The sequence below is a fragment of the Thiothrix sp. UBA5583 genome, from assembly GCA_002425225.1.
Lineage (GTDB): Bacteria > Pseudomonadota > Gammaproteobacteria > Thiotrichales > Thiotrichaceae > Thiothrix > Thiothrix moscowensis.
Genome location: DILV01000015.1, coordinates 1 through 90,639, shown reverse-complemented (window position 1 = coordinate 90,639; position 90,639 = coordinate 1). Strand labels below are relative to the sequence as shown.

General features: G+C 53.1%; 99 protein-coding genes, 5 tRNA genes and 1 pseudogene. 70 read left to right on the top strand and 35 right to left on the bottom strand.

Translation table 11 applies throughout. The annotated features are described in order from the left end of the window. Window positions 1-133 precede the first annotated feature (133 nt). A complete protein-coding gene (locus tag B2U47_RS05120; RefSeq protein WP_296681566.1) occupies window positions 134-2,407 on the top strand; it encodes an NADP-dependent isocitrate dehydrogenase in 2,274 nt (757 codons plus the stop codon). A 71-nt stretch (window positions 2,408-2,478) separates the two neighbouring features. Here B2U47_RS05120 and B2U47_RS05115 read toward each other — a convergent pair whose 3' ends face one another. The 4 genes from B2U47_RS05115 to B2U47_RS05100 all read right to left on the bottom strand — a co-directional run bounded on the left by B2U47_RS05115 (window position 2,479) and on the right by B2U47_RS05100 (window position 5,478). Further along, a complete protein-coding gene (locus B2U47_RS05115) occupies window positions 2,479-3,507 on the bottom strand; it encodes a YgfZ/GcvT domain-containing protein (RefSeq protein WP_296681564.1) in 1,029 nt (342 codons plus the stop codon). A gap of 129 nt (window positions 3,508-3,636) precedes the next feature. Next, window positions 3,637-4,512, bottom strand: coding sequence for a peptidylprolyl isomerase (locus B2U47_RS05110; protein WP_296681548.1), 876 nt, complete (start codon window positions 4,510-4,512; stop codon window positions 3,637-3,639). Between the two features lie 22 nt (window positions 4,513-4,534). Beyond that, window positions 4,535-4,834 carry a YciI family protein gene (locus B2U47_RS05105; protein ID WP_296681547.1) on the bottom strand — a complete coding sequence of 100 codons (300 nt, stop codon included), beginning with the start codon at window positions 4,832-4,834 and terminating at the stop codon, window positions 4,535-4,537. Between the two features lie 26 nt (window positions 4,835-4,860). Then, window positions 4,861-5,478 carry a septation protein A gene (locus B2U47_RS05100; RefSeq protein ID WP_296681545.1) on the bottom strand — a complete coding sequence of 206 codons (618 nt, stop codon included), beginning with the start codon at window positions 5,476-5,478 and terminating at the stop codon, window positions 4,861-4,863. A gap of 51 nt (window positions 5,479-5,529) precedes the next feature. Here B2U47_RS05100 and B2U47_RS05095 point away from each other — a divergent pair, with 51 nt between their 5' ends. The 5 genes from B2U47_RS05095 to scpB are packed head-to-tail and all read left to right on the top strand — an operon-like array spanning window position 5,530 to window position 9,482. Further along, window positions 5,530-6,156, top strand: a complete 627-nt coding sequence (locus tag B2U47_RS05095) for an L-threonylcarbamoyladenylate synthase (RefSeq protein WP_296681544.1) — start codon at window positions 5,530-5,532, stop codon at window positions 6,154-6,156. Between the two features lie 3 nt (window positions 6,157-6,159). Continuing rightward, window positions 6,160-6,834, top strand: coding sequence for a site-2 protease family protein (locus B2U47_RS05090; protein ID WP_296681542.1), 675 nt, complete (start codon window positions 6,160-6,162; stop codon window positions 6,832-6,834). Window positions 6,835-6,853: 19 nt separating this feature from the next. Continuing rightward, window positions 6,854-8,071, top strand: a complete 1,218-nt coding sequence (locus B2U47_RS05085) for a tryptophan--tRNA ligase (RefSeq protein WP_296683952.1) — start codon at window positions 6,854-6,856, stop codon at window positions 8,069-8,071. 50 nt (window positions 8,072-8,121) lie between these two features. After that, entirely contained in the window at window positions 8,122-8,931 is an 810-nt protein-coding gene (locus B2U47_RS05080) for a segregation and condensation protein A (RefSeq protein ID WP_296681539.1), read from the top strand. Then, window positions 8,928-9,482, top strand: a complete 555-nt coding sequence (scpB, locus tag B2U47_RS05075; RefSeq protein ID WP_296681537.1) for an SMC-Scp complex subunit ScpB — start codon at window positions 8,928-8,930, stop codon at window positions 9,480-9,482. The genes B2U47_RS05080 and scpB overlap by 4 nt, the downstream gene beginning before the upstream one ends. Here scpB and B2U47_RS05070 read toward each other — a convergent pair. Further along, a complete protein-coding gene (locus B2U47_RS05070) occupies window positions 9,397-10,698 on the bottom strand; it encodes a DUF1615 family protein (protein WP_296681535.1) in 1,302 nt (433 codons plus the stop codon). The genes scpB and B2U47_RS05070 overlap by 86 nt on opposite strands. 149 nt (window positions 10,699-10,847) lie before the next feature. On the opposite strand from B2U47_RS05070, the gene B2U47_RS05065 reads away from it, so the two are divergent. From B2U47_RS05065 to B2U47_RS05055, 3 genes are all read left to right on the top strand, one after another. Continuing rightward, on the top strand, window positions 10,848-11,459 hold the full coding sequence (locus B2U47_RS05065) for a hypothetical protein (protein ID WP_296681534.1): 612 nt from the start codon (window positions 10,848-10,850) through the stop codon (window positions 11,457-11,459). A gap of 123 nt (window positions 11,460-11,582) precedes the next feature. Further along, window positions 11,583-11,942, top strand: a complete 360-nt coding sequence (locus B2U47_RS05060; RefSeq protein WP_296681532.1) for a hypothetical protein — start codon at window positions 11,583-11,585, stop codon at window positions 11,940-11,942. A gap of 76 nt (window positions 11,943-12,018) precedes the next feature. Beyond that, window positions 12,019-13,221 carry a pyridoxal-phosphate-dependent aminotransferase family protein gene (locus B2U47_RS05055; protein WP_296681530.1) on the top strand — a complete coding sequence of 401 codons (1,203 nt, stop codon included), beginning with the start codon at window positions 12,019-12,021 and terminating at the stop codon, window positions 13,219-13,221. Between the two features lie 49 nt (window positions 13,222-13,270). On the opposite strand, the gene B2U47_RS05050 is transcribed toward B2U47_RS05055, so the two are convergent. Both B2U47_RS05050 and B2U47_RS05045 read right to left on the bottom strand, forming a co-directional pair. Further along, window positions 13,271-13,429, bottom strand: a complete 159-nt coding sequence (locus tag B2U47_RS05050) for a hypothetical protein (RefSeq protein WP_296681529.1) — start codon at window positions 13,427-13,429, stop codon at window positions 13,271-13,273. A 50-nt stretch (window positions 13,430-13,479) separates the two neighbouring features. Next, window positions 13,480-14,352 (bottom strand): YihY/virulence factor BrkB family protein, encoded by an 873-nt coding sequence (locus B2U47_RS05045; RefSeq protein WP_296681527.1) that lies wholly within the window; start codon window positions 14,350-14,352, stop codon window positions 13,480-13,482. A gap of 271 nt (window positions 14,353-14,623) precedes the next feature. Here B2U47_RS05045 and B2U47_RS05040 point away from each other — a divergent pair, with 271 nt between their 5' ends. The 10 genes from B2U47_RS05040 (at window position 14,624) to mutM (ending at window position 23,207) form a co-directional block, all read left to right on the top strand. Further along, the gene (locus B2U47_RS05040) at window positions 14,624-15,964 is read left to right on the top strand and encodes a Na(+)-translocating NADH-quinone reductase subunit A (protein WP_296681526.1); all 1,341 of its coding nucleotides are present in this window, start codon (window positions 14,624-14,626) and stop codon (window positions 15,962-15,964) included. A gap of 3 nt (window positions 15,965-15,967) precedes the next feature. After that, complete coding sequence (locus tag B2U47_RS05035) at window positions 15,968-17,182, top strand: NADH:ubiquinone reductase (Na(+)-transporting) subunit B (protein WP_296681525.1); 1,215 nt, start codon at window positions 15,968-15,970, stop codon at window positions 17,180-17,182. Next, window positions 17,179-17,979, top strand: coding sequence for a Na(+)-translocating NADH-quinone reductase subunit C (locus B2U47_RS05030; protein WP_296681524.1), 801 nt, complete (start codon window positions 17,179-17,181; stop codon window positions 17,977-17,979). Before B2U47_RS05035 ends, B2U47_RS05030 begins: the two co-directional genes overlap by 4 nt. Further along, the gene (locus B2U47_RS05025; RefSeq protein ID WP_296681523.1) at window positions 17,976-18,638 is read left to right on the top strand and encodes an NADH:ubiquinone reductase (Na(+)-transporting) subunit D; all 663 of its coding nucleotides are present in this window, start codon (window positions 17,976-17,978) and stop codon (window positions 18,636-18,638) included. The genes B2U47_RS05030 and B2U47_RS05025 overlap by 4 nt, the downstream gene beginning before the upstream one ends. Window position 18,639: 1 nt before the next feature. Next, entirely contained in the window at window positions 18,640-19,236 is a 597-nt protein-coding gene (nqrE, locus tag B2U47_RS05020; protein ID WP_296681522.1) for an NADH:ubiquinone reductase (Na(+)-transporting) subunit E, read from the top strand. A 13-nt stretch (window positions 19,237-19,249) separates the two neighbouring features. Beyond that, complete coding sequence (nqrF, locus tag B2U47_RS05015) at window positions 19,250-20,470, top strand: NADH:ubiquinone reductase (Na(+)-transporting) subunit F (RefSeq protein ID WP_296681521.1); 1,221 nt, start codon at window positions 19,250-19,252, stop codon at window positions 20,468-20,470. A gap of 191 nt (window positions 20,471-20,661) precedes the next feature. Then, window positions 20,662-20,916 carry a (Na+)-NQR maturation NqrM gene (gene nqrM / locus B2U47_RS05010; protein WP_296681520.1) on the top strand — a complete coding sequence of 85 codons (255 nt, stop codon included), beginning with the start codon at window positions 20,662-20,664 and terminating at the stop codon, window positions 20,914-20,916. After that, a complete protein-coding gene (locus tag B2U47_RS05005; RefSeq protein WP_296681519.1) occupies window positions 20,909-21,325 on the top strand; it encodes a CBS domain-containing protein in 417 nt (138 codons plus the stop codon). Before nqrM ends, B2U47_RS05005 begins: the two co-directional genes overlap by 8 nt. 69 nt (window positions 21,326-21,394) lie before the next feature. Continuing rightward, window positions 21,395-22,402: a hypothetical protein gene (locus B2U47_RS05000; protein WP_296681518.1), complete on the top strand. Its 1,008-nt coding sequence runs from the start codon at window positions 21,395-21,397 to the stop codon at window positions 22,400-22,402. Then, a complete protein-coding gene (gene mutM, locus B2U47_RS04995; protein WP_296681517.1) occupies window positions 22,395-23,207 on the top strand; it encodes a bifunctional DNA-formamidopyrimidine glycosylase/DNA-(apurinic or apyrimidinic site) lyase in 813 nt (270 codons plus the stop codon). Before B2U47_RS05000 ends, mutM begins: the two co-directional genes overlap by 8 nt. A gap of 84 nt (window positions 23,208-23,291) precedes the next feature. On the opposite strand, the gene B2U47_RS04990 is transcribed toward mutM, so the two are convergent. Beyond that, window positions 23,292-23,486 (bottom strand): hypothetical protein, encoded by a 195-nt coding sequence (locus B2U47_RS04990; RefSeq protein WP_296681516.1) that lies wholly within the window; start codon window positions 23,484-23,486, stop codon window positions 23,292-23,294. An 81-nt stretch (window positions 23,487-23,567) separates the two neighbouring features. On the opposite strand from B2U47_RS04990, the gene dusA reads away from it, so the two are divergent. The 3 genes from dusA to B2U47_RS17240 all read left to right on the top strand — a co-directional run bounded on the left by dusA (window position 23,568) and on the right by B2U47_RS17240 (window position 25,003). Next, window positions 23,568-24,536 (top strand): tRNA dihydrouridine(20/20a) synthase DusA, encoded by a 969-nt coding sequence (gene dusA, locus B2U47_RS04985; protein ID WP_296681515.1) that lies wholly within the window; start codon window positions 23,568-23,570, stop codon window positions 24,534-24,536. 46 nt (window positions 24,537-24,582) lie between these two features. After that, a tRNA-Asn gene (locus tag B2U47_RS04980) sits at window positions 24,583-24,658 on the top strand. 183 nt (window positions 24,659-24,841) lie between these two features. Continuing rightward, complete coding sequence (locus B2U47_RS17240) at window positions 24,842-25,003, top strand: integrase arm-type DNA-binding domain-containing protein (protein ID WP_349675748.1); 162 nt, start codon at window positions 24,842-24,844, stop codon at window positions 25,001-25,003. A 79-nt stretch (window positions 25,004-25,082) separates the two neighbouring features. Here B2U47_RS17240 and B2U47_RS04975 read toward each other — a convergent pair. From B2U47_RS04975 to B2U47_RS04940, 8 genes are all read right to left on the bottom strand, one after another. Then, a tRNA-Thr gene (locus B2U47_RS04975) sits at window positions 25,083-25,158 on the bottom strand. A 51-nt stretch (window positions 25,159-25,209) separates the two neighbouring features. Further along, window positions 25,210-25,962, bottom strand: a complete 753-nt coding sequence (locus B2U47_RS04970; RefSeq protein WP_296681514.1) for an RNA methyltransferase — start codon at window positions 25,960-25,962, stop codon at window positions 25,210-25,212. Between the two features lie 4 nt (window positions 25,963-25,966). Further along, window positions 25,967-26,680, bottom strand: a complete 714-nt coding sequence (locus tag B2U47_RS04965; protein ID WP_296681513.1) for an ABC transporter ATP-binding protein — start codon at window positions 26,678-26,680, stop codon at window positions 25,967-25,969. Continuing rightward, complete coding sequence (locus B2U47_RS04960) at window positions 26,677-27,447, bottom strand: ABC transporter ATP-binding protein (RefSeq protein WP_296681512.1); 771 nt, start codon at window positions 27,445-27,447, stop codon at window positions 26,677-26,679. The genes B2U47_RS04965 and B2U47_RS04960 overlap by 4 nt, the downstream gene beginning before the upstream one ends. After that, window positions 27,444-28,505: an ABC transporter permease subunit gene (locus tag B2U47_RS04955; protein WP_296681511.1), complete on the bottom strand. Its 1,062-nt coding sequence runs from the start codon at window positions 28,503-28,505 to the stop codon at window positions 27,444-27,446. The genes B2U47_RS04960 and B2U47_RS04955 overlap by 4 nt, the downstream gene beginning before the upstream one ends. Beyond that, a complete protein-coding gene (locus tag B2U47_RS04950) occupies window positions 28,498-29,430 on the bottom strand; it encodes a branched-chain amino acid ABC transporter permease (protein ID WP_296681510.1) in 933 nt (310 codons plus the stop codon). The genes B2U47_RS04955 and B2U47_RS04950 overlap by 8 nt, the downstream gene beginning before the upstream one ends. 30 nt (window positions 29,431-29,460) lie before the next feature. After that, window positions 29,461-30,591 (bottom strand): branched-chain amino acid ABC transporter substrate-binding protein, encoded by a 1,131-nt coding sequence (locus B2U47_RS04945; protein ID WP_296681509.1) that lies wholly within the window; start codon window positions 30,589-30,591, stop codon window positions 29,461-29,463. Between the two features lie 93 nt (window positions 30,592-30,684). Next, complete coding sequence (locus B2U47_RS04940; protein WP_296681507.1) at window positions 30,685-31,569, bottom strand: LysR family transcriptional regulator; 885 nt, start codon at window positions 31,567-31,569, stop codon at window positions 30,685-30,687. 105 nt (window positions 31,570-31,674) lie between these two features. On the opposite strand from B2U47_RS04940, the gene B2U47_RS04935 reads away from it, so the two are divergent. Next, window positions 31,675-32,871, top strand: a complete 1,197-nt coding sequence (locus B2U47_RS04935) for an MFS transporter (RefSeq protein WP_296681506.1) — start codon at window positions 31,675-31,677, stop codon at window positions 32,869-32,871. Here B2U47_RS04935 and hrpB read toward each other — a convergent pair. Genes hrpB through B2U47_RS04920 form a run of 3 tightly spaced genes read right to left on the bottom strand, consistent with a single transcriptional unit; the run spans window position 32,863 to window position 36,175 of the window. After that, window positions 32,863-35,403 (bottom strand): ATP-dependent helicase HrpB, encoded by a 2,541-nt coding sequence (gene hrpB, locus B2U47_RS04930; protein ID WP_296681504.1) that lies wholly within the window; start codon window positions 35,401-35,403, stop codon window positions 32,863-32,865. The two genes, B2U47_RS04935 and hrpB, sit on opposite strands and share 9 nt — an antisense overlap. Beyond that, window positions 35,400-35,903, bottom strand: a complete 504-nt coding sequence (locus B2U47_RS04925) for a GNAT family N-acetyltransferase (RefSeq protein WP_296681502.1) — start codon at window positions 35,901-35,903, stop codon at window positions 35,400-35,402. The genes hrpB and B2U47_RS04925 overlap by 4 nt, the downstream gene beginning before the upstream one ends. Beyond that, window positions 35,900-36,175 carry a DUF1778 domain-containing protein gene (locus tag B2U47_RS04920; protein WP_296681501.1) on the bottom strand — a complete coding sequence of 92 codons (276 nt, stop codon included), beginning with the start codon at window positions 36,173-36,175 and terminating at the stop codon, window positions 35,900-35,902. Before B2U47_RS04920 ends, B2U47_RS04925 begins: the two co-directional genes overlap by 4 nt. 250 nt (window positions 36,176-36,425) lie before the next feature. Between B2U47_RS04920 and B2U47_RS17260 the strand changes: the two genes are divergently transcribed. Further along, a complete protein-coding gene (locus B2U47_RS17260; RefSeq protein WP_366860565.1) occupies window positions 36,426-36,752 on the top strand; it encodes a formylglycine-generating enzyme family protein in 327 nt (108 codons plus the stop codon). A gap of 152 nt (window positions 36,753-36,904) precedes the next feature. Here B2U47_RS17260 and B2U47_RS04915 read toward each other — a convergent pair whose 3' ends face one another. Next, complete coding sequence (locus B2U47_RS04915) at window positions 36,905-37,483, bottom strand: Uma2 family endonuclease (protein WP_296681500.1); 579 nt, start codon at window positions 37,481-37,483, stop codon at window positions 36,905-36,907. A gap of 14 nt (window positions 37,484-37,497) precedes the next feature. Beyond that, window positions 37,498-37,737, bottom strand: coding sequence for a hypothetical protein (locus tag B2U47_RS04910; RefSeq protein WP_296681499.1), 240 nt, complete (start codon window positions 37,735-37,737; stop codon window positions 37,498-37,500). 195 nt (window positions 37,738-37,932) lie between these two features. Here B2U47_RS04910 and B2U47_RS04905 point away from each other — a divergent pair, with 195 nt between their 5' ends. From B2U47_RS04905 to soxA, 3 genes are all read left to right on the top strand, one after another. Further along, a complete protein-coding gene (locus tag B2U47_RS04905) occupies window positions 37,933-38,541 on the top strand; it encodes a 2OG-Fe(II) oxygenase family protein (protein WP_296681498.1) in 609 nt (202 codons plus the stop codon). 77 nt (window positions 38,542-38,618) lie between these two features. After that, complete coding sequence (gene soxX / locus B2U47_RS04900) at window positions 38,619-39,089, top strand: sulfur oxidation c-type cytochrome SoxX (protein WP_296681496.1); 471 nt, start codon at window positions 38,619-38,621, stop codon at window positions 39,087-39,089. Further along, window positions 39,086-39,850: a sulfur oxidation c-type cytochrome SoxA gene (soxA, locus tag B2U47_RS04895; protein WP_296681495.1), complete on the top strand. Its 765-nt coding sequence runs from the start codon at window positions 39,086-39,088 to the stop codon at window positions 39,848-39,850. The genes soxX and soxA overlap by 4 nt, the downstream gene beginning before the upstream one ends. On the opposite strand, the gene B2U47_RS04890 is transcribed toward soxA, so the two are convergent. Then, window positions 39,847-40,164, bottom strand: coding sequence for a hypothetical protein (locus tag B2U47_RS04890; protein ID WP_296681493.1), 318 nt, complete (start codon window positions 40,162-40,164; stop codon window positions 39,847-39,849). The two genes, soxA and B2U47_RS04890, sit on opposite strands and share 4 nt — an antisense overlap. Before the next feature lie 68 nt (window positions 40,165-40,232). On the opposite strand from B2U47_RS04890, the gene B2U47_RS04885 reads away from it, so the two are divergent. Together B2U47_RS04885 and B2U47_RS04880 are read left to right on the top strand one after the other, a co-directional pair. Next, window positions 40,233-40,901: a Fe2+-dependent dioxygenase gene (locus tag B2U47_RS04885; protein WP_296681492.1), complete on the top strand. Its 669-nt coding sequence runs from the start codon at window positions 40,233-40,235 to the stop codon at window positions 40,899-40,901. A gap of 119 nt (window positions 40,902-41,020) precedes the next feature. Continuing rightward, entirely contained in the window at window positions 41,021-41,983 is a 963-nt protein-coding gene (locus B2U47_RS04880) for a hypothetical protein (RefSeq protein WP_296681491.1), read from the top strand. Window positions 41,984-42,063: 80 nt separating this feature from the next. Here the strand turns inward: B2U47_RS04880 and B2U47_RS04875 are convergent, their stop codons facing one another. The 5 genes from B2U47_RS04875 to B2U47_RS04855 all read right to left on the bottom strand — a co-directional run bounded on the left by B2U47_RS04875 (window position 42,064) and on the right by B2U47_RS04855 (window position 44,634). Then, complete coding sequence (locus B2U47_RS04875) at window positions 42,064-42,255, bottom strand: hypothetical protein (protein ID WP_296681489.1); 192 nt, start codon at window positions 42,253-42,255, stop codon at window positions 42,064-42,066. 89 nt (window positions 42,256-42,344) lie between these two features. Continuing rightward, on the bottom strand, window positions 42,345-42,689 hold the full coding sequence (locus B2U47_RS04870; protein WP_296681488.1) for a TusE/DsrC/DsvC family sulfur relay protein: 345 nt from the start codon (window positions 42,687-42,689) through the stop codon (window positions 42,345-42,347). Between the two features lie 155 nt (window positions 42,690-42,844). Then, entirely contained in the window at window positions 42,845-43,534 is a 690-nt protein-coding gene (cas6, locus tag B2U47_RS04865; protein WP_296681486.1) for a type I-MYXAN CRISPR-associated protein Cas6/Cmx6, read from the bottom strand. A 3-nt stretch (window positions 43,535-43,537) separates the two neighbouring features. Then, entirely contained in the window at window positions 43,538-43,735 is a 198-nt protein-coding gene (locus tag B2U47_RS04860; protein ID WP_296681484.1) for a hypothetical protein, read from the bottom strand. After that, entirely contained in the window at window positions 43,729-44,634 is a 906-nt protein-coding gene (locus B2U47_RS04855) for a TauD/TfdA family dioxygenase (protein ID WP_296681482.1), read from the bottom strand. The genes B2U47_RS04860 and B2U47_RS04855 overlap by 7 nt, the downstream gene beginning before the upstream one ends. Window positions 44,635-44,947: 313 nt before the next feature. Here B2U47_RS04855 and dsrA point away from each other — a divergent pair, with 313 nt between their 5' ends. The 19 genes and pseudogenes from dsrA to B2U47_RS04760 all read left to right on the top strand — a co-directional run bounded on the left by dsrA (window position 44,948) and on the right by B2U47_RS04760 (window position 61,995). Further along, window positions 44,948-46,240: a dissimilatory-type sulfite reductase subunit alpha gene (gene dsrA, locus B2U47_RS04850; RefSeq protein WP_296681480.1), complete on the top strand. Its 1,293-nt coding sequence runs from the start codon at window positions 44,948-44,950 to the stop codon at window positions 46,238-46,240. Window positions 46,241-46,329: 89 nt separating this feature from the next. Then, the gene (gene dsrB / locus B2U47_RS04845; protein ID WP_296681478.1) at window positions 46,330-47,406 is read left to right on the top strand and encodes a dissimilatory-type sulfite reductase subunit beta; all 1,077 of its coding nucleotides are present in this window, start codon (window positions 46,330-46,332) and stop codon (window positions 47,404-47,406) included. Window positions 47,407-47,432: 26 nt separating this feature from the next. After that, a complete protein-coding gene (gene tusD / locus B2U47_RS04840) occupies window positions 47,433-47,825 on the top strand; it encodes a sulfurtransferase complex subunit TusD (protein WP_296681476.1) in 393 nt (130 codons plus the stop codon). Between the two features lie 11 nt (window positions 47,826-47,836). Further along, window positions 47,837-48,241 carry a sulfurtransferase complex subunit TusC gene (gene tusC / locus B2U47_RS04835; RefSeq protein ID WP_296681474.1) on the top strand — a complete coding sequence of 135 codons (405 nt, stop codon included), beginning with the start codon at window positions 47,837-47,839 and terminating at the stop codon, window positions 48,239-48,241. Window positions 48,242-48,257: 16 nt separating this feature from the next. Then, complete coding sequence (gene tusB / locus B2U47_RS04830) at window positions 48,258-48,563, top strand: sulfurtransferase complex subunit TusB (protein ID WP_296681471.1); 306 nt, start codon at window positions 48,258-48,260, stop codon at window positions 48,561-48,563. A 30-nt stretch (window positions 48,564-48,593) separates the two neighbouring features. Further along, complete coding sequence (locus tag B2U47_RS04825) at window positions 48,594-48,926, top strand: TusE/DsrC/DsvC family sulfur relay protein (RefSeq protein ID WP_296681470.1); 333 nt, start codon at window positions 48,594-48,596, stop codon at window positions 48,924-48,926. 196 nt (window positions 48,927-49,122) lie between these two features. Then, window positions 49,123-49,893 carry a respiratory nitrate reductase subunit gamma gene (locus tag B2U47_RS04820; RefSeq protein WP_296681468.1) on the top strand — a complete coding sequence of 257 codons (771 nt, stop codon included), beginning with the start codon at window positions 49,123-49,125 and terminating at the stop codon, window positions 49,891-49,893. 35 nt (window positions 49,894-49,928) lie between these two features. Beyond that, window positions 49,929-51,497 (top strand): sulfate reduction electron transfer complex DsrMKJOP subunit DsrK, encoded by a 1,569-nt coding sequence (gene dsrK / locus B2U47_RS04815; protein ID WP_296681466.1) that lies wholly within the window; start codon window positions 49,929-49,931, stop codon window positions 51,495-51,497. An 85-nt stretch (window positions 51,498-51,582) separates the two neighbouring features. After that, complete coding sequence (locus B2U47_RS04810; RefSeq protein WP_296681465.1) at window positions 51,583-53,544, top strand: NAD(P)-binding protein; 1,962 nt, start codon at window positions 51,583-51,585, stop codon at window positions 53,542-53,544. 38 nt (window positions 53,545-53,582) lie between these two features. Continuing rightward, a complete protein-coding gene (locus B2U47_RS04805) occupies window positions 53,583-54,101 on the top strand; it encodes a hypothetical protein (RefSeq protein ID WP_296681463.1) in 519 nt (172 codons plus the stop codon). Beyond that, on the top strand, window positions 54,098-54,850 hold the full coding sequence (dsrO, locus tag B2U47_RS04800) for a sulfate reduction electron transfer complex DsrMKJOP subunit DsrO (protein WP_296681461.1): 753 nt from the start codon (window positions 54,098-54,100) through the stop codon (window positions 54,848-54,850). The genes B2U47_RS04805 and dsrO overlap by 4 nt, the downstream gene beginning before the upstream one ends. 17 nt (window positions 54,851-54,867) lie before the next feature. Then, window positions 54,868-56,076, top strand: a complete 1,209-nt coding sequence (gene nrfD / locus B2U47_RS04795; protein WP_296681459.1) for an NrfD/PsrC family molybdoenzyme membrane anchor subunit — start codon at window positions 54,868-54,870, stop codon at window positions 56,074-56,076. A gap of 129 nt (window positions 56,077-56,205) precedes the next feature. Further along, window positions 56,206-56,313, top strand: a pseudogene (locus tag B2U47_RS04790) (formylglycine-generating enzyme family protein); the annotation flags it as partial. A gap of 201 nt (window positions 56,314-56,514) precedes the next feature. Beyond that, the gene (locus tag B2U47_RS04785; protein ID WP_296681457.1) at window positions 56,515-56,865 is read left to right on the top strand and encodes a hypothetical protein; all 351 of its coding nucleotides are present in this window, start codon (window positions 56,515-56,517) and stop codon (window positions 56,863-56,865) included. After that, window positions 56,849-59,698 (top strand): SUMF1/EgtB/PvdO family nonheme iron enzyme, encoded by a 2,850-nt coding sequence (locus B2U47_RS04780; RefSeq protein ID WP_296681455.1) that lies wholly within the window; start codon window positions 56,849-56,851, stop codon window positions 59,696-59,698. The genes B2U47_RS04785 and B2U47_RS04780 overlap by 17 nt, the downstream gene beginning before the upstream one ends. Window positions 59,699-59,831: 133 nt before the next feature. Next, window positions 59,832-60,128, top strand: coding sequence for a BrnT family toxin (locus B2U47_RS04775; protein WP_296681453.1), 297 nt, complete (start codon window positions 59,832-59,834; stop codon window positions 60,126-60,128). Further along, window positions 60,129-60,332 carry a hypothetical protein gene (locus B2U47_RS04770; RefSeq protein ID WP_296681451.1) on the top strand — a complete coding sequence of 68 codons (204 nt, stop codon included), beginning with the start codon at window positions 60,129-60,131 and terminating at the stop codon, window positions 60,330-60,332. Between the two features lie 9 nt (window positions 60,333-60,341). Further along, window positions 60,342-61,217: a DMT family transporter gene (locus tag B2U47_RS04765; protein ID WP_296681450.1), complete on the top strand. Its 876-nt coding sequence runs from the start codon at window positions 60,342-60,344 to the stop codon at window positions 61,215-61,217. Next, the gene (locus B2U47_RS04760) at window positions 61,207-61,995 is read left to right on the top strand and encodes a L,D-transpeptidase family protein (protein WP_296681448.1); all 789 of its coding nucleotides are present in this window, start codon (window positions 61,207-61,209) and stop codon (window positions 61,993-61,995) included. The genes B2U47_RS04765 and B2U47_RS04760 overlap by 11 nt, the downstream gene beginning before the upstream one ends. Here B2U47_RS04760 and B2U47_RS04755 read toward each other — a convergent pair. Together B2U47_RS04755 and B2U47_RS04750 are read right to left on the bottom strand one after the other, a co-directional pair. Beyond that, on the bottom strand, window positions 61,980-62,390 hold the full coding sequence (locus B2U47_RS04755; protein WP_296681446.1) for a gamma-glutamylcyclotransferase family protein: 411 nt from the start codon (window positions 62,388-62,390) through the stop codon (window positions 61,980-61,982). The two genes, B2U47_RS04760 and B2U47_RS04755, sit on opposite strands and share 16 nt — an antisense overlap. A gap of 150 nt (window positions 62,391-62,540) precedes the next feature. Beyond that, window positions 62,541-62,756: a hypothetical protein gene (locus B2U47_RS04750; RefSeq protein ID WP_296681444.1), complete on the bottom strand. Its 216-nt coding sequence runs from the start codon at window positions 62,754-62,756 to the stop codon at window positions 62,541-62,543. Window positions 62,757-62,838: 82 nt separating this feature from the next. On the opposite strand from B2U47_RS04750, the gene B2U47_RS04745 reads away from it, so the two are divergent. The 9 genes from B2U47_RS04745 to B2U47_RS04705 all read left to right on the top strand — a co-directional run bounded on the left by B2U47_RS04745 (window position 62,839) and on the right by B2U47_RS04705 (window position 72,330). Further along, window positions 62,839-64,101: an AfsR/SARP family transcriptional regulator gene (locus B2U47_RS04745; RefSeq protein ID WP_296681442.1), complete on the top strand. Its 1,263-nt coding sequence runs from the start codon at window positions 62,839-62,841 to the stop codon at window positions 64,099-64,101. Between the two features lie 21 nt (window positions 64,102-64,122). Next, a complete protein-coding gene (locus tag B2U47_RS04740) occupies window positions 64,123-64,587 on the top strand; it encodes a phosphatidylglycerophosphatase A family protein (protein ID WP_296681440.1) in 465 nt (154 codons plus the stop codon). Between the two features lie 233 nt (window positions 64,588-64,820). Next, window positions 64,821-66,233 carry a glutamate--tRNA ligase gene (gltX, locus tag B2U47_RS04735; protein ID WP_296681439.1) on the top strand — a complete coding sequence of 471 codons (1,413 nt, stop codon included), beginning with the start codon at window positions 64,821-64,823 and terminating at the stop codon, window positions 66,231-66,233. A gap of 113 nt (window positions 66,234-66,346) precedes the next feature. Further along, window positions 66,347-66,796, top strand: a complete 450-nt coding sequence (locus B2U47_RS04730; protein WP_296681438.1) for a CBS domain-containing protein — start codon at window positions 66,347-66,349, stop codon at window positions 66,794-66,796. Between the two features lie 43 nt (window positions 66,797-66,839). Then, a tRNA-Ala gene (locus B2U47_RS04725) sits at window positions 66,840-66,915 on the top strand. Window positions 66,916-66,943: 28 nt separating this feature from the next. Beyond that, the gene (locus B2U47_RS04720) at window positions 66,944-67,144 is read left to right on the top strand and encodes a hypothetical protein (RefSeq protein ID WP_296681436.1); all 201 of its coding nucleotides are present in this window, start codon (window positions 66,944-66,946) and stop codon (window positions 67,142-67,144) included. Window positions 67,145-67,164: 20 nt separating this feature from the next. Then, window positions 67,165-67,240 (top strand) — tRNA-Glu (locus B2U47_RS04715). A gap of 38 nt (window positions 67,241-67,278) precedes the next feature. Further along, window positions 67,279-67,354: transfer RNA gene (locus tag B2U47_RS04710), tRNA-Glu, on the top strand. A gap of 101 nt (window positions 67,355-67,455) precedes the next feature. Continuing rightward, window positions 67,456-72,330: an alpha-2-macroglobulin family protein gene (locus tag B2U47_RS04705; protein ID WP_296681434.1), complete on the top strand. Its 4,875-nt coding sequence runs from the start codon at window positions 67,456-67,458 to the stop codon at window positions 72,328-72,330. A gap of 14 nt (window positions 72,331-72,344) precedes the next feature. Here B2U47_RS04705 and B2U47_RS04700 read toward each other — a convergent pair whose 3' ends face one another. The 6 genes from B2U47_RS04700 to nadB form a co-directional block, all read right to left on the bottom strand. Beyond that, entirely contained in the window at window positions 72,345-73,802 is a 1,458-nt protein-coding gene (locus tag B2U47_RS04700) for an ATP-binding protein (RefSeq protein ID WP_296681432.1), read from the bottom strand. Window positions 73,803-73,834: 32 nt separating this feature from the next. After that, the gene (locus tag B2U47_RS04695) at window positions 73,835-74,536 is read right to left on the bottom strand and encodes a response regulator transcription factor (protein WP_296681430.1); all 702 of its coding nucleotides are present in this window, start codon (window positions 74,534-74,536) and stop codon (window positions 73,835-73,837) included. Between the two features lie 217 nt (window positions 74,537-74,753). Continuing rightward, a complete protein-coding gene (locus tag B2U47_RS04690; protein ID WP_296681428.1) occupies window positions 74,754-75,056 on the bottom strand; it encodes a hypothetical protein in 303 nt (100 codons plus the stop codon). Window positions 75,057-75,221: 165 nt separating this feature from the next. Continuing rightward, window positions 75,222-76,367 (bottom strand): cupin domain-containing protein, encoded by a 1,146-nt coding sequence (locus B2U47_RS04685; RefSeq protein WP_296681425.1) that lies wholly within the window; start codon window positions 76,365-76,367, stop codon window positions 75,222-75,224. A 1-nt stretch (window position 76,368) separates the two neighbouring features. Continuing rightward, window positions 76,369-77,736 (bottom strand): adenylosuccinate lyase, encoded by a 1,368-nt coding sequence (gene purB, locus B2U47_RS04680; RefSeq protein ID WP_296681424.1) that lies wholly within the window; start codon window positions 77,734-77,736, stop codon window positions 76,369-76,371. A 59-nt stretch (window positions 77,737-77,795) separates the two neighbouring features. Then, window positions 77,796-79,394, bottom strand: coding sequence for an L-aspartate oxidase (gene nadB / locus B2U47_RS04675; RefSeq protein WP_296681567.1), 1,599 nt, complete (start codon window positions 79,392-79,394; stop codon window positions 77,796-77,798). Between the two features lie 112 nt (window positions 79,395-79,506). On the opposite strand from nadB, the gene rpoE reads away from it, so the two are divergent. From rpoE to B2U47_RS04610, 13 genes are all read left to right on the top strand, one after another. Next, a complete protein-coding gene (gene rpoE, locus B2U47_RS04670) occupies window positions 79,507-80,082 on the top strand; it encodes an RNA polymerase sigma factor RpoE (protein ID WP_296681422.1) in 576 nt (191 codons plus the stop codon). A gap of 38 nt (window positions 80,083-80,120) precedes the next feature. Then, on the top strand, window positions 80,121-80,738 hold the full coding sequence (locus tag B2U47_RS04665; RefSeq protein WP_296681420.1) for a sigma-E factor negative regulatory protein: 618 nt from the start codon (window positions 80,121-80,123) through the stop codon (window positions 80,736-80,738). After that, entirely contained in the window at window positions 80,722-81,630 is a 909-nt protein-coding gene (locus B2U47_RS04660) for a MucB/RseB C-terminal domain-containing protein (RefSeq protein WP_296681417.1), read from the top strand. Before B2U47_RS04665 ends, B2U47_RS04660 begins: the two co-directional genes overlap by 17 nt. A gap of 82 nt (window positions 81,631-81,712) precedes the next feature. After that, window positions 81,713-82,198, top strand: a complete 486-nt coding sequence (locus B2U47_RS04655) for a SoxR reducing system RseC family protein (RefSeq protein ID WP_296681415.1) — start codon at window positions 81,713-81,715, stop codon at window positions 82,196-82,198. 64 nt (window positions 82,199-82,262) lie between these two features. Further along, on the top strand, window positions 82,263-83,693 hold the full coding sequence (locus B2U47_RS04650; protein WP_296681414.1) for a Do family serine endopeptidase: 1,431 nt from the start codon (window positions 82,263-82,265) through the stop codon (window positions 83,691-83,693). Next, the gene (locus tag B2U47_RS04645; RefSeq protein ID WP_296681412.1) at window positions 83,680-83,937 is read left to right on the top strand and encodes a glutaredoxin family protein; all 258 of its coding nucleotides are present in this window, start codon (window positions 83,680-83,682) and stop codon (window positions 83,935-83,937) included. Before B2U47_RS04650 ends, B2U47_RS04645 begins: the two co-directional genes overlap by 14 nt. Further along, window positions 83,930-85,735, top strand: a complete 1,806-nt coding sequence (lepA, locus tag B2U47_RS04640; protein ID WP_296681411.1) for a translation elongation factor 4 — start codon at window positions 83,930-83,932, stop codon at window positions 85,733-85,735. The genes B2U47_RS04645 and lepA overlap by 8 nt, the downstream gene beginning before the upstream one ends. A gap of 19 nt (window positions 85,736-85,754) precedes the next feature. Beyond that, window positions 85,755-86,522: a signal peptidase I gene (gene lepB, locus B2U47_RS04635; protein ID WP_296681409.1), complete on the top strand. Its 768-nt coding sequence runs from the start codon at window positions 85,755-85,757 to the stop codon at window positions 86,520-86,522. 50 nt (window positions 86,523-86,572) lie between these two features. Then, a complete protein-coding gene (locus tag B2U47_RS04630) occupies window positions 86,573-86,956 on the top strand; it encodes a DUF4845 domain-containing protein (protein ID WP_296681407.1) in 384 nt (127 codons plus the stop codon). After that, the gene (gene rnc / locus B2U47_RS04625; RefSeq protein WP_296681405.1) at window positions 86,953-87,618 is read left to right on the top strand and encodes a ribonuclease III; all 666 of its coding nucleotides are present in this window, start codon (window positions 86,953-86,955) and stop codon (window positions 87,616-87,618) included. Before B2U47_RS04630 ends, rnc begins: the two co-directional genes overlap by 4 nt. After that, complete coding sequence (gene era, locus B2U47_RS04620; protein ID WP_296681403.1) at window positions 87,615-88,514, top strand: GTPase Era; 900 nt, start codon at window positions 87,615-87,617, stop codon at window positions 88,512-88,514. Before rnc ends, era begins: the two co-directional genes overlap by 4 nt. A 10-nt stretch (window positions 88,515-88,524) precedes the next feature. Then, entirely contained in the window at window positions 88,525-89,877 is a 1,353-nt protein-coding gene (locus tag B2U47_RS04615; RefSeq protein ID WP_296681400.1) for a hypothetical protein, read from the top strand. Next, window positions 89,849-90,639, top strand: a 791-nt coding sequence (locus tag B2U47_RS04610; protein ID WP_296681398.1) for a hypothetical protein, incomplete at its 3' end; no start/stop codon positions are given. The genes B2U47_RS04615 and B2U47_RS04610, both read left to right, overlap by 29 nt.

Genomic DNA, 90,639 nt, shown 5'->3' with positions numbered 1-90,639 from the left:
AGCATCACTTCCGGTCACACCCATCATCACCTTAAAATGTCGACAATTTGTGTTTTTTACGCGGATTTTGTAGCGATTGTTGGGTGTTATATGTAAAATTGTCTTACAATACCGCCGCTAGGAAGGAGCGCATATGAATAATGAAACACCAAAGGTCATTTATACGCTGACGGATGAGGCGCCACTGCTGGCAACTTGTTCCTTGCTACCCATCATCCGCACCTTTGCTTCAGGTGCTGGCATCAAGATCATCAAAAACGATTTGTCCCTGCCTGCCCGTACCTTGGCAGAGTTCTCTGACTACCTGACAGCAGAGCAACAGATTTCTGACGATCTGGGGGTGCTGGCTCAACTGACGCAGGAGCCGGATAGCAATATCATCAAGCTGCCCAATATCAGTGCCTCTGTACCGCAACTGATAGCAACAGTCAGGGAACTGCAAGCCGCAGGCTACCCACTGCCGGATTACCCCGAAGACCCGCAAACTGAAGAAGAAAAAGCTCTTCTGCGCCGTTATTCCAAAGTGCTGGGCAGTGCAGTCAACCCTGTACTGCGTGAAGGTAACTCCGACCGTCGCGTACCTGCTGCGGTCAAGCGTTACGCCCAAACCTACCCGCACGAAATGAAGGAGTGGAGCCAAGCGTCGCGCACCCACGTTTCACACATGCATGGCGGCGACTTCTATAGCAGTGAAAAATGCCTGACCTTGGATCGCGCCTGCGATGTTCGCATGGATCTGGTGACGAAAAGCGGTAACACCATCGTGCTCAAGCCCAAGGTTTCCCTGCTGGAAGGTGAAATCATTGACAGCATGTTCATGAGCAAAAAGGCGCTGTGCGAGTTCTACGAGAAGCAGATCGATGATGCACAGAAAACCGGCGTGATGTTCTCGCTGCACGTCAAAGCTACCATGATGAAAGTGTCGCACCCGATTGTGTTTGGTCACTGCGTCAAGATTTTCTATAAAGAGCTATTCGACAAGCACGGTGACTTGTTCAAAGAGATCGGTGTCAATCCGAACAACGGCATGAGCAGTGTGTATGAAAAGATTGCCATGTTGCCAACCTCGTTGCGCGAAGAAATTGAGCGCGATATTCATGCCTGCTACGAACACCGCCCAGAACTGGCGATGGTGGATTCCGCCAAAGGCATTTCCAACCTGCATTCCCCGAACCATGTGATTGTCGATGCTTCCATGCCAGCGATGATCCGCAATGGTGGCAAAATGTACGGCCCGGATGGTCGTTTGAAAGATACCAAGGCGGTGATGCCGGAGAGTACCTTTGCGCGTATTTACCAGGAAATTATCAATTTCTGTAAAACCCACGGTTCCTTCGACCCGCGCACACTCGGTACAGTGCCGAATGTCGGGCTGATGGCACAAAAAGCCGAAGAATACGGTTCGCATGACAAGACCTTTGAAATTCCCGAAGACGGCGTGGCGCGTATTGTTGATGATCAGGGCAATGTCCTGATTGAACAAAACGTGGAAGCTGGCGACATCTGGCGCATGTGCCAGACTAAAGACCTGCCGATACGTGACTGGGTGGGGCTGGCTGTCAGACGGGCGCGTGAATCGCAATTGCCTGCGGTGTTCTGGCTGGATGAGTACCGTCCGCACGAAGCCGAGCTGATCAAAAAGGTCAAAACCTACTTGAAGGATTACGACCTGACGGATGTTGATATTTGCATTATGTCGCCACTGCGCGGGATGCGTTTCACCCTGGAGCGTATTATCCGTGGCAAGAGCACCATTTCTGTGACCGGCAATATTCTGCGCGACTACCTGACCGACCTGTTCCCAATCATGGAAGTGGGCACGAGTGCCAAAATGCTGTCGGTTGTACCGTTAATGAAGGGCGGCGGCTTGTATGAAACGGGTGCAGGTGGTACTGCGCCAGTGCTGGTCAAGCAATTGCTGGAAGAGAACCACCTGAGCTGGGATTCGCTGGGTGAGTTTCTGGCATTGACGGTTTCCTTTGAACAGGTGGCGAGACAATATGGCAGCAATAAAGCCAAAGTGCTGTCTGAAACACTGGATGAAGCCATCGGTAATGTATTGTTGAATGACAAGTCACCGAAACCGAGAACGGGTGAGCTGGATACGCGCGGCAATCATTTCTATCTGGCGATGTATTGGGCGCAAGCACTCGCCAAACAAACCGAAGAGCCGGAAATGGCGGAACATTTCGGCAAGCTGGCGCAAATCCTGACAGACAATGAAGAAACCATCCTCGCCGAGATGAAGAACGCCCAAGGGCATCCTGTTGATATCGGTGGCTATTTCTTCGCTGATTCTGCCAAGACCAAAGCGGTGATGCGCCCGAGTGCCACCTTCACCAATGCGATCATGGCAGCGCGGATGTCGGGCTTTACGGCTGCGGAGCTGGACGCCCGTAGTCCGTAACGGCTAAAACAAACCCTCCTTCCCTCTTGCTCCCTTCACCCCTTGCGGGGGAAGGGTCGGGGATGGGGGGATTATTCTGCTTCCAGCTCGTAAGGCAACTCCAGCACTTTCACCGCATATTCCCCCAGATGCAGCGGGTTTGCCGCTTCCGCAATTTTCATCACGGCTAAGGCTTCCACATAACCATCCGGGTTGAGGGTGGCGTTGAGGATAGTTCCGGCTTCCGGGTCAGTGCTGCTGGTGATGTTGGTTCCCACCGCCGGTGTTTTTACGCAATGCGGGATACCGATGCGGTACATCTGCCGTTTGCTCTTGCCCAGGTATTTGAGGCGGGCAACGATTTCCTGACCAGGGAAACAGCCTTTGGTGAAACTGACGCCGTTGATCAGGTGCATGTTCATCATTTGCGGAACCCAGGCTTCGCTGCTGGCAAGTGTCACCATCGGTACGCCCGACATCACGTTGAAATATTCCCAGCTACTGCGGCCTACGCAGGCGGTATTGACGTTGAGGCGTTGCCACAGCTTCATGGCTTCATCCAGTTCGCCCAGAATCTTGAAGCGCGGGATAGGTGCAGGCTGGCGCATGATGGTCAGGTTGCCGACCTGTACGGTGTCGTAGGCGTGGGCAGGGGCTTTGCCAAGGATTTCCAGCAATTGCTGGTCGCCATCGGGCGCGGCATAGCCAAAATGCACCAGACTGGCACTGGCATCTTCCAGCACGACTTTTGAGCGCAGCACATACATGCGCAGGCGTTTGAGGATCGGTTCCAGCAGATCCCGCGCCACGCTCAGGTAATACACGCCCTGGCGTTTGGTGACAAAGAAGGTTGCCAGTGCGCGGCCTTTCGGCGTGCAATAGGCACTGAGCTGGGAAAGGCTGTCTGTCACCTGTTTGATGTCATTGGTCAACTGGCCTTGCAAAAAGGCTTCGGCATCTGCGCCACTGACACTGATCAGGCCGAAATGTGACAGATCACAGAGGATGGCACCTTGTGGGGGGATACGACGTTCCCGTTCGGGGTTGCCGAAAGAAACGAGTGAATCACCCTCAAATTCTGCGCCGAAATCAATCAGAAAATTTTTCCATTCAGGCTTCATGGATGCTCCCTTGCTGTGTTTGATTGTGGTGGGCTTTGCTGGAAAGATAATGCTTGTTGCAGATGATGTCGAGAAGCCTTAAAGCCCCTCTCGCTTTGAAGAAGGAGAGGGGCTGGGGTGGTGAGGGTTTTACTTCTTCTCTTCTGGCTTGGCTTCAGCAGGTTTGGTGTCTGCTTTTGGCTCCTCTGCCTTCTTTTCTTCCGGTTTTTCTTCTGGCAGCATGACTTTCACATCAGCTTTGGAGCGCAGTTCTTCCATATACGCCAGCATTTTCTTCTGCTGGTATTCGCGTTCCAGTTGCGGTTTGAGGGCATCGAATTCAGGTGGTTTTACGTCGCGGCGTTCTTCCAGTTTGATGACGTGCCAGCCGAATTCAGTTTGAACGGGTTCCTTGGTGATAGTGCCGGGTTCCATTTTGGCAACGGCATCGCCAAACGGTTTCACCATGGTGCTGAGCTTGAACCAGCCCAAGTCGCCACCCATAGCAGCAGATGGGCCGTCAGAAGATTTTTTGGCCAGATCCGCGAAATCCACCTTGTTTTCCAGATCCTTGATGATGCCTTGAGCTTCTTCCTTGGTTTTCATCAGGATGTGGCGAGCCTTGTATTCCTGTTTGTCAGTGCTGGTACGTTCTTCATAGAGCTTTTTCAGTTCATCATCAGACGGTTTGAATGACGCTGCTTTTTCTTGAGTCCAGGCATTCAGCACCAGTTTGTCGGTGAAATCCTTGACCTTGTTTTTGACATCTTCCCGTTCGGCAAGACCGGATTTGTTGGCTTCCTGACGTGCCAGTTCGGTGATGATCAGGTCATCCAGAATGCCTTTGCTGTCAACTTGGTCGCCTTGGGTGGAGCGACGTACCATTTCTTTCACGCTATCCAGTGTTGCCTTGTCAATGTTGGTGCCGTTGACAGTTGCCACCACTTTAGCGTCTTCGGCGTACAGGGAACCTGCCAGCAGGCTTAGCCCAACGAGTCCTGTTGCGATGATTTTGTTAGCTTTCATTTTGTTGGTTTTCCTCGTGTTTTTAAGGTAGTACTTTCTTAAAGGGTTTGACGGTCACTTGCCGGTATACGTCTGCTGCCTTGTAGGGGTCAGCATCTGCCCAGGCTTGTGCTGCGTCCAGTGAATCAAATTCTGCAATGATGATGCTGCCTGTGAAACCAGCCGCACCAGGATCGTTGTTGTCAATCGCCGGGTTGGGGCCTGCCACGAACAGGCGGCCTGCATCGCGTAGTGCAAACAGGCGTTCCAGATGCGCGGGGCGTGCTGCCAGCCGCTGTTCCAGGCTGCCGTCCACATCTTCGCCGATAATGACATATAACATGAATGATGATCCTTACAATTTAGTAACTATTGACCACTTTCTGTGGCGTGCTTTTGCAGGTAGATGGCTTGGGCAATGACAAAGACAAATGTCAGTCCCAATACCCCAAATAGTTTGAAGTCAACCCAGGCATCCTCACTGAAGCCGTAGGCAACGATCAGGTTCAGGATGCCAACGGCGACAAAGAACACCGCCCACATCAGGTTGACCCGCTTCCATACGTCAGGTGTGGTTTGGATGGCTTGCGACATCATGCGCTCCACCAGTGTTTTGCGCGTACCAATGTATTGGCTGGCAATGAAGGCAATGGCAAATGCCCAGTTGATGATGCTCACTTTCCATTTGATGAATAGCGGGTCTTTCAGGAACAGGGTCAGTGTGCCGAATGCCAGCAGGATGCCCAAGGTGATCAGGTGCATACGCTCGAAGCGGCGATGCATGGCAAAGTACAGCACGTTTTGCAGGATGGTCGCCAGAATGATGACCAATGTCGCCAACAGGATGGCATCTTTGGGTTCGTTCTGGTTAAGTGACATGAAAGGAAACTGATTGGCTATCCCGATCCAGGCAGGCGGCAGGTCGCCGAAGAACTTGTACACCAGAAAGAAAAGCACAACCGGGAAAAAGTCGAACAGAAACTTCATGCTAGTTGGTATAATCGGTTAAAGTTAAGCATTCTAAACGATAATTGGACAATGAGTCAGTATTTTCAAATTCACCCCGAAAACCCCCAGGTACGTTTGGTGCGTCAGGCGGTACAGATCATCCGTGAGGGTGGCGTTGTGGTATTCCCCACGGATTCCAGTTACGCCATTGGCTGCCATCTGGGGGACAAAGCTGCGATGGAACGTATCCAGCGTATCCGCCGTCTTGACAACAAGCACAATTTCACTTTGGTTTGCCGTGATTTGTCGGAAATTTCCACTTACGCCATCATCGACAACATCAATTACCGCTTGATCAAGTCGCTGACACCAGGGCCGTATACCTTCATTCTGTCAGCGACCCGTGAAGTGCCGCGCCGTTTGCAAAACCCCAAGCGCAAGACAATCGGTATCCGTTTGCCGGATCATATTGTCACTCAGGCACTTTTACAGGAACTGAACGAGCCGTTGATGTCCAGTACCCTGATTTTGCCCGGTGATGAGTTGCCAATGGTTGACCCTTACCAGATCCGCCTGTCGCTGGAACATCAGGTCGACCTGATCATCGACGGCGGTTTCTGCGGGTATGAACCAACCACGGTGGTGGATTTGCTGGAAGACCGTCCGGTAGTCCGCAGGGAGGGCAAGGGCAGCATCGATTGGTTGGTGGAGCATTAAGACATGGATGAAATCGACATTGGTTATCTGATCCGCCTGATTGCGGCGGGGGCAATTCCTGTGCTGTTTGCGATTACCTTGCATGAGGTAGCGCATGGCTGGGTTGCGCACAAGCTGGGTGACAGTACTGCGAAAATGTTGGGACGGCTGACGGTCAACCCGTTGCGGCATATTGACCCGGTGGGTACGGTTGCCTTGCCGCTGGGGATGCTGGTGTTTTCCATGCTGACAATTGGGCAACCGTTCGCGTTTGGTTGGGCAAAGCCGATTCCGGTCAATACCCGCAACCTGCGTCAGCCACGCCGGGACATGGCTATCGTGGCGATTGCCGGGCCGTTGGCCAATTTCCTCATGGCGGTTTTCTGGGTGCTGATGCTGGCGGTATTTGCCTATGCCATTCCCGATGAAAATATCGGTGACGGTTTCATCACCATGGCAAGGATCGGGCTGGTTTTCAATCTGGTACTACTGGTACTGAACCTGTTGCCGATCCCGCCGTTGGATGGGGGACGGGTATTGGCAGGTCTGGTTCCACGTTCGGTGGCTGATTTGCTGGACAGGATTGAGCCGTATGGTTTCCCGATCCTGATTGGCCTGATGCTGCTGGGGGTACTTGATCGGGTCATGTGGCCTGTTATTGATGTCCTTTACAGCCTGTTGATAGATATTATTGTTTGATTTATAGAAAGGTAGCCACGTGAGTAATACGCCTTCGCATAAACAGCGTGTCCTGTCCGGGATGCGTCCGACCGGTTTGCTGCATCTGGGGCATTATCATGGTGTTCTGAAAAACTGGGTGGAAATGCAGCACAACTACGAGTGTTTCTTTTTCGTGGCAGATTGGCACGCCCTCACCACCCATTATGAAACGCCCGATAACATTTCCCTGCATGTGGAAGACATGGCAATTGATTGGCTGGCAGCAGGAATTGACCCCAAACTTGCTACCGTATTTACCCAGTCACACGTGCCACAACATGCTGAGCTGCATCTGTTACTGTCGATGATTACCCCGCTGGGCTGGCTGGAACGTGTGCCGACCTACAAGGATCAGCAGGAAAAACTGAAAGAACGCGATCTGGCAACTTACGGTTTTCTTGGCTACCCCTTGTTGCAATCGGCAGATATTCTGATTTACAAGGCGGATTTAGTCCCTGTTGGCGAAGACCAAGTGGCACATATTGAGTTAACCCGCGAAGTTGCCCGCCGTTTTAACCACTTATACGGGCGCGAGACAGGCTTTGAGGAGAAGGCGGAACAGGCCATCAGTAAAATGGGCAAGAAAGATGCGAAACGCTACCGTGACTTGCGTCGCCAATATCAGGAAAAAGGCGATGCAGAAGCCCTGGCGGCAGGTCATGCGTTGCTGGAAGCGCAGCATAATGTCAGTGCAGACGATCGTGAACGCTTGTTGGGTTATCTGGAAGGTTCCGGCAAGATCATTCTGCCTGAACCACAGGCAGCTCTGACCAAAGCCTCCAGAATGCCGGGGCTGGATGGGCAGAAGATGTCCAAATCCTACAACAACACGCTGTCGTTGCGGGAAACACCAGCAAATGTGGAAAAGAAAATCCGCACTATGCCAACCGACACCAATCGGGTGCGCCGCACGGATCCCGGTGATCCGGCACGTTGCCCTGTCTGGCAGTTCCACGAGGTCTATTCCGATGACAAAACCAAACAGTGGGTACAGGAAGGTTGTCGCAGTGCTGGTATCGGTTGCATTGATTGCAAGCAGCCAGTGATTGCTGCTGTACAAGCTGAACTGGCTCCTATCCAGCAACGAGCTGCCGAGTTTGAAGCCGATCGCACGCGGGTACGAGACATCTTGAGGGAAGGGGCGGAAGCTGCCCGCAAGGTGGCGGCTGCAACCATGGCAGAAGTGATGTCAGCGGCACGGTTTACCCATTATTAATGATGGAGACGGGTTTCACCCCATCCCCAGTTCTTCCTCCGCAAGGGGGGATGGGGGTACAGACCGAAATGCCGTTTGCGGTGGTGCGCGGCGAGAAAATCGTCGCCATGCCGGAGGATTTGTACATCCCGCCTGATGCGCTGGAAGTATTTCTGGAAGCCTTTGAGGGGCCGCTGGATTTGCTGCTGTACCTGATCCGGCGGCAGAATTTCGACATCTGTGACATCCCGATTGCGCACATCACCGAGCAATACGTTGCCTACGTCGAGTTGATGAAAGAATTCAACCTTGATCTTGCCGCCGAGTACCTGTTGATGGCAGCGATGTTGGCAGAAATCAAGTCGCGTCTGTTGTTGCCACGCCAGGCCATGGTAGATGAGGAAGAAGATCCACGTGCCCAATTGATGCGCCAGTTGCAAGAATACGAGCAGTGCAAGCAGGCTGCTGGTGAGTTGGATACCTTGCCGCGTCTGGAACGCGACCACTGGCTAGCACAAACTGCCGCCGATTTCCCCAGACTACCCCGTCCACAACCACAGGTTTCCCTGCAAGAGCTGTTGCTGGCGTTTCAGGATGTGCTCAAACGGGCAGACATGTTCAGCCACCACCAAATCCGCCGTGAACACCTCTCCATCCGTGAACGCATGACCCATGTGCTGGCCTTGTTGCAGGGCAAAGCCTTTGTGCCGTTTGAAAGCCTGTTCCGTCTGGAAGAGGGCAGGCGTGGGGTGGTGGTGACATTGATGGCAGTGTTGGAATTGCTCAAGGCGCACCTGATTGATGTGACGCAAAGTGAGGGAGCGTATGCACCGTTGTATGTGCGACCGGTAGGGGCTGTGTTGGAGGGGGCTGGAATATGAAACTGGCAACCATTTTGCAGGCTATCCTGCTGACGGCTGACAAGCCCCTGTCGCTGGAGCAACTGGAAGGGTATTTCGCCCCGGAAGAGCATATTGCCCGTTCCGCCATCCGTTCCGCCTTGCAGGAGTTACAGGGCAGTTGTGACGGGCAGAGTTTTGAACTGGTGGAAACAGCCAGCGGTTTCCGTCTGCAAACCCGTGTAGCGTTCCAAAGCTGGGTACAACGCCACCATGAGGAAAAGCCGTCAAAGTATTCACGGGCTTTTCTGGAAACGCTGGCGCTGATTGCTTGGCGACAACCGATCACCCGCGCCGAGATTGAGGAAATTCGGGGGGTAGCGGTCAATGCCAGCATTATCAAAACCTTGCTGGAACGCGACTGGGTGCGGGTGATCGGGCACAAGGAACTGCCCGGCAGGCCGGAAATGCTCGGTACAACCCGTCAGTTCCTTGATTATTTCAACCTCAAATCGCTTGACGATTTACCCAGTCTTGCAGAAATGAAGGGGCTGGACGTGGATCAGTTGCCACTGGTGCTGGCGGGGGCTTGATCTGCTGTGGCTGTTGCACGCTTGTGGTGGTGGTCGTGGTACGGGCAGGTTGTGCCATGCAACGCTGGTAACGCTTGCTGACCATGTTGGCGTAGCGTTCGGTGGTGAGCAAACGCGAGGTCTTGCTGCTGCGCAGGCCAATGCGTGGCACGACTGCATAGGGTGGGGCAGATTTTTTCACCAGTCGGTAGGCTTCCATCACGGTATGGTAGGTGGATGTCTGGTTGAAAGCGTAAGTTTTTTCCTGCAACAAATCGCTACGGATGCGTGATTCGGGCAAGATCAGGCCGTATTTGTCGGCTACCAGCCTTACCATTTGTTCGGTGTTGCTGATGGTGGCTGTGGCTGCCCCGTTTCGGTCATAAATCAGCAAATCCCCGTCAGTTGCCAGTGGCTGTTTCGCCAAGCTGGCTACGACAGTCTGGAAAGCTGCATTGCGGCTGGCGTAACGCCCAGCGTTATAGTCGGCAAAGCGGTACTGTTTCTGACCGTAGCCGGTTTCATAGCCCAGCAGACGGGCGACCCCGTAATACAAGCCGACTTTGCGGGTATAAAGCGCATCACGTAACTGGTAAATCTCTTGCAGCGACAAGGCGCGTCCACGGCGGGCAGTTTCCTGCTGCACGGCAAACCCTACATCCACCTGCATGGCTCCCAGTGTGCTGATTTCGTTGCGACTTTCAATAAAATCCCGTGCCATGTCGCTGTTCATGAGGAAACTGATCTTGTATGCCTGGGCGATGCTGGCGATCAGATCACGGTATGCCCAGTCGAGGTCGCGCTCGGTTTTGGCCTGACGGATGCGTGTCATGAAGTTTTGGCGCGGGTTGGGAAGCTGGTACATCAGGGTTTCAGCTTTGCCGCCCAGTAACGGGTACTGGTTGAGGCGGCTAATCACGGCTTTTTGTGACAGCTTGCCCAGATTGGGGACAGCGGGGTTGGCAGCGAATGCGGATTCCTGATCGGTGACAGCAACTACCGAACAAATATTTTCCGGGGTACGGGGCAGGTTGTTGGCACGGAGTGCTTCCAGAATGTCATTCGCCCAGCCTTGCGGGTCACTGACCTTGGGACGGGCAGCCTTGATGGTGGCGGCAATCTGCGCAATATCGAGCGTGGCAGTGGGAGCAGCAAAGGTATGGCTGGTAAACAGTGCCGGGATTACAGTCAATACCAGCAGCGCCTGTCTGATACGGGCGGTGTAGCCGTTGGGCATGGCTCAAGTCCTTTTGATGGGGGTTATGGGGTTGTTATCAAGCATAGCGTAGGTAGCGTGGTTTAAAAATCTTCATGAGGCATCTTCTTTCGATAAAACAGGGGTACCGCTAATCTGAAACCATTCCTGCGTGCTGGCACTTTCAGGTTATGAAAGCCATTTTTAGGGCAATGAGTGTGGAATTCATGCGAGCCGTTATTCTGTCCATAGGGGTGTATTGCCTGCTGTTGGGAGGCCAGGCTGATGCTGCCGAGTTGAGTGCTGCCCAGCAACAGGTATTGGCATCACCTGCATCTGAAGTGACACAGGAAATTGAACATTTCCTCCCCCTGCTCTTGGACTGGTACGCCAAAGCCGAAACCGGGCTGGTAGCACAAGGTCGCCCGCTCAGTCGGCTGGAATTGCATATTGCCCGTGCCCTGCATATCCGGCAGCCCGACAAAGTGCGGATTGTGGTCTTGGAAACATTTCCCTTGCCGGATAACGTCGAATTACGAGCTGAGGCTGAAGCCAGTGGCATGGGCAAGGAAGATGCCCGCACGATGGGTTATGCCATTCTCTTGAAACCTTACCTGCACGAAGATCCTGGCGTGATCGCCCACGAACTGGTGCATATTGCCCAGCATGACCGCATGGGGCGCGAAACCTTCATGCGCCGCTACCTGACCGAGCTGGAAGTGCTGGGTTATGACACCGCACCCTTGGAGGTAGAAGCCTACGAACGGCAGGATGCCTTGTTGGAAGCTGCCCGCAAACAATGAACCTGTGGGGCAATGAAATGCACAAAACAGTTACATCGGGAATTCCTTGGCATGTGTTAAGGTATTTCCCTGTAATATTCCTTTAAGAAATTAACAGCGTGCGTATGCACAAGGATATACGTCATGGCAAGCAAGTACCTATTGTCCTGTCTTTCGGTCATGTTGCTGTCAGCCTGTGCCAGTACCCCACCGGGGGCAGTGCTGGAAAGGGAAATAGCGGGGGTATCCAGTCAACCGCCGATGTTCGTCAATGGCTACCGTGATGGTTGCCAGAGTGGCTTGTCGGCAGGTGGCAACACGACATTCCAGTACGCCAAGAATTTGCAAAATGCCAACAACCCCCAATACAAGCTGGGTTGGGAAGATGGTTTCCGCATTTGCCAGTCGCGTCAGGTACAGCGCAACAACCAGCGTAACAGCTACGATGGGTTCAATTCCCCCTGGTTTCCGCGTACCGGTGTGACCATCGGTGTACAGCTATAAGGCTTCCCTTGCGGGGCGCTTGGCGCTAACGTATGCGCCCTTTTGACAGACTTAGAACTTGAAGGACAACGTATCCATGATCGAAGCATTTCCTGCACCCAGTATCGTGCCGCTTGAACACATCCTGCCGGATGAACCGTTACTGATGATGGGCGCGGGGCCAGTGCCCATTCCGCAAAAAGTCGCGGCTGCCAACTCGATCGTTATCAACCATCTCGGCGAAACCATGAACCGGGTGATTGAACAGGTCAAAGACATGAGCCGCTATGTGTTCCAGACTTCTTCCAGCCATGTGATGGGCGTCAGTGGGCCGGGGTCGGCGGCAATGGAAATGGCGATTGCCAATCTGGTCACGCCTGGTTCGCGGGTGCTGTGCATTACCAACGGTTATTTCAGCCAGCGTCTGGCGGAAATGGCGCGGCGAGTCAGGGCAGAGCCAACCATTCTGGAAGCACCTCGCAACGAACGCATGTCGGTGGAAATGGTGGAGCGCGAGCTTCAGCGTGGGCAATACGATGTGGTGACGCTGGTGCAGGGCGAAACCTCCAATACCGTGTGTAACACCAGCCTTGACCAGATTGCCCGTACTGCCAAGCGTTACGGCTGTATGGTGATCGTGGATGCGGTTTGTACCCTCAGCACCATGCCGCTGGAAATGGATAACTGGCAGGTGGATGCCATCATTACGGGCGGGCAAAAAGGCTTGTCATCCATTCCTGGCGTTTCCTTGTTGGCTTTTTCCGAAGAAGCCTGGGCAAAGAAAATCGCCCGTCGGGAAGAGCTGCCGTTCCACTGGTGTCTGGACGCGCAACTGGCAGACAAGTTCTGGAACCAGAAATCCTACCATTACACAGCACCGGTTTCCGGTATCCTCGCCTTGCATGAAGCCTTGCGTCTGGTGTGCGAGGAAACCCTGCCGCAGCGTTTTGAACGCCATCAGCGCTGCTCCGAAGCCTTGCAAGCCGGGATTGAAACCATGGGGCTGGGCTTGCTGGTGGAAAAACCGCACCGCTTGAATTCCGTGGTGGGGATTGTTGTGCCTGATCATGTATCTGCTGATGCCGTCCGTGCCCACATGTCCAAGGTACACAAGGTGGAAATTTCCGGGGCATTTGGCCTCAATATCCTGCGTATCGGGCAGATGGGGGAACAAAGCCGTGCCCACAACCTGTTCCGCACCCTGCACTCACTGGGTTCTAGTATGCGGGCAGCGGGTGCGGATATTGATCTGCCTAGCGGGATGGCAGAGTTGGAAAGAAAACTGTCAGCCCCGCGCTGACAGCAGTATGGCGGCTACCTTTGGTGGGTAGTCGCCATGCCTGCGGCAATCAGCTTTTCATGATGAAATACACACCAGCGGCGGCTGCGATCATCCACAAAAATACAGCGCCAAGCCCCAGCATCTGCGACAGCGAATCCATGAACAACAACATGATCATCGCCACAGCCAGCAAGCCGTTACCGATCCAGAAATTGGAATTTTGCATGGGCGTTATCCCCTTGAGTCAGTCTGACTGGCAACTATAGCGGCAAAGTGTCAGGTACGCATCTCTTGATCAGCTTCCTCATGTTCGGCTCGTTCGCATTCGGCGATGGCTTGCGCCCCGAGCAACAGGATGATGGCTGCCACTTCCAGAAAAACCAGTGCCAGAATGACGGTGGTCAATGAGCCATAAATGATGTTGACCATCGACAGGGTAGAAAAATACCAGACCAGTATGTGCCGGGTGACTTCCCACATGACGGTGACGCAAAAGCTGCCCAACACGGCATGGCGTAAAGAGATTTTCCCCACTGGCATAACCATGTAAAACGAAGTCAGCAGCAGGGTCAGACCAACCACGCCAAACAGGTAGAGGATGCCTCGGGTAACGCTATCCAGTTCCAGTGTCCAGAAGAAAACGGTTACTACTTGTCCTTGCAGAATGCTGAGAGCACCGCTCACCACGGTGATGATCAGAATGCCAGCGCCTATGGACAGAATGTATAAATAAGGAATGATGGCTGAAATCAGGAAATGTCGCCGGTGGATTTTGACCCGGTGGAAAAAAATCACCGACATGGCATTTTCCAGTACCGTGAACGCCATTGAACTGAAAAATACCAGTACGCCCAAGCCGATACTCCCCACAGTATGGCGGTTTTCCAGAAAAATATGCATCTGGTTGGTGACTTCCGATGCCTGATTGCCAAAAATCAGGCTCAGGTTGTTTTGTATAATATGCAGCAGCTCACGCTCATCTATCAGGTGCGATAGACCCACAATCAGTAGTGTCAGCAAAGGGATCAGGGATAACAAGGTGTAATAAGCAATCGCTCCCGCAAGCAGGATGCCCTGATTGGCGCGGAAACTGATCAGTGTCCGCCTGAGAAATCCTAACCCTTTATAAAGGCGCGTGGTGGGTGACATGCGGACAGAAACATCTCCAGAACAAGCAAGCGCAATTATGCCCGAGTAGGGGGCGTTAAGGAATCGCAAGTTTATCTGCTCCTGGTGGGGGATCTGTGCTGTTTTGCCAAGATGCCGACACTTTGTTGATGAATACTCTCGAAAAAGACGATTTTTACGAAATTTTTACATGTGCGCTTGCAACATTGTCGACATTTCCCGATAATTCACAACGTTTAGCGCCTGCTTTTGCGGTAGGCGCACCTCCCCCATTAGAGCGTTGGTGCAGCACATGAAAATCACTAAAGGTCTGGATTTGCCCATTACCGGCAAACCGGAACAGACGATTTATGCGCATCCTAAACCGCAGAGCGTTGCCGTGCTAGGGCGTGATTTCCACGACTTGCGCCCGGCAATGCAGGTACAGGAAGGCGATAGGGTAAAACGCGGGCAGGTTCTGTTTACCGACCGCAAGAATCCGGGAGTGAACTTTACTTCCCCGGGGGGCGGCGTGGTCAAGTCCATCAACCGGGGGGCGAAGCGGGTACTGAACTCGGTGGTCATCGCACTGGATGATGCTGAGGAAGACATCAGTTTTACGGCTTATGCGCCTGATCAATTGCCCACGTTGGATGCTGAAAGCATCCGTCAGCAATTGCTGGATTCTGGGCAGTGGGTGGCATTCCGTACCCGCCCTTACAGCAAAATTCCCAAAGTGGACAGCACTCCCAGCTCCATCTTTGTTACGGCGCTTGATACCTACGCGATGGCGGCTGATCCGGCGCTGATCATTGCTGAACAAGCAGAGGCATTCCTGCAAGGCTTGCTGCTGATTGCCAAACTTGCCCCCAAGGTATTCGTCAATCACCAGGAAGGCATTGCCATCCCCAAAGCCACCGCTACCAACATCAGCTACCACGAGTGGTCAGGGGTGCATCCGGCGGGTTTGCCTGGTACTCATATCCATTTCCTTGATCCGGTGGGTGAACACAAGACAGTGTGGCATATCGGTTATCAGGATGTGATTGCCATTGGCAAGCTGTTTACGACCGGCAAGCTGTACGTGGAACGGGTGATCTCATTGGCAGGGCCTACGGTTCTCCAGCCACGTTTGCTGCGTACCCGTGTGGGAGCCAGTACCGATGACATCGTGGATGGGCAATTGAACGGCGAGTACTGCCGGGTTATTGCCGGTTCACTGCTGGCAGGTTTTCGTGCTGCCGGTTGGAGCGCTTTCCTTGGGCGTTACACGGTGCAAGTGGCAGTGGTGGCAGAAGGGCAGCCACGTACTTTCCTGCACTGGCTGAACCCGTGGCTGCAACAGTTTTCGGTGCTGAATGTGTTCCTGCGCCCGGCCATGCGCAAGCAGGTATTCGCCATGACCACTACCCAGCACGGCAGCCACCGTGCGATGGTTCCCATAGGTAATTATGAGGAAGTGATGCCGCTGGACATCCTAGCCACTCCGTTGCTGCGTTCCCTGCTGGTACGTGACACGGTAATGGCGCAGCAACTCGGTGCACTGGAGCTGGATGAGGATGACCTCGCGCTGTGTACGTTTGTGTGCCACAGCAAGTACGAATACGGCCCGGCATTGCGCGAATGCTTGCGGATGCTGGAACGGGGGGAATAAGCGATGAGCGATAAATTACGCGGCTGGCTCGACAAAATTGAGCCGAAATTTGCCAAAGGCGGCAAGTACCACAAGTATTACGGCCTGTTTGAAATGGTCGATACCCTGCTGTACAGCCCGCCCAACCGCACCATTGGTGCGCCACATGTGCGTGATGCCCTCGACCTGAAACGGGTGATGGGTTATGTGTGGCTGGCGACCTTCCCGGTGATGTTCATGGCATGTTTCAACACTGGCTATCAGGCCAACTTGGCCATGCAATCCTTGGGGTTGGAACACGCCGAAGGCTGGCGTGGCGTGATCATGGACATGATTGGCTATGATCCTGACAGCTTCTTTGACAACTTTTTCCACGGTTTTCTGTATTTTTTGCCCATCTACATGACCACGTTCATTGTGGGTGGGTTGGCAGAAGTGGTGTTTGCACTGGTGCGTGGGCACGAGGTTAATGAGGGTTTTTTCGTTACATCCATCCTGTACACGCTGACCCTGCCACCGGATATTCCATTGTGGATGGTAGGGCTGGGCATCCTGTTCGGGGTCATTATTGCCAAGGAAGTGTTTGGCGGTACGGGTAAAAACTTCATTAACCCGGCGCTGGCGGGGCGGGCATTCCTGTTTTTTGCTTACCCGGCGTTCATGTCCGGTGATACGGCGTGGGTTGCGGTGGATGGTTATTCCGGTGCAACCACCTTGTCGCAGGCAGCCGCAGGCGGGATGTCGGCAGTGACGGTAAGCTGGTGGGACGCTTTCATCGGGCTGGAACCCGGTTCACTGGGGGAAACGTCCACGCTAGCAGTCCTGATCGGTGGTGCATTCCTGCTGTTCACCAAAATCGCCAACTGGCGCATTGTCTCCGGGGTCATGTTTGGCATGATCATGACCGCGATCCTGCTGAATACCATCGGCAGTGAGACCAATCCGATGTTTGCCATGCCCTGGTACTGGCATTTGGTCACGGGTGGGTTTGCATTTGGCATGATGTTCATGGCGACCGACCCGGTGACGGCGGCACATACTGATACCGGGCGCTGGTGGTTTGGGGTGCTGATCGGAGTCATGGTGGTACTGATCCGTGTCGTCAACCCGGCCTTCCCGGAAGGCATGATGCTAGCCATCCTGTTTGCCAACATGTTTGCACCCCTGATCGACTATGGGGTGATGAAAGCCAACATCAAACGCCGCATCAAGCGGCAGGCAGCGGGGGTGAAACCATGAGTCTGTTACGCAAGTTTCTGGCATTGCCCAATGACAGCAAGGCAAAAACTTTCGGCGTTGCCTTGTTGTTGTGCCTGGTGTGTTCGGTCGCGGTGTCAGCCGCTGCCGTGGCATTAAAGCCGGTACAGGATGAAAACAAGTTGCTGGACAAGAAAAAGAACATCCTGCAAATCGCCGGGTTAGTCAAACCGGGGCAATCGGTGGAAGAAGCCTTCAAACAGGTGGAAGCCAGAGTGGTTGACTTGCAAACCGGTGCTTATGTGGAGGGGATTGATGCCAATACCTTCGATGCGCGTGCCGCCGCCATTGACCCCAAACAAAACGTGGTGCTGACCAAGGAGCAAGATATTGCTTCCATCAAACGCCGCGCCAAATACGCCACGGTGTATCTGGTGAAAAACCCGCAAGGCCAGGTGCAGAAAATTATCCTGCCGATCCACGGCTACGGTTTGTGGTCAACCTTGCACGGCTTCATTGCCCTGCAAGGCGATGCGAATACGGTGGTGGGTCTGGGTTTCTACGAGCACGCTGAAACACCGGGGTTGGGGGGCGAAGTTGATAACCCGCAATGGAAAGAAAAATGGCCGGGCAAGCAGGTATTTGATGCCAGTGGCAACCTCGCCATCCGTGTCACCAAGATGGCAGCGACCGAAGGCGAAAAAGCCGCGCACGAAATCGACGCGCTTTCCGGTGCAACTCTGACCAGCAATGGTGTCAACAACCTCGTCAAATTCTGGATGGGTGCGGATGGTTTTGGCCCATACCTGCAACAATTCCGCAAGGGAGGTGGCGCATGAAGCCTGAAACCAGCAAGGTGATTACGACCCCGTTGGTCGCCAATAACCCGATTACTTTACAAATTCTCGGTATTTGTTCTGCACTGGCTGTTACCAGCTCGCTGAAAACGGCGTTGTTGATGGCAGTCGCACTGACCACGGTGACGGCGTTTTCCAATGCATCCATTAGTGCTATCCGCAACCACATTCCCAGCAGTATCCGCATTATCGTGCAGATGACCATCATCGCCTCACTGGTCATCGTGGTGGATCAGTTGATGAAAGCCTATGCTTTCAGCACTGCCAAGCAATTGTCGGTATTTGTCGGCCTGATCATCACCAACTGTATCGTCATGGGACGGGCAGAAGCCTATGCCATGCAAAACCCACCGGGGATGAGCTTCCTCGATGGCATTGGCAATGGTCTGGGTTACAGCCTGATACTGATTGTGGTGGCGGTCATCCGCGAATTGTCCGGTTCCGGCTCACTGCTGGGGTATGAAATTTTCACACTGGTCAAGAATGGTGGCTGGTACGAACCCAACGGCTTGATGCTGTTGCCGCCGAGTGCATTCTTTATCATCGGCATGTTGATTTGGGTAATCCGTACCAAATACCCGGAACAGTGCGAAGTCCACGACTTCAAGATTCATGAGCAACACGGTCTGGGGAATCGCTGATATGGAAGCCATGTTAAGTCTGTTTATCAAGGCCGTGTTCATTGAAAACATGGCACTGACCTTCTTTTTGGGAATGTGCACCTTCATTGCTATTTCCAAAAAGATCGAAACAGCCGTGGGGCTGGGAATTGCGGTGGTAATTGTGCAAGCCATTACCGTGCCTGCCAATAACCTGATCCTTAATCTTTTGTTGAAAGACAGCGCCTTGTTACAGGGTGTGGACTTGCGTTTTCTGGGCTTGATCAGCTACATCGCAGTGATTGCGGCGATTGTCCAGGTATTGGAAATGGTGCTGGACAAATTCGTACCCGCACTCTATCAGGCATTGGGGGTCTTTTTGCCGCTGATTACGGTCAACTGCGCGATTCTGGGTGGGGCGTTATTCATGGTCGAACGCGATTACACCTTCGCAGAAAGTGTGGTGTACGGTTTTGGTAGCGGCTTTAGCTGGATGCTGGCGATCGTAATATTGGCAGGGGTGCGCGAGCGCCTCAAATACAGCGATGTCCCCGCCGGTTTGCAAGGTCTCGGGATCATTTTCATTACCGTAGGGCTGATGTCACTGGGCTTCATGTCTTTTTCCGGTATCCAGTTGTAAGGGGTAGCACGTCATGACAACCGTTATTTTGGGCGTAGCCCTGTTTACCCTGATGATCATCGGGCTGGTGTACGGCATTTTGTTTGCCCGTTCCAAACTGGTGGCGGAAGGTGATGTGCATTTGCTGGTGAATGGCGAAAAAGATCTGGTCGTCAAACCCGGCAGCAAGCTGCTGGGGGCATTGGCAGACAAAGGCTTGTTTGTTTCCTCCGCTTGCGGTGGCGGCGGTACTTGCGGGCAGTGCAAGGTGAAAGTACTGGAAGGTGGCGGGACGCTGTTGCCTACCGAAGAAAGCCACATCAACCGTCGTCAGGCCGCTTGTGGTGAACGCCTTGCCTGTCAGGTTGCCGTCAAGCAGGACATGAAAATCGAAGTGCCGGAAGATGTTTTCGGGGTGAAAAAGTGGGAATGTACTGTGCGTTCCAACGACAACAAGGCTACCTTCATCAAGGAACTGGTGGTGGAGTTGCCCAAAGGCGAGAAGATCGACTTTCGTGCTGGTGGTTACATCCAGATTGAGTGCCCGCCATATGATGTGAAGTATTCCAGTTTTGACATTCCACCCAAGTTCCGGGACGACTGGGACAAATATAAGCTGTGGGAACTGGAATCCCATGTCGATGAGCCGGTATTGCGTGCCTATTCGATGGCCAATTACCCTGAAGAAGACGGGATTGTCATGCTGAATGTGCGTATTGCTACGCCACCACCGGGTAGGGATGATGTGCCGCCGGGCAAGATGTCCTCTTACATTTTTAACCTGAAACCGGGTGACAAGGTGACGGTTTCCGGGCCATTCGGCGAGTTTTTCGCCCGCAAAACCGGGAACGAAATGGTGTTCATTGGTGGTGGTGCAGGGATGGCGCCGATGCGTTCGCACATCTACGACCAGTTACGCCGTTTGAAAAGCTCGCGCAAAATGTCATTCTGGTACGGGGCACGCAGTTTGCGGGAAGCCTTTTATGTGGACGAATTTGACACATTGGCGGCTGAAAATCCCAACTTTACCTGGCACATGGGTCTATCTGAGCCACAACCGGAGGATAACTGGACAGGCTATGTCGGGTTTATCCACGATGTCCTTTATAAAAACTATTTAAAGGATCACCCTGCACCGGAAGAGTGCGAGTATTATTTGTGTGGGCCACCGATGATGAATGCGGCGGTTGTGCGCATGTTATTGGACATTGGTGTTGAGCGTGACAATATTTTGCTGGATGATTTTGGCGGTTAGTGGCTTTTTCTTGCAAGCTGTTGAATCCTAGTAAAAAAGTGGGGCGGAAAAAGCCGCCCCAAACCGCTAGGAGGAAAAAGGGCCAGTTGCCTGACCCATTGCAATAGTAGCCCAAAAATAGGTGGGGCGAAACATTTTTTGCATCGCAGCATAATGATCTTGTTATTTTCCGGGACTAACGGCAGGTATTTATGAAACTCTTTCTATTAACTTTTTGTATCTTCCTGTTGGCAGTGTTGGGATTGGCTGTGGGATGGTTGTTTAATAACCGCAGCCTAAAAGGAAGCTGTGGCGGTCTGGCATCCATTCCGGGCATGGAAAAAAGTCAGTGTTCCTGTTCTAATCCCTGTGAAAAGCGCAAACAGAAAATGGCAGAAGAAGCCGCACTGAGAGAGCGCACTGCCGCTGCCGAACAATCGCCGAAGGAGGAGTCCCAACATGTCTGAAGTATCATTATCTGTCCGTGATCATATGTCTAACCGTCTGGCAACGTTGCGGGAAAACCAGGACATCCGCGAAGCCGTGAAAATTTTTACCGAGCGTAACCTGTTTGGTGGGGCGGTGGTCGATAATCGGGGCAATCTGGTGGGTATCCTGTCCGTGACAGACTGTATTGATGTTGCCCTGCGTTCCGGTTATCACTCAGGCTGGCGCGGTACAGTGGCAGACCGGATGTCCCGTGACATCCGCACCGTGGATGCCGATGACAGCATCCTGGCTGTCGCCAACATGTTCATGAATGATCACTATCGCCGTTATCCGGTGGTAGAAGACAACCGGGTGGTCGGTGTCATTACCCGTCTGGATGTATTGAAAGCCTTGAGCAAAGTCAGTGAGTCTGGCACGCCGGTCTGATTTCGCTTAAGGCATTGGGCATGAAAACATGCCATAATCGGGCGCTTTCAGTTTTGGCTCGTTAAGTCCGTGAGAAATGCTCTGAACCAGTCCAGCCTGCTACCGTTTTCTGTCACCACACTGGCGGAAAAGAATTCAGCTCATGTTGCTGATGGGCTGAATGTATTGGCTGCCATTGGTTTTGCCAGCAAAGCCCGTGTGCTGGATGAGTGTCGCCCGGTGTTCAATGTCGGTTTGCCGTTACTGACGGGGGATGAATATACCGAGCTGTGGTCAAGCCTAACTCCGGTCACGTATGGCAAACATGCCAGCATCACTTGGAGCGAAAACGGTACAGTCCTGTTTGGGCACTTGTTGCTGGAAGAGGCTGATTTTCCCGATTTGCGTGTTGCCAGTGAAACGGCCTATCGGCATGTGTTCGAGTTGTTGCAGGTGTCCGGCTACTCTTGTTTGCTGCGCATGTGGAATTACTTTCCGGCAATTACCATGCAACAGGGTGAACTGAACCGTTACCAGACATTTTGTCTGGGGCGGCAGGATGCTTTGGATGTTCACGGCAATTTTGCTTACGCCCCACCAGCAGCAACCGCCATCGGTACACAACAGGCAGGGCTGCAACTGTATTTCATCGCAGCCAAGCAAGCGGGAATGCAACTGGAAAACCCGCGTCAGACCAGCGCTTTCCTTTACCCACGTCAGTATGGCCCGGTTAGCCCTGCATTTTCACGTGCTACCGTGAAAGACTGGGGGCAGGGCAAACATGTTTATATTTCCGGTACAACCAGTATTGTCGGACATGAAACCCTGCACATTGGCGACCCGTCAGCGCAACTGGAAGAAACCTTGCGCAATCTGGAGGCATTGCTGGGACACGGGGATGCTACGCTGGGTTTGCCAATACGTGTTGTACGCTCACTCACCCAACTGAAAGTCTATGTCCATGATCAGGCAAGCCTGCCAGTCATCCAGTCACACTTGGAAAACTATCTGGCAGGCAGTTGCACGGCAGTGCTGTATTTGCAAGGCGATGTTTGCCGTGCAGAGCTGATGGTGGAAGTGGAAGGTATTTATGCCTGAATTGCCGGAAGTAGAAACCACCCGGCGGGGAATTGAACCTTTCCTGCAAGGTCAGCAAATTCAGGCTGTCATTGTCCGCCAACCCAGGTTGCGCTGGCCTGTACCGGCAGAAATCCAGCGTCTGGCTGGGCAGGTTGTGCAGCAGCTTTCCCGGCGTGGCAAATACATCCTGTTGCATACACCAGTGGGTGTGGCGCTGATCCACCTGGGCATGTCAGGCAGCTTGCGGATCGTGGAACCGGGTATGGAGCCACGCAAGCACGATCATTTCGATCTGGTGCTGGCAAATGGCAGGGCGGTGCGTTACCACGATCCGCGCCGTTTCGGGGCTTTGCTGTGGACGGAAGATGATCCGCAGCAACACAGCCTGCTGTGTGGTCTTGGCCCCGAACCGCTGGAGGATGCGTTTGATGGCGATTACTTGTTCCGGCAATCACGCTCGCGCACGGTCAGCATAAAGGAATTCATCATGAATGCCCGCATCGTTGTCGGCGTGGGTAATATCTATGCCAATGAAGCCCTGTTTCTGGCTGGCATCGACCCACGCCGTGCTGCCGGGTGTGTATCCCACGAACACTATCTTGCCTTGGCGCAAGCCATCCGCCAGGTTCTGGCCTACGCCATTGAACGCGGGGGAACTACCTTGCGCGACTTTGTACGTGAAGACGGGACGCCGGGGTACTTTCAGCTTGAGCTGAAGGTTTACGACCGGGCTAACCAGCCTTGCACGACTTGTTGCACGCCCATCCGGCAAATTACCCAGGGGCAGCGTTCTACCTGGTTCTGTCCGGTTTGTCAGGGTTGACTCACGCTCGTCAGGCGGAGCCAGTGTGCCACACTCTGGGTTGCTGAGCGTAGCCGAAGCATCGCCTTGCGGCTTGCCTCTGAGTCAATTCCGACCGGTACTCCTGATGCTCATGTCGGCTTCTTCCAGAATGCCGTTGGCCATGAGTTCGCGCAGCAATTGCTTGCGGATACCTTTGGTCACACCAATATCCATGCCGATACGGTAGAAGACGAAAGCCGGAATGCCGATAATGGCTACTCCGAACAGGAAATAGGTGAAGGTGTCGAGATCCAGCATGAGAGTGCCCTCTATGTTGTGTTGTTGTGCAAACCCGTTTTGTACGTCAGTAGACACGTACCTTTCTGGTTAAAATGTTATATGAAGAAGATGAACAGAAAATTTACCGTTGCACCCATGTTGGACTGGACTGACCGTTTTTGTCGGTATTTCCACAGATTGCTTACAAATCATACAGTTTTGTACACCGAAATGGTGACAACCGGGGCTATTTTGCATGGCGACCGGGAGCGGCATTTGCGCTTTGATCCGGTAGAGCATCCGCTTGCCTTGCAAATCGGTGGCAGTGAGCCACGGGACATGGTGGAATGCGCCCGGATTGCCGAAGATTATGGCTATGATGAAGTCAACATCAATGTGGGCTGCCCCAGTGAACGGGTGCAAAAAGGTGCTTTCGGGGCGTGCCTGATGGCAGAACCTGGGTTGATTGCCGAGTGTGTGGATGCCATGCGGTCTGCGGTGCAGGTGCCGGTCACAGTCAAAAACCGTATTGGCATTGATGATCAGGAAGATTATGCCGACTTGCGTAATTTCGTCGGTACAGTAGCGCAGGCGGGTTGCCAAACCTTCATCATCCATGCTCGCAAAGCCTGGCTCAAGGGGCTTAGTCCCAAGGAAAACCGTGAGATTCCGCCGCTACGTTACGAACTGGTTTATCAGCTTAAGCAGGAATTTCCCCAGCTTGAAATCATCATCAACGGTGGAATTACCACACTGGAACAGTGCCAGCAGCATCTGCAACACGTAGATGGGGTGATGGTTGGGCGAGAGGCTTACCACAACCCGTGGCTGCTGGCGCAGGTTGACCCGCTGTTTTATGGCACACCTGCACCTTTCCATGAGCGCAAGGAGGCTCTGGAAGCCTTGCTGGGTTTTGTGCAAGTACAGCGTAACGCTGGCGTTCCTCTCAACCATATGACGCGCCATATACTTGGCTTATTTCAGGGAATGCCGGGGGCAAGGGGCTGGCGGCGCTATCTGAGCGAGAACGCCCACAGGTCGGAGGCGGGTGTTGAAATTTTGCGTGAAGCAGTCAAAAAAATTGCTTGACGGAAGCCGTAACGATCTTTAATATTCGCGCCTCAACACCGACAGTTCCTCGATAGCTCAGTCGGTAGAGCAACGGACTGTTAATCCGTGGGTCACTGGTTCGAGTCCAGTTCGAGGAGCCAACAAATTGTTTCATGGTATTTCATGATGTCCCAAAAGCCCTTGCAGGCCGCAATCTGCAAGGGCTTTTGTGTTTCCTGTTGTCCCATGTAGTCTCATGGCATCCCACGGATTTAGCTGCATTATTGTCTGCATACCAGCAACGGCAACATGAGGATGCAGCCAAATGGAAAGAAAGTTAACAGATACAAAGGTTAAGAAGGCCAAAGCCAAACCTGACGGGGAAACCCGCTACCCTGACCGATGGGGGAGGGCTTTTTTTATACATCACCCGTAACGGCAAATACTGGCGCTACCTGTACCGCTATGATGGTAAACGTCACCTAGCCAACAAATCGCGTGACTAAAGTGGTGACTAAGAAACGGTGTGAAGAACGGAAATAAAAAAGGGTTGCATCAAGAATGATTGCAACCCTTTGTTTTGTTTGGTGCCGGCACCCGGACTCGAACTGGGGACCTACTGATTACAAGTCAGTTGCTCTACCAACTGAGCTATACCGGCATGGTAGAGGCGCGAATTTTATAGAAAGGTGTTGTTATTGGCAAGCACTTTTCATGTTGTTGACGATGAACGGTGTTGAAACTTGCGACCAGCGAACGCTGCCAGCATTCCACGTAACATTCCTGCTTCACTCGTCGTTATATTTGCCCGTCCGAACAGTCGTCGCATCCGTCGCATCAGCAAGCGCGGGTTTTCGGGGTCGAGGAACCGCACGTCAACCAGTGTCTGTTCCAGATGGGTATAAAAGCCTTCCATCGCTTCACTGCTGGCCAAGGTTTCTTCTGGCTCGGCTGGTGCTGGTGGTTCACGCACTGCCATCGCACATTCGTAACCCAACACCTGGATTGACATGGCGATATTGAGTGAAAGGAAATCGAATGCCATCGGAATGTGTACCAGTGCGTTGCAGTGTTCGAGTTCTTCATTGGTCAATCCGGTGCGTTCGCGCCCGAACACGAGGGCAACTTTTTGGTTGGGTAAACGTTCGGCAACTGTTGTGCCGCATTCCCGCGCATCCATCTGTGTCCAACGCAAGGTGCGTTCGGAACGCGCACTCGCGCCGATGACGTAATGGCAATCCGCCAAGGCGTCTGGCAGACTGTGGACGATTTTCGCCTGTTCCACAATGTCGTTCGCACCGGAAGCCAACGCCCAGGTTTCTTGCGAATACGGCTTGCGCGGTGTAACGAGACGCAAATCCTTGATGCCCATTGTTTTCATCGCGCGGGCGGCGGAGCCGATATTGCCGGGGTGCGAAGTTTCCACCATGACGATGCACAGATTTTGTAAGGCGGGTGTATACATGGCGTTAGAACTCGCCCAGATAAGCCGCTTGCACCGCTGGGTCGTTTGCCAGTGTTTGTGCCGCGCCGCTCAAGGTGATTTCGCCGTGTTCCATCACGTAACCGCGTTGACTGATACCGAGTGCCAACCGCACGTTTTGTTCAATCAGCAAAATGGTGATGCCTTGTTGTGCAATGGTTTGAATAATGCGGTAAATGGTTTGTACCATAATCGGCGCTAGTCCCATGCTGGGTTCGTCGAGCATCAACAGTTTCGGTTTGGACAGCATGGCGCGTGCCAGCGCCAGCATTTGTTGTTCACCGCCAGAAAGCAGCCCCGCCTGTTGCTGATGCCGTTCCTGCAAACGGGGCAACAAGGTGTAAATTTCGTCGATTTCGCGTTGCACATTGTCGCGGTCAGTGCGGTTGTACGCACCCATCAACAGGTTTTCCAGCACTGTCATGCGGGTGAAAATGCCACGCCCTTCGGGGACTAACGCAAGGTTTAACGCAGCAATCTGGAAGGCAGGCATCCCATTGAGACGCTTGCCATCGAAGCTAATCTCACCAGCAGAGGCGGGCAATAAGCCGCTCAGGGTTTTAAGGGTGGTGGTTTTGCCCGCACCATTTGCACCAATCAGGCAGACCGTTTCGCCCTGTTGCACCTCAAAGCTGATACCTTTCACCGCCTGGATACTGTCGTAATGCACACTCAAGTTTTGCACGGAAAGCAGGCTCATGCTGCCACCTCCGCACCCAGATAGGCGGCAATCACTTTGGGGTCGTGGCGCACGGTTTCCGGCGTGCCTTCGGCAATTTTTTCGCCGTAATCCAGCACCACCAGCCGGTCACAAATCCCCATCACCAGTTTGACATCGTGTTCGATCAACATCAGGGTCAAGCCCTCACTGCGTAAACTGACCATCAGTTCACGCAAGGCATTTTTTTCATTTGGGTTCATCCCGGCGGCTGGCTCATCCAGTGCCAACAATTTGGGTTCACTGGCTAAGGCACGGGCAATTTCCAGACGGCGTTGGTCGCCGTAGGACAGATTTTTCGCCAGCGAATGCGCGTGTTTGCCGATACCAACGCGGTTGAGCAATTGCATAGCGTAAGCAGCGCAATCACGCTCTTCCTTGCGGTTATGCGCCGTATGCAGCAACGCCGCCAACACGCCGGAAGTGGTACGGGTATGCCGCCCGACCATCACGTTTTCCAGCGCGGTCATATTGTGAAACAGGCGAATATTCTGAAAGGTACGCGCAAACCCGGTCTTGAGGATCTGGTGCGGTTTGCGGCGGTACAGTGACACGCCATCCAGCTCAATCGCGCCGCTATCGGGTTGATACAACCCCGTCAGGGCATTGAACAGGGTGGTTTTACCCGCACCATTCGGGCCGATGACCCCGAAAATTTCACCCTTGCGCACCGTGAAACTGACATCGGTAAGTGCCTTGATGCCGCCAAAATGTTTGGAGACGGCTTCCACCCGCAATAAATCCTTCATGGGGCTTCCTCCGCCAATTCGCGTTTGCGCTGTTTGGAAGGCAACAAACCTGCCGGGCGGAAAATCATCATCAGTACTAGGGCAATCCCGAACAACAACATGCGCAAATCGGCAGGGTCAACATACACCTGACCAAACAGGGCACGTTGCAAATCGCCTGTATAACGCAAGGCTTCGGGAATCATTGTCACCAGAATGGCACCTAAAATAACGCCCCAAATATTACCCATGCCTCCCAGCACAATCATGGCAAGGATCATGATGGATTCCATCAGATTAAAACTTTCAGGGCTGACAAAACCCTGAAAACTCGCAAACAGACCGCCACTCAAACCACCAAACGTCGCCCCCATCGCAAAGGCCAGCAGTTTGACATTGCGGGTATTGATACCGGATGCTGCCGCAGCCATTTCATCCTCACGAATGGCCACCCATGCCCGCCCAATACGCGAATTTTCTAATCGCATGGACACAAACACCACCAGCGCCACACATACCAAAAATAAGTAGTAATACAAATGCGGGGATGACAGGGTTAAACCAAAGACTTCTTGGGTTTTGCCTAACGAAAAACCAAACAGGCTCACGGGTTCAATCTGGGTAATCCCTTGTGGGCCATTGGTGATATTCACCGGTGAATTCAGGTTGTTCATAAAAATACGGATGATTTCCCCGAAACCCAACGTGACAATGGCAAGGTAATCACCGCGCAAGCGTAACGTCGGCGCTCCCAGCAACACCCCAAACAAGGCAGCCAAAGCCGCGCCCATTGGCAAAATCATCCAAAACGGCAAGTTCAGCCCGAAATGCGGCGAAGCCAGCAATGCCCAGCAATACGCCCCCACCGCATAAAACGCCACATAGCCCAAATCCAACAGCCCAGCGTAACCAACCACAATGTTCAGACCCAACGCCAACATGATGTATAACAGGGCGAAATCTAGAATCCGCACCCACGATTTACCCAGACCGGCTTCCACCAGAAACGGTAACAGCAGTAAACCGATCAGCAACAAACCGGCAGACAGCCACACTTTGCTTCTTAATGCCTCAAGCACGTTCAACGCTTTTGCTCCCCAGTAGACCCGATGGTTTCAGCGTCAATACGAGGATTAACACCATGAACGCAAAAATATCCTGATAATGGCTACCGAGGAAACCGCCGGTCAGGTCGCCGATATAACCTGCTCCCAACGCCTCGATAATCCCTAGCAACATCCCGCCGAGCATTGCCCCTGTTAGGTTGCCGATACCACCTAAAACGGCGGCGGAAAAGGCTTTCAAGCCCAATAAAAAGCCCATGTGATAATGGGCTTGTCCGTAGTTGGCACTCACCATCACCCCGGCAATGGCAGCCAGACCTGCGCCAATCACAAAGGTGGCGGAAATGACTGCATTGATATTCACCCCCATCAATTGCGCTACCGCAGGCGCTTGAGCAGTTGCCCGCATCGCCCGCCCCAGCCGGGAACGGTTAACCATCGTCACCAACCCAGCCATCAATGTGACAGTCAGCACCAAAATCATGATCTGCACATCCGTAATGGTTGCGCCGAAAATTTCATGCCGCCCCTGTGGCAGCAACGTGGTGGGGAAAGCGATGTACTGTTTGCCCCAGATCAGCATTGCCACGTTTTGCAACACGATAGACAAACCAATTGCAGTAATCAGTGGCGCAAGACGCGGGGCATGGCGCAGCGGGCGATAAGCCACCCGCTCAATGCCATACCCCAGTAACATGCACGACGGTATCGCTACCAGCAGACCTGTCAATACAATCACGATGCCGGGTAAATCCGGTGCGACCCCGAACAACGCCCCGATCACCGCGAGGGAAATCATTGCCCCCATCATGGTGGTTTCGCCGTGGGCAAAGTTGATCAGTTCCAGAATGCCGTAAACCAGTGTGTAACCCAACGCCACCAGCGCGTACACACTGCCCAGCACCAATCCGTTTACAAGCTGCTGTGCAAAAATATCCATGCGAACCGTCGTACCTGTTGAACTGAAAAATTACGGCTGAATGGTTTCCAGCGTTTCCCACTTGCCGCCTTTCACGGTATACAGCGTGATTGGCCCGGAAGTCAGGTCGCCCTTGGCATCGAAACTGATTTTGCCGGTCACACCTTCGTAGCTGGTTTTCGCCAGTTCGGGCAGGTATTTCTCGGGGTCGGTGGAATCGGCGCGTTTCATCGCATCAACCATCACGTAGGCAGCGTCATAGGCATACGGTGCATACAACTGGATTTGCCCGTATTTGGCTTCAAATTTTTGCTTGAAGTCAGTACCTTTGGGCATTTTGTCCAGCGGCAGACCGGGGATGGAGGCAATCGTGCCTTCCGCATCTGCACCTGCCAGTTCAATGAATTTCGGGGTTTGCATCCCGTCGCCACCGAGGAATTGCGCCTTGATCCCCAACTGACGCATTTGCTTTGCCATTGGAGCGCCTTGTGGATCCATCCCGCCGAAGAAAATCACATCCGGCTCTTTGCCCTTGATGGAAGTCAGGATGGCAGTGAAATCGGTTGCCTTGTCATTGGTGTGTTCGACTGCCACCACTTCTGCGCCAGCAGCTTTTGCTGCTTTTTCTACCTCAGCCGCCAGACCTTGCCCGTAAGCGGTTTGGTCATCGACGATGGCAACTTTCTTGCCCAGCTTGGCAGCATACGCGCCCAACACCTTGCCTTGTTGCTCGTCGTTGGTCATGACGCGGTAGGCAGTCTTGAAACCTTGCGCGGTGTATTTGATGGCAGTGGCAGAAGGGGATACCTGCGGGACGTTGTTATCGGAATAAACCTTGGAAGCAGGAATGGTTGCACCGGAGTTCAAGTGACCGATGACACCCGCGACTTCCTCATCCACCATCCGTTGCGCCACAATCGTTGCAGTTTTCGGGTCAGCCTGATCGTCTTCGCTCATCACTTCAAATGTTACCGCCTTGCCGCCAATGGTGGGTTTGGTGGCATTGATTTCGTCAATCGCCAAGCGCACGCCGTTGTCATTGTCCTTGCCGATATGGGCTTGTGGCCCGGTCAGTGGGGAAGACTGACCAATCTTGACAGTGACGGCATCAGCGGCGTGGGCGGTGGTCATGCCCAGGCCAAGTGCAATGGCAACACTCCATGCAAGCAATGTGGATCTCATCTGGCTTTCTCCTTGGTTTAGTAGAATTTTCAAGTGTAGCGGAACAGCGTCCGATAATACTATGGAGCCGTGAATCGCGCTATTGGTGTTACTTCATTCACGGTCAGGTGATGTTTGGGACAGCATAAAATCCACAAAAGTCCGGTTTGCCCGTGACAAATAGCCGTCACGCCGCCAGGCGATGCACAAATCCAGCCACAACGGTTGTTCAAACGGCAAATCCACCAGTTCCGGGTCTTCTTTCACTACCATCGTCAACAGGGTGGAAATGCCAAAGCCCTGTTTGATGATGGATTTGATCAGCGGCAACAGGTTGGTTTCAAAGCCGATATTGGGAGTAACGCCTGCCTGCTGCGCCAGCCGGTCGATAATTTTGCGGTGGAAATAGCCAGGGCGGAACATCACCAGTTCCTCGCTGAAAAAATCCGCCAGACTGACGCTGTTCTGGTGGGCAAAGCGGTGTTCCAGCGGCACAATCACACGCATTTCCTCACGCTGAAAGGTCTGCGCTTCGACTTCATCCGGCACGAAATCACGCACGATCACCGCCAAATCCAGTTCACTGCTTTCCAGCATTTGTTGCAATTGCCAAGTGCCACCTTCCACCACTTGTAGGCTCAGGTGCGGGTAACGGTGACGGAACGCCATCAGGATCGGCGGGAAATAGTACGACCCCAGCATTCCCGGAATACCAACCCTCACCATGCCTTGCGTCAAGCCTTTCAGCTCCTGCATTTCCAGTTGCGCATCGCTGACCGCTTGCAGAATGCGCTGGGCATGGGGCAGCAGGTGTGCACCTTCGTCGGTCAGCGTCACCTTGCGGTCATGGCGGTGGAACAGGGTCAAATCCAGCTCTGCTTCCAGCTTGCGGATGGCAACACTGACCGCAGGCTGGGCGACGTAGAGTGCTTCCGCCGCACGGGTGAAACTGCCCAGCCGGGCGATTTCGTGGAAATAGCGCAGTTGTTTGAAGTCCATAGCCATCTCATCGGTAAACAAACGTTATCGAAACCATTCCCACTATATATTTTATCAATTACTACGGCGCAACTATGCTGTGGGTTCTTCATCGAGGGTAACATCATGATTGAATCCGGTAGCCGTGAATTCCGTTTTGCCACGCTGGCTTTGTGCCTTGGTTCGGCGATGATTTTTGCCAATCTGCATGTGGTGCAGTCGTTGCTGCCGACACTGGCGCAACAGTTTCAACTCAGTGAATTACAGGCAAGCTGGAGCCTGACCATTACGGTACTGACTCTCGGGTTGTCGTTGCTGGTGTATGGGCCGCTGTCGGATGCAATCGGGCGCAAGCCAATCATGGTGGTGACAATGGCGGGGGCGGTGCTGGTCACGTTGGGCTTGTCGCAGGTGGAAAGTTACCCGATGTTGCTGCTGTTACGCGGGTTGCAGGGCTTTTTTCTGGGTGGGTTGCCTGCGATTGCGATTGCCTACATGGGTGATGAATTTACCCGCAAGGCCGTGGTGCTGGCGGTTGGAGTCTACATCAGTGCCAACAGCCTGGGGGGCGTAACCGGGCGGATACTGGGAGGTTTTGTCGGGGAACATTACGGCTGGGCGGCAGCGTTTGCGGCAACAGGTTTACTCAGTGCCCTGATCGTCGCCGTGTTTGTCCTGTTGTTGCCGAAATCGCAGCATTTTCATCCCAAACCCTTGCATCCACTGCATGTTGCGCAGGATATGGGCGGGCATTTGCGTAACCCCGTGTTGCTGGCGGCGTTTCTGATTGCGTTTGGCAATTTCATGGTGTTCCTGAACCAGTACAGCTACATCACCTTTGTACTGGCGGATGCGCCGTATCATTTGTCACCACATGCGTTGGGGATGCTGTTCCTGACCTATCTGACCGGCTCGTTTGCTGCGGCCATTTCCGGGCGGATTGTACAGTATCTGTCTGCACCGGTTGGCATGGCGTTGGGCATCCTGTTCCTGATGGCTGGCAGCTTGCTGACGCTGATGCCCAGTTTGTCTGCGATTGTCTGGGGCTTTATGGTCAGCAGTTTCGGTTTTTTTCTTACCCATTCACTGGCGAGTGGCTGGGTTAGCCAACATGCCCTGCAAGCGCGGGCAAGTGCTTCGTCTTTGTATCTGGTATTTTATTACATGGGGGCAAGTGCGGGCGGGTTTGTGTTGGCTCCCTTCTGGGCGTGGCAAGGCTGGCTCGGAATCGTGGTCGGTTCCTTGCTGGTTTACAGCCTGACGCTGGGGTGTGCGTTGTGGTTGCAGCGCTGGCAGGCCAGTGGGCAGCGTGCGCTAGCCTAAGCCTGCGGCATTTTTGGTTTTGCGTGTGGCAATTGCCTCTAGCGGATTGTCTGGCCAGGGGTGCTTGGGGTAACGCCCTTTCATGTCCTTTTTCACCTCGTGGTAGGACGTGCGCCAAAAGCCCGCCAAATCCTGCGTTATCTGCAACGGCCTGCCTGCCGGGGAAAGCAGGTGTATCAGCAACGCTACTTTGCCATTAGCAATGGTTGGGGTCGTTTGACAGCCAAACATTTCCTGCAATTTCACCGCCAGTATGGGTGGTGATACGCTGTAATCAATGGCGATGCTGTGACCGGAGGGTACTTCCAACCGTTGGGGGGCAAGCTGTTCGAGGCGCTGCTGCATCTCCCACGGTAATTGGTTGCGGAGGATGTTTGCCAGATCCAGCTTTTTGAAATCAGCCAGTGTGTTGACGTTATCCAGATACGGCGCAAGCCACTGTTCCAGTGTTGCCAGCAGGTGTTCACGGCTGACATCGGGCCATGGCTGTTCCGGCTTGGTGTGGCGCAACAGGTTGACCCGTGCACACCATTGTTCCTGTTCGGCTTGCCAGGGCAATACGTCCAGCCCTTGTTTGCGGATGAAACCCAGCAGGGCGGTGGTTTTGGCGTCTGCGGGCACATGGGGCAAGGCTTTGCGCTGCAAGACCAGTGCACCGATTTTGTGCTGCTGTTCGGCGATGAAACGCCCGGCTTTCTGATCCCATTCCACCACGGTTTGCTGGTGTACCTGGTCGGTGAGTGCGTTGCTGAACAGCGTTTCATCCAGCGCAGCGGCACTGCGGATGGTGTCACTGCTTTTGCCTGCCATGCCGCTGACTTCGGCAATCGCCAGCCATGCCTGCTTGCCGAGGGCGTGTGTGTCGGGCAGATCGGCACTGCGCCCGTTGGCAAGTTGGTAGCCGCCGGAATGGCGTCGTCGCGCAATCCGGTCAGGGTAGGCGCAAGCTAACAGATAGCCGTGGATGGTGTTGGCGGGCAATAGGAACGTTAGTTTGCTTTCAGGCAGTTTCTGGCTGCGGATTTGTTCCACAAACTGGTTGGCCAGTGGGCGGGTACGTTGTAACCAGCCTTGCTGCTGGGCAGGGCAACGGCTTTTGCCCGCGAGTATTTCCATTGGATGGCTGATGTCGGGGTTGTCCCGACTGAACGGGTTGCGTTCGGAAAGCAGCGCGGCAAGGTTCGCTGCTGTGGGTAATTGCCCGGCTTGTGCGCCACAAATCAGTAGGTGGGCAAGGCGCGGATGTACCGGCAGGTTTGCCATTGCTTGTCCGTGAGCGGTCAGCACGGTGGCGTTGCTCTTGCGGGTGATTGCGCCCAGGGTTGCCAGCAAGTCCAGTGCCTGTTGCCAGGGGGCGGTGGGCGGTGCATCCAGCCAGCACAATTCGCCGGGGTCATTGATACCCCATTGCAGCACAGACAGGGCGAGTGGGGCAAGGTCAGCACGCAGGATTTCCGGTGTGGTATGGGCTGCGAGTTGCTCTTGCTGGCTTTCTGTCCACAAGCGGTAGCAAACACCGGGGGCAAGCCGCCCGGCACGCCCGGCTCGCTGGGTGCTGGAGGCGCGGGAAATGCGGGCGGTATGCAAGCCGGTCATGCCCGTGCCGGGGTCGAAACGGGCTTCACGTACCAGCCCGGCATCCACCACCACATCCACACCGTCGATGGTCAGGCTGGTTTCGGCGATATTGGTTGCCAGCACGACTTTACGTTGTCCGGCGGGTAGGGGGGCAATGGCTTGCTGTTGTTCGTCCAGCGTGAGGTTGCCGTACATCGGGTGCAATTGCACGTCACGCAAGCGACGTTCCAACAGCCATTCACTTAATCCATCGGCGGTGCGGTGGATTTCGCCCTGACCGGGCAGGAAGGCGAGGATGCTGCTGTCAGGATTGTCGCTGATGGCTTGTTTGAGAGTGGCAACCATGCGCTCGACAATGCGCTCACCGGGTTTGGCGGCTTGCCCGTAACGGATGTCGACCGGATAGCAGCGCCCTTCGCTGCCTATCACAGGCGCATCATCCAACAGTGTGGCAATGGCAGTGCTATCCAGCGTGGCGGACATGACCAGCAGTTTCAGCGGGTTGGCGGCATCACGGAATAGTTCGCGTCCTTTCAGGCACAGACTCAGGGCAAGATCGGCGTCTAGGCTGCGTTCGTGGAATTCGTCGAAAATCACTAGGCCGATGCCTGCCAATGATGGGTCTTGTTGCAACAGCCGGGTGAGGATGCCTTCGGTAATGACTTCGATGCGGGTGGCACGGCTGGTTTTGCTTTCCAGTCGCATCCGGTAGCCGACGGTTTGCCCGACCGGTTCGCCCAGCAGGGTTGCCATGCGGTGTGCGGCGTTTTTGGCGGCAATACGGCGCGGTTCGAGCAGGAGGATTTTGTTGCCAGCCAGCCACGCTTCATTCAGCAAGGCGAGCGGGACGCGGGTGGTTTTGCCCGCACCGGGCGGGGCTTCCAGCACGGTTTCATGGCGGGTGCGCAAGGCGTGTTTGAGGTCGTCGAGGACGGCATCAATGGGGAGGGTCAAGGTGGGACTTCCAAGCTGTTGCGGACATCCGCCATCGTGATGAATAGCTTGTTAGGCGTGTCGTTAAAAGCGGTAAAGCCAAACTTTTCATAGAACGCGATAGCACCGTCTTTTGCATCCACCACGATCAGGGGAAATGCCACAATCGCGCTGGCGGTCAGTAGCTTTTGCATGGCGTCGATCAACAGGAATGCGCCACAACCTTGTTTGGCCTCACGTTTGTCGACAGCTAGCCGTGCAATTAGCCCGCCGGATTGTGCATGATGGTGTTTCTTTTGTAACTTTGCTGGCAACGCATTGAAGTCAACCGGGGTCATGGTGAGAGTGTAGTATCCCCTAATGCGCTGGGGTTGGTTGGGGTCTTCCAACACAAAAGTGCGGGTATTGTCCTTGCTGGCTTGTTGGTTTGCCATAAGCCGCAGGTAATTGTTCAGAGCCTCAATGCCGCAATCAAACGTGTTGCGGTCGTGTTTGTCCTTGTCGAGAGGGACTGTTTTCATACAGCAGACTGTTCCCGATAGCGTTGGGCAGCTTGTTGTAGGCGCGGGTGTGTTTTGGCAGGAGAGTCCAGTGCTTGTGCCAGCAATGTTGCATCGCGTTGGCTCAGTTTGAGGGTTTGTTCTTTCTCAATAATCAGCTTGGCTTTTTCGATCGCAGCATTAAGAACAAAGGCATTGATGCTGGATATACCAACGATGGCAGCAGCTTGGCTCAGTAATGTTTGAACATCAAGATCAACCCGTGCAGTGATACGGGGGAGTGTGGCATTCATAAAATATCCTCTTTGACCATGTGTCATTTTGTCACGTGGCAATAGTTTTGCAGTGGCATGATGTCTTGTCAATACGCATTCATGGAATGACAACCCATTAGCCTTTGCTTATGCTGTGGTTACTCACGATTGTCTGTTGATCGTTTCGTGTCCATAGTCTATGTTTATGCCTGTCACCACCCAATGCGAGGCTACACCGTGCAGGGACTGACCCCCCTTTTCTTTTGGTGACAACATCACGGATTGGGAGGTGAATTGTGACCATGAAGTTCCTTATGATGATGGTGAGGAGGGGGAATATAGGGAGGAAACTGTTCCAGTCAAATCGCTTCCAGCTAACGACTGGGGGTTGTACGAAATGCACGGCAATGTGTCGGAGTGGTGTCAAGATTGGTATGGTACTTATTCTGAAAGGGCAGTAAGAAATCCTAAAGGTGGCAATTCAGGCTCTGCCCGCGTGTTGCGCGGTGGCTCTTGGATCTACGGCGGCAGGGTTTGCCGGTCTGCTTTTCGCCTCAACGCTGTTCCGGGTGATCGCCTCCTCAGCATTGGTTTTCGCCTTGCCCTAGGTCAGTGAGCTACAGTCATGCAGGGCGGCGGTAGCCGCAAAGCCTTCCGGAGGCGGCAAGTCTTGCGCGGCTGGCGTAGACAAAGGCAGCGGCGTTATCGGAGTAGCCGCAGCGTTTGTTGGAGTCAGCCGCGCTCTTCGCGGGGTGCAGGGATAATGGTTTACAGCCCGACATCCTCATACAAATCCTGCAACGCGCATTGGAAGCCGATACTGGTAAGTTCAGCCACCGTATCAGCGCCGTTATAGGTGAACAACTCCCAGCGTTGATGGGCATTGAGGCGGAACACATCCACGGCATATTCATTCGGGTCAATCAGCACGTATTCCCGCAAATTGGCAAGCTGGCGGTAAACCACGAACTTGTCGCCCCGGTCGTAATCGCGGGTGCTGGGCGACATGACTTCGACGACCAGCATGGGGTTATGTTTGATGGTATTGCGTTCATGGTCGTCGGGGTCACACGTCACCATCACATCGGGGTAAAACCATGCCTTGTCTTTGGCATTCACCTTGACGCGCATATCCGAAATGTAGGTGCTGCATCCCGAACCGCGCAAATGGGTTTTGATGAGTGCCGCCGCATTCAGGCTAATTTTGACATGGGCATCACCCGCACCTGCCATATTGCAGGGGTAGACAAAGCCGTTGAGGTATTCGTGCTTTTCCGTGGCAAGTTCTTCCTCTGCCAGATACTCTTCCGGCCACACATAATCCGTTGGTGCGAGTTTGGCTAACATGAGGAACTCCTTGGTTAATCGGGGAAATGCTCCAATGCCTTGTCACGTTCGTCTTCAATTTTCTTCCAGTCCGGCATTTGATACATACGGATATTGGATTCGTTGGCGTTGATTTTGTCAAAAGCATACACGATAGGGCGAAACACGGCACGGTAACAGTAATTGCGGTAGACGCTCATTTCGTCTTCGCCCTTGATGCGGCGGTAGATTTCCAGCACTAGTTCGCGGTCTGTGATTTGGCTCAAGTCGGTCATGGGCTATCTCCAAGGTGTTGTGCGTTTAGCCTGTTCCTCGCTTGCATTGTCTTGATTGCATTGATTGTAGTTACAATAGGGCTTTTATAGCAATGCCTTTGCCCATATCTGGCAGGGGTGTAAGGGTGGGGATAATGACAACCCATTAGCCCTTGCTTATACTGCCTGCTTACCCTACAAGCACAGGCAAGCACCATGACTGACTCACGCCCACCGCTGCAAACCTTGCACGAACTTGCGCCCAATTCCTTTATTTTTGAGAAAAAAGACGCTATCCCCGGTTTCCTGTGCGACAACATGGTGGCGCGTTTCGAGCAGAATATCGCTGACCAGTATGCCGGGCGTTTGGGGCAGGACACGGGTTTCAATCAGAACGTGAAGAAAACCACCGACATTTTCGTCAGCGGTGATGACAAACCACACTGGAAGGATGTGGACAACAACCTGCACCGTTCGCTGGCGTTGGCGTTACGCGAATTCCGTGAAACCTACCCGTATTTCAAAGGCGCGTTCAAGGACATGGGGTATAACCTGCAACGCTACCAGCCGGGTGAGTATTACCATTGGCACATCGACGGTGGCAGCCACCAATTCGCCGAGCGCCAGTTGGTGGCATTGTGGTATTTGAATGATGTGCCGGTGGAAGCTGGTGGTACGACCGATTTCCTGTTCCAGAACCTCAGTGTGCAGCCGAAAAAAGGCAAGCTGATCTTGTTCCCACCGTTTTGGACGCACGAACACCGCGCCGGAATCGTCAAGTCAGGGGCAAAATACATCGCCACCACGTGGGTGATTTTCGCGTAATTGATGACTTTTTGATTAGATCAAACCTTTGTGATTTATATCAACTTGTAGCAGTGAATATTGCCTAGAATGAGTGGATGAAAACTGTAACCACCCTGATATTCCTGCTATTTGTTAGTGCTTCTGCGTCAGCGGCTGAGCCAGAAGGTGTCCCGCCACCGCCGGAAGCGTACTGCAAATGGGAGATGACCAATTATTCCATTCCATCCCCCCTGTGTGGGCTGAAAGGTGACGCTGTGCGTGGCGAAAAGCTCGTCTCGGATGCTGCCAAGGGGAATTGCTTGGCCTGTCACGAACTGCCTATTAAAGGTGTGGAAGCCTACGGCACGATTGCTCCGCCGTTGTCAGGCATTGCCAATCGGTTATCGGAAGCACAATTGCGGCTACGGGTGGTGGATTCTCGCCATCTCAACCCCAATTCGATCATGCCGGGTTTCTACCGTGACCCCAGCCTGATCAATCGCCCCGGCAAAGGCTATGAAGGTCGGACATTCCTTGCCGCGCAGGATGTGGAAGATGTTATCGCTTATTTGGGGACGCTGAAATGAAATATCACCTCGCCCTCAGTTTGCTGGTCATGGCTGGTGTAGCGTGGGCAGATGCCCCCAAACCTGCCAAATCCGGTTACGAATTCGTCAAGGAAGAAACCCGTGCCATGCAGGACGATGAATTCCAGAACCCCGGTTTCATTGCGGTGGAGCAAGGGCGCGAGTTGTTCGCTAGCAAGCCTGCTTCTGGTAAATCCTGCGGTAGTTGCCACGGTGATGACGGCAAAAAGCTGGAGGTAAAAAGCCTTGCCCGCTACCCCATTTACGACAAGGCATTGGGTGGTATTGTACGTTTGGATGACCGCATCAATATCTGCCGTGAAAAACAGTCGGGTGAAAAGCCATTCCCGGCGTATTCCAAAGAATTGCTGGCACTGGAAACCTTTGTACGCCATTTGGCAGTGGGTGAGCCAGTCAATGTGCAAACCGATGGTGAAATGGCTGGCTTGCTGAAAAAAGGCGAAGACCTCTATAAAGTCCGCTTCGGCTTGATTGACATGTCGTGCGCCCACTGCCATGACAGCTATCCGGGGCAATTTATCCGGGGGCAGAAAATCAGCCAAGGGCAGGGCAATGGTTTCCCTGCTTACCGGCTGGATACCGGGGAAATGGCAAATGTCGACCTGCGCATCAAACAGTGTCTGACCCTGATGCGGGCAGAGCCATTTGCCCCCGATGCCGAAGAAAGCAAGCTGTTGGGGGCATACATCATGTCGCGTTCCAACGGTTTGAAGATTGAAACGCCCGCTGTGCGTTATTAAAGCAGGTCGTGCCCGCTTATATCCCCTTCGGTATTGAGGTGGATTTCGCGGATGTGCGGCATCCGTTTGAGGATGTAAGCCGCCATCAGTGTGCCACTTTTCTGATTGCCGTTGGAAAGTGCCGTGAGGATTTTATCGGCAACAATCTGGCAACGCTGCTCCTGATCAGGGTTGTCCACCCACAAGCGGCTCATCTGGTAGCCGCGATCCATGTCCCGATCCATTTGCGTGAAAAAATCGTCCGCCTCGTCCAGTACAAATTGGGGTACGTCAATATCACGTGTGGTGTCGTTGATTTGTATCCGTAATTGCATCACTCTTGCGACCTATGCTGTCTGTTTCGCGGGCAGATTACCCGATTCCAGCCCTGAAAGGAAATGCCATGCTGTTACTCATCAAAAACGTGCTTGACCCGCAGCGTATTCAGGAAGTGCAAGCCCTGCTCGCCAATGGGGAGTTTGTTGACGGGCGCTTTTCCGCCGGAATGGAAGCTGCCAAGGTCAAATACAATCAGGAACTTGCCCCGGAAAGCCCCTTGCATCGCCGTTTGAATGCACTGGTGATGTCGCCACTGGTGCAACACCCGGAATACCAGGCTGCCGTATTGCCTTTGCGGGTAGCCACCGCGTTTTACGCCCGCTATTTACCGGGCATGACGTATGGCTTCCACGTGGATGATCCGGTGATGGGGCCAATGTCCGGGCGCTACCGTACCGATGTTTCGACTACTGTGTTCCTTAATGACGATTATGACGGTGGGGAGATCGTCATCCGTACTGCTTACGGGGAAGAGAAAATTCGTGGGGAAGCTGGTGACGCGGTGGTGTACGATTCCGGTAGTTGGCACAAAGTGGCAGAAGTGACCCGAGGGATTCGCATGGTGGCGGTAACGTGGGCGCAAAGTCTGGTGAAAGACCCGCAGCGCCGCGAATTGTTGTACCAGTTAGCCAAAGCCCGCGAAGGCGTCATGACCAAACTGCCACAATCAGATGAAGCTGCCAATATCAGTACCGTCCATATCAATTTGCTGCGGATGTGGAGCGAAGTTTGATAGATACCCGCCATTAGGCAGGAAAACCTCTTTTTTTATCTGAATGCTTCTTGGAAAATCTGCGTTTTTACAGAGAAAATGTCTCTCGGATTTCCGCTATGGATACAAGGAGCTTTCACATGGCACAACTCGTGGTCAAAAGGACACCTTGGTGGTCGACGCCTTTTGCGAAACACGCCATGTTCTGGATACCTATCGCTGGTTTACAGGCCGGGACATTGGCTGGTTTGGGGTATTTCTACAATCGTTTAAGCGATATTGAACAAAATTCGGTCGGTAGTTCTCCCGTAGCCTCTGCTCCATCCACAGTTAAGCCTGCTTCTGTTGCCGATGCTCCGGCGGTTGAGGTTGAAGTACAGCCAGTGTTGGTAGACCGGAGTATGCCAAGTCCTGCTCCTGTTCCTCTCCATGCTGCTTTGGCAGTGCCTGCTACCCATGACATGATGCGTGCTGGGGAAAGTTTTCAGCCGCCCTCACAGGCAACTACCCAGGCTGATGTCGCTGAACCTGTTGCCGTTGCTGCCATTTCTCCTGTCAAACCAGAAGCCGTAGTAGAGAAGAAGCCCCAAGTGACGGAAAAGGTTGTTGATAAAAAATCGGAAGAGAAAAAAACCAGTAAGCCAGTCGCCGCCAGCAAACCAGCGCCAGTAGTAGTGGTTGATGTTGGAACAGACCCAACTGCGCTTGCCAATCAATCGGAATTGCCAGCAATTCCCGTTTCTGTACCTGATGTTGTTGCTGCTCCAGTAGCCTTACCGGACGAGTCAGAAACCACTGCACCAGAGAAACCGTATGGTGGTGCACCAACACCCGTAGGGGTGGTCGCGTGGGTGTATATCGGCGAGTTGCGGGATTACGGCTGGTATGGGCAGAAACTGCATATTCCCCCCAAGTCCGGTTTGCCGGAATTGGGACGCAGTTATCGCACGCAGACCATTCACGGCTTGTATGAAACCCTACATGGCAAGCGTGTTATGGGTGGTTTCCAACTAGGAGATACTGTCCTGCTGCATGAAGTTCAGGTAGAAGCAGGTGGAAAAGTCTGGGCAAGGGTTGAAAAGCTGCGTTCAGCGGGGCGTTGATACGATAGGTAAGAAAAAAGCCGCACTTCGCAGGCGGCTTTTCCTGTAACGACAAACTGTGATGCTTGCGGTTGTTACGCTTATTTCCAGAAATTGGCTTCTGTAGAAGCAATTTCACGAACTTCTGTAGCCAGTTCCTGGTAGCGCTCACGGTAGGCTTTCCACTCTCCAACGTAGTAATCTTCTGCGTTGAATTCCCCAGACTGTTCGTATGCGATGAATTTCTTTTGCATGTCCAGCATTTCGCTAATCAGCTCTTGCTTTCTGCTCATGTCCGATGCCTCTCTAGATAAAACCAAAATCCTGTTGGCAGGATAAACGGGTTAGGGTGAAAGGGGGAATACCCCCTTTCGGGTAGGAATTAGTAGCCGCCTTTGCGGTTGGTGGCTGGCAGGCCAGCAACTTTCAGACCTTGCTTGCTGGGGGCGCGTGGGAACAGGTTGTACATGTCCTTGCTGCTCAGCTTTTTATCACCCCATTGTTCAGCCATCGCTTTCTGAATAATGCGTTCCATTGGCTGGTTGCCGCCATTGTTGATGTATTGGTCACGCAGGTAGTTGAGTACGTCCCAATGTTTTTCAGTCAGTTCACCAATGCCTTCTTCGTTGGCGATGACTTGGGCAACTTCCTCGTTCCAGTCATTCAGGTCAACCAGATAGCCAGCTTCGGTCGCTTCGATGGTTTTGCCGTTTACTTCGTAAGCCATGTTCAATTCCTCATAACTAGTGAATGTTGCCATTCGATGAAATTCTTGACCGGAAAATTATACGTAATCGTTACACCCCTCCTATTCCTCAAAAGGGATACGTTGGGTTTTCTCCCCTCTCCCCTTGAGGGAGAGGGGCTGGGGGTGAGGGGTAATCACTCGGTGGGTTTCAGGGTTTTGATGCCTTTGTGGGGCATGAACAGGCCACAACCGAGTTTGCGCCCACCGCCTAAGCCGTATTGCTGCAATTTTACCGATGGGTCGTTGTCAAGGTCGGCAATCATCAGGTGACGGGTGTGCAAGTCACCTTGTGGAGTGTGCAGGGTATAGCTTTTGCCACACATCATCTTTTTAACCTTGAAATCGGCAATGCGGCGTATTTCGGTAGCCATGCGCTGGAGGAATTCCGGCTCGGTTTCGCCAGTATCCGACAAGACGTAGCGGGCAAAAATCACGGATGCGTTCAGCAGAACCTTTTCCTTTGCTTCACCCACGCTTAGGGCGTAACCATCAATATCCAGTGTTGTGCCGCACAGGTGTTGAGCGTCTGCCAGCCGTTGTTTGGGGATACGCAACATCATGCGGGTACGGCGCGACGGCAGCAGGAACTGGTTGGTGTGGTCGTCAGGGCGTTCCCAGCCGTTACCGCTTTCGGCGACGTGGATGGTGTGCACACCTGCGGCAGGTTCGTCGGTAAACCAGGGCAGGGCTTGCTGCACCGCTTGTGACAATGCCCAGGCATGATCCAGTGGGAGTTTTTTGCACTGGATGGCAAAACTCACATCCAGCACGTCATCCGGTGCTTGCCAGGGCAAGGTTTTGTCTTCGTCTTCTTGCCAGAACATGGCTTACCTCGCGGATGAAAACGCAATTTCCAGTTGGTCGTACCAGTCTTCCGGGCGATCTTTGTAGCCGGGTGGCTCGATGTCAATCTGGAAAAAAATCGAGCCGGTTTCCAGTGCACGTTGTTGCACGATGGTTTTCAACTCGTCAAAGGAACTGATGGATTCACCTTCTGCCATCAGAATCTGGCTCAAACTTAACATGCTATCTCCTCCCTATCGGTATTGCTTACCCGGTCATAATAGCGCCCACGGTACAACAGGCGTTTCTGGGCGGGTTCATCACTGTCCACAAAGGCTGTGCGGCAGTGCAGGATGTTATTGCACACCAGACCTTCGCCTGCCTGCAAGGTGTAGCGTATTTTGTAAGGTGAGTCCTGTTGCCATAAATTCAATAGGAATTGCGCGGCTGCATGGGTGAGCGGGTCATCACGCCAGATGACATTGCGCTGGCGGGCAGAATAGCGCATGTGCAAGTGCCCATCCGCTGCCACGCTGAATACCGGGCCGGATTGTTCCGGGCGCACCATTTCACCATTTAGCACATTGGCAGGGATGGTAAATGCATTGGGGTGCATCAGGGCATGGATATAGGCAGGGTTGGCATCACGTAACAGGATGTAGGCAATTTCATGATCCATCAGCCAGCTTTCACCGCCTGCTTGTGCGGGTTGGGCGCAATGCAGCAACATGCCGTGGATTTGTTCTGCGGGCAGGTTGTAATAGCCATCCGTATGCCAGCTCAGTTGCTTGGTGGTGTACGGAATGTAATCGTGCTGCCCAGCATGGCTGGTGACGTGCAATGAGGTGAGGCTGTCTTCATCGGCACACAGATTGCTGTCAATGTGGGTAAGGCCAAGCTGTTTTGCCAGTTGGTGAACATGGCGTTTGCTGCGCAGGTCGCCTTGCTGGAAACGGTACAACGCTAGATTGTATTGGCGGCAAGTCTGTTGCAAGCTGACCAGTTCTGCCACGCTCGGATGTGCCGGGTCGGCAATCAGGGTAAACAGGGTGTCAGCATTCAATGGATAGGGGGACAGTTTGCTGCTGCGCCATGTCAGATAACTATCCAGCTCATTGATGTTGAAAGGGGAAGTGTTCATGGTTGCTGCCTATCCAATTCCTGATGAAAGGTTTGCCTATTTGAAATATTAAAAAATCAGAATATGCTATTGTACCGTTAAGAGAGAGCAGTTTTTGATTATGCTGATGGCCTATCCCCTTGGAGATATACTGGATTTTCGGTAGCACCCCATGGGTGAGATTCTATGTATTAGAGGGCACGCATACACTTAGCACACTCTTAACTTGAGCAACCCAAGTTCTGCAATTTTTACTGATTCAGCCTGGTTGGCGGTTTATGTAGAGCACAGCCAGGAATGAAAGCCATCGTATACGTTTACTGAGGAGGCAGGTATGGCAACGAAACTTTATCCAACGCCGATGCTGGATGTCCTGGAAGAAGGCCCATGGCCTAGCTTCATCAGCGGCTTCAAGAAACTGCGTGATGAGCATCCAGATGAGCGCATCCGTACCGTCATCAACGGTCTGATGGGGCAGTTGGAGCACTCTTACGAAACCAAAATGGGTTACTGGAAGGGCGGTACTATCTCTGTCTTCGGTTACGGCGGCGGCATCATTCCACGCTTCTCCGAAGTCGGTCACATGTTCCCTGAATCCAAGGAATTCCACACCCTGCGTGTACAGCCACCAGCGGGCAACTACTACACCACTTCCATGCTGCGCCAATTGGCGGATAGCTGGGAAAAGTGGGGTTCAGGTCTGCAAACTTTCCACGGTCAGACCGGCAACATCATGTTCATCGGTGCGAACAGCGTCAACTACCAACATTTCTTTGATGAAATCAATGAATACGGTTGGGACTTGGGTGGTGCTGGCCCGTGCGTGCGTACAGGCATGTCTTGCGTCGGTGCAGCGCGTTGCGAAATGTCCAACTGCAACGAACACGCCATTCACCGCCGTTTGCTGAACAACTTCACTGATGACGTGCATCGTCCGGCACTGCCTTACAAGTTCAAATTCAAGGTTTCCGGCTGCCCGAACGACTGCCAGAACGCGATTGAGCGTTCCGACTTCGCTGTGATTGGTACCTGGCGCGACGACATGAAGGTCAACCAGGAGGCCGTTAAAGAAATGATCATGAAGAAAGCCAAGGAAATTGGCAAAGAAGGTGATCGTTCCGCAGGCCGCCAATACATGTTTGACAATGTTATCAGCCGTTGCCCAACCCAGGCTATCAAGCTGAACGACGACGACACCATCACGGTTGACAATAGCAACTGTGTGCGTTGTATGCACTGCCTGAACGTCATGCCAAAAGCACTGCAAGTGGGTGATGACAAGGGCGTTACCATCCTGATCGGTGGTAAGCGTACCCTGAAAATCGGCGACCTGATGGGTACGGTGGTTATTCCGTTCATGAAGCTGGATACCGAAGAAGATTACGAGCGCATTGTCGAGCTGGCACAAACCATTATCGACTTCTGGGCTGAAAATGGTCTGGAACACGAGCGTTGCGGTGAAATGATTGAGCGTATCGGTCTGGTGAACTTCCTGGAAGGCATTGAGATTGATCCAGATCCGAACATGATCAAGCAGCCACGTAACGTTTCTTACGTGCGTACTGATGGTTGGGATGAAGCTGCTGAAGCTTGGTTCAACCGCAAGCGTGAAGAAAAAGCTGCGTAGTCGCATTCGCGGGCAGGGTGGATTAACCGCCCTGTCAGCCCGGATTTTTACGATATTTTATAAAGTTATTCTCTGACGGAGGCTTTGCAATGGCCGCACCAGAAATGCGCGATCCTATTGAATCTGGATGCCCGGACGGTTTCCAGTACATGCACCCTGTAATGCGCCGTAACTACGGTCTGTGGGCATATCATGAAGACCCACGCCCAGGCGTATTGGTTCACGTTTCCAAGACTGGCGAAAAAATCTGGACTGTTCGTGCCGGTACGCAGCGTATCCTCGACGTGTTCACCCTGCGCAAGCTGATGGACATCGGTGATACTTACGGTGACGGCTATGTTCACTTCACTATCCGTTCCAACATCGAATTTCAGGTTGCTACCGAAGCGCAAGTCGAGCCTTTGGTAAAAGCACTGGAAGATGCTGGTTTCCCTGTTGGTGGTACACGTAACTCGGTTACTTCACTGTCCCACACTCAAGGCTGGTTGCACTGTGACATCCCTGGTACTGACGCTTCCGGCGTTGTAAAGGCGATGATGGATGAGCTGCTGCCTGAGTTCAAAGCCTGGAACATGCCTAACCGCGTGCATATCACCACTTCCTGCTGCCAGATCAACTGCGGCGGTCAAGGTGACATCGCAATCAACGTCCAGCACGTCAAACCACCGAAAATCAACCACGCGCTGGTGGGTAACGTGTGCGAACGTCCTTCCGTTGTAGCTCGTTGCCCAGTAGCGGCGATCCGCCCTGCGATGGTTGACGGTAAACCTTCCTTGGAAGTTGACGAGAAGAAGTGCATTTGCTGCGGTGCTTGCTACCCACCATGCCCACCTATGCAGATCAACGACCACCAGTACACTCAACTGGCTATCTGGATCGGTGGTAATCACTCCAATGCGCGTGGCAAGCCTACCTTCCAGCGTCTGGTTGCTGCGGGTATCCCGAACAACCCACCACGCTGGCCTGAAGCGACTGCGATCGTTAAAAAGATCTTGGCTTGCTACAAGGAAGGTGCAAAAGACTGGGAACGTATCAACGAATGGGTTGAGCGTATCGGCTGGCCGCGTTTCTTTGAAGTCACTGGTTTGCCATTCACCAAGTACCACATCGACAACTGGCGTGGTGCGCGTGCGAACCTGAACTCTTCAACGCACATCCGCTTCTGATCGGAACGGCACGAGGAATCGACGGAATGAAATACACAATTCTGGTTAACGAAGGCCCTTATCAGCACCAAGCTGCTGATTCCGCCCTTCAGTTCACCCGTGCCGCGCTGGAGAAGGGACACGAAATCTTTCGTGTCTTCTTCTACCACGATGGTGTCAACAACGGTACGCGCCTGACAGTCCCACCGGCTGACGACCGCCTGATCCAGAAAGCCTGGACAGAGCTGGCCGAAAAGCACGGTCTGGATTTGGTCATCTGTATTGCAGCGGCACAACGTCGCGGCATCATGGATGCAGACGAAGCCAAGCGTCAGGGTCTGGACGCCAACAACATTGCCCCCGGTTTCCGCATTTCCGGTCTGGGTCAGTTGGTGGAAGGTGGTATCCAGTCTGACCGTCTGGTCGTATTTGGCGATTAAGGAGAACTGCGATGTCTACCAAGAATTTTCTGTTCGTAAACCGCAAAGCTCCTTACGGCACTGTTTACGCGCTGGAGTCACTGGAAGTTGTACTGATTTCCGCTGCATTCGAGCAAAACGTCAGCCTGGCCTTCATTGATGACGGTGTTTACCAGATCACCAAAGGGCAGAACAGCAAAGGTATCGGCATGAAAAACTTCTCGCCGACTTACCGTGCCCTGGGTGACTATGACATTACCAAGCTGTATGTCTCCACCGAGTCTTTGGCAGAACGTGGCCTGACGGTTGATGACCTGATGGAACTGACTTACGAAGACGCCGACGACGATTACGCTGAAAAGCCTTCCATCATTCTGGTCAACCGCGAGGAAATGGCTGCCATGATGGCTGAGCAAGAAGTGATCCTGAGTTTCTAAGCGGAGGAATTGATAAATGGCTATGTTACATATTGTCAACAAGTCCCCGTTTGAACGTGTGGCTTTTGATAGCTGTCTGGCTCACGCCAGTGCAGGTGATGCGATCCTGATGATTGAAGATGCCGTGGTCGGTGCAGTCGCTGGGTCGAGCTTTTCTGGTAAAGTAAAGGCGGCGATGGCTGACAAGTCTGTGTATGTGCTGGGGCCTGATCTCGCAGCACGCGGCTTGGAAGGCAAAGCCATGGAAGGGGTAACTATCGTTGACTATGCAGGTTTTGTTGACCTGACTGCCAACAATGACACTACCCAAAGCTGGTTATAAGTTTTAAACATTTTTTAACAGGAGGCCATCATGGCACTGGAAGTAGGCGGTAAATCCATCGCGCTGGACGAAGAAGGCTATCTGGAAAACCTGAGCGACTGGACTCCAGAAGTTGCAGAAGCACTGGCTAACGCAGAAGACGTGACTTTGACTAGCGAACACTGGGAAATCCTGAATTTCCTGCGTGAATACTATGAAGAGTATCAAATCGCTCCAGCCGTGCGCGTTTTGACCAAAGCAGTTGGCAAGCGTCTGGGTGCTGACAAGGGTAACTCCAAGTACCTGTACAGCCTGTTCCCATACGGCCCTGGCAAGCAAGCATGTAAATATGCTGGTCTGCCTAAGCCGACTGGTTGCGTATAAGGCATTACGAAGAATGCTCCGGCTTGCCGGAGCCTCTTCTCAAAGAGTTTACCACTCACCCCAACCTCTCTCCCTCAAGGGAAGAAAGGCTAAGAGAAAAACCTTCTTGCTCCCCCTCGCCCCTTGAGGGAGAGGGGGCAGGGGGGTGAGGGGTAGAACCTTTCAGAAGAGAGAATCTAGGAACCAGGAGTACGCAGTGACATTCGTAAGTATCCTTTACGGACTGTTGTTCTGGGCGGCAACATTGATCCTTGTTATTGGTGTAGGGATGAAAATCCGCCAATACTGGAACACACCAGCCCCATTGAAAATTCCGACTACACCAGCACCTGTGACTCAAGGTGGGGTGGTGTGGCGCATGTTCAAGGAAGTGGTTTTTTTCCAGAGCCTGTTCCGTTCCAACAAGGTTTTATGGCTGTTTGCATTCCTGTTTCACATCTCTTTGTGGCTGGTATTGATCCGTCATACCCGTTATTTCATGGAAATGGGGTCAATCCTGACTTTCATGCAGCCATTCGGCCGATACGCAGGCATTACGATGGTGCTGGGGTTGGCTGGCTTGTGGGCGCGTCGTTTTCTGGTTGACCGCGTGCGTTACATTTCCGCGCCATCTGACCATTTGATGTTGGCACTGCTGATTGGTATTGGCATGAGCGGCTTGATGATGAGCTTTGTTTCCCACGCTGACGTAACTCAGGTAAAAGCATTCTTTGGCGGCATGTTGACCTTCGGTTTCTTTGGTGCAGAAGGTGCTTTGCCTGCTGACCCGATTGTGTTGGTGCATCTGTTGCTGGTCGCCATCCTGATGATCATTTTCCCGATCAGCAAGTTGTTACACGCGCCGGGTGTGTTCTTTAGCCCGACCCGTAATCAGGTGGATAACCCGCGTGAAAAACGCCACATATCCCCTTGGGCACTGGAACTGGAACGCCAGGGTAAGACATTCCTGAGCGAGCTGAACAAGTAATTGCGTGTACGGATCAGATTTAAGAGGCATCTATCGTGGCTGATTACGAGATTCCAAAACTGACTGGGGAAGGCTATACCGAAGTCCCGGCAGTCAAAGAAGATACCATGAAGGGTTCTGGCCCGTTTATCGCCAAGGCGGATTTCCAGAAAGCGATGGGTTTTCCGACTGACTTTGCGGCAGTCGGTGAGCTGGTTCCCAACTGGAAAGAACGTGCGCTGGAAAAAATGGCTGACTTGAAAGGCCGTTACCGTTCCCTGCAAGTGTATCTGGACATCTGCGTCAAGTGCGGTGCGTGTACTGACAAGTGTCATTATTTTATCGGTACTTCCGATCCCAAAAACATGCCAGTGGCGCGTCAGGATTTGCTGCGCAAGGTGTATCGCCGTTACTTCACGTTTGCGGGCAAATACTTCCCGAAACTGGTGGGCGCGGTTGACCTGACCGAAGATGTGATCAAGGACTGGTATAACTATTACCACCAGTGTTCACAATGCCGCCGTTGTTCCGTGTTCTGCCCGTATGGTATCGACACCGCTGAAATCTCGATGGCAGCGCGGGAAATTCTCGACCATGTTGGTTACGGTTCCAAGTATAACAACGAAATCATCGGCAAGGTTTTCAAGATCGGTAACAACCTTGGCCTGCCGGGAATGGCGCTGGCAGATACGCTGGAAGGTTTGGAAGAAGACGTGGAAGCAGATACCGGCATCGCGGTGCGCTACCCACTGGATCTGGAAGGTGCAGAAATCCTGCTGGTGACGCCATCAGCCGACTTCTTCGCTGAGCCACACATTGATGGCTTGATCGGTTACGGCAAGGTATTCCATGAAACCGGCGTAACCTGGACGTTTAGCTCACACGCCTCCGAGGCCGCCAACTTTGGTATGTTTGTCGGCTCTTACGAAAATATGCGTCGGGTTTCCCTGCGTGTGCGTGAGGCGGCGATCAAGCTCAAGGTCAAGCGCATTGTATTTGGTGAATGCGGTCATGCCTGGCGCGTGGCGTACAGCTTCCTGAATACCCTGGCTGGGCCGTTCGATTTCTTGGATCAGCGTTACCCGATTCCGCAACACATCCTCGAATACACTTGGGGTGAGCTGCAAAAAGGCACGTTGAAAATTGATAAAACCGAGAATGACGATAAGGTGCTGACTTTCCACGACTCGTGCAACGTGGCGCGTGGTAGCCGTATGGGCGATTACCCCGGCGGTCAGTTCGACATTCCGCGTAATGTTATCAAAGCCGTGTGTAACCACTTCGTGGACATGCCTGCCGATACCATTCATGACGCGACTTTCTGTTGCGGTGGCGGTGGCGGTTTGTTAACCGACGACCTGATGGAACTGCGGGTGAAAGGCATCCAGCCACGTGCGGAAGCCCTGCGGCATGTTTCCTTGCACAACGGTGTGACGCACATGGCAGCGATTTGCGCCATCTGCAAATCCCAGTTTACGAAGGTGTTGCCGTACTACGGTTTCACCATGGATCAGATTGTCAGCGTCCACCAGTTGGTGAGCAATGCAATCATCCTGCAACGCCAGGAGTCCGTGATTCCACCACGGCCTAAAGATGATGATGAGGATGAGGACGACGACGCATAAGACGTTGGCTTTCCTCTGATCCGATAACGTTTTAAGTATTGATTGATCCGGTATTGTCCGGGTTTTCCAACAGGAGATAGTAAGCATGGCAACCGCAGCTCACGACAGCAAGCTCAAAGGTAATGGTCTCACGTTCCGCCGTTTCAAGGATGGCGACCATGAATGGGACAGTATGCACGACAAGATTTTTGTCGCTGATACCAGTCACAAATGCCCGACTTACATCCACAAGACACCACCTTGCCAGGGTAGCTGCCCGTCTGGTGAAGACATCCGTGGCTGGTTGCAGATTGTGCGCGGCATCGAGAAGCCACCGGTTGGCATGACCATGCAGGAATACGCTTTCCGCCGTTCCACCAATGCCAACCCGTTCCCGTCCATGATGGGGCGTGTTTGCCCTGCACCGTGCCAGACGGGTTGTAACCGTAACGACGTTGACGATTTCGTTGGCATCAACTCGGTTGAACAATACATCGGCGATACTGCCATTGCTAACGGCTTCAAATTTGAAGCAGGTGCAGAACTGAGCGGCAAGAAAGTCGCCATCATCGGCGGTGGCCCGGCAGGTATGGCAGCGGCTTACCAGTTGCGCCGTATGGGTCACGCCTCCACTGTGTTTGAACAGCACCCTGAATTGGGCGGCATGATGCGTTATGGCATCCCTGGCTACCGCGTTCCACGCGACAAGCTGGCGGCAGAAATGCAGCGCATCATCGACATGGGCGACATTACCATCCAGTGCAACACCAAAGTAGGTACTGATGTAACCGTTGAGCAATTGGAAAGCGATTTCGACGCGATCCTGTGGACGGTGGGTTGCTGGAACGGTCGTGACCTGTTCGTTGAAAAGTTTGCCGAAACACCCAACTGCATTTCTGCGGTCGATTTCCTGGAAGCTTTCAACAAAGGCACGATGAAATACACTGCCCCGCGCGTAGTGTGTGTGGGTGGTGGTGATACCTCCATCGACGTGGTATCCGTTTCCCGTCGGATTGGTACATTGGCGAACTACGCAGAAAACGGTGAAGATTCCGCTACTGGCAAGCTGGTTCACGGTGAAGTGGGCGAGAAAGTGCCTGCGACTGTCACCCTGACCACCCTGTTCCCGCTGGATCAAATGACCGCAGCAGAACACGAAGTACAGGACGCGCTGAAAGAAGGCGTTACCATCCTGACCGAAGTCATGCCGAAAGAAATCGTGTTTGGCGCTGACGGTCGTGCCATCGGCCTGAAAGTGGTTGAGTGCGTGATGAAAGGCAACATGCCGCAGCCAAAAGAAGGCGGCAAGGAAACCATCATCGAAGCAGACCTGATCGTGTCCGCGATCGGTCAGTTCGGCAAGCTGGATGGTCTGGATGCTTTCAACAACGGTCGTAACCAGATCGACGCTGATGCCCTGTACCGTGTCAAAGGCAAAGCCAAGCATTTTGCAGCAGGTGACATTATCCGTCCACACCTGTTGACCACCGCTATCGGTCAGGCTTCCATCGCTTCCCAGACCATTGACCAGTTCCTGAAGGCTGAAGAGCTGAAAAAACGCCCGAAAGTGGACAAGCACCACTTCGACCTGATGCAGAAGCTGCATGAGGCTGGTCTGGATCCAGCCAGCTACGAAGCAACCAAGGCTGACGACCTGCGCGGTACTTCCGACGCGAAATTTGCAGTACACAACTACGATGACCGTTCCAAGAATGTGATCGTGCCATCCCGTGATCTGTTCCTGGGGCATTTCAACAAGGTTGACCGCAACCTGCGTACTGAAGACGTGCCGACCGCTGAAGAAGTACTGGGTCACTTCGCTGAGCGGATGAACCCGCTGGCAGAAGCTGATGTGGTCAAGGAAGCCAAGCGCTGCATGAGCTGCGGCATGTGCTTCGAGTGCGACAACTGCGTTATTTACTGCCCGCAAACGGCTGTTTATCGTGTGCCTAAGAAACAGGCAACACTGGGCCGTTACGTTGCTACCGACTACGCCAAGTGCATCGGCTGCCATATCTGTGCAGACGTTTGCCCAACCGGCTACATCGAAATGGGTCTGGGTGAGTAATCACCCGCGCCTTGAGTGCAGGCTCGACAGGAATCAGCATGACTAGCAAGTTTTCAAAGGTAATTCTGGCATCAGCGCTGGCTTTAGCCACGCTGCTGGCAGGTTGTAGCAAAGGCCCAACCGAGGCTGACCTCAACCTTGCCACAGCAAAGCAAAAGGCCAATGAATGCGTTGAGCCGGAAAACGTGATCCGTACCAAACACATGGACATGCTCATGCACCAGCGTGATGCAACCATGATTGAAGGTATCCGTACCAAGCAACACAGCCTGAACGAGTGCATCAACTGCCACGTTGCCCCGGTCAAAGCCGACGGTTCGCCGTTGCGTTACGGTGACGACGAGCATTTCTGCACTACTTGTCACGCAGCAGTTGGGCAAAAGATCGACTGTTTCCAGTGTCATGCTGACCGCCCGGCAGCAGATATGCAGGACTACCAGCACAAGGTCGGAAGTGCGGAAGCCCATCATTTCACGCAAGGTGTGACGGCTGCACAAGCACCGTCAGCGGCAGAAGTCCAGATGGTAGCGCAACCTGTACAAGGAGCTGCGAAATGAGCGAGAACCGTGTTGACGAATACCGCCGTCGTTTTGTGGCGGCACTCGGTGGTGCTGCTGCCGTTGCTACGGTTGCGCCCGGTTTCATCCTGCGTGAAGCCCATGCTGCCGGTGAAGTGGCTGCCAAAGACCCGGCTCAAGCTGTAACCAGTGCCAAGCGCTGGGGGATGCTGATTGACGTTACCAGGCTCACTGATGGTGGGCGTGGCATGGTTGCCGCCTGCAAGAAAGAACATGGTTGGGATAACAACCCGCATTCTGCCCCTGAGCAAAAAGCCCATTGGGCACGGGTGGTGAAAGTTACCGACAAGCTGACCAAAAACAGCTTTGAATTGCCGGTGATGTGCCAGCATTGCGAACAACCGCCGTGCGTGGATGTGTGCCCGACAGGGGCATCCATGAAGCGGGCTGACGGTATTGTGCAAGTCAACAAGCATATCTGCATCGGTTGCCGTTACTGTATGATGGCTTGCCCTTACAAGGCGCGTAGCTTTGTGCATGAACATCTGGTCGATCAGAAAATGCATTCGCCGCGTGGTATTGGCACGGTGGAATCCTGCAATCTGTGCGTCCACCGGGTGGATAACGGGCAGTTGCCAGCGTGTGTGCAAGCAGCACCGGATGCGGTTACGTTCGGCGATCTCAACGACCCGAACAGCACCATCAGCCAGAAGCTCAAAGCGATGGGCGGCAAGCAAATCCGTGCTGACCTGAATTTGAACACTGGTGTGCGTTACTACGGCATTTAACGGAAGGGCAGTAATCCATGGCAAGTCAATCTATCACTTTCCGCGAAACCCGTGAAAGTAAGGGATTTTTCATCCTGCTGGCGGTATTGGGTGCATTCCTGGCATTGGGTGCATTGGCGTTTTTCCACAACGAACACCACGGGCATTACGTTACCGGCATGAATAACCAGATCGTGTGGGGGTTGCCACACGTGTTTGCGATTTTCCTGATCGTAGCGGCGTCGGGTGCATTGAACGTCGGTTCGATCGGTACGGTGTTTGGCAAGGGCATTTACCAGCCGATGGGACGTTTGTCGGCACTGGTGGCGATGTCGCTGCTGATCGGTGGTCTGATTGTACTGGTACTGGATTTGGGTCGCCCTGACCGTTTGATCGTGGCAATGACGACTTACAATTTCAAATCCATTTTTGCGTGGAACATCATTCTCTACAACGGTTTCCTAGCGTTGGCTGCGGTTTACGTGTGGACGATGATGGATCGCCATGCCAAGAAGTTCTACAAGCCAGCCGGTTTCTTCGCGTTTAGCTGGCGCTTGATCCTGACGCTGGGGACAGGTTCCATCTTCGGTTTCTTGGTGGCTCGTGATTTCTATAACTCGGCAGTCATGGCGCCGTTGTTTATTGTGATGTCGTTTGCCTTCGGCTTGGCAGTGTTCATTCTGGTGCTGTATTTTGCATACACTTGGACTGGTCGCCCGCTGGGTGATGCGGTGCTGAACCGTTTGCGTTACCTGTTGGCGGTGTTCATCGGTGGTGTGCTGCTGCTGGAATTGGCGCGTCAGTTGACTGGTTTGTATATCGCGCAACGGGCGGGTGTAACCTACTTCATTTTGTTTGAAGGCGGTATTTACACCCAGTTGTTCTGGGTAGGGCAAATCATGCTGGGTAGCTTACTGCCATTGTCGCTGATTTTCTGCCGCAAGCTGGCGAACAACCGTGTGGCGTTGTTGTTGGCAGCGGGTTTCACCATTCTGGGTGGCTTTGCCCAACTGTATGTGATTCTGGTCGGTGGGCAGGCGTATCCGCTGACGCTGTTCCCTGGTGCGGAAGTTTCCAGTGATTATTTTGATGGTGTGGTTAACAGCTATACCCCAAGTATTTGGGAGTTGATGCTGGGTCTTGGTGGTATTGCACTCGCGTTGGTTATGGTGACTATCGGGGTGAAGGTGTTGCGCTTCTTGCCAGAATCACTGGCAGATAAAGTGGCTGATCCACATAGCAAGTAATTGCCACCTGTTGAAACAAGGAGACCGGCTGCGTGCCGGTTTTTTTGTGGGTAAAAAAACTTGTGAAGTTTTATTTGCAAAACTGCCGCTTATCGGTCAGATTAATGGCGGGTTGGGGCAACTCGCGGCGGTTCCTGGAACAATTCTACCGACAACGTGCGGTGCGCTATTCGTAACAGGAATCATCCCAACAACCGAAACAACAATCTGGGGTTTCGAGTAGTGTTGGGAGAGTGAGTTCTCCATAGTCAACGGCTTGCATTCGGCAGAGCGGTGTATCCACGGATAGCCGACGGTGGTGCAATGACCAATAGCCAGCTTGCCCCGACCCGGATCGCGACGGTTTGCCCTCCGGTCAAATAGCGAAGTGACTCCGCATCCTGTCTTGGGTGGCGCGGTGCGGGGTTTTTTGAAGGAGGCGAAGAAAGGAGTGTTGTCATGGTTTGGAGGTTGATTGCGGTTATTTGGGTATTGGCGCTATTGGTAGGGGTGGCTTTCCATTTCTCGGATGAAATCTTTGCCTTGACCCAGCATGTTCTTGCACTTGATCCGGCGGGGATGGAGCGGATTCTCAAGATTGAGGAAATGCTTGCTAAAGGTTTGGGAATTTTGGGTGTAATTCTGACATTTTTTGCGGCGGTCTGGCATTTTGTCGAAGGTAAGCAGTCAGATAAAGCCCAGGCTGGCAATGTGACAACGACAACCTTCCGTAAAGATGTTCTGGTAGGTGGTGATCTTACCTTGGGCAACAAAACGGTAAACGGTGGGAAAGATGCTGGACAAGGCTAACACGCTCTTCAAAGGCAAGGTCGAAGTCGATCAGGATTTCGTGCAGGGTGACAAGAACACCATCGAAAAACTGGTGATCAACCTCTACGGTGATCAGGCCAGCCCGCAGTTTACCGATGAGGAATTGCAGCAGCAGCTTGCTGAATATCGCCGTTATATCGTTGAAACCTACAAATATCTGGATTTCAAGGGAATTGATGGCATTGCCGAAGCGGTGAAAGGCTCCAGCGGCGTTACGTTGGAAGCGGTGTATGTGCCACTCCGTGCCCGGCTGGATACGCCGGATGGCGAGTCATGGCATCGTTTGGGCGGGCGCTATTATTGTGGAGCCAAGGCAATGGCAGGCAGTGACCCTGATGCACTGGAACAGGAAATCCTGAAAGCTGAAGCCTCTGCGTTGCCCGTTGAACAATGGATCAACAACCAGCAGGCATTGGTGATCCTCGGCGACCCCGGTAGCGGCAAATCCACCAGCATGAAACGGCTCGCATTAGGTTTGGCGCAACGTGACAACGCGCCGTTGCCCATCCTGTTGCCCCTGAATGCCTACAGCAAGGAACTGGAGCGCGACAGCATCAGTTTTGAAAATTTCCTGCCTGACTATTTCCAGTGCAAGCGTACCCAACTGGACAGGGACAAGCTGCAACGCTTGTTCACCGAAGCACTCCAGCAGCAAAAAGCGGTTGTGCTGATGGATGGGCTGGATGAGGTTGGTAATAACCGGGGTAAGGTCGTCTCACAAGTAGAAGACTTCGTGCGGGCGTGGATTCCTGACCCGGCTAGCCAGCAACAAAGCGGCAACCGCATGGTTGTCACCAGCCGGTTTGTCGGCTACCGCGATTACCCGCTGCGTGACCCGCGCTGGCAGACAGTTGCCCTGAATGACTGGAATGAGGAGGAAATCGGGCGGTTTTTCCAGGCATTTACGCTGGCGGCTGAATTGGCATGGGCGGGTGGTGAGAGCCATGAAAACGCCCAGCGTCTGGCGGAAAACGAACTGCAATCCCTGTTGCAAGTGATTGGCAATAATACCGGCATCCGGCGTTTGTCGGGCAACCCGTTACTGGCATCCTTGTTGGCATTGATCAAGCGGCAAGGAGTGACGCTGCCACACCGTCGGGTAGAACTTTACAACCTGTACATGGGAACGCTGCTGCGTAGCTGGAACCGCAGCCGTAGCCTCGACAAACAACCTATCGGCCCGGAAATCGACTTTTCCCCGACCCAACGTTTGCTGGCGAAACTGGCCTTGCATCTGCGTAAAACCAATCCGCAAGGTGGTCTGATCCACGAAGACGCCATGCGTGATTACCTGCTGGATTACTATCAGGAAGATGGTTATACCCGTAAGGAGGCAGATGAGCAGTCAAAGGGTTTCCTTGATTCTGTCCATAAATACTCCAACCTGCTGATCGAAAAAGGCCATCGACAGTATGGCTTCATCCACCTGACGTTTGAGGAATATTTGGCCGGTTTCGGTCTGGCACTGGAGCCTGAAAAAGCCTTGTGTGAAACCATCCCTGAACTGCTGCAACAACCGGAACACTGGAAAGAAACCCTGCTGCTGTCGCTGGGGGTCATGTCGGTGGTGAACACTGCCCCTGAAAAAGCCAACGGCATTCTGGAAGAATTGCTTGCCATTGGTGAGTCAGGCCATATCCTGTTTGCGGGCGAAGCTTTGAATGACGTGGGTGTGACGGTACTGGGCAACCGCATGACCCGCAAAGTCCAGCAGGGTTTGCAGGATTTGATGCGCAATGGCGAAGCCGACATGCAGGAACGTGCCGGAGCGGGGCGCATCCTGAGTGATATAGGTGATCCGCGCCCCGGTGTGACGGTAAAAAAAGTCAACGGTTTGCCTGTCATGCGTCAACGGGGCGAGCAGAAACACACTATCCCTGACATTGACTGGGCAAAGATTCCAGCGGGAACATTCCAAATGGGGACAACAGGGGATGAGGGCTACAACGACGAAAAGCCAGCCCATGATGTAACCTTGCCCGAATTCTTTATCAGCCGTTATCCGGTGACAAACGCCCAATATCGCTGTTTCATCGAAGCAGGCATGTATGAGGATAAAGCCTTTTGGCATGAAAAACTGCCGGAAGCTGCCGGTTTGTGGCTTGCGGGGGAAATGGTCGGCGAAAAGTTGCTGGAGACATGGTCAGAGAAAAGCCGTGATGCGTATAAAAACTGGCTGAAAAACGATAGGAAGCGTTTTCAGCCTTATTACTGGAAGGATAGGAAGTTGGGGCTTGATAACCATCCTGTGGTTGGTGTGTCGTGGTTCGAGGCATTGGTGTACAGCGTTTGGCTGAATGATTTGCTGGCGGATATTAAACCTGAAGGGGTGGTAGATAGGCCGCAAATCCGTCTGCCAACTGAAGCTGAATGGGAATATGCTGCCCGTGGCCAACAGGGCCTGCGTTATGCGTGGGGGGATGAGGCCGACGCCAGCATGGGGAATTATGATGATGGCAAGATAGGTCAAACTTCAGCGGTGGGAATGTTTCCGGCGGGGAAGGCATTTGGTTTACATGATATGACAGGCAATGTCTGGGAGTGGACGAGTAGTCGTTGGGGCAAGGATGCCAATAGTACTGATTTCAAGTATGACCAATGGGAAGAACAGGAGCTTGAGCGTGATTCTCTTGATATTGTTGATTATAAAATACTTCGCGGCGGTTCCTGGTACAATTCTACCGACCTCGTGCGGTGCGCTTTTCGTGTCGGGACTCATCCCGACCTCCGGGACCCCATTCTGGGGTTTCGAGTAGTGTTGGGAGAGAGAGTTCTCCCTGGCTTTTCTGCGGTGCTGGGTGCTGGCGACTGATTTCTGATTGCTGACCTTCTGATTTCTCAAAACCTTTCCGTTGGCACGGCTTGCCCGTAGTAGTAGGATGCTTGGGGTCAAGACAAGGGACGCCGCGAAGCGGCGACGCGCAAAAAATAATAAAGGAGCCACCGTGCAGTATAATTTTGAGTGGAATCCCTTCAAGGCTGAAACCAATCGACGTAAACACGGTATTGGTTTTGAGCAAGCAGCGGAAGTGTTCCTTGATCCTTTGCAAATGACACTGTTTGATGACAGCCATAGCGATGACGAGGAACGTTGGCTAACACTCGGTAAGACTAGAAAATCTGGTCTGTTGGTAGTGGTTCACACGCTGGTGGAATATCATGATAACCAGACAATCACCGTCAGGATCATTTCAGCAAGACCGGCAACCCGGCATGAACAGCAACAGTATGAGGCTGGTTAAATGAAAGAAGAATACGATTTTTCCAAAGCCGAGCGTGGCAAGTTTTATCGCCCCAACGCCACACTGAACCTGCCTGTCTATCTTGATGAAGATGTGCGTGAATATTTTTCTGTCAAAGCCAAGGCGAAGGGTATTGATGTGCAGAAACTGATTAATGAATTGCTGCGCAAGGATATGGCATTGATTCAGGAGGTTTCAGGCTAAACAAGCATAATGCCTTCAGCTATTCGCCTTCTTCCTGTCGCAGCCCTGCTGTTCTCCGCCACCCTGTGGGGCCTGTTCTGGTATCCCTTTCGCCTGCTGGAAAACCTCGGTATCGGTGGGCTGCCCGCCATTTTCCTGGTCTACACCCTGCCGTTATTGCTGATTGGCTGGCGCTATGCCAACGCCCTGCTACAGGCGCGGCGTTACTGGTTGTGGTTGCTGGTGTTGGGGCTGGCATCCGGCTGGAGCAATGTCGGCTACGTGCTGGGCGCTCTGGAAGGTGAAATCATGCGTGTGTTGCTGCTGTTTTACCTGTCACCGTTGTGGACAGTCCTGCTGGCAAGATTGCTGCTGGCGGAACGCCTGAATGCCATCGGCTGGTGGGTTATCCTGCTGTCACTGGGCGGCGCAATGGTGATGTTGTGGCAGCCACAAGCCGGGTTGCCATTGCCCGCCAACCGTGCCGAATGGCTGGGCTTGTCAGCAGGCATGACCTTTGCACTGAGCGTAGTGGCAGGCCGTTATCTGGGGGCAAGCGTCAGTGATGGCGTGAAAACTGTGGCAGTCTGGGCAGGTGTGGCTTGGCTGACGGCTGCCGGTTGGCTGCTTTACCCCACACCAGCGTTGCCAGCATTGCCCGGGCAGGCCATCGGCTTGTTGCTGGGATTGGCGCTTGCCATTGCCGCCGTGACTTATGCGGTGCAATACGGCGTGGCGCGATTGCCTGCCAGTCAGGCCAGTGTCCTTTTCCTGTTTGAACTGGTGGTAGCTGCACTGGCGGCCTACTGGCTGACCGCTGAGCGCATGACCTTGCAGGAGTGGGCAGGGGCAGTCATGATTGTGGCGGCAAGTTTGTTTTCGGGGAGAATGCAACATGAAACATAAACACGGCTGGCAAGTTCTGCTGTTACTGGGGTTGTTAACCCTGCTGTCAGCCTGTTCACGCAGCCCGCAACCTTCGTTGGCAGACCTTGGCTTGCCGGAGGCTACCCGCCAGGTATTGCTGGTACAAAGCAGCCGCTGGAACAGCACCATCGCCAGTTTGCAACGAATGGAAAAAACCGCCACTGGCTGGCGAGCGGTCGGCAACAGTATTGCAGTCAGGGTCGGGCGCAACGGTATGGGCTGGGGCGCGGGCTTGCACGCTGATGTACAGGGTGTGGAGAAAATGGAGGGTGACGGCAAAGCACCCGCAGGCATTTTTCCCTTGGGCACAGTGTTCGGTTACGCTGCAGAAGCACCAACAGGATTGCGGATGCTGTACCGGCAGGTGGGGGAGCGGGATTACTTTGTTGATGCAGTCGATTCCCCTGATTACAACCATTGGCGCAGTATTCCGCTTACCGAAGCCAATGAACCCAAACAGCGCTGGAATTCGTTCGAGCGGATGCGTCGGGATGATCACCAATACGAATACGGCATGATCGTCGGGCACAACATGATAGGTACGCAAGCCGGGCGTGGTAGTGCCATTTTCCTGCATGTGTGGCTGAACCCGGCGACGCCAACGTCTGGCTGCACCGCAATGAGCAAGGAAGATCTGCTGACGGTGCTGAAATGGTTGAAGCCCGCCTCCAATCCTTTACTGGTGCAGGTTCCCGTGGATGAGTTTGCTAGGTTGCATGTCAGTCAGGAGCCTGAGAAGACTTACCCAAAACCCTGATACCTCAGCATAAATGTGCTGATTCCCACTGTACGGAAATGTTCTTCATCCCATGCCTTTCCAGTGGAAATATCGGCATATTCCGGGCGCAGCACATACACATCTGCCGCCAGCATTTTGCCGTTGCCATCGGCTACCATGACCGGCAGCCGTGCGTAATAGTCCCCCTCAAACATATCCAGCCGCTGCATATCTGCCGTATTCACGGCGTAATACATGCGCCCTGCGATGCAGTCAGCCGCTGAGGCAAGCACAGCTACCGGGTATTCCTCCCCCTTGACCGCAAGCCGCTGATAGCCATGCAGGGTGGCAGGGCAGGATGCATACGTGCCATTCACAACCCGTGACCAGACGGGCGCGAACATCAGTGAACCGTAGGTGAAGACATTGGGCATTGGTAAAACCTCAGGACGTTGGCAGACAGTGCTACGCCTGCATTTTCCATGCCGGGAGTATCTTTGAACAGGGTAAATTGACGGGGGAGCAGGGGACGGAAAATGACGTCGGGTGGCTTGCAGGAGGAGGGCAAGCCACCCGTCAAAGGCTTATTGTTGTTCAGCCTGTGTGGCAACCGGTGCTGCCGGGCGGGTTCTGGTATCGTTTGCCATCTTGATAGTGGCAGTTGCTACCGGTTTTTGCGCTGCGGCGACCTGGGTGTCGGATGATGTGTTGGCAGCAGTCATTGCGCCAGCGCCACCGATAACAGCAGCCAGAATGAATCCCAATGTAATGGGGTCTGCAAATCCGCGCATCATTTTCATGATAAATACCTCTTTGTTTCAATATACGATGGGTGCAGAATACAGCCCCAGCGTCAAACAAAGGTCAAAGTCGGCGAAGACGATGAAAAAAGTTAAACTGTTGTTATTCGGCGGTTTTCGTTTGATAAATATCAATGGTGAAACCCTCACACCAAGCGCCCGCAAGGCCAAAGCGCTGCTAGCATGGCTGGCGGTCAACCCCGACCAGCAATACCCACGGGAGAAACTGGCAGCAGTGTTGTGGCCTGACAGTGACGAAACACAAGGACGGCACAGCCTGCGTCAGGCGTTGGCAGATTTGCGCAAGGTCATTCCCGATGACAACGGGCCATTGCACACCACCAAGGACTGGATCATGCTCGACAGCGGGCAGATCGACGTTGATGTCCATATTTTCAATGCTTGTCTGGCGGCTGGTGATGAGGCAGCGCTGGATCAGGCGATTGATGCCTACAAGGGCGAATTTCTGGAAGGCTGTAACCCGCATTCCGATTCCTTTGACGAATGGCTGGCAACTTACCGTGCCGATTTCAGCGTGCGTGCTTCAGCCGCCATCGAGCAGCGCCTGCAACAGTTGCTGGAGCAGCAGGATTATGAGCGAGCTTGCTATTTCGCCGTGCGCTTGCTGGGGATTGAACCCTTGCAGGAGCAAGCCTACCGTGCCCTGATGCAGGCTCATGCCGGTCTGGGTAATCTGGCGACCGCCTTGCGCTGGTACAGGCGTTGCCGCAGCTTGTTGCAACGTGAACTGGGGGTTGAGCCTGACCCCGCGACCCAGGCGTTGTACAAGGCATTGATGGCAGGACAGGAGGACACAGACCCTGCTGTTGCCGAAGAGGAGGCGGCGGCTTATTGCCTTACCTGTAATTCCGGTAAACCTGCCAGCCGCAAGCCGTTGGGTAGCCGTGAGCGGGTTCTGTATCTGCTGGAAAGTGCGCTAGAGGGCATTCTTGACCAGATCGGCGGGCAGGGTTTCCTGATTCGGGGCGAAAGCAGCAGTGAGAAGTCCGTCATTATCAAGGCGGCCACCCAGTTGGCGGCATCACACGGTTTTTCCTGCTGCCAGCGCCAGATTCCTCAGATGTCTGCGGATACGGATGGGCAAGTCATACAGGCACTGATCGGTGGTTCGACGGATTGCTTGTCCCGCCAGCCGGTCTTGCTGGTGGTGGAGGATATTCATCTTGCCAGCATGGATACGCTGAAGTTGCTGGCAGAACTGATTGCCGTGGCGGGTAGTGGTGACATCCTGCTGCTGATGACATCCTGTTTTGGCGGGGAACCGCTTGATCCGGTCTGGCGTGGTGCCATGCGTGGTGCACCACTGACGACCATTGATCTGTAAAAGAGCATCATTGTGAATGATTTGAGTAAAACAGTCCTGGCATCGCCAGTGCATTTTCTGGCTTTTGGTTTTGGCAGTGGCTTGTCACCCAAGGCTCCCGGAACCGTAGGGACGTTGGCGGCAATTCCACTTTATCTGCTGTTGGCTCCGTTGCCGCTGGGCTGGTATTTGTTGGCGGTACTGCTGGTTGTCGTGTTGGGTATCTGGTTGTGTGGGGAATCCTCCCGGCGACTCGGGGTGCATGATCATGGCGGTATTGTTTGGGACGAATTCGCCGGTTTCCTGCTGACCATGACTGCCGCACCGCAGGGATGGTGGTGGATTGTGCTGGGGTTTGCCCTGTTTCGTCTGTTCGACATCTGGAAACCCTGGCCTGTGCGGATTGCAGACCGTAACGTGCACGGTGGTTTGGGGATCATGCTGGATGATTTGCTGGCGGGTGTGTATGCCTGGCTGGTGTTGCAACTGCTGGCGCGTTTCCTGTAGGCCAGATAGCAAAAAGCCTTCCTGATGGAAGGCTTTTAATGCGTGAAGCTTGTTATTATTATTGCTGGCTTCAGTGCGGTATAAAAAGAAGGGGTTTAGCCCCTATTGTTGTTTTTATTAACCCCTTTAGCCCTTTGAACAGGTGTTATTGTGCGGCGATGGCACTGAATTGGAACTGAATAATTTGATTATTTTTCATTCAGTTAGTCTTAAGGTTTATTATCTGGAAGCTCATGAACGTCAGAACCCGTTTTGCCCCTAGCCCGACTGGCTACCTGCATATTGGTGGTGCACGCACTGCCTTGTTTTCCTGGTTATACGCCCGTAAAACCGGCGGAACTTTCATCCTGCGGATCGAAGATACCGACCGTGAACGTTCCACTCAGGAATCCGTCGATGCCATTTTGCAGGGCATGGAATGGTTGCAACTGGAACATGACGCAGGCCCTTTCTACCAGACCCACCGTTTCGACCGTTACAAGGAAGTGATCCAGCAATTGTTGGATACAGGCCACGCCTACCACTGCTATTGCAGCAAGGATGAGCTGGAACAGATGCGTGAAACTCAAATGGCTCGCAAGGAAAAACCACGTTATGACGGGCGTTGCCTGGGGCGTACTGATGTGCCGGAGGGGATTGCACCAGTGATCCGCTTCCGCAACCCGCAGGATGGTGCGGTGGAATTTGACGATCTGGTACGCGGTAAGATCACTGTCAGCAACAAGGAACTGGATGATCTGATCATCGCCCGTTCCGATGGCACGCCGACCTACAACCTGACGGTGGTGGTGGATGACATCGACATGCAGATTACCCACGTTATCCGGGGTGACGACCATATCAACAACACCCCGCGCCAGATCAACATCATGCGGGCGCTGGGTTGCGAGCCACCAAAATTCGCCCACGTACCGATGATCCTTGGGGCGGACGGACAACGCCTGTCCAAACGTCATGGCGCAGTCAGTGTCATGCAATACCGCGACGAAGGCTTTACCCCGCAGGCACTGCTCAACTATCTGGTACGCCTGGGCTGGTCGAATGGCGATCAGGAAATTTTCAGCCGTGCGGAAATGATTGACCTGTTCTCGCTGGAAGCTATTAACCGTGCCCCGTCTGCTTTCAGCCCCGACAAGTTGCTGTGGCTAAACCAGCATTACCTCAAAACCCTGCCAGTGGAAGAACTGGAGAGCCAGTTGCAATGGCATTTGCAGGCACAAAACCTGGATGTATCCAGCGGCCCGGCACTGGCGGACATGATCAATGCCCAGCGTGAACGCGCCAAGACCCTGGTGGAAATGGTCGCGATCAGTCGCTATTTCTACGAAGATTTCGCTGCCTATGATGAAACTGCCGTGCAAAAGCAGTTCAAGCCAGAAACCGCAGATACCCTGCAAGCCGTCCATGCGGAACTGGCAGCCTTGGTTGATTGGAAGGCTGAGCCGATCCATGCTGCTATCCATGCCGCCTGCGAAAAACTCGGGCTGAAACTGGGCAAGGTAGGGCCACCGTTGCGGGTTGCTGTTACCGGCAGTACTTCCTCGCCTTCTCTGGAAATCACCTTGGAACTGGTCGGGCGTGAGCGTGTCCTCGCCAGAATCCTGCGGGCTGTCGGCTTTATCCGCTCTTTGCCAGCGGCTGGTTGATCCACCCCTAAAGGTCAGTATGGTGTAAGGTTTTTTCATGCTATGTTCATGCTGCGGTTGCAAATAAAACAGCAGCCGCAGCAATAAAATTCAGCGTACAACGAGGAGGAAGCATGAAAGTTAAAGACATCATGACTACAAACGTAAAAACAGCCCAGGCAAGCACTCCGGTCAGGGATATTGTCGAGGTGATGTGCTTCAACAAGATCAGCGGTATGCCGGTGGTGGATGACAACAACAATGTGGTGGGTGTTGTCTCCGAGAAAGATGTGCTGCGCAAGATGTTCCCTGATATTTCCGAGGTTGCCAAGGAAGAGGGTGCGCCCGACTTTGAAAGAATGGAAAAAGACTACAGTGACGCCCTGATGCTTAAGACCGGCGACATTATGAGCAAGCTGGTTGCGTCAGCCAGCCCGGACATGCCTGTGATGAAGGCTGTTTCTCTCATGTGTGTGCAAAAAATCCGTCGTATTCCAGTGGTAGAAGGTGGCAAGCTGAAAGGTATCATCAGCCTTGGCGATGTGCATAAAGCAATCTTTGCAAATTCCTTAAAAGGTGCTTGACAGAATCGGCGGATTCCCTCAGAATTCGCCTCTCTTTAGCCGTGGGGCTATAGCTCAGCTGGGAGAGCGCTACAATGGCATTGTAGAGGTCATCGGTTCGATCCCGATTAGCTCCACCAAATTTTGACCGCTGCGAGAGGTATTTGTATGGATCGCATTGGTCGGTACAGCTTGATTGCTGGTTTGATCATAACAGTGACGGGTCTGGTATTAGGATTCGGTTTCATGTTTGCAGACAGTGATGAGTTGGCTAAAATATTTTTAATGGCTGTGCCAGTCGGCTTTTTGGTATTATTTGCCGGTTTGTCTACAGTCGTGCTGTTCTCGCCAAGAGACAGCAACAAATAGGTTTGGAAGTTTATATCAGCGACCCTATCGTCTAGAGGCCTAGGACACGACCCTTTCACGGTTGTAACCGGGGTTCGAATCCCCGTAGGGTCGCCACTTTTCCAACCTGTTACAATTTGTGGTTTTACATCAGCGACCCTATCGTCTAGAGGCCTAGGACACGACCCTTTCACGGTTGTAACCGGGGTTCGAATCCCCGTAGGGTCGCCACTTTTTTCTCGTATTTTTCCTTTGCCCTTTCTCGCTGCAAATATTCACCCCAGCCATTATCATATAACCTTTGTCTTCTAGCAGGGACGGAGAAAACAATAATGTCTCATCAGGCTTGTCGCCGGTTTTCCTTCGTGTATTTCTGGTTACTGTTGGGCGTGCTGTTGTCTGCACCGCTGGTGAACGCTGCGGAAAAACTGTCAGGTTTGCCAGAGTACAGTAATGAAGAGCTGCTGACGCAAATGCTGGTGGTGGATGTAGCAGAACGGACGCTGGATAACAGTTCTGCACTTGCTATAACCTTTTCACAGGATTTGCAGCCTTCTGATGATCTGTCTTCTTTTGTAACCCTGACGGTTGGTGGCAAGTCAGTGGCGGGGAACTGGGTGTTGATCAATGAGCCGCGTCGCCTGTATTTCCCCAATATCCAGCCACAGACTGAATACCGCATCCAGATCAGGCCAGGTGTCACTAGCCAGAACAAGTTGAAGCTGCAAAAACCGCTCGATATTACTCTCAAGACCCGCGACATTCTGCCTGCATTTGACTTCGCCAGTCGGGGAAGCCTCCTGCCCGCCAAGCTAACAGATGGTTTGCCTATCCGGGTGGTGAATGTGCCGGAACTGGATATTGAATTCCTGCGGGTACAACCTGACAAGCTACACACCATGCTCAAACGTATCCGTTTGGGTGAGCGTCTTGGGCAGTGGCAACTGGAGGAAATCCACGAGGCGACAACCAGTGTTTATGCCAACCGTTATCTAACAGGAGCCAAGCCGAATGCGGATACTGCTATGAGTATCCCGGTGGAGACTATTCCTGAGCTACAAACGCAAGGGCTGTATTTTGCGGTCATGCGCCAGCCGGGGCGTTTCGGTGAGGAGGCTTACCGGATTGCCCCATTTGTTGTGAGCAATATCGGTTTACATGTACGTCTGTATTCACGTGGGATGGTGGTGTTTGCTAATGCCCTCGATACAGGCAAGCCCTTGCAGGGCGTCAATCTTGAATTGCAAGGTGATAATAGCTCGCTGGAGGTGGTAACTGACGAAAACGGGCAGGCGAGTTTTACGCATCTGCCACAGGGAAGTTTACTGCTGATGGCTGAATTGGGTGGGCAGTTTGCTTTTCTGGATGTGCGTGATACGGCACTCGATTTGTCGGGGTATGCGGTGACAGGTAACAAGGATCGGGTACTGGCTCCGTTTGTTTACGGTAATCGTGACTTGTTCCGACCGGGGGATACACTGGATTTGTCGGCGTTGTTGCGTGAGCGTGATGGCAAGCCAGTTTCAGTTAGCCATTTGAATCTGCGGCTGGTGCGCCCGGATCAGCGGGTTGTGCTGGATGAAGACCTGACGGCGAGCAACCCTGATCTGGGTTTTTTCAGTTACCGTTTTCCAATCCCGGTGGATGCCCCCAATGGCGAATGGCAGGCGGAGGTGCGTCTCCACCACAAGGACGAAATACCCGCCAGCCGTTTTGCGTTTCGCGTGGAAGCATTTGTGCCGGAGCGGATGGCACTTTCCCTGGCGACTGAAAACAAACGGCTTGCCAGTGGTGAAAAGCTGATGGTGGCAGTGCAAGGCGATTATTTACATGGTGTCCCGGCGGCGGGCAACCGGGTGACTGCCAGCAGGTCGGTGGCAGTGAATCACCACCCGCTGGATGTTTTCAGGGATTATTATTTTGGTCATCCTGAAGACAGGAAGCTAGCCGGAAAAAGCGAGCTTCCTGACGTGCTGCTCAGCGAGACGGGAGGTGGTTTTCTGGAAGTACCTGCGCTGGAGGGTAAAATTCATTCACCGCTGAATGTGAGTATCATGGCAAGTTTGCATGAAACCGGAGGACGCAGCAGCAGCGGTGAACTGAAAGTGCCTTTCTGGCCTGCACCGCAATTGGTAGGTATCAAGCCGGAGTTTGCCCATGATACGGTCGATGCCGGGGGCGATGCTGCGTTCGAGCTGATACGTGTGATGGCAACAGGAGAGGCAGCACCGCTGGATCGCCCGCTGGTTGTTTCGTTGGTGAAGGAGTCCGGGGATTACTTCTGGAAATACAGCGACAAGCAGGGTTGGTTGCGTCAGGATGCTTCCACCGCTGCTCCCGTTTTGCAACAAAAAGTGCAGCTTGACGACAAAGCCTTGGGTAGGGTGGTTTTTGCCGTACAGCGTGGGTTTTACCGTCTGGAAGTTGAAGACCCGCAGACAGGTTTAAAAACGGTTTATCCCTTTCATGCAGGCTGGGACAGGGAACAGTCGGAAAATGCGGCTAATCGGCCTGACCGGATTGAGCTGTCGCTGGACAAGCCCGCCTATGTGGCAGGTGATGTCGCTCGCTTGAGCATCAGGCCCCCCGCAGCAGGGGAGGCAGTTGTAGCAGTTGAGGGTGATGGATTGTTGTGGTCACAACGTATCCATTTGCCCACAGATGGGTTGGTTATGGATATTCCTGTTGACAAACAATGGAATAGGCATGATTTGTATGTCACGGTCATGGGCTTCCATCCTGCTGATCCTCGTCAAAAGGTTGCTCCCCAGCGGATGCTGGGTGTACTGTTTTTGCCGCTGGAGCGGGAAGAGCGGCGTTTGCAACTGGTGCTGGAAACACCTGAGCAGGTATTACCCGAGCAAAAGGTCAATGTCACCGTTCGGGCAGAGCAATTGGCTGGGCAAGCTGCCATTGTGACGCTGGCGACAGTCGATACAGCGGCATTGGCTGCTACGGGTTTCAAGACACCTGATCCGTTTGCCTTCTATTTTTCGCAACATGAATACGCTGTCAGGTTGTACGATGATTACGGCAAGATCATTCGTGAGAATGATGGGTTGGTCAGGCAGCAAAGTGTAGTGGGGGGCGCAGGTCATGATAAGGCAAGCTCGCCCACCCCAGTCAACGCTGGAATTGTTGCCTTGTTTTCCGGGGCGGTGTCATTTGACCAGCAAGGTGTTGCTAACATTGATTTGCAGTTGCCTGCTTTTGATGGAACGTTGCGCCTGATGGCAGTAGCCGCTACTGCTGAGAGTTTTGGCAATGCCGAACGTGAGTTGAAAGTAGCTACTCCGGTAGCTGCCAATCTGGCTGCGCCTGGTTTTCTGGCTATTGGTGACAACGCCTTCGTGTCGGTTGACTTGCACAACAGTACAAGTGAACAGCAGGCGATTAATCTGAAACTGTCTGCCAGCCTTGCATTGAAAATGGATACACTGGACAAGGAGATACTGCTGAAGCAAGGCGAGCGCACGACTTTGCAATTTCCGTTGGCAACAAGCGGGCAGATGTTGGGAAATGGCTTGATCCGTCTGGAACTGGTTGGCAAGCATTTTACCTTGCACCGGGAGTTGCCCTTGATCATCCGCCCGGCTGTGTATCCTGCCCGCCAACTTGTGCTGAACAGGGTGTTGCAGCCCAAAGAAAGTATGGATGTCAACGCAGCCGTTACGCAGGGCTTCATGTCGGCTGGCTTGACGGCTAACCTGAATCTTTCCCCAGTACCTGCCTTGCCTGTACGCACGGCCTTGCAGAGCTTGTCCCATCACACGTCCGATTCTCTGGAACAAGTAGTCAGCAGGCTATGGCCTTACCTGTATTTGCAAGCCGACATGGCTGAAAGTCTGGGTATGGAAGCCTTGAGCAGGGAACAGCTCCAGCGGCAGCTCAATCATGCCTGGTTGCGGCTGGGTGGGATGCAATTGCCAGATGGCGGCTTTGCATTATGGGATGGTTCAGTAGAAGCAAGCGACTGGTTGGCTCCCCACATGGCAGATTTCATGCAGGATGCCAAGAATCAGGGTTTTGCTGTACCGGAATGGTTGTGGCAACGTACCCTGACAAACCTGCAACAACGTCTGGAGGATAATACTGCACCTGCCGAGCGCCGCTATGCAGGTTCCGAAGCCGCAGCACATCTGGATTTGGCTGTACGTGCCTATGCCGGTTATGTATTGGCACGCACCCGTAAAATATCACTGGTGACATTGCGTGCCCTGTATGACGAGTCAGCAGGTAAGGCCGTATCCGGTTTGCCACTGGTGCATCTGGGGTTGGCACTGAACATGATGGGGGATAAGCAACGAGGCGCAGCCGCTATTCAGCAGGCTACAGAACGGGTGCGTGATGACCGGGTATCTGTGGGTGACTATGGCAGCGCGTTGCGGGAAGAGGCCGCCATGTTTTACCTGCTGCTGCGTAACAAGCTGCTGACGCCTGATGAACAGGTCGGACGTATCAACACACTGGCTGAATGGTTGCGCAAACGTACCCGTCTCAGTGCCCAGGAACAGTTGTTCGTGGCGTTGGCTGGTCTGGAAGCCGGACGAAAATCCACTGGCGGCTGGCAGGCTATCTTGCAAAAGGGTGCTGACACGCTGGAACTGGAAGGAAATGGTCTACAGATACATTCATTCCTGAGCGATGTCTTGCACCAGGGCATTACCCTGGCAATAGGTAGCAAAACAGCGTTGTATGCTAGTTTGTCACTCACTGGCTACCCGGATATACCAGTCACACCCGATAACGACCCTATTGAAATACGGCGTGAGTGGTATGACATGATGGGCAAAAAAGTCCAGTTGCAGGACATCCGGCATGGGCAATTGCTGCTTGTACATTTGTCAATCAGCAGCAATGTCCATATCAGGGATGCAATGGTTGTGGATCTGTTACCCGCTGCATTCGAGCTTGAAAAGGTTGACCTGAAACAAATCGAACGGCTGGAAAGTCTGGTTGTGGAAGGGGATGGCAGAACAGTGCTGGAATTGATGGGTAACAACAAGCCCCGTATGGAAAAGTTGCAAGCAGACCGTTATAGCGCCGCTTTGCCCCTAGTAGCCAAGAATAGGCATCACCTGTTTTATATTGTAAGGGTGATTGCGGAAGGCGAGTTTGTTGTTCCCCCCCCACATGTGGAAGACCTGTACCGACCGGAACTGAATGGAACCGGAGCAAGCCCCGGTATCTTGCGTGTTGCCCGCTGATTTTCTGGAACGGATCAGATCGGCAGATGTAGACGTACCCGTGCGCCGACGTGCGGTGAAACGAGCAGCTCGATTTTGCCACCAATGGCAGAGACGATTTCCGTACTGACAGCCAGACCAATGCCTTGTCCATCACTTTTGCTGTCTTCGCGGATGCCACGTTGCAGCAGTTTTGATGGGTTTTCACTAGGGAAACCCATGCCATCATCGTCAATATCCAGCACCAGCATGTTGTTTTCATGGTGGGCGGAAACTTCCACGACGTCTTTGCAGAAGCGGCAGGCATTGTTCAGCAGGTTGCCGAACAGCTCCATCATGTCTTCTGCATCCATTCGGCATTTGGCGTATTCGTCAACATTGATGCGGATTTCAAACGTTTTGTCGCGGTAAACCTTTTGCAGGGTATCACGCAAGCGGAACAGTACCGGGCGCACCGGTTGTGCCAGCAGCATGGCTCCCTGATTTGTCACCATCGCTTTGCGCAACTGGTGGGAAATGATTTCACGCATCCGCTCGATTTGTGCACCAAATACCTGCAAGCCATGATTGACTTGGGTTTGTTCTATCTGGATGCGGTTTAACTGATCCAATTGGTTCTGCATGGCAGCCAGGGGTGTCTTGAGGCTGTGGGCAAGGTCATCCAGTGAATCCTTATAGCGTTGTTTCTGCCCCTTTTCATGGCTGATCAGGCCATTGAGAGCATTTTTGACTGGAATCAGTTCTTCAGGATATTGCTCACCAATAGTGTCGCGTTCACCTGCTTCAATGGATTTGACCTCATCCTCAAATTCCTTGATGGGCGCAACCACCCAAAAGCTCAGTGCCATTTGCGCAATCAATACCAGCACTGCCGACAGGAATAGCAGGATGGCGAACTTTTGCCGCATGTCCTTCATTTCCTTGTCAATATCAGCGAGTGACAATCCGGCGATAAACTGGAAGTCACCATGCGGTGACAGGGAAAAAGTCTGGACAGCCAGCAGGTATTCCTGGCTATAGGTATATTTGTTCTGCCCCTGCATGGTGCTTGCCGTGCTGTCGATCGGGAGTGGCTTTTTCTGGTCGAAACTCGGCTCGAAACTGGCACTTTCTTTCTTTACATCAAAGTAAAGAAAGTAGGTAGGGTCAGCTTGGGTCGGTTTGCCTTTGCTGTTGGCGCTCCACACAATGTCCTTGGTGGAAGCATTCATTACATAGGCAAAGCGCAGGTTTTCAACATCCCGCAGCGCGTGTTTTTCGATGATCTGGTCGGCTTTTCCCTGCATTTCAGGGTCATCTACTACCGCAAAAGTGCCGTCACGAAATTCCAGAAACCCCAGTACATTGTAAGAGATTTCTTTCAGTTCAGTCTGCTTTTGGTCGATTTTATAGCGATAGGCAAACCAGTGCAGCATAGTGCCGAGCATGACTATCCCGACCATGATGACACCAAAACCACTGATGAGTTGTCGACTTCTTAACGATCTGGTCATGTTGTAAGTTCGTGCGGTTTTTGGGTTGTATCTCAGGTGCGAGCCAAGGTGAAGCGGTAGCCGCGCCCACGTAATGTCTCAATTGGTTTGAGGGTATCGTCTGGATCCAGCTTGATCCGCAGGCGACGAATGAACACTTCAATCACGTTGCTGTCACGATCCGCATCTTCTTCGTACAAGCTGTCAGTCAGGCGTGTTTTGGAAACAACTTCCCCTGCGTGCAGGATCAGGTGTTCCAGCACACGGTATTCATAGGCAGTCAGTATGACTTCCGTTTCATTGACATAAACCCGCTGTTCGGAGGTGTTCAGGCGGATAGGGCCGCAATTCAGTTCTGCCTGTGTCCAGCGTCCGGTACGTCTCAACTGGACACGCAGACGGGCAATGAGTTCTTCGGTGTGGAAAGGTTTGGTGATGTAATCGTCTGCACCAGCTTCCAGACCTTCAACCTTGCTTTGCCAGCGGTCACGCGCTGTCAGGATGATAATCGGGTAATCCAGCCCTTTGGTTCGTACTGTGCGGATAATATCCAGCCCCTGATCATTGTTCACCGGTGCGCCAGGTTTGCTGGGCAAGCCGAGGTCAATGACGGCAATGTCGATAGGATACTCCAGTGCTACATACATGCCTTGAGCACCATCAGCGGCAACATCGACAGTGAAACCACTTTTTTTCAGATCCTCTGCCACCTGGTCGCGGATAATTTTTTCATCTTCAACGATAAGTACGCGCATAACAGAAATTCTTTTAAGTTAGTCATAGGGTTAGGTCTGACTCGTCTGCAAGCCCCCAAAGCGAGTAAAGACGAGCCATGCAATGATACAACAGCTTATCAGGAATAAAAAACTATCAATTTGATTTGTCCTAAAAAAATGCCCGGAAGATCCCTCAATCTTCCGGGCATTTGTATCTTACTGGCAGACCTTTTTTCGCAAGCCTTGCCAGTCTTGGTTAACCACCGCAAGCAACCTGTATGGTCATATATTCACCAGTTAATGATAGCATTCGCACGATATGGCAGTCAGGTGCGGACGAGGATGGCTTTTCCTGAACTGACAGGATACGTCCCTGATATTTGGCTTTGACTGCGGAAAGAATGCCGTCACGGCTGATCGGCTCATTTGGATTAGCCCGTTTCATCGAAATATTGTATTTCGCGTCATCGGCACTAGCGATAGTCGGCATCGAAAAAGCGGTAATGCCCACGACACATGCACCGCACAAAGCGGCAAGAATGGAATTTTTAGATTCCATGATTTTCCCCTGTTTAAACAATAAATAAAACCCTCTTCCATATCTTGAAACCCTCGACGATATGGATTATTTATGACTGCTATGTTACGGGTATTATTCTGAATTACCGATGAACGGTATTCTTCTTATAAGGGTTTACCCTTGATTTATTAATCAGAGTTATGATTAATCTTTGACATGGATCATGCCATTGCAGGTTAACCCATGCATAACTTCTAAGCACTCTGCATCTTCCATGAATATTTTATAGTCAGAGTGTTTGAGTGGCTCTTGTTGGCATAACATTTGCGCAAAAGTAGTTTGTTTGGCAGGGATGCGAAAGAGTTGTCCGTTAATAAACAGGCAGGTGTCATTTTCTTCCAGAAAATACAGGGAACGACAACTCGGTGATTTAATAAAAGTCTTTTTGCGGTTAAGCAGTTTGTTAAAAGCAGCTTTACTGATGGGGTCTGCTTCAGGCATGTTGTTGGCTGATTTGGGTTCAGTCAGGTATTTACCCAGCCACATTTGCAAAGCATGGGTATCTTGTGGCAAAGCATCAACCAGAAAATCAATCAGCCTGTCCATATCTGTCTGGGTCAATGCACCAGGGTCGCCTTGTAATTGACGCTCTGGATCGCTGAAGCGTTGTTGCAGGCGTGGTTCTTCCAGCAAATTTTCCACCAGTTTTTCCAGCATGTCAGCCTGCGAAGGCGAGCGGAAACCAACCGAATAGGTCATGCACTCGTTCAATGCAACCCCGTAATGCGGCACATTGGGTGGCAGGTAGAGCATGTCACCGGGGTTGACCACCCATTCCTGTTCCGGCTGGAAATCCCGCATGATGCGCAATTCCAGATCAGGCAGGAAATTGTCCGGGTGGGCAGGCTGGGTCGTGATCTGCCAGCGGCGTTGCCCCTGTGCCTGGATCAGGAATACATCGTACTCATCCACATGCGGTCCGACTGAACCGCCTTCGACCGCAAAGCTGATCATCAGGTCGTCAATGCGCCAATCCGGGATGAAGCGGAAGGGTTCCATCACCGCTTTCAGCTCTGGCAGGAACTGGTCGGTGTCATTGACCAGCAGCGTCCAGTGGGTTGCGGGCAGGTTAGTGAAATCATCGTCGTCGAAAGCACCATGCCTGACTTCCCACGGGTGCTTGCCACCTTTCTCAATGACAATGCGGGAAGTATCTGTTTCGCAAGCTAGTCCCGCCAGTTCGTCTTGTGTGATAGGGGACTGGAAATTGGGCAGGGCATTGCGGATCAGTAGTGGTTTTTTCTGCCAGTAGTCACGCAGGAATTCTTCAACGGAAATGTCACCAAACATGTTAAATCGCCTTTGCCTGTTCAACCGCATTACCAATATACGTTGCGGGTGTCATGGCAATTAGTGCATCTTTGGCTGCCTGCGGCATTTCCAAGGTATTGACGAATTCACGCAGACCCTCTGGTGTAATGCGTTGCCCACGGGTCAGCGCCTTGAGCTTTTCGTAAGGCTGCTCAATGCCGTAGCGGCGCATCACGGTCTGGATGGGTTCTGCCAGCACTTCCCAGTTGGCATCGAGGTCAGCGGCGGTGCTGGCAGTATTCACTTCCAGCTTGCTGATGCCTTTGAGCGCAGATTGGTAAGCAATCAGCGAATGCCCCAGGCCAACGCCGAGGGTACGCAGCACAGTGGAGTCGGTCAGGTCACGCTGCCAGCGCGAAATGGGTAGTTTCTGTGCCAGATGGGTCATCAGTGCATTGGCAATACCGAGGTTGCCTTCGGCATTCTCGAAGTCAATCGGGTTGACCTTGTGTGGCATGGTAGAGGAGCCGACTTCGCCCGCGACCACTTTCTGTTTGAAATGCCCTAACGAAATGTAACTCCAAACATCACGGCAAAAGTCGATCAGGATGGTGTTGAAACGCGCCACAGCATCGAAGGTTTCGGCGATGTAATCGTGTGGCTCAATCTGGATGGTGTACGGGTTCCAGCTCAAACCGAGTGAGGTCACGAACTGCTCAGCCGTGGTTTGCCAGTCAATGTCCGGGTAGGCGCTGATATGCGCATTGTAGTTGCCGACCGCGCCGTTGATTTTACCTAAATATTGCGCGGCAAGGATTTGTTTTTGCTGGCGTTGCAGGCGGTAAACTACATTGGCCATTTCCTTGCCCAAGGTGGTGGGGGAGGCGGGTTGGCCGTGGGTTCGTGACAACAGCGGAATCTCGGCATAAGCGTGCGCCAGCTTGCGGATGGCGTCGATGGTGGTTGCCAGCTCCGGCTGGATCACCTGTTCCATGCCGCCTTTCAGCATCAGGGCGTAAGACAGGTTGTTGATGTCTTCGGAGGTGCAGGCAAAGTGGATGAATTCGCTGACCGCTTCCAGTTCTGCCTGTCCGGCAATTTTTTCCTTGAGGTAGTATTCAACCGCTTTTACGTCATGGTTGGTGGTGCGTTCAATTGCCTTGACCCGCAGGGCGTCGGCTTCGGCAAAGTTGCTGAGGATGCTTTCCAGGAACGCATTGGCTGCGGCAGAAAATGGCGGCACTTCCGCAATCTGCGGGTGGGATGCCAGCATTTGCAGCCAGCGGATTTCCACCAGCACGCGATGGTAAATCAGGCCGTATTCGCTGAACCACGGGCGCAATGCCGCCGTTTTGCTGGCGTAACGCCCGTCGGTGGGGGAAAGTGCAGTCAGTGCTGAGAGTTCCATGCCGTATCCTGAAGCGATTAGTCGGAAAGTTGGCGATTGTAGCGTAAATTCATCCGCTGTTAATACGGGTGGTAAGTGGTAATTGGGTCAAGAATGGTGGGGATAGCTTCCATCTGTGGATTCGCCTTGGGGTAATCGAGAGTGTAATGTAGCCCCCGGCTTTCCTTGCGCAGTAGCGCCGAGCGGATAATCAGGCGTGCTACCAGCGCCAGGTTGCGTAGTTCCACCAAATCGCTGGTGACGCGGAAGTTGGCGTAATATTCGTCGATTTCGCGCAGCAGTAATTCAATACGGTTGCGGGCGCGTTGCAGGCGTTTGGTGGTGCGTACAATGCCTACGTAGTCCCACATGAATCGGCGGATTTCATCCCAGTTGTGGGTAATGACCACGCGCTCGTCGGAATCGGTGACGCGGCTTTCGTCCCAGTGGGGGATTTCTACCTCGGGAGCCGATTCATCCAATCGGGTGATGATGTGTTGTGCGGCTGCCTGCCCGTACACAATGCATTCCAGCAGCGAGTTACTGGCCATGCGGTTGGCACCATGCAAGCCGGTGTAGGAGGCTTCGCCCACACAGTACAGTGCGTCCACGTCGGTACAGCCGTGCTGGTCGGTCATGACACCGCCGCAGGTGTAGTGGGCGGCGGGGACGACAGGGACGGGTTCTTTGCTCATGTCATAGCCAAATTTTTGGCAGGTGGCGTACACGTTGGGGAAATGACTGAGGATGAAATCCTTCGGTTTGTGGCTGATGTCGAGGTAAACGCAATCCAGCCCCAGCCGCTTCATTTCATGGTCGATGGCACGCGCCACAATATCACGTGGAGCCAGTTCGGCACGTGGATCAAATTTCGGCATGAAGCGTGTGCCATCTGGCAGCAGCAAGCGTCCACCTTCGCCGCGCACCGCTTCGGTAATCAGACTGGACTTGGCGTGTGGGTGGTACAGGCAGGTCGGGTGGAATTGCATGAATTCCATGTTGGCAACCCGGCAACCGGCACGCCAGGCCATGGCTATGCCGTCACCACTGGCTCCATCCGGGTTGCTGGTATACAGGTAAACCTTGCTGGCACCACCGCTGGCAATCACGGTGAAACGTGCCTGAAGCGGGCTGATGCGTTTGGCTTTGCGGTTCAGTACGTAAGCACCCACGCAGCGGTTATCACGGTAACCCAGCTTGCGGGCAGTAATCAGATCTACCGCGATGTGGTGTTCCAGTACCGTAATATTGGTGTGTTGCCGTACCTGATCCACCAGGGTGTGTTCGATGGCTGCACCACTGGCATCAGCGGCGTGGGCGATGCGGCGGTGGCTGTGCCCGCCTTCGCGAGTCAGGTGTAGGCGGTTGGTGTCACTTTCTTCGCGGGTAAACGGAACTCCGGCATCCAGTAGCCAGTTGATGGATTTCGCTCCATTTTCCACGGTAAAACGCACGGCATCGGAATCGCACAAGCCAGCCCCGGCGTTGAGGGTATCCTCAATGTGCGAATCCACGCTGTCAGTCGCATCCAGTACGGCGGAAATGCCGCCTTGGGCATAGACGGTGCTGCCTTCAGTGATCACATCCTTGCTCAGTACGGCAATTTTGCACGTTTCCGGCAGGCTCAGGGCTAGGGTCAGGCCAGCAGCTCCGCTGCCGATAATCAGTACGTCGTACATCATTAACCTCTTGTGCCAGCAACCGAATTAATAATCGCTGGCTATTCTAATATTGACAGGCGATCTGTAGCATATAACCTTTGCAGCCAAACAACCAAGGAGAACAGCCCTGATGGGCGCTAGCCTCACTGATCTCGATCTGGTCCAGCGTGTTCAGACGGGAGACAAAAAGTCATTTGATGTTCTGGTTCTCAAATACCAGCACAAGGTTATCAATCTGGTGCTGCGTTATGTGCATGACCATGATACGGCTATGGATGTGGCGCAGGAAGCCTTTATCAAGGCTTACCGTGGTCTGAAAAACTTTCGTGGTGAGAGCGCTTTTTATACGTGGCTCTACCGGATTGCTATTAATACCGCCAAAAATTATTTAGTTTCACAAGGTCGCCGTTTGCCGGATAGTGATATTGATGCAGAAGAAGCGGAACAATTTGGGGGGGAGTCTGCTCTAAAGGAATATGCCACTCCCGAGCATGAAATGTTGACAGATGAGATTCGGGTGGCGATTAACCGGGCTATTGATGATTTGCCGGAAGATTTGCGTACCGCCATTGTGTTACGCGAGCTGGAAGGCATGAGTTATGAAGAAATTGCCGTGACGATGGATTGTCCGATAGGTACTGTGCGGTCGCGGATTTTCCGCGCTCGTGAGTCGATTGACAAGGTGTTGAGACCACTGCTGAGTTAAACCCCGAAGAGTAGTGTCTCAAGTGCAGGTGAAATGAAATGAACACAAGTAAAACAGAATTCCTGTCTGCGTTGCTGGACGACGAGGCAGGTGAATTTGAGCGGCGCAGGCTGCTGGATGAATTGCGTAAAGATGATGAGTTGGGGAATACCTTGTCTCGTTATGCACTGATTGGTGAAACCATGCGGGCAGGCAACGCACAACGTAGCAGCCAGGGTATCTCTTTGCTGGGACGGATTCAGGACGAATTGGTAGATGAACCGGCTTATGACCAGCCTGCGGTGCAAGTGCCAGTGCGCAAACAGGCTGCGATGACTTCATCCCGCATGGGTTGGGGTGTTGCGATGGCAGCTACGGTTGCTGCTTTAGCAATGGGTGGCATGTTGTTCATGCAACAGCCAACCCGGACAGCAGAGCAGGTAGCTGCTGCCCCTGTTCCAGTATCAGCGCCTCAGGCGGTTGCAGCCTTGCCAGCCAATGGGCAAACCGCTGTGGCTTCTGCCACCAACGTTGATGACCGTATCCGCCAGATTGGGCGTGTAGATTCACAGACCCGCGACATCCTCAAGCAGTACGTGGCGCAGCATGTGAAGTACGCATCCACCACGGCTATTGCTCCTTCCATACGTGCAGTTTCCTATGGCAATGAACGTTAAACAGTCTGTTTCGCTTACCCTGCTGGCAGGTATGCTGGCGGCTTCGCCAGTCGTATTGGCCAGTGACGCGATGAGCTTGCTGGCACAGATGCGCACAGCGGTACATTCCCTGAGTTACAAGGGGACATTGGTCTATGCGCAGGGTAATGAGCTTTCCACCTACGAAATCAGCCATCTGGTTGAGGATGGCACAGAAAAGGAAAGTGTGATCCGTCTGTCGCAAGGCGGGGAGGCTGCGCCGGATGCGGTGGAAAGTTTTTCCCTTGCCAAGTTTCAGGCAGTGATACCGCCAGCCGGGGATGCGTATTCGCTGGATTTCGGCGGGGATGAAACGGTCGCCAACCGTTCCTGTCGCATTGTGGTTGCGCGTCCCCGAGACCGAATGCGTTACCTGCAACGTTACTGTATTGATCCTGCCAGTGGGATGCTGCTGAAATATTCCCTGGTTGACCGATCTCACCAGCCGGTTGAACAGTTGATGTTTACTGCGCTGGATATAGCACAACCTGCACCGGCTGCTGCGGATGCGTCAGCTTTCCGCGTCAGCCCGAATGTGACATCTGCCGCACCTCAAGCGATGGCGCAGGCAGGGCAGGCGCAGGATAGCGGCGGCTGGTTGTTTACTGCCTTGCCAGCGGGTTTTCATCAGGTGCAGAGCCTGATGGAGCCTGGCAGTGGTGTGCGCCAGATCATCCTGTCGGATGGTATGACGTCTGTTTCCATTTTCATTGTTGACCCCGGCAAACCGGGCGCTTTGGAAAACATGGAGTTGTCTGCTGGTGCAATGAATATTTTCACTGCCGAATCGGCTGGACACAAAGTGGTGCTGGTCGGTGAAGTGCCGGTAGCTACCCTGAAAAGCATCAGCGAGGGGCTGCAACGTGCCCGCTGATTCTGAACATGGTGTGATTAAGTTTGAGTCAAGCTCCCCTGTGTACAATACAGCTATAACAAGTATAACTGGGGACAAGGCAATGATTGAGCAAACGGCGCTGGTAACTGGTGTGGAAGGCGGGTACGCATGGGTACTGCCGCAAGGGAGAAATGGTAGTTGTGGCGGATGTTCTTCTTCCAAAACAGGTTGTTCTTCTTCATCAAGTTTTGAGTTTATTCGCAAGGAATCGCAGAAAATGCGGGTTCTGAATCCCGTCTATGCACGTCCTGGTGATACCGTGATCGTGGGCATTCAGGCTGATGCCTTGGTGCTGTATTCCCTGCTGGCTTATTTGCTGCCTTTGATTGGTATGCTGCTGGCTGCGGTGCTTGGTGGTGGCTTGCTGTCCCTGCTGGGTATTCAGGGGGAGGCAGGTGTGGTGCTGGCTGCTGTGGTGGGTTTGCTGGGTAGCCTGCGGCTTGCTAACAAACTGGGTTCCCGTTCCATGAGTGGCAAGGGATTCCAGCCGGTTATTTTGCGTCACCGCGATCAGGTCATTTATAGCACGCTGATGCCATCTCCTTGATTATTCCTGATAAGCCCGCATAATTGCCGCTGTTGCTCCCCAACCAGTTAGGAGATGGGCTTCCATGTTAAAACGTTTTATGCAAGCCATGCTGCTTGCATTGCTGTGTGTGTGTGCCGGTAGCCTGTCTGCCCGCGATCTGCCCCAATTTACAGGTCTGGTCAAACAAAACAGCCCAGCCGTCGTCAATATCAGTATCAAGCAAAAACTTTCTCCCAAAAAAATGCTGCCGGAAGAATTCAAAACACCGGAAGCCGAAGAGCTGTTTGACGAGTTGATGAAACGCTTTTTCGACCCAGAAGGCAAAGGTGAAAACCCTTTCGGCTTTGATAGTGATTCGCGTGGTTCCGGTTTTATCTATTCGGCAGATGGTTATGTTGTCACCAACCACCATGTGGTACAGGATGCCGATGAAATCAAGGTAAAACTGAGTGACGGGCGGGAGCTGACAGCGACCGTGGTGGGGACAGATGAGCGTACCGATATTGCCTTGTTAAAAGTGGCTGCTACCGGCTTGCCAGTATTGAAAATGGGCACTTCACAAAACTTGGAAGTGGGCGAATGGGTATTAGCCATCGGTTCCCCGTTTGGCTTTGACCATAGTGCGACTGCCGGTATCGTCAGTGCGACCGGGCGTAGCTTGCCAGCAGAAAATTATGTGCCTTTCATCCAGACCGATGTTGCCATCAATCCCGGTAATTCCGGCGGGCCGTTGTTCAATCTGGACGGTGAAGTGGTCGGGATCAATTCACAGATTTACAGTCAGTCGGGTGGTTTCATGGGTGTTTCCTTTGCGATCCCGGTTGATATTGCGCTGGATGTTATTAACCAGTTGAAAAGCAAGGGTAAAGTGGCGCGTGGCTGGATTGGGGTCTACATCCAGGAAATCAGTGCCGAGCTTGCCCAGTCTTTCAATATGTTCAAGCCGGAAGGGGCGCTAGTGGCGCAGGTGATGCCCAGAGGCCCGGCGGCTAATGTCCTGAAACAGGGAGATGTCATCCTTGAGTTTGACGGAGTGCAAATCAATGATGCCTCTGCTCTGCCACCACTGGTAGGTAAAACCCCTTTGGGCAAGGATGTGACGGTAGGTGTTTTGCGTAACGGTGAGCGCCAGAATGTTACTCTGAAAATTGCCGAGTTGCCTAATGAGCGCGAATTGCCAGCGGCTGCCAGCCAACCCGATCAGCCAATACATCAGCCGGTGGCGGGTGTATTGGGCATGAAACTGTTGACAGTTTCCCCTCAGACCCTTGAAGCCCTTAACCTGAAAGGAGGGGTGCAGGTGGAAGAGGTGATTGGTGAGCCTGCCCGTAAAACAGGCATCATCGCAGGGGATATTATCAGCGAAATTAACGGTCAACCCGTCACGTCGCTGGAGACAGCCCGCAGTATTGCCACAGGTCTTGAGACGGGCAAGACGGTTGCTGTGCTGGTGCAGCGTGATGGCTCCGCCCGTTTCCTCGCCATGAAGGTTGAGGCAAATGCAACAGAGTGAAGCAAAAACCTGTCTTACCGTGTATCATCGCGTCGGTTGCCACCTGTGTGACGAAATGGTGGCGCTTCTGGCTGAATTTCAGGATGAACTGGATTTTGGCTTCGTGCTGGTTGACATCGACGCGGACGCAGACCTGAAAGCGCGTTTTAATGCGGATGTCCCAGTGGTGGCATATGGAGAGCGGATTCTGTTCCGGCATTTCTTCGATGAAGCGATTTTGAGGCAAGCATTACAGCATGGGTGAGGCGAACAAGAACATCCGCAACTTTTCGATCATTGCGCACATTGACCACGGTAAATCGACCCTTTCCGACCGTTTTATCCAGTATTGCGGCGGTCTGGAACAGCGGGAAATGGAAGCGCAAGTGCTGGATTCCATGGATCTGGAACGTGAACGCGGTATTACCATCAAGGCGCAAAGCGTGTCGCTGGATTACAAGGCGCGTAATGGCGAAATCTATCACCTGAACTTTATCGACACGCCAGGGCATGTGGACTTCTCCTATGAAGTATCACGCTCACTCTCGGCTTGCGATGGCGCATTGCTGGTGGTGGATGCCTCGCAAGGGGTGGAAGCGCAAAGTGTTGCCAATTGCTACACCGCTATCGACCTGAACCTTGAAGTCGTGCCGGTACTTAACAAGATTGACCTGCCCGCCGCTGACCCTGACCGCGTGTGCCAGGAAATTGAAGACATTATCGGCATTGACGCTTCCGACGCGGTACACGTCAGTGCCAAGACCGGCATCGGTATCGAAGACCTGCTGGAACAACTGGTGGAACGCATTCCGCCACCAGTAGGCGACCCCGATGCGCCACTCAAAGCCCTGATTATCGACTCGTGGTTCGACAACTACCTTGGTGTGGTGGTGTTGGTGCGGGTGATTGATGGTGAAATTCGCAAGAAACAAAAAATCCGTTTCATGTCCACCGGGCGTGATTTCCAGGTCGAGCGCGTGGGTGTGTATACCCCGAAAATGAAAGATCTGGATACGCTGCGGGCGGGTGAAGTGGGTTTCATGATTTCCGGCATCAAGGACATCACCGCTGCCAAAGTCGGTGACACCATTACCGATGCGCAAAAGCCTGCTGAAACGGCGTTGGCGGGGTTCAAGGAAATCCAGCCGCGTGTGTTTGCGGGTCTGTTCCCGATTGAATCCGACCAGTATGAAAACCTGCGGGATGCGCTGTCCAAGCTCAAGCTCAACGACTCCGCGCTGTTCTATGAGCCAGAAACCTCGCAGGCACTGGGCTTTGGTTTCCGCTGCGGCTTCCTCGGCATGTTGCACATGGAAATCGTGCAGGAGCGGCTGGAGCGCGAATATAACCTTGACCTGATTTCCACCGCGCCAACGGTTATCTACGAAGTGGAACAAACCAGTGGTGAGGTGTTATTCATCCACAGCCCGGCGGAAATGCCGATTGTCAACAAAATCAAGGAAATCCGCGAGCCGATCATTCGCGGCACGATTTTGCTGCCACAGGAGTATCTGGGCAATGTTATTACCCTGTGTATCGAAAAACGCGGCGTGCAGAAAAACATGCAGTACATGGGTAATCAGGTATCCCTGACTTTTGAACTGCCGCTGGCAGAAGTGGTGATGGACTTTTTCGACCGCCTCAAATCGGTCAGTCGTGGCTATGCCTCATTTGACTACACGATGGAGCGTTTTGAGCCAGCACCGATGGTGCGGGTGGATATTCTGGTTAATGGCGAAAAGGTCGATGCCTTGGCACTGATGATCCACCGCGATTTCGCCCAGTCACGCGGACGCCAACTGGTCGAAAAAATGAAAGACCTGATCCCGCGTCAGATGTACGAAGTGGCGATTCAGGCAGCCATTGGCAGCAACATCATTGCCCGTAGCACCGTCAAGGCGATGCGCAAGGACGTACTGGCGAAATGTTACGGCGGTGATGTGAGCCGCAAGCGCAAGTTGCTGGAAAAGCAAAAAGAAGGCAAAAAACGTATGAAGCAGGTGGGCAGTGTGGAAATTCCACAGGAAGCCTTCCTTGCTGTGCTGAAAGTTAGCGATAAATAAAAACTGACAGGAACAGGACATGGATTTTGATTTGGAGTTCTGGTTACTGACGGCAACGGTCGTCAGCGGGATTATCTGGTTGCTGTATGTCATGTTTAACCGTGGCAAAAGCCCTGAGGAAGAGCCGATACTGGTTGAATATGCCCGCTCGTTTTTCCCGGTGTTGCTGGCGGTGCTGGTGTTGCGTTCGTTTGTGATGGAACCATTCCGCATTCCGTCCGGCTCCATGTTGCCAACCTTGGAAATCGGTGATTTCATTCTGGTCAACAAGTATGCCTATGGCGTGCGCTTGCCAGTGCTGCATACCAAAATTCTGGAAACAGGCTCGCCCCAGCGCGGAGATGTAGTCGTGTTCCGTTATCCGGTAGATCCCACCAAGGATTACATCAAGCGTTTAGTCGGTGTGCCGGGTGACAAGGTGGAGTGGAACAACAAAACCTTGAAAGTCAACGGTGTTGAATTGAACCGTACTCTGGCGGGTGATTATGTAGTTGCCGACCAGCGTGGCTCGATTAAGACCACCCGTCTAGTGGAAGACTTGCTGGGTGTTAAGCATGATATTCTGGTCGTGCCCAATACGGGCGGTACTAGCGGCTCGATTGAAGTACCAGAAGGTCATTATTTCATGATGGGTGACAACCGTGACATGAGTAATGACAGTCGTGCGTGGAAGCTGGTGCCTGAGGCGAATATTGTCGGCAAGGCAACCTATGTGTGGATGCACTGGAACTTCAGTGGCGATGGTGTGAATTTCTCACGGATCGGTACATCCATCGACAAAAACTGATTGCCGCTGCTCTATAACCGTCCAATCAATAACAACAAGGTGGTTTAATCATGCGCAAGCAGAAAGGTGCAACTTTTTTTTCCTGGATGGCGGGGGCGGGTATTGTCGCTTTCGTTTTTGTAACGGCAATAAAACTGGTTCCGCTGTATCTGGAGTTTTATGCCGTGCGCTCTTTGGTGGATGAAATCGCCCAGGATTCCTCCTTGGCAACGGCAAGCAAGCAGCAAATCCGTGCCAAGGTTGAGGATTACATGAACATCAACGGCTTGTATACCTTGTCATCAGATGCGTTTTCGGTGGAACAGATACAGGGCAAAAGAAATGTCCGTGCACTTGCAGTCAACTATGAAGTGCGTAAGCATTGGATGGCAAACATTGAATTTCTGACTACATTCAACTATTCGGCAGAACTCGGAAAGGCTGGAGATACTTGAACAAACTGACCAAATTGCTGGGCAATGAACTGATGGCAACGGATACCTTTACCCGTGCCATCACCCACCGCAGCGCGGATGGCAAACACAACGAGCGGATGGAGTTCCTTGGTGATAGCGTGCTGGGGCTGGTTATCACCACGGAGCTTTATAAAAAGATGCCTCGGGCTAGTGAAGGCTACCTGAGCCGCTTGCGTGCTTCACTGGTGAATGAAAATGCTCTGGCAGACATTGCCACCAGTCTTTGCATCGGCGATTTTTTACGGCTTGGGCCTGGAGAGCTGAAAAGTGGCGGATTCCGGCGCAAATCCATTCTGGCGGATGCCTTTGAAGCCCTGATTGGCTGCATTTATCTGGAACAGGGGCTGGGGGCGGCACAGGATTTCATCCTGACGGCTTACGGTGAGCGGCTGGATAACCTGCCCTCTGAAAACGAGCTGAAAGACCCGAAAAGCCGCTTGCAGGAGTTCCTTCAGTCACGCGGTCATGCCTTACCGGAATACAACCTGCTGGATGTGCAGGGGGAGGCGCACCGTCAGACCTTTACTGCCGAATGTGTGATTCCTGGGTTTGGTATCCGCACCAAGGGTACTGCTAGCAGTCGCCGCAAGGCCGAGCAGGAGGCCGCCAGTTTGGCTTTTGAACAGGTGACAAGCAAATGACGGAACATTCCACCACCCGCTGCGGTTATGTTGCCATTGTTGGGCGACCCAATGTTGGCAAGTCCACCCTGATGAACCACCTGATCGGTTTCAAGGTGTCGGCTATCGCCAACAAGCCGCAGACTACCCGCCACAATATCCGGGGTATCCTGACCGAACAGGATTACCAACTCGTGTTTGTCGATACACCGGGCATTCATCGCACCTCCAAAAGTCTGCTCAACAAGACCATCAACATGGAAGCGGTCGCTGCCCTCGAAGGGGTCGATGCCGTGGTGATGATCGTCGAAGCCATGAAATGGGTGGACGAAGATTCCCTCGTGTTGCAACGTCTTGCCCACGTCAAATGCCCGGTGTTTCTGGTTGCCAACAAGGTTGACCGGGTGGAAAAAAAGGAAAAGCTGCTGAACTGGTTGCCGGACGTGTTAGCGAAATACCCGTTCCGTGAAATTTTCCCGCTGTCTGCCACCAAAGGCACGAATACCGAGCAGCTCAAAGCCGCGCTGGTCAAGGTCATGCCACAGCAGGACTGGATTTATGCGGAAGATGATGTCACCGACCAGTCCACCCGCTTCATTTGCGGCGAACTGATCCGTGAGCAATTGATGGTCTACCTGCATCAGGAAATGCCGTATTCCACCGCCGTCGAAATCGAAACCTTTGAAGAAAAGCCCAGACTGACCGAAATCAACGCCGTGATCTGGGTCAGCCGTGACAATCAGAAAGGCATTGTCATCGGCAATAAGGGCGAAACCTTGAAGCGTATCGGCAGCTCGGCACGCATTGCGCTGGAAGCATTCCTGGAGCGCAAGGTGATGCTGAAACTGTGGGTACGGGTAGAAGAGAACTGGGAAAATAGCCCACGGCATTTGCAAAGTCTTGGCATCAGTAACTAGAATCAGATACATGGAAACACTGCCCCCCAAGCTGAAATTAAAAGAACTGTATCAGGCATTGCGCGAGAAACCGCTGGATCCCGCTGATCCGGTGGATGCGCGTTGGTATGTGCCTTATGTGCAGCAATTACCTTATGACCCCATCGCAGAAATTTGCAATGAAATTGGTTTCAACGATACCGAGAGCTTGTATTACGTTACGGGTCAGCGGGGTACAGGAAAAAGTACGGAACTGTTGCGCCTGCGCCGTTTGCTGAAAGACAGCGGTGTGGTGGTGTTTTACATCGACATGCTGGATTATCTACACATGTCCGAGCCGGTGGAAATCAGTGATTTTCTGATTGCTGTAGCCAGCGGGATGGCTGCACAAGCCAAAAATGAACACGATCTGGATGTGCTGGAACAAAACCTGTGGGAAAAACTCAAGTGGTTTCTGGGGCGGGTCGAGATCAACGTCAGTCATGTGAATGCCGAAGTTGAGTTGCCTGCGGTCAAGTTTGGTGCGGATATTACGGCACGTTTGAAAGCAGACGACTCTTTCAAGCAACGTTTGCAGAAAGCGGTGCGTGGGCATATCACCGAACTGGTGCAGCAGGTGCAGGACTTTGTAATAGCCCTGGTAGGCGGTTTGCGCCAGAAATACCAGCATCCGGGTTTGCAGGTGGCGGTCATTATTGATTCGTTTGAACAAATCCGGGGTTATTACGGTAACGTCCGGCAAGTGTATGAAAGCGTGGTACGTCTGTTTGGGGCTGATGGCAAACACCTGCGGCTGCCAATGATGCATACGGTCATTACTATCCCGCCTTACCTGAACAGTATTGCTATTGGTGCGGGGGAAATTCCGGTTTCATTGTCCAGTGTGCATGTACGTCAACGCCAGTCTGGTGATCCAGATCCTCAAGGTGTGGCGATTCTGTGTGACATGGTTTACCGCCGTTCCGCATCAGCCCGTGAAATTTTTACGCCAGCCGTTTTGCAGGAACTGGCGATGGCTAGCGGCGGTGACATTCGGGACTTTTTCTTTCTGGTTAGCCAGATGTTGATAAAAGGGGGGAGCCAGCAGATCTTGCAACTGCCGCTGGATAGCGAACTGGCGCGTCTGGCAAAAGAGAAACTCGCCCGCAGTTTGCAACCGATTGATGATGTGGCTACTCGCTGGTTGTTCCGGGTCAATCAAACCCAGCAGGCCGAACTGGATGAGCGTGACCGATTGCCAGAGTTGGCATTGTTGTTTGACCGTAATTTGGTCATCCATTACCAGAATGGTGAAAGCTGGTATGGCATCCATCCCCTGATTACGGCTTATGTACTGGAGCGGATGAAGGTACTGGATGAACGCGAGACTCAACAGCAAGGGTGAAGAACTGTGGCAGGAATTGCGCCAGCATCTGGAGTGGAGTGATGGTTTTGCGCTGTTTTTCCTGTTCGCCTCCAATGTTGCGTTGACCAATATTTTCAAGTATCGCCTCGAACGCTTTTTTGTTGGAAAAACTACCCGGCTTCAGGAAATCCTTTACCAGCCTGATGATCCCAAATGGCTGGAACACACCATACTCAAACTGCTTAACCGTGACGAGCAGTGGCGTTTATTGCACGCACCAGTGTGGATTGCCTTGTATCATACCCAGGATGCTACAGCTCTGAACCAGTATCGCCAATTATTGTTGCGCCTGAATGAACGGCGTGATGTGTGGCGCAATGCTTATCCTGCCCCGATGTTGTTTGTGTTGCCAGAATCCCTGAAGCCGGAAATCGCCAGCCTGATTCCTGATTTATGGTCAGTGCGGGTAGCCACCGAGTATTGGAACGATAGTCTGCTGCAAATGGATGCGGTAGCAGAGGGTGTACGGGAAACCCAGATGCCTGTTTATGCGGCAGCGGATAGCGGGCATTGTCCTGTTCCCGAGTCACAGCAACCGGTTGTTGATGAGTGGCTGCGGTTATCCAGCAAAACGGGGGACATCCGGCGTGAGCATTTGATAGTGGCTGAGCGTGTGTTGGCTGTTTACCAGCGTTATGGCTGGCTTGCGGAAGCCAGCCAAGCCGCCGGATTGATGGAAAGTTGGGCAAGAAAACTTAACCAATCCGATACGCCGGAGTCGCTGCGCGACCTGTCGATCTC

What these genes read in the sequence shown, in the direction of transcription:
- B2U47_RS05120 (WP_296681566.1), top strand. Translation starts at nt 134, where the DNA reads ATGAATAATGAAACACCAAAGGTCATTTATACGCTGACGGATGAGGCG.
- B2U47_RS05115 (WP_296681564.1), bottom strand. Translation starts at nt 3,507, where the DNA reads ATGAAGCCTGAATGGAAAAATTTTCTGATTGATTTCGGCGCAGAATTT.
- B2U47_RS05110 (WP_296681548.1), bottom strand. Translation starts at nt 4,512, where the DNA reads ATGAAAGCTAACAAAATCATCGCAACAGGACTCGTTGGGCTAAGCCTG.
- B2U47_RS05105 (WP_296681547.1), bottom strand. Translation starts at nt 4,834, where the DNA reads ATGTTATATGTCATTATCGGCGAAGATGTGGACGGCAGCCTGGAACAG.
- B2U47_RS05100 (WP_296681545.1), bottom strand. Translation starts at nt 5,478, where the DNA reads ATGAAGTTTCTGTTCGACTTTTTCCCGGTTGTGCTTTTCTTTCTGGTG.
- B2U47_RS05095 (WP_296681544.1), top strand. Translation starts at nt 5,530, where the DNA reads ATGAGTCAGTATTTTCAAATTCACCCCGAAAACCCCCAGGTACGTTTG.
- B2U47_RS05090 (WP_296681542.1), top strand. Translation starts at nt 6,160, where the DNA reads ATGGATGAAATCGACATTGGTTATCTGATCCGCCTGATTGCGGCGGGG.
- B2U47_RS05080 (WP_296681539.1), top strand. Translation starts at nt 8,122, where the DNA reads ATGGGGGTACAGACCGAAATGCCGTTTGCGGTGGTGCGCGGCGAGAAA.
- scpB (WP_296681537.1), top strand. Translation starts at nt 8,928, where the DNA reads ATGAAACTGGCAACCATTTTGCAGGCTATCCTGCTGACGGCTGACAAG.
- B2U47_RS05070 (WP_296681535.1), bottom strand. Translation starts at nt 10,698, where the DNA reads ATGCCCAACGGCTACACCGCCCGTATCAGACAGGCGCTGCTGGTATTG.
- B2U47_RS05065 (WP_296681534.1), top strand. Translation starts at nt 10,848, where the DNA reads ATGAAAGCCATTTTTAGGGCAATGAGTGTGGAATTCATGCGAGCCGTT.
- B2U47_RS05060 (WP_296681532.1), top strand. Translation starts at nt 11,583, where the DNA reads ATGGCAAGCAAGTACCTATTGTCCTGTCTTTCGGTCATGTTGCTGTCA.
- B2U47_RS05055 (WP_296681530.1), top strand. Translation starts at nt 12,019, where the DNA reads ATGATCGAAGCATTTCCTGCACCCAGTATCGTGCCGCTTGAACACATC.
- B2U47_RS05050 (WP_296681529.1), bottom strand. Translation starts at nt 13,429, where the DNA reads ATGCAAAATTCCAATTTCTGGATCGGTAACGGCTTGCTGGCTGTGGCG.
- B2U47_RS05045 (WP_296681527.1), bottom strand. Translation starts at nt 14,352, where the DNA reads ATGTCACCCACCACGCGCCTTTATAAAGGGTTAGGATTTCTCAGGCGG.
- B2U47_RS05040 (WP_296681526.1), top strand. Translation starts at nt 14,624, where the DNA reads ATGAAAATCACTAAAGGTCTGGATTTGCCCATTACCGGCAAACCGGAA.
- B2U47_RS05035 (WP_296681525.1), top strand. Translation starts at nt 15,968, where the DNA reads ATGAGCGATAAATTACGCGGCTGGCTCGACAAAATTGAGCCGAAATTT.
- B2U47_RS05030 (WP_296681524.1), top strand. Translation starts at nt 17,179, where the DNA reads ATGAGTCTGTTACGCAAGTTTCTGGCATTGCCCAATGACAGCAAGGCA.
- B2U47_RS05025 (WP_296681523.1), top strand. Translation starts at nt 17,976, where the DNA reads ATGAAGCCTGAAACCAGCAAGGTGATTACGACCCCGTTGGTCGCCAAT.
- nqrE (WP_296681522.1), top strand. Translation starts at nt 18,640, where the DNA reads ATGGAAGCCATGTTAAGTCTGTTTATCAAGGCCGTGTTCATTGAAAAC.
- nqrF (WP_296681521.1), top strand. Translation starts at nt 19,250, where the DNA reads ATGACAACCGTTATTTTGGGCGTAGCCCTGTTTACCCTGATGATCATC.
- nqrM (WP_296681520.1), top strand. Translation starts at nt 20,662, where the DNA reads ATGAAACTCTTTCTATTAACTTTTTGTATCTTCCTGTTGGCAGTGTTG.
- B2U47_RS05005 (WP_296681519.1), top strand. Translation starts at nt 20,909, where the DNA reads ATGTCTGAAGTATCATTATCTGTCCGTGATCATATGTCTAACCGTCTG.
- mutM (WP_296681517.1), top strand. Translation starts at nt 22,395, where the DNA reads ATGCCTGAATTGCCGGAAGTAGAAACCACCCGGCGGGGAATTGAACCT.
- B2U47_RS04990 (WP_296681516.1), bottom strand. Translation starts at nt 23,486, where the DNA reads ATGCTGGATCTCGACACCTTCACCTATTTCCTGTTCGGAGTAGCCATT.
- dusA (WP_296681515.1), top strand. Translation starts at nt 23,568, where the DNA reads ATGAAGAAGATGAACAGAAAATTTACCGTTGCACCCATGTTGGACTGG.
- B2U47_RS04970 (WP_296681514.1), bottom strand. Translation starts at nt 25,962, where the DNA reads ATGTATACACCCGCCTTACAAAATCTGTGCATCGTCATGGTGGAAACT.
- B2U47_RS04965 (WP_296681513.1), bottom strand. Translation starts at nt 26,680, where the DNA reads ATGAGCCTGCTTTCCGTGCAAAACTTGAGTGTGCATTACGACAGTATC.
- B2U47_RS04960 (WP_296681512.1), bottom strand. Translation starts at nt 27,447, where the DNA reads ATGAAGGATTTATTGCGGGTGGAAGCCGTCTCCAAACATTTTGGCGGC.
- B2U47_RS04950 (WP_296681510.1), bottom strand. Translation starts at nt 29,430, where the DNA reads ATGGATATTTTTGCACAGCAGCTTGTAAACGGATTGGTGCTGGGCAGT.
- B2U47_RS04945 (WP_296681509.1), bottom strand. Translation starts at nt 30,591, where the DNA reads ATGAGATCCACATTGCTTGCATGGAGTGTTGCCATTGCACTTGGCCTG.
- B2U47_RS04940 (WP_296681507.1), bottom strand. Translation starts at nt 31,569, where the DNA reads ATGGACTTCAAACAACTGCGCTATTTCCACGAAATCGCCCGGCTGGGC.
- B2U47_RS04935 (WP_296681506.1), top strand. Translation starts at nt 31,675, where the DNA reads ATGATTGAATCCGGTAGCCGTGAATTCCGTTTTGCCACGCTGGCTTTG.
- B2U47_RS04925 (WP_296681502.1), bottom strand. Translation starts at nt 35,903, where the DNA reads ATGAAAACAGTCCCTCTCGACAAGGACAAACACGACCGCAACACGTTT.
- B2U47_RS04920 (WP_296681501.1), bottom strand. Translation starts at nt 36,175, where the DNA reads ATGAATGCCACACTCCCCCGTATCACTGCACGGGTTGATCTTGATGTT.
- B2U47_RS04915 (WP_296681500.1), bottom strand. Translation starts at nt 37,483, where the DNA reads ATGTTAGCCAAACTCGCACCAACGGATTATGTGTGGCCGGAAGAGTAT.
- B2U47_RS04910 (WP_296681499.1), bottom strand. Translation starts at nt 37,737, where the DNA reads ATGACCGACTTGAGCCAAATCACAGACCGCGAACTAGTGCTGGAAATC.
- B2U47_RS04905 (WP_296681498.1), top strand. Translation starts at nt 37,933, where the DNA reads ATGACTGACTCACGCCCACCGCTGCAAACCTTGCACGAACTTGCGCCC.
- soxX (WP_296681496.1), top strand. Translation starts at nt 38,619, where the DNA reads ATGAAAACTGTAACCACCCTGATATTCCTGCTATTTGTTAGTGCTTCT.
- soxA (WP_296681495.1), top strand. Translation starts at nt 39,086, where the DNA reads ATGAAATATCACCTCGCCCTCAGTTTGCTGGTCATGGCTGGTGTAGCG.
- B2U47_RS04890 (WP_296681493.1), bottom strand. Translation starts at nt 40,164, where the DNA reads ATGCAATTACGGATACAAATCAACGACACCACACGTGATATTGACGTA.
- B2U47_RS04885 (WP_296681492.1), top strand. Translation starts at nt 40,233, where the DNA reads ATGCTGTTACTCATCAAAAACGTGCTTGACCCGCAGCGTATTCAGGAA.
- B2U47_RS04880 (WP_296681491.1), top strand. Translation starts at nt 41,021, where the DNA reads ATGGCACAACTCGTGGTCAAAAGGACACCTTGGTGGTCGACGCCTTTT.
- B2U47_RS04875 (WP_296681489.1), bottom strand. Translation starts at nt 42,255, where the DNA reads ATGAGCAGAAAGCAAGAGCTGATTAGCGAAATGCTGGACATGCAAAAG.
- B2U47_RS04870 (WP_296681488.1), bottom strand. Translation starts at nt 42,689, where the DNA reads ATGGCTTACGAAGTAAACGGCAAAACCATCGAAGCGACCGAAGCTGGC.
- cas6 (WP_296681486.1), bottom strand. Translation starts at nt 43,534, where the DNA reads ATGTTCTGGCAAGAAGACGAAGACAAAACCTTGCCCTGGCAAGCACCG.
- B2U47_RS04860 (WP_296681484.1), bottom strand. Translation starts at nt 43,735, where the DNA reads ATGTTAAGTTTGAGCCAGATTCTGATGGCAGAAGGTGAATCCATCAGT.
- B2U47_RS04855 (WP_296681482.1), bottom strand. Translation starts at nt 44,634, where the DNA reads ATGAACACTTCCCCTTTCAACATCAATGAGCTGGATAGTTATCTGACA.
- dsrA (WP_296681480.1), top strand. Translation starts at nt 44,948, where the DNA reads ATGGCAACGAAACTTTATCCAACGCCGATGCTGGATGTCCTGGAAGAA.
- dsrB (WP_296681478.1), top strand. Translation starts at nt 46,330, where the DNA reads ATGGCCGCACCAGAAATGCGCGATCCTATTGAATCTGGATGCCCGGAC.
- tusD (WP_296681476.1), top strand. Translation starts at nt 47,433, where the DNA reads ATGAAATACACAATTCTGGTTAACGAAGGCCCTTATCAGCACCAAGCT.
- tusC (WP_296681474.1), top strand. Translation starts at nt 47,837, where the DNA reads ATGTCTACCAAGAATTTTCTGTTCGTAAACCGCAAAGCTCCTTACGGC.
- tusB (WP_296681471.1), top strand. Translation starts at nt 48,258, where the DNA reads ATGGCTATGTTACATATTGTCAACAAGTCCCCGTTTGAACGTGTGGCT.
- B2U47_RS04825 (WP_296681470.1), top strand. Translation starts at nt 48,594, where the DNA reads ATGGCACTGGAAGTAGGCGGTAAATCCATCGCGCTGGACGAAGAAGGC.
- B2U47_RS04810 (WP_296681465.1), top strand. Translation starts at nt 51,583, where the DNA reads ATGGCAACCGCAGCTCACGACAGCAAGCTCAAAGGTAATGGTCTCACG.
- B2U47_RS04805 (WP_296681463.1), top strand. Translation starts at nt 53,583, where the DNA reads ATGACTAGCAAGTTTTCAAAGGTAATTCTGGCATCAGCGCTGGCTTTA.
- dsrO (WP_296681461.1), top strand. Translation starts at nt 54,098, where the DNA reads ATGAGCGAGAACCGTGTTGACGAATACCGCCGTCGTTTTGTGGCGGCA.
- nrfD (WP_296681459.1), top strand. Translation starts at nt 54,868, where the DNA reads ATGGCAAGTCAATCTATCACTTTCCGCGAAACCCGTGAAAGTAAGGGA.
- B2U47_RS04785 (WP_296681457.1), top strand. Translation starts at nt 56,515, where the DNA reads ATGGTTTGGAGGTTGATTGCGGTTATTTGGGTATTGGCGCTATTGGTA.
- B2U47_RS04780 (WP_296681455.1), top strand. Translation starts at nt 56,849, where the DNA reads ATGCTGGACAAGGCTAACACGCTCTTCAAAGGCAAGGTCGAAGTCGAT.
- B2U47_RS04770 (WP_296681451.1), top strand. Translation starts at nt 60,129, where the DNA reads ATGAAAGAAGAATACGATTTTTCCAAAGCCGAGCGTGGCAAGTTTTAT.
- B2U47_RS04765 (WP_296681450.1), top strand. Translation starts at nt 60,342, where the DNA reads ATGCCTTCAGCTATTCGCCTTCTTCCTGTCGCAGCCCTGCTGTTCTCC.
- B2U47_RS04760 (WP_296681448.1), top strand. Translation starts at nt 61,207, where the DNA reads ATGAAACATAAACACGGCTGGCAAGTTCTGCTGTTACTGGGGTTGTTA.
- B2U47_RS04755 (WP_296681446.1), bottom strand. Translation starts at nt 62,390, where the DNA reads ATGCCCAATGTCTTCACCTACGGTTCACTGATGTTCGCGCCCGTCTGG.
- B2U47_RS04750 (WP_296681444.1), bottom strand. Translation starts at nt 62,756, where the DNA reads ATGAAAATGATGCGCGGATTTGCAGACCCCATTACATTGGGATTCATT.
- B2U47_RS04745 (WP_296681442.1), top strand. Translation starts at nt 62,839, where the DNA reads ATGAAAAAAGTTAAACTGTTGTTATTCGGCGGTTTTCGTTTGATAAAT.
- gltX (WP_296681439.1), top strand. Translation starts at nt 64,821, where the DNA reads ATGAACGTCAGAACCCGTTTTGCCCCTAGCCCGACTGGCTACCTGCAT.
- B2U47_RS04730 (WP_296681438.1), top strand. Translation starts at nt 66,347, where the DNA reads ATGAAAGTTAAAGACATCATGACTACAAACGTAAAAACAGCCCAGGCA.
- B2U47_RS04720 (WP_296681436.1), top strand. Translation starts at nt 66,944, where the DNA reads ATGGATCGCATTGGTCGGTACAGCTTGATTGCTGGTTTGATCATAACA.
- B2U47_RS04705 (WP_296681434.1), top strand. Translation starts at nt 67,456, where the DNA reads ATGTCTCATCAGGCTTGTCGCCGGTTTTCCTTCGTGTATTTCTGGTTA.
- B2U47_RS04700 (WP_296681432.1), bottom strand. Translation starts at nt 73,802, where the DNA reads ATGACCAGATCGTTAAGAAGTCGACAACTCATCAGTGGTTTTGGTGTC.
- B2U47_RS04695 (WP_296681430.1), bottom strand. Translation starts at nt 74,536, where the DNA reads ATGCGCGTACTTATCGTTGAAGATGAAAAAATTATCCGCGACCAGGTG.
- B2U47_RS04690 (WP_296681428.1), bottom strand. Translation starts at nt 75,056, where the DNA reads ATGGAATCTAAAAATTCCATTCTTGCCGCTTTGTGCGGTGCATGTGTC.
- B2U47_RS04685 (WP_296681425.1), bottom strand. Translation starts at nt 76,367, where the DNA reads ATGTTTGGTGACATTTCCGTTGAAGAATTCCTGCGTGACTACTGGCAG.
- purB (WP_296681424.1), bottom strand. Translation starts at nt 77,736, where the DNA reads ATGGAACTCTCAGCACTGACTGCACTTTCCCCCACCGACGGGCGTTAC.
- nadB (WP_296681567.1), bottom strand. Translation starts at nt 79,394, where the DNA reads ATGTACGACGTACTGATTATCGGCAGCGGAGCTGCTGGCCTGACCCTA.
- rpoE (WP_296681422.1), top strand. Translation starts at nt 79,507, where the DNA reads ATGGGCGCTAGCCTCACTGATCTCGATCTGGTCCAGCGTGTTCAGACG.
- B2U47_RS04665 (WP_296681420.1), top strand. Translation starts at nt 80,121, where the DNA reads ATGAACACAAGTAAAACAGAATTCCTGTCTGCGTTGCTGGACGACGAG.
- B2U47_RS04660 (WP_296681417.1), top strand. Translation starts at nt 80,722, where the DNA reads ATGGCAATGAACGTTAAACAGTCTGTTTCGCTTACCCTGCTGGCAGGT.
- B2U47_RS04655 (WP_296681415.1), top strand. Translation starts at nt 81,713, where the DNA reads ATGATTGAGCAAACGGCGCTGGTAACTGGTGTGGAAGGCGGGTACGCA.
- B2U47_RS04650 (WP_296681414.1), top strand. Translation starts at nt 82,263, where the DNA reads ATGTTAAAACGTTTTATGCAAGCCATGCTGCTTGCATTGCTGTGTGTG.
- B2U47_RS04645 (WP_296681412.1), top strand. Translation starts at nt 83,680, where the DNA reads ATGCAACAGAGTGAAGCAAAAACCTGTCTTACCGTGTATCATCGCGTC.
- lepA (WP_296681411.1), top strand. Translation starts at nt 83,930, where the DNA reads ATGGGTGAGGCGAACAAGAACATCCGCAACTTTTCGATCATTGCGCAC.
- lepB (WP_296681409.1), top strand. Translation starts at nt 85,755, where the DNA reads ATGGATTTTGATTTGGAGTTCTGGTTACTGACGGCAACGGTCGTCAGC.
- B2U47_RS04630 (WP_296681407.1), top strand. Translation starts at nt 86,573, where the DNA reads ATGCGCAAGCAGAAAGGTGCAACTTTTTTTTCCTGGATGGCGGGGGCG.
- era (WP_296681403.1), top strand. Translation starts at nt 87,615, where the DNA reads ATGACGGAACATTCCACCACCCGCTGCGGTTATGTTGCCATTGTTGGG.
- B2U47_RS04615 (WP_296681400.1), top strand. Translation starts at nt 88,525, where the DNA reads ATGGAAACACTGCCCCCCAAGCTGAAATTAAAAGAACTGTATCAGGCA.